We start from the raw sequence: 115,343 nt of genomic DNA on the forward strand, positions 1-115,343 counted from the left end.
GTAACTTCAATGATTCAGTTACGTCAGATCTTTCAAAAACCGTTTAAAACTTATTTTGGATTTCTTCTCATCTTGTTTGCTACCTAAGTAGCAAATCTTTTATACTATATTAAAATGTTAAAGAGCCTCTTGAAATAAATGGTGGACATGACAGGAGTCGAACCTGCGACCCCCTGCGTGCAAAGCAGGTGCTCTCCCAACTGAGCTACACGCCCACAAAGATAACTCTCACTGTTTTAAGCAGTGATTTGTTTCGTTCATCTCTCAAGGTGAAACGTAATTTATGTGACCTCGTTTCATATGTCAACACACTTTTTTCTTTTTTTTTACTTTTTTTGCATTTTTTTTAATTTCCTATCATAATTTCACTAGAAAAGGAGATTTTAAATAATGACTATTGTAAAGCTTGTAAGAATATCCATGTTTCTCTTCATCTTTATTGGATGTACTAAGAACACTGATATAAAAACACAGGAAGAGGTATCGGACAAAAAGGTCGATGTCTTTAAAATAAATGTAGATCGTACTGGATTATCTGAATCAGAAGGTATTATTAAGACTTCTCATGGGAATATTACGTTTAAGTTTTACCCAAAAAAGGCACCTAATACTGTTGCACGTATTATCCAGCTAATCCAAAGTGGATTCTATGACGGTTTATCATTCCATCGTGTAATACCTAACTTTGTTATTCAAACCGGTGATCCTACAGCTACTGGTAGCGGTGGTTCTGGTAAAAAGATCCAAGCAGAATTTAATAATATAAGTCATGTTACCGGAACTATGGCCATGGCCCGTACTTTAACAGATGAAAATAGTGCTGATTCTCAGTTCTATATAGCTCTAACAGCACTTCCGCATCTTGATAATAAGTATACTGTATTTGGTCAGGTTGTTGATGGTTTAGACATCTTAAAAAAAGTTAAGAAGGGTGATAAAATCATTAGCATTGAATACATAGAATAATTTATATCTTTATATGAATTACATAAGCCTGCAATTTGCAGGCTTTTTTATTATAAATGAATAAAAAAATTAAAATAATATTTAATAATTTAAACTGTCCTTATCGCCTTTCATATCGAACTAATAAATGTTTTAAGTTACTTGCTAACAACGTTAATACTAAGTTTAAAAGTGATAACTTTCCTATCTATAGTTTAACGAAAACGATTACTGCGCACTAATACGCAATTCAGTTTGAAATAAAAAAACGAGAAAATAAGTTATCTACTTTTATTCGTTGTATGAAATTTGAATGTAAAAAAAGCAACGATTGATGAATTGTTTTTACATCGTTTAGGTGTAGGTAATTATGGTTATAAAAAGAATATAAGAATGTTGAAAAGACTTTCCTATTACACAATGAGGTGAGAATAAACTAATTTGTACTGTGATAAACCAAGCTCAACAAACGTTAAAAGAAAGTAATTTTTTATATTCGATTATTAGTTTTCTTTTTTTTAATAATAAAAAACATATTTAAAAGATCATGAAGAATTGATTAATTTTTTTACAAAACATAGACCTGTAATATTAGGTGATCAAAAATAAAAACTTGAAAACTATTTTGGTCATAATGGAATTGGAATAGAAAGAATAAGCATTAGAGATTTGATTGTAGAAATAGCGACTAGTTAAAAAAAAGCCTGCAAATTATTGCAGGCTTTTTTTATTTTCCGTGTCTTTTTTTATCTTTTGTATAAATGAATGTTTTTAAAATCAGGAGCCCAACAATTAAGAATCCAATGATCCAACTTGTTTTTGCAGTAAATTGTCCGTCTTTTACAGGTAATGGTTCTTTACTTGGTACTTCTTGTTGCGTAGTCGTATTTGTGTTTTCAGACATACAAACTCCTTTTTGTCTTATTATCTAAACATTGATTCTAAAATAAGCACAGTAGCGTAAACTCCAGCTGAAATAGGAATTGCAGCAATAAAACGAGTCCACTTTGTTTCTTCATTTAAGTGCATGAAATAGTAAGCAACTAGGAAAGCTTTTCCTAAAGCTAAAAGAACGAGTGCACTATCTCGGTAAAACTTTGCAATATTTGTCATCCCAGGGATGATAAGTTCCACAACTGTTAGAAATGTTAGAACGAAGAAAATAAAAATATATAATTTCTTGTGTGAATGATGTGCGCCTTCAGCCATTTTATTCTCCATTTATAATAAATTAATTTTTTAAGTATTGTTCTTTATTCACTAATAAACCAAGATCAATCATTAGCTTATTAATATCTTTACTAGTTGAATCGTAATAACCTCTAATTTTACCATGTCCATCAACAAGAACAAGTTTTTCAGAGTGTGCAATATCAAACATTGTTACCGTTTCACCATTAACATTAGCTTCGACTTCTTGCATTTTTCCCATCTCTGTTCCAAAGCCGTCTATGATTGTAGCTTGCATATCTTCAGTCTTTCCAGTTAAGAAAGTCCAAATATAAGGGTTCGCTTGATGTTTCCTAGCGTACTTGAATAGCGTTTTAGGATTATCTGTTTCAGGATCCACAGTAAATGAAACGAGAGCAACTTTTTGTCCTAAACCTCTTACTCTCTTTTGAATTTTTTGCATCTCGGCCGTAAGTCTAAGACAGCTTGACGGACAATTTGTAAAAATGAAGTTCGCAATATAAACACGTCCTTCTAATTCTTTAGATCCAAATGTTTTTCCAAAACTATTTGTAAGTGAAAAGGCCGGCAGTTCTTTTACGACTGGTAGCTCAGGAGGAAGTTCTCTGAAAACCGATTTGAAAAAAGGTACAGAAAAGAAATAAAGAACAAAAACTAACCAAAACGCCTTCTTTGAGACAAGCGTTTCGATTAGAGAATTTGATCTTTTTATACCTAAACTAGTCATAATATAACTCTTATTGATTTTTTATACGATCCATTAACTCTTTACGAGCTTCTGTATCTTTTAAACTCTTTAGGTAGTCTACGTAGTGTGCAACTGCCCAGATTTGGTCATCAGTAAGAGTACCTTTCCAAGCGGCCATAGCCGTACCACCAACACCAGCAGCTAAACGAAGAGCAATCTCTTCAACTGTATCTGCTGAACGAATTGTGTTCCAAGTAAAATCTGGTGGAAGAGATTTGAATCCCCACTCTGTTTCTTGAAGTTTTGACTGATAATCAGCATCAGAGAAGTCACCTTCACTCATACCTGTTAACTGTGCTAACTCCATTTTTGGAACGTAAGCTCTGTGACATGACCAGCACATTGCATCTGAGTGGTAAACTTTTTTACCTTCCTCAATTGCTGATTGAACGTGAGCAACACCATATGGGTTTTTACCAAGAGTTACTTGTTTACCAAGTTCTTTATCTTTGCCTTCCCAAACAGATGGAGCAAAAGTCTTGATGTATTGAACAACTTCAAACATTTGATCTTCAGTTAAGTCCCAAGGAAGCATTGCTGTTCCATGCAGACCTTTCTCAAGAATCTTGTATAAGTGCTTATCGTGTGGAAGAGTTCCCGCTTCAACTTCTCCAAATTTGAAGACACCTTTAGTAAAGTCACGTGGTGGAACTTTCATTGCCTTAGCTGCAACACCTTTTCCGTCACCGTTAACACCGTGACAAGGCATACAGTATTCAGTGTAAATTTGTTTCCCTCTATTAAGAACATCTTTCTCAACATAGAGGCCACCTGCGAATACTTTATCTTCTTTGAAGTGGTTTTCCTGGCAAGAAACCAAAGATAAAATTGTAAACATTGCTGTTAAAGTTAATGCCATTTTCTTCATAGCTATCCTCTTAAAATACAAACATAACGATAAACATTACTAACCAAACGACACCTAAAAAGTGCCAAAACTTAGATACATTCTGTACCCAAGTTACCTTCTCCATACTGTAGCCTTTGATTGATACAGGAAGAAGAAAAACAAGTGCAATTAAACCAAGAACAATATGCGCAGCATGTGTCCAAGTTAGTGCATAAAATAGTGATGGAAAAACTCCGCCAGAAGCTTGAAGTCCCATCGCGGCCATTGAGTTCCAAAGTTCCCATTGAACAAACATGAAACCCAGACCTAATAAGTATGTTAGAGCGTAGTAAAGTCTCATGGCCTTAGTGTTTTGTTTATTGAATGCTGATTCAAACAACACTAGAGTCACAGAGCTTAACGCAATAACTATTGTACTAACCACTGGGATTGTTAGAGGTATTCTCGGCATTCCCATAGGTGGCCATACATCGACAGTTAGACGATAAACAGAATAACCAAGTAACATTGAAGCAAAGAGCATTGTAAAAGAAACAAGTAAGACGATCATCGCAATTGATGATGTAATCTTTCTCGCTTCTAGTTCTTTATTCGACATTACCTGGTTCATTCTAATTACGCCTCAACTAATTCTTCAGTTTGATATTGGAAGTCCTTACCTTCTGGAAGATTTGGATTTCCTAATTCGTGTGGTCCACACTTAACAACAGGAACTTCTTTGAAGTTATAAACTGGTGAAGGTGATGGAATTGTCCACTCTAGAGTACCTACATTCCAAGGGTTATTAGGTACTGGCTCTTTTTCTTTCTTAAAGAAAATTGTGTAAACAAAGTTGATTACGAAAGGAATCTGTCCTAGACCCATAAGTAATGCAGAGTAAGTAACAAATGCATTAATTGGGATCAGTCTTTCCATGAATTCGTAAACAAATGGGTTGTAAAGACGTCTGTGCATACCAGCGTATCCAACAATCATCATTCCCATGAATACACCATTTAGACCAATCATTGTGATCCAAAAGTGTACCTTACCCCAGAATTCATTTAGGAATTTACCAAACATTTTCGGCATCCAGAAATAAATTGCTGCATATCCACCAAGAAGAACAGAAGCCGCCATTGTATAGTGGAAGTGACCAACTACAAAGTATGTATCGTGTAGGTAAAGGTCAGTTGTAACTGTTGCTAGATATAGACCAGTTAGACCACCAAGACCAAATACGAATACAACACCAAGAGAGAAGATCATTGGAGTATCAAATTTGATCGACCCTTTCCAGATAGTCCCTAACCAGTTTGCAAAGAAAATTGCAGATGGAATCGAAATCGTCATAGTAAGAGTCATGAATGTTTGAGTTAAAAGTGGACTCATTTGAGTCGTATACATGTGGTGACCATATACAATTGTTGAAAGAATTGTAATCGAAGTCATTGAAAGCGCAGTTGCCTTCGCACCAAATGCTGGTTTTCTTGCAAAGAAAGAAAGTAAGTCAGATACAATCCCCCATGCTGGAAGAATTAGAATATATACTTCAGGGTGACCGAAAATCCAGAATACGTGTTGGTAAAGGATTGGATCACCTGTCCCAGTCGTTGCAGCAGCACCAGCTAGGAAGAAAGTTGTTCCAAAAACACGGTCAAATAATAGAAGTAAAAGACCTGCACCAAGAACTGGAAGGAAAATCGCGTTTAGAATAGCTGTTAGCCATAGACCCCAAACAGATAGTGGCATATCAAAGTATCCCATCCCCGGAGCTCTAAGAACGATAACCGTAGTAATATAGTTAACTGCACCCATTGTAGAAGAAACACCAAGAAGGAAAAGAGCAAGCGTCCAAAGAGTTTGCCCGGCCCCTGGTGAACCAATTAGCGTCGATAAAGTTGGGTATGAAGTCCAACCACCTGCTGCAGCACCTAATGGTAAACATAGAGATGCAACAAGGATTAACGCTGAAGCAGCTGCAATCCAAAAAGAAAGCATATTAAGTAAAGGAAAGACCATATCTCTTGCCCCAATTTGCAGTGGGATAAGATAGTTTCCAAACGCCCCAATTAGAATTGGTGTAATAGCGTAGAAGATCATGATCGTACCGTGCATAGTGAAAAGCATCGCGTACGTATCTGGTGGAACGACTCCTCCTGTTGAAGGGAAAAGTAAGTTACCTAAAATTGGGAATGCCTCTCCAGGAAACGCTAGTGTCCAGCGAATCATAAGGGCCATCATCCCACCTAAACCAAGGCCGATGATTCCGTACCAAAGAAATTGTTTTCCGATCACTTTGTGATCATAAGAAAAAATATACTTTGAGATGAAAGTCTTTGGCTCTGAGTGAATATGTTGCTCGAAAAATGCCATTTTATATTCTCCTAAAAGTTATCTTGTAATTAGTACTGCCACTTCCAACCCCAGAATAATTCAGGGTTTTCAGGGTCATTCTCATGAATAGCTTTCTCTTGAGCCTCTGCAATCCAAGCAGCATAGTCTTCTTGAGAGTAAGTAGTAAGAGAAGCTTTCATTCTATAGTGATATGTTCCACACATCTCTGCACAAGCAATATCCCAAGTACCAGCTTTAGTTGGTTCAAACCATAGACGAGTTAAACGACCAGGAATTGCATCAACCTTACGACGAGCATTTGGAAAATATAGTGAGTGAATTACATCTTTTGAAAGTACTTGAATAACAACTTTACGACCAATTGGCAGTCTTAAGTCATTTAACTGAACAACATCATCTTCAGTATTGAAAACATTGTCTGCACCAGCATATCTAAAGTGCCATGCCCATTGCTGACCAAGTGCTTGAATACGAAGTGGATTCTCGTCCTCTTTTGGCCACTTAGCAAAAACATTTACATAGTCTTCATTCGACATTCTTGTAATGTTCATATCGATTCCAAGGAATACCGATAGACCGATTACAGTCGCGATGATGATATGAATCTTCTTATTCCCGTAAGTATAGTAAGGCTTCGGGTGTCTCTTTGCTGAATAAAAGTAAGAGAAACCAAATAATCCTGCACATACTAATGCGAAGAAAAAGAGGTTCATGTAAGTAGTGTAGCCAAATAACCAATCGATTAAGTGACCGTGCACAGAGATATCTTCAGGTGGCTTCATTCTTTCCCAAAGACTCATCTGCTTAGAAGTTGTACTAACAACTGTAGCTAAAACAGGTGTCAAAAATCCCATAGACCTTCCTTCTATTGAAATACTTTATTAATTTGAATTGATAAATTTTAACCCTTTTTTATAACATTTTCCACGATTTAGCTAAGGAAAATCATCAATGATAGCAAGAGTGGTAAATAGATTATAGAACCCCAAAAATATTGTCGGGCCCAAGCTACATAACTCGGCTCATCATGAATAAAAAAACTTTGCAAACTCTGCGCGAAAAATACGCCATTCACCACCAAAGAGGCGATAAAAAAGTTCTTAGAATTAAGACCAAAGAAGTATCCACTAATAGCAACTAGCGCTAGTAAAAATGTCCAAAGCGCAATACAGATCTTCATCTTGGCCACTGAATAGGTATGGGGGTATACTTTAATATCACCCTCTTTATAGTCATCTTTATGGTAAATTGAGATCGCCATGAAGTGCGGGATCTGCCAAATAAAAAGTATTGCAAACAATAAAATCGCTAGACCATCAATTTCACCTGTCACAATTGTGCGCCCCATTACTGGAGGAATTGCACCAGGTAGTGCTCCTACAAATAACGCAGCAGGACTCTTTCTCTTCATTGGCGTATACACATAAAGGTAAGAAAAAAATGCCAACGCACCGAGCAATGCAGTGACTTTATTTACATATAAGTATGTTAGGCTAAATCCAAGGATGAAAAGAATCCACCCCTGAATAACGGCGTAAATCGGTTTAATTCTCCCAGCAGGAAGAGCGCGATCTTTTGTACGGACCATATTTGAATCAACTTCAATTTCCATGTAGCAATTAATTGTCGTTGCTGACATCACGATCAAAATTGAAAAAATTAATGCATTAATCAAATAGAAGAAATCGATATATTGTCCTGTTAGAAGAATTCCCGAAACAATAGTCGAAACAACAAGTAGGCCAAGACGCGGTTTTGTTAAACTTAATAAGTCACTTGCAACTGTGTGCTTATACCCACCAAAATATATTTCTTCAAAGCGTTTAAACCACTGGAATAAGAATAGAAGATTAAGAGTAATGATAACTGCTAAAAGCAGGTGGAGTACTTGAAAGTAAGTTGTATCAGTAAGTAAGAACAATCTCTTTGCATTAAATAAGTGAATAAGAAATAAAGCAACTAAACTTCCAGTTAGTAATGAAAATTGCTTTAAGGCCTTTCCGTGTAAGAGTGAAATTGTTTTTCTGATATTAAAAAGAAAAGCTAGTAAGAAGCCTAGAAAAAGAACTCCTAAGTATTTATGAAGAGAATGAATTTGCGCAGCTACAGTTGAAGGCCAAAAACTTAGACCCTCTGCCGTCTGACATAAAATGTTTATATTATCCCCTAGCCCACACACATCTTTTGTTGCCGTTTGATGAACAATTCCTCCAAAGAAAAACTGTATAAAAGCAATGAGTAACATAATAAAAACAAGGTCTTTTGCCGAAGGTGAATAGCCTTTTAAATTTAGATCTTGTTTTTCTACAGTAGGATAAAAAAGCTGAGAAAAAATAGCAATATAGGCAAAGCTTAAAATTAGGTGAAAAACACTAACTAAAGTAGGTAATTTATAAATAAAGTTTATCCCACCTAGAAGTGACTGGAGAACGAGAAGAAATAAGCCTAAACGAACAGACTTCTCTTTTGGATGCTTTATAAAGAGAAACGTATTTAAAACAATAATAATTCCAGCAAATATTCTGTGAAGAATTGGATATATTGATGACTTATCAACAGTCGCTGCATAACAAATTGGCCAAGAAGTACATTCTAGGCCAGTGAAGTCCGCACTCACTAACCCACCAATGACAATTAAACCTAATGTTAATAAGATATTGATGAAGGCAAGTGTACGATACATTACAGCTCCGCTTCTTGAGATTTTTTAAGGATGATTAATAATTCATAAATAAAATATGATAGTAAAATTGCAAATAATAAGTGAACAGGCTGAGCAAATGCTGGAAATGCCAGATAAGCTAGGACTACACCTGCAGTGATGACACCAATTAGAACCAACATAATAGAAATACACTTCTTTTGGACAAAAGAGTTATCTTTGAATTCTTCCATGATTTTTCTAAGCGTATAAGAAAAGCCTAAAAGAATTAGAATTGAAAATGAGCGGTGGATATAAAAGATCATATCAAGGCGATCAACCCAATTAGAGCGTGCTAAATTGGGCTCTGTGTTGGTAATTAAATCAATTTGCTCTCTAACTTGTGTTCCAAGAACAATTTGTATCACAACAAGGCCAACTAGAACCCATAAGAAATCTTTGTAGCGGTCAACATTATGCTTACGAAGAAACTTAATCTCCGTCACTTCATATCTTAAATGAGCAAGTGCGAACGCAAGAAATATCGCTAAAAGCATATGAATTGTAATCACTCCAGGATGTAAGTGCGACTTTACAACCATTGCTCCAACACCACCATTTAAAACAACTAAGAATAGAGCAAGGCCTGTTAGCCAAACAACTTTCTTATTTTCTTTTTTATAAGCAAATGAAAGGACAAATAAGATAATTGAAGCAATACCTGTCCACACACCGGCAATCCTATTGAAGTACTCAGTCCACGTATGAATAGGATTAAAAACTGCTACAATTCGGCCAGGTTTTGCAAATCGAGTCTGATAATCAGCTGGAAGCTGATCAACGCTAGTAGGTGGAACAACTTGACCAAAGCAAGTTGGCCAATCTGGACAGCCCATTCCGGCTCCAGTACTTCTGACCATCCCTCCAATTAAAATAAGTGCAAAAACAGTGATTATGACTACAGGCAAAAACTTTTTGAATCGTAACTTTTTAGAACTTTCCATTTCAACTTCAACTTGATTTCAACTTTCTTAACCCAACTAGAAATATGAATAATTTTCAATTTCAAAGTGATGGGATAGTATTTCTATATTAGGAGTCAATATGCACAAAAATCACGGACCTGTCTATTATGGTGACTATTTAGAACTGAATAAATTACTCGATACGCAAAATCCTCTCTCTAAAAAATATGGAGACGAGGCGCATGATGAAACACTCTTTATTGTTGTGCATCAAGTATATGAATTATGGTTTAAACAAATACTTCACGAGCTAAACTCGATAAAAAAAATTTTCTCGGTAGATAAAGTTGAAGAATCATTTCTTTCAACTGTTTGCTCAAGGCTTGAGAGAATAAAAAAAGTTCAAACCCTTCTCTTGGGACAATTGGAAGTAATGGAAACAATGACTCCAATGGACTTTCTTGAGTTTAGGGATTTATTAGTTCCTGCCTCAGGTTTCCAAAGCGTTCAATTTAGAGAAATTGAGATCCTATTGGGACTGTCGACAAATCAAAGAAAAGAAGTAGATCGTGAATATTTCCTTGGAAGGCTGAACGAGCAAGATAAGCAAAGACTTCTAAAAATTGAAAAAGAGCCTACTTTATTCTCGGCCCTTGAAAAGTGGCTAGAAAGAATGCCATTCACTTTTAATGCAGAATTTGATTTTTGGAGTGAGTACCAGTCATGTGTTGAAGATATGCTATGTGGAGATGAGCTTACAGTCTTAGATAATATGGCAACTCTTCCACCAAAGGCATTAGAGATTCAAAAGGCAAATCTTCAAAGTACACGAGATACATTTGAAACTCTGTTTAATTCGGATGAATATAATAAATTAGTAAAAGAGGGAAAGAGAAGACTTTCTCAAAAAGCTACCCTTAATGCACTATTTGTTCTTCTTTATCGAGATGAGCCAATACTAACTCTTCCATACACAGTGCTAGCTCACCTTATGGATATTGATGAAAACTTTACTACTTGGCGCTATAAGCATGCTCTGATGGCACATCGTATGCTTGGAACAAAAATTGGAACTGGTGGATCTTCGGGGCATCAGTACTTAAAAGATGCAGCCGATAATAATAGATCGTTTATCGATCTTTTTAACCTTTCAACTTTTATTATACCAAGATCCCAAAGACCGGTTCTTCCAGAAAAATTAAAAACAGCGATGAACTTTAATTACAGAGATTAGTATGTATAAAAAATATTTTCAAAGATTTCTAAATGCAAATGAAGGAAAGCTTCACTTTGCCGCTCACTCTCATCACTACTGGCCAGATGTCACAAGAGAAGCGCAAATTAAATACTGGGATGATAGTGCTAAGTTTGTTGATGAGAAATGGAGTAAGTTTTTTTCAAATGAATTTGCTCAACTACAAAGTAATATTGCAAACGTTTTAAATATTTCAAAACCAGAACAGATTACATTTGCACCAAATACACATGAGCTTGCATACCGTATTCTTTCGGCCCTGCCTCATGGTGCAAAGATCTTAACAACTGATAGTGAATTCTACTCATTTGATCGCCAAATTAATCGTCTTTTAGAAGAAGGTATTTTTGACGTTACTAAAATTGAAAATACTAATGATGAGAGCTTTATTGAAAAATTTATTCAAAAAGCAAATACTGATAAATATGATTTAATCTTTATTAGCCAAGTATTTTTTAATTCTGGATTTGCAATTAAAGATCTCGTCTCATTTGTAAAAGCAATAAATACAAAAGCCGAAATTGTTATTGATGCCTATCATGCATTCATGGCACTTCCTACTGATCTCAGAGAAATTGAAGATCGTATTTTTTATATGGCCGGCGGTTATAAATACTGTGGTTCCGGTGAAGGGTCATGTTTTCTCATATCTCCTAAAAATACAATGCTTACACCAAAGAATACTGGTTGGTTCGCGCAAATGGGAGATCTAACAAATTTTAGTGAAGATAAAGTACCTTTTAGTAATGATGGATTTAGATTTGCTGGATCGACGATGGATTTCACCGCAATTTATCGCATGAATGCAGTATTGAACCTTTGGAAGAAAGAAAGCATTTCTGTACGTGACATTCATGCTCACGTTGAAAAAAATCAAATAGATTTCTTAACTGGTATCTTAGGAACAAAATTAGAAAGTAAAATCGTGACGACAACAAGTAGAGGTCATTTTATAGCTTTCAAATTTTCAACATCACAAGAATGTGAAGAGTACGCAGCAAACCTTAAGGTGAATCATGTAAATGTTGATTATCGCCGAAATATTTTACGTTTTGGATTTAGTATTTATCAAGATAGTGATGATATAATTAAACTTATTAAAATAATTAAAAATATTGGTTAGGAAAAAATGGAAGAAAAGAAAAAGCAATCACAAGAAGAGCTTCAATCAGGGGCCTCTAACAAAAAAGGTCTTGCTAAAGTATTAGAGAATATTTTTAGAAAGAACCAAGCAATTGGTTACATGGCAGCAATGCTACCTCCAATTGTTGTTTACATTATTTGTATTACTCTTGGGTTAACTCCCGGCTATATTTTTTTAACGACTGCATATGAAAGCGTTGCAGGCCAGCACTTCCTTATTCAAGCTCTTGCGATGTCATTTGCATTTGTAATGTCCTACGCAGCCTATGCATTAACACTTATCTTTATCGTTCCATTCTTTAACTGGATCTATCCGCTTAAAATGAAACCATTTAAAGGAAGTTGGATTTCATTAGAAACTCTTCCTTGGTATTACCATAATGCTTTAACACAATTAGTTCGCTACACAGTTTTAGATTTCTTTCAAGCAACACCAATTATCACTCTATTCTATCGAATGATGGGGATGAAGATTGGAAAAAATTGTGTCATCAATACAACAAATATCTCCGACCCATGCCTCATTACACTTGAGGACTATGTGACAATTGGTGGCTCTGCAACAATCTTTGCTCACTATGCTCAAGCAGGTTTTCTAGTTATTGCACCAACTGTAATTAAAAGAGGTGCAACAGTTGGGTTAAAAGCTTCAATTATGGGTGACGTCATTATCGGTGAAAAAGTTGTTGTTTCTCCGCACGAAGCAGTACTACCAAAATCAAGACTTGATGCTGAAGAGAGAAAGAAAGCAAAGAAAGAATCTAATAATTAAGATATTTCAAAAAGAAAAAGATTAAAACACCTGTTACTGAAACATAAAGCCAAATGGGTAAAGTCCACTTTGCCCATTTTTTATGACTCTTGAAACTTCCAGTCAGTGCATTCCATAGAGTAATTAAAATCATTGGTAACATCACGATACTTAAAAGAACGTGAGAAATAAGAATCGCAAAGTATACAGGTCTCACAAAACCCTGTGCGATAAATTTAGTATCACCATGAAAGTGATGATAAAGAAGATAAGAAATAAGAAATAGTGCAGAAGTTGCTGTGGCCCCAGACATACATTTAATATGTGCCGAGACATTCTTATTCTTAATAAATCTCCAACCTACAAATAGCAAACTCGCAGAAATTGAATTTAATAAAGCATTTACCATTGGTAGATAATCAACCCACCAAAGCTTAACGGCCGCTTCAGGTTTAAAGTAGATAAACCAAACCAAGAAGAGCGCAATTAATCCACTTAGTATAAAAAGTAAAGTATAGATAAAATTACTGTTGTTCTTCTTCATGAATCCTTGAAGCTACTGAGTTTTTTCTATATTTATGAATTGTTTTATAAAGAATAAAAAACGGAATATAGATTAGGCCAATGAAAGTTACAAGAATCCAAACAAGCCTTGCATCCTTTGGATTATTCATAGATCCAGCACAACCAGGACACGCAAAAACGTAGTCTGAAAATAGTACTAGAATTAATATGCCAATTGGTAATAAGAAACTTTTCATATAATTGCCTTATATACCTTTCGGAAGGCTTAGTCCATTTTTTTAGCCCAAAACAAAAAAGGCCCTACATAAGTAGGGCCTTTCTTACAACATATGTTCACTCATTAAATTAAGTAAATAAATGTAAATACCAGAATCCAAACAAGGTCAACGAAGTGCCAGAAGAGACCACAAACTTCAAGAAGTCCATAGTCACCTTTGTCAAAACGTCCTTTAAGGGCAAGTACATACATGTAAATAAGAAATATTACACCCGATAGTACGTGTAGTCCGTGGAAACCAGTAATTGCAAAGAATGTCGACGAGAATAAGTTATTTCCATGCTCATAAGTTGAGAATGTCATCCCCATATCTGACATTAGGTGTACGTACTCATACGCTTGGATACCAAGGAAGATTACACCACCAATAATTGTAGCTAAAAGCCATCCTCTAATTGCTTTTGGTTGTCTCATTTTTACAGCATCAATTGCCATAACCATTGAAACAGAAGAACAAATTAGAATGAAAGTCATAATCCCTGAAAGGTGTACTCCACCAAGAGCTTCTACAGGGTTTGGCCAATGCTTAGTTGCACGAAGTACAGCATAAGCAATCAGTAAGCCTGAAAATGACATGGCATCAGTTCCAAGAAATAACCACATCCCAATTTTATTTGGACTTGCGTGCCCAAATTGAGGGTCATTTGGATAACTAATTACACCGTCATGAACTAAATCTTTTGTATTAGCATGTCCTGCCATTTATAAACTCCCGTTATCTCTTTCCAGCTTTCTTAGCTTTTGGTGAGTAAAAATCACTTCCTAACTCAAGTACGTACTTAGTAACTGCTTCGATTTGTCTCTTAGCATCACCGTCAAGAAGTTCTGGATCCGCAGCCTCTCCTTCTGGCCAGAAAGATGGCATTGTTGTACCAGGCATAATTTTATCTGGACCTTCAAGCCACTTCTTAATCCAGCTCTTTCTTAGTCTTCTCTTAGCAAAGTGAAGATCTGGAGCAAGTGCTTGATCGTTATTGAATCCAGTAGTATGACATGAAGCACATGCTAGGTCGTTAAATAACTGAACAGCTGCACGTCTTTCTTCCTTACTTTCCCAAACAACTTTTTCATTTTCATCAAAGATTGGTTGGTCAGCTTTTACACGGAACATATCAACTAGTTTTTCTTTTTCTTCTTTACTCATATTGAAAGAAGGCATTCTTAACTTAAGCCATGGACGGATTTCATATACATCACCAAGGAAGTAATGGAACCAATCAGCTTGTACTCTGTGCCCTTGTTCAACTAAACGTGGTGGCGCTTCGTTTACATCATCGTAAATTTTCAGCATATCACCGAACTCACCATCAATTTGGTGACATCCAATACAGTTGTACTTAACAGCAACTTTCATACCTTCATTTGCAACAGTTTCAGCAGCGTCGTATCTCTTAACACCTTTAAGAGGGATTTTCTGATCAACTTGACCGATAAGAGCTGTTGTAATTAGCGCAGCATCTTTTTCGCTCATGTGGAACTGAGGCATTCTTAGTAGATCTTTAAATGGCTTATCTACACCATTATCCCATCTTCTTGGATTTAATAAGTGCGCTTTAATCCAAGCTTCTCTTGAGTGCTCAACTTTCTCATGAGAGAAACCAAATTGAGTTAGAGGCTTAGAACCAATTTTTGAAAGCTCTGGACCAATTGGTGCACGATCTTCAAAACCTTTAATATTGTGACATGAGTAACAACCATACTTACCGATTGAACGACGACCTAATTCCATTGTTCTTTCGTGGTCACTCATTGTTGCAAGCTTAGCTTTTGCAACTTCAACAGTATCAAACGCTGAGAAGTAAGTTACAAGGATCTCGTCTCTTGCACCTTTATCCATATCTGCAAACTTAAGCTTTTCGAATTGATCATTCTTTAGGCTCATTAGGTATGCAGTAATATCATTAACTTCTCTATCAGATAGTCTGAAAGAAGGCATGATTGTATCTTCTTGGAAGTGACTTGGGTTTTTAAGCCATGAAGCCATCCAGTTAGCATCTTTTACTTTAGAACCAATTCCATCTAGGTAGGGACCTTTGTGAGCATCAACTTTTTGAGACTCAAGAGCAAAATCTTTAACACCGTGACAAGCAAGACATCCGATTTCACCAACAAGTTGCTTACCTTTTTCTTTATTACCACCAGTATATTTCATGAAAGGCTTATAGCTTTCAGACTGTGCGTAAATTACTTCAGCGATCGCATTTACTTCAGCAATATTCTTCTTAACGAACTCTGGAGAGCTGTTGTTATCATTCATGAAGAACTGAGGCATTTTTGCATGTTTATTAAATGCTTTTGGTTCCCAAACCCAGTTCTTAAAGAATTCTTTATCAAGCTTTGCTGCGATCTTTTCTAAACTTGGACCAGGCTTTCTCTTATGCTCCCAACCTTCAATTTTGTGACAAGCATAACAACCAAATTTTTCTAGTGAACGACGACCTTCATTTAGAGTTGTCGCTTGTGGAATATATTGAACACCACTGTGACACTTAACACATCCAGCTTCATAGTCACCACGTCTTAATTGTACGATAGGTACCTTGTGTGGCTCATGCCAGTTGTACTTAGCAATCCAATCTTGTTTTTGTTCTTCAGTTGCTGGCATGTGAGCAGCTGCATTAAAGTCATTAACTCTATGCCCTTCACCACCGTGACAAGAAGTACAACCAAAATTTTTCATTGGGTGCTTACCGTTAGCTCCAACCATTAGGTCTAAGTTAGGGTGAGTCTTATGTGGGTTTGGTTGATTTTCGTAACCTGGCTTGTCAATGAAAGTGTGACAAGTCATACAACGATCAACTTTAGGTACGTGTTGGAAGAATCTGTCATCAGTAATATTTTCTAATACAACTTGTTGAACCTTAACAGTTGGGTCCATAAAGTCGATAAAAGGTAGGTTTCTAAGTGCGAAGACAGGAGTTACTTCCTTTCTTTTTTCAGCACCTTTAAGAAGCTCAAGTCGACCAACAATACCGTTGATTTTCTTATTAACTGAGTCAATATCAGCATTAAAAGCCGCTAGTTGTCTCTTTAAGTTCTTTTCTTTAGTTTGAAGTGCTTTTTTCTTATCAGTAGATAAAGCAAACTTCTTCTTATTTTCTTGAAGTTTCTCAAATAAAGAGTGAGCATTTGGCGCGTGTTCAGCGTGAGCAACACCATAATTAAATGCAAGGGCAGCAACGTCTGAATTCAGACGACCGTTAACGATCTGCTCTTTCTTAATATCTTTAATTACCTGATCAAGCTCAGCTTCAATTTTTGAAATTTCTTTGCCCTTAGCTTCAACTGATTTTTTAGCTGCTGCTAATTCATCATTAAGAACCTTTACTTTTTCAGCACTGATCTTTGCTTCTTCTTCAGCAATATCTTTGGCAATTTTTTCTTTTTCAATCTTCATTGCCTCGATTTGAATTGCTTTCCATGGTCTCATGTAATCATCTAGAAATACCCATATTACCGTAACCAAAAGAACCAGTGAAAAGATCGCGAAGATCTTATTCAGTTTTTTCATATCATAGGCCATGCCTGGCTCATGTTTCTTTGACATTTTTATATACCCTTTATTACTTCTTCTTTAAGTATCTTTATATATCTATATCCAGATTCGCTTATAGGTTAAGTTCCCACTCTGGTAGAGCGATAATATACTTTAAGCTAAATAGCCATCTAAGAACCATCTTGATTGGTAGTGATGTCATACCAAGTACAAGGATGATGAAAATATAGTATCTAATCTGACCAGTGTTCTCGATAATCTTCTTTCCATATTTCGATTTTGCAATCGCAACTGGAAGTACACAACAGTAACCAAGAGTTAGGATTATACCTACAATCTCTCTAACAACGATATTTGAAGGCATTGGAGTGTTAAGCCACTTAAGCCATACAAATTCAGAAAGGTTTACGTTGTATTCAGAAACAACCTTGTGGAAGTCCCAGAACTCAAATGGACCATAGAATGTCCAGTTTGGTCCACGTAAGAAAGTACCAACGATAATTAGGTACATCCAAAGAACAATCCAACCATATAAGAATCCCCACATAGCGATTGGTCTTTCTTTAATTGTGAAGTAACCATTCCCCTTCGGGTTTGTATCAATATATGGAATTGCAATAAGACCTACAAGGATAAGACCTGGAAGAACAACCCCTGCCATCCAAGGATCGAAATAAACAAGCATTTCTTGAAGACCAAGGAAGTACCATGGAGCTTTTGCAGGGTTAGGTGCCCATGTCGTGTTTGCTGGCTCTTCTAGTGGAGCTTTAAAAATAATTGCCCAAACAACTAAGAAGATTGTTGTACCGATCATACACATTAACTCAGTGAAAACTAAGTTAGGCCATACCCATACTTTCTCTCTATTTTCAGGAAGTGCCTCAATCGGACACTCACCATTTTCAATTCTCTTGTCATTCTCAGCAGCTCTATAAAGTGCATACCAAGTAAGCCAAGCAATAAGAACGATAATAATGTTAATTGGAATATTATCTGGCCATAGGATAATTGCTCTAAAGTTTGCATCCATACAAAACCAAACAACAACCGGTGCAGCAATAACAAGTGCCCATTTAGCAAACTTCTTACTACCTACAACACGATAGTACTTCATCATGAAGAAGAATAGGACCGTCGTAATCGGGAATGATCTAATCGGATCGGCCAGCCAGTTTATAAGTTCTTTCATTTATATATCCCTTTCTCTCAAAATATATTTTCTAAAGTGGTGCTGAAATCCCACCGTCTTTTCTTACACGCCAGAAGTGAACTGCAATTAGAACACCAACAACTAGTGGAATGAATACACAGTGAAGAATATAAAATCTTAGTAGTGCTGGTTCCCCAACGAAACGCCCTGCTAGAAGCTGGAAACGAACGTCGTTTTTATCAGAAACCATAACGAAGTCACCAATTTGTGCTAAAGCTGCACCTGGACCACCGTGACCTAAGAAAGGTGTTGCCTTTGCCATGTTTGAACCAACGGCAATCGCCCAAATCGCTAGCTGATCCCATGGTAGTAGGTAACCAGTAAATGATAGTAGAAGAGTTAATACTAGAAGAATAACACCAACACCCCAGTTAAATTCTCTAGGTGGTTTATATGAACCAGTCATAAATACTCGGAACATGTGAAGCCACACAGTAATAACCATGGCGTGCGCACCCCAACGGTGAATTTCACGCATAATCCCTAAAGGCACGTGCTCTTTAAGTGCAATAATATCGTTATATGCGTACTCTGCAGTTGGTCTATAATAGAACATTAAAAGTACACCAGTAACAGTTAGTGCTAAGAAAATGAAAAATGTAAGTCCACCCATACACCAAGTGTAACCAAGTTGAACCCCTGATTTCTTAAGTTTGATTGGGTGTAAGTGTAAAAACACGTTACCAGCTACGACAGCAGCTCTGTTTCTTGCGTTCGTTGGAGGCCCGTGTCTGAAGATCGATTTCCAGACCTGAGTTTCTCTAATGTAATCAACAACACCTCTTTTAGCCATTGTTATTCCTTCCTATTTATTAATCTAAATTAAACTTTTAAGTAACTTTGTGGATTATCCCACTGACCTTTCTCATAACGATAAATCTTAGTTTTATCGACAATGATTTTTCCTTCAGCATTTAGTGAGATTTTATATCTTTCAAGTGGTCTCGGAGCAGGCCCTTCGAAGTTAATACCATTTTGGTAATAACCAGAACCGTGACATGGACACTTAAATTTTAACTCGGCAGGAAGCCAGTTAGGAACACATCCAAGGTGAGTACAAATGTTAGAAAGAGCGAAAAGACGTCCTTCCATTTTTACAATCCAAACACCGTAACCATTCTTCCAACGCTCGTCTACACCTTCCTCGTAATCGTTAGGACGACCAGCAACGAAATCCATCTCTGGCTCGAAGTTTACGTTTGGATAAGTGTAACGGAAAATTAATGTTAAGAACCCTGCTACTGCAGAAGTGAAGGCTACCCAACCAACAGTTACGAAACTAAAGAACTCTCTTCGGTTTAACTGTTTTTTTACATCATCAGACATTTTAAAAAACCTCTATTTCTAATCATAAATACACAAATTTAAGTCACGATGACCCAATTTATGATTCATAAGTTATTGCAAATTCATTTTATACTTTGAAGGATGTTATCACTATTTCAACGAATTTAAAACTTCCTTTGCAAGACTAACTACTTTTATATCTTTCTCAATATTAATCATTTTCTCAACGCTTGGCGCCATCTTTTTCCACTCAGCTCGTCTTAATGCAGTGAGTACATTAAACTTAAGGCCACTGATCTCTTGAACAGTTAACTTCTTACCTAAAGACTCATCATTTAGATTTAAAATTTCAATGACTGTCGCAACGGCCTGATCGTTCTTATATGCGATTAATGCTGTCGCTGCAGCATATCTCACAGAAAAACCGAGGTCACTATTGAGCCTCTTGATAAATAAATCTTCTGTACCATCAACTTCATGTGTAGCAAGAGTCAAGATTGTTACTTGCACCATGGCCGCGTCATCTTTATCGATGAAACTTTTTACAAGGTCCCAGTTAAACGAAATACCTTTAGGCATTTTTGACAGTGCTACCATCGCGTGAAAATTAATTTCTGGATTATTTGTTTGTAGAGCATGCTCAAGAACTGGAAGCCCGCCTTCATTCCCAAGTGCCCCAATGGCCACAACAATGAAGTCACGTGTTCTTGGGTCTACAGTTGTCTTATAGATATCTCTTAAATTTGTAACTAACCAAGGAATATCTTCTTCCTTAACTGCACCAGCTGAAATTACTTTAGAAAGCTCAAGTGCTGCAATCCACTTGTTACCAAAGGTTTTCGACTTCATCTCATGAACGAGGTCTTTATAAGAGTGGTCGTTAGAAAGCATTTTCGTCACACCAAAAATGATCAGTGCTCCTACCAGTACGATTGCAATAGGAACCATTAAAGAGCCCATTACCGGATTACTTTCGAGTAGTTTTTTATCTAACTTAGTATTTTGATTTTTCTCGCTCACGAAGAAATTGCCTTATAGTAAATGTTTTATTAAATATGGGATAAGAATTAGCAAATTAGAGTATAGTTGACAATTATAAAAGGTGAAATTATGGCCTATCTACTTAGAGGACTGATCGTTATCATGGTTGCTGCAATTGGACTAACAACTTGCGTAGCACTAGGATTTGTTGATGTGGGCATTAGCCACATTAAATTGGCCATTCCAGCCTATCTTTATACAATCTTCGCGCAAGCGTTCGTAATGTTTTATTTCATTGGTGTTGCCCGTCTTGTGAACAATATCAATTTAATCCTTACGAGTGAGCAAAATTTAAATGAATTATTTGATGAAAATCCAGGTGACTTAACTCCTTATAGAGAAAAAGTGAAAAGGTATGTTCACAAAGCAGATCTTGCAAAGAGACAGACAATTCCTTGGACAATGCTGATGATCATTCTTGGAATGATTGCATTCTTCCTTGGTGGTGCACACGATACTAACATGGTCGAGAAAACAACTCACTCAGGTGTTGCTTATGGTTTTATTGCTTCGATGTTAATTGGGTTTGTTAGACAATGGTGGTTCCTTGGTCAGACTCATCAATTACTTAGAGAAGTAAAGACATTGTTTAGTATCCCTGATGGACAAATGTAGTATCCAATTCAAAGTCCTGTAATTTAACTAAGGAATCCTCGAATCAACTTCGCATTAAAACTTGCCTTAGGGCAACTTTTAAACGCGAGTTGTAAAATGGTGGTTCGTCTCAAGGCCCGATGATTGGGAAAACAGTCGTGAACGGCTAAATCGCCTTAAGCCAAATAAAAACTTTGTTTTTTCCAGGTGGGTTTCGACGAGTTCGAGTTCTAGACTCATAAATAATAACGGAGTCATCCCCTTTTACTTGGGCCATAAATTCTTTTAAATAAGATCTTGGAACATAAAGATTATAATAGAATCCACCAGGAACTGCGAGTCCAGGTTTTACATTATCAACCTGTGTAACTTGATACAGATCCAATAGTTTACTCAGACGCTTTCTTGTATCGTCAGTATCAGCTGAGTTCATCATAACTCGATAAACTTTTGTATTACCGTAACGGCTATCACGATAACCACCACCTTTAATATCTTCCTCAAAAGACGACTGCTCTCTGTCGGCCGAAGAAATATCACGAGGTAGAGTATCGATTGAAGTCAGGACAACTTCCGATTCTACTTCATCACGCTCTTCATCTTCTAAAGTTTCACCAAGAAAGTTTTCAGTGTCATCGACATTTTCAATATCTTTAATATCCAATTCAAATTGTGCAATTTGCTCTTGATCAGCAATCGTTTCATCTGTGAATTTCAAACCTTCATTTTCCCAACGAAACTGCGGCTCATATACACTGATTTTATCTGATAAATATTTCTCATAAGTTCTATTGGCAAACTCAATGGCCCAGACAAGAAAAATTGCGACACCAATAAAGGCAAAGACTTGAGCAAGGCTTTGCATCTTCGAACTTAGATTATCTCTGAATTTTAGCCTCGAGATATTAAAGTTTGTTCCACGAAAGTCTTTTTCCATTTTTTTAACAAAATAGATCCACTCTTGATAAAGAGTTACTTCCATAGAGGTTAAAATCTCGTGATTGTGGCTACCTGAAAATGATAGATCGACACCAAGGTCAGATACTAACTGATTTGCACTAACATTGCGATTACCTGAAAGAATATCATTTAAAGTAAAATTTTCATTGATATAGGCTTCATGCTGAGGAAAAACCTCAACGAAGAAACTACGAAGTAAAATTGAAGTATCGCGCTCACTTTGATGCAAATTACTTGCAAGCTCTTCAATAGAAATATCGCGTGAAATAAAAACAAAACAAATGAATTTATCTCTAAGCCAAGTAAACCATGACTCAAGTGGGCCGACATGAATATTATCGATGATATAGTAGAATCTTTTTGAGATCTCAAAAAGAGTTAAGTCTTCATCAAAGAACACATCCCAAAAGCGTTCAAAATCTTCACGATACTTTCCCTGCCAAGTTACATTTTGAATATCAAGGCAAAGCCAGTCGCGAAAAGATGCATAATCATGATGAAAGAACTTTAATTCATCGTTAACTTTTTTCATTTAAACTCTTTTAATTAAGATACCAATTCCCTGGCCACCACCTATACAAGCACTGGCAATTCCATACTCTTTGCCTTCACTTATAAGTTGGTTTGCTAAAGTCGTTGTAATACGAGTTCCAGATGCAGCAAGGGGATGTCCTAGAGCAATTGCTCCACCCCAGATATTAACCTTATTTACATCAAGAGCAAGCTCTTTCATGCAAGCAAGTGCTTGAGCCGCAAAAGCTTCATTTATTTCCACAAGATCAATTTGATCAAGTTCCATCTTATTATCTGCTAGAAGTTTACGAATCGCCGGTACGGGACCAATCCCCATAATAGTCGGGTCGACACCAACAACGGTACCATCAATAATTTCAGCAATTGGTTTTAAACCATGTTCATTTACAAAGTCTTCACTTGCCACAAGTGCGACGGCCGCTCCATCAACAATACCAGATGCAGATCCAGCAGTAACAAGCCCATCTTTTACAAAAGATGAACGTAGTTTATTCATATCTTCAAGAGAAGCGCCTTCTCTTAAGTGCTCATCTCTTGAAACTGAACCCTTTCTGATTTCTACTTCACAAATCTCTTTTTGAAGCTTTCCATCTCCATAAGCAGCTGTTGCTCGTTGGTGAGACAAGAGAGCAAACTCATCACAATCAGAGCGAGAAACCTCATACTTGGCCCCAAGGTTTTCTGCAGTAATCCCCATTGGGCAACCCGCATGTTGATCAGTTAGAGCATCAAGAAGCATATCCACATTCTTCAATGATCCGTATTTCGTACCAAAGCGTGCACCATATGTTAAATGCGGAACCATTGACATATTTTCAGTCCCACCAGCAAGTACACAATTGGCCTCTTCTAATTTAATTAAACGAACGGCATCTAAGATGGCCTGTATACCTGAGCCGCAAAGTCTATTAATTGTGACTCCAGGTGTTTCTTGCGTACATCCGGCCTTAAGAGCAAGGTGTCTCCCACCGTACATAGTATCTGTTGAAGAAGGGACAACATTTCCCAGGATTACCTGATCAATATGATCGGCTTTTACTCCTATTTCACTAAGTAGTGAATTTGTGGCAGCAACAGCTAAGTCAACTGGCTTAATATCCGTTAAAGAACCACCAAATTTACCAAATGGCGTTCGTTTTCCACCTACTAAAAATACGCGACGGCCTTTATTTAAGGACATATTTGCCTCCATTCACTTACTGTTAAATACTTACTAAAATATATTAGGACGCTTTTATGTCCTAGTCAAAGAAGAGTAATTTATGTCAACAGAAATCAATCGCCAACAGCTAGAGAGATTCAAACAGCAAGAGTATAAGCGCCATGCCTATCAACTAAAGAAGGCAAAGCTTGAGAACTCTCAGGAATATCAGAAGACTGAGAAGAAGCATCTTGCCGACTTAAAAAGACTCAATAAACACTACGAAACAGAAATTAAAAGTGTTGAAAACAGTACAGAACTTAAATTAAAGCAAATTAGAGACAAGCAAACTGAACTCGTTAAAGATGAACGTGGCCGCATGGAGCTTGAGCTTGAAAATATGAAGAAGACTCATGAGGCGAGAGTTGCAGAACTTAAGGAAACTCATGATAATCAGATCGCGCAAATGAATGAGTCACATCGAGATACACTTGATCAAGCGCGCGAAAAATACATGAAAGAAAAAATGAAGTGGGAAGAGGCATAATCTCTCCCAAAGGAAAGTAAATGGAAGCGAATAAGCAAAATGGTGGTGTATTTATAAATGGAAAGGCACAAATTATTGAGATGCTAAAATTTATGAATTCTGAAGAAAGGGCCACTCTCTTGAAGAATATTCAAATGAGAAATCCTACTCTTGCCAAAGAACTCTACGCTGAAAGTATTACTTTCGATACAATCTACGCACTAGATGAGATTGATCTAAACCAAGTTATTAAGTTTATTAAAGCACCTGTTATTGGTGTTGCTCTTAAAGAGTGTGAGAAATCTTTCCAAAAGAAAGTTCTTACTATTCTCCCAAGAGAAGCGGCAGAAGAAGCTTACTCTTATCTTGTAAAAAATCTTGGAGCAAATGAAGCACGCGATATTCAAAGAGCAAGAAAGCGTGTAACTGACACTATTGTCGCCCTCAATAACAGAGGACGACTTAGTCTATAAATCACATTTATAATTAATTTTTCGATCATCAATTTGGGGGCAGTTTTTAATATTGCCCTCAAATTCTGCCCTCAACTCTTTCGTATTAAGCTGCAAATCTAATAACTCTATCTGAAGAAGAATTCCGTCATCACTTAACTGATCCAAACACTTCGCTTTAATCGAATATTCACAATTGGCAGGATTAATCTTAGCAAGATTAACAAGGGCCCTGTGTAACCTCGCATCACCTTTGGTTTTCTTTTCAATCCAAGAGTCAATATCATCACGTACACCGTTATTATTAGAATCAGGTCCACCATGCCAATCACTACTCTTATCACTACAAGCAACTAAGAAAAAAATACTAAATAGTATCAATAACTTATTCATTAATTAACTTCCTAAACTTGGCCTCAACTTCATCAGTAAAAATAAAATCGCTACTTTTCGTTGTATCAAATATTTTATGCTCAGCTAAAATATTAATGGCACTATCGAGACGATCAATTGTTGTATTAACAATTTTCTTAAGCCATAGCTCATTTGAGTCAATAATCTTTGAGACTTCACTTATTGGAATTGGCACAACTTCAACATCTTCAATAGTAAAGCATGATTCATCATAGACCTTACGATTAATCCCACCAGAAACGCCAAGAAAGTCACCTTTCTTATGAGTACCAGTTGGAACTAATCTTCCATTTTGTTCTTTAACTGTTAAAAGAGTTCCAGACTTTATAAGAAAAATAAATTCAGCACTTGAACTCTCTTTAAATAGTAAGTTTTCAACTTCAACCTTACTACTTTCATACGCGGTAAACGTCATCAATCTCTCCTCTCAGTGCCGTACCATAGCGAAGTCCATATGTAGAAAAATGAATAACCTTCGCTTCAATCTTATTCAGAATTGTCTGTGCGCAAATCGCTCCAGACTGTATTGTTTTAGACCTCTTTCCTAAGAAAGAAAATTGTTTACCAAGTGCCTTTGCTTCAACAAGTTGAATACGATCCGTACTCTCATTGAAATCAGCGAGTCCAATACTATAGTTATTAATTGAGTCAGCATCATATGCAGAGGCACCTGAGAACATCAGCGCAAGGCTTGTTAATGTACCGGCCACTCCAATAACATCCTGTCCTACATATGAATCAAGGCTAAACTTTTCAAAAATTTCATCAACTTTAGTTCTTAGTTGACCATCTTTAATCCAATCATCAACTCTCACTGAGCCAATTGGCAGTGAAACAGTTTCAATAATTTCGAAAGGTTTTGTTTTAATAAGAATAAGTTCACTAGAAGCACCACCAACATCTAAGATCAGCTGTTTTTTTGACTTCTTCTTCATCATTTCATTAATTCCAAGGGCCGTATAAAACGCTTCGCCCTCACCAGAAATAATTTCAATATCCAAACCAAGCTCAGACTTAATTCTAGCGAAAAACTCAGGAGCATTTTTAGCAACACGAGAAGCTTCAGTTGCCGTAATAATTATCTTATCACAACCTAACCTCTGACACTCTTCTTGATATTCTTTTAAGGCCCTAAAAGTATCTTCCATTGATTTTTCTTGAAAAACACCTTCTTTATCAAGTCCTCTGCCGAGCCCTGTAATTGTTGAAATTTCTTGTACAATTTCTTTAGAATCACGATCAATAACAAGTAGTAGTGTAGAATTAGAACCAATATCTACAGAACCAATTAAATTCTTAGTCATTTTTGAAAATACCTTTAAATAATTTTTTTATTTTGCCTTTATTCTTTTGAAGGACTTTATCTGTTTCTTTCTTTAGTAAATTCTTAGCAGCACTCTTGGCCAATTTTTCAACAGTATATTCGTAGTCACTACTTAAAGCATAGCCTATCCCTGCTAGGCGATATGGAATTTTGGCTGTTCCATAATCTCTTTCGAGGTCATGCTTTAGCTCTTCTTCATTTACAACAATCGCACCAAGAAGTTCACCAGGAGCCTTGAAGTCAATTTTCCCATTTCCTTCTAAGTTATACTTCCCTTCATCTAATACGACTTTATAACTTTTAAATTGATGATAGCGGTCATCTAAGCGCCCACTAAATGAAATTTCACTGATATCTCCATTAACGGAAATATCTTTTTTCGCTAACTTCTCAAGTTTTTTAAATATACTTCCAACAATATTTGCCAAATTTATCTTATGAAGTTTTGCTTCTTTTACATTTAGTGCAACATTGAAGTCATAACTTTTACCAATTAACTTTCCATCTACCTTACCTGATGCCTTCCCCTCAATAGACCTCACAATACCATGTGGGACAAAAAGGGCAGCACTTGATATATCGACTTCACTAAATGAAGCATTTACTTCTGTCGTTTTCCCTTTCTTATGGATTTCTGAATTAACTTTTAGATTTAGAGGTGCTGTACCAAGTTTTAATCTATTCGATAGAATACTTAGTTTTTTACGGTTTACACTCAGTCCAATCTGACCATTAATTGGTGATTCTCCTAGCATAACATTGGAAAACTTAACTTTAGATTTAACTGGATAATTTGAGAAGACTTCACCATTTGTACTCGAAATATCGACATCAGTATTTTCTTCTTTTACTTCTTCCTTAACAACTTTCTGCTTAGGCATGTGTTCTTTCATTTCTGTCGGAATTTGTATGTCTTGTAGATGCATATTTATGACAGAGGTCTTTAAGTAATCAAAACGATCAACACCAAGAACAAAAGGAGTCGACTGACCAATTTTCACAATCCCCTCAAGAAGTTTTAACTCAATTGCTGATCTTATCTGCTTACTATTTAAGTTGTTTTTAACATTAACAACCACAGGAATGCCGAGTGCAACTATATTACTATCCACACTAGTTGTAATATTGGGAAATAATTTATCATTTCTTGATGTTAGACTGCCCTCGACCTTAAGTTGGCCGTCTTTAATTTTCACTCCGAAGTCACTTACATTAACAAAGTAAGAAGTAATATTATTTAAATCACTTACAAGGTTTATATTATGTAGTTTTAAAACTTCTTTACTTAAATCGTAATCAAAATTTGATTTCATAAACTGGTGTTCTTCAAGTGCAACAACAACTTTTGAAGACATCATCTTCTTCTCAACACCACCATCCATTTTTATAGAAAACTTTTTTAGAGGTTTTATAAGAACACTTGATTTAACATTGTTAATATCGACTTCAGCATTGAAATTTAGTTTTTTTTCTTCAAGCCATTTATCAAGTACAGTTTCACCAATCATTAACACATCAAAAGATGTTTCATTTGGCTTACCTCTTGAAAGAATAAAATGAGACTTCAATTCGAAAACTGATGTTGTATTGAAGCCGATATCTCTTAGTGCAAGCTTTTCAATATTGACTTCACCAAAGCTTCCGCTTCTTAAAGCATAATTTGCATCAATATTGGTTACATTGAAATTTAAAGCTGCATCGGAGAAAAAACTTAGAACGGCCAATCCAGAGTCAGATTCTTCTATTCCCTTCTCTTTAATAGTTACTTTCTTTTCCTCTTTAAAACTAACAGTTTCCTTTGAAGTAAAAGAGTTTTCCCAATTAGAACCTTTCTTGAATTCAATATAACTTACTTTTGGATTATCTATGTTAACAGAGATAGTTCCGTATCCCATAAGCATTGTCCAAAATGGGATTTCTATTTGTAGATTTTCAAATGAGCAAAGAGGAAGTTTTCGACCACCATGAGGGTAAAGGATATCTACCCCCCTAATATTAACTTTAGAATTAAGGCCAAGGGAGTAATCAAGAGACTGAGTCAAAACTTCAGCATTTGGTAAAGTCTTTTGAAGTTGAGTAGTAAAAGCCTGCCTAATGGCATCTGGTTTTAAATTCTTTTTAGCAACAATTAAAATGATTGCAGAGAAGACAATTAAAAACCCTAAAAATAAAAAAATTATTTTTAATGGTGACTTAGTTTTCACATACCCTCCAATGGTATTCTAGATTAAAGTCAGTGGTGCAAATTTTGCCATAAATTTCTTCTGTGCACCGTCATTAAATTTAATCGTTACCTTTTCATCTCCTGTCGGGCCAATACACTCTAAAACAGTTCCTTCACCATAGAGTGAGTGAACAATTTTTGACCCCTTAGGATAAGTTACTTTCTTTGCACTTATACTTGGCGATTTTTCAACTCGATAAACTGGCTCATCATCATAAACGGGATCACATAGGTCGTCCCAATCATTGTCCATTGATTGCTGGCGACCACCGCCTAGTTTTTTCCAAATATAAAATTTATTCGGTATTTCTTGAATAAAACGACTAAAGCCATTGAAGCGTAATTGTCCAAATAACATACGTCCTTGAGCAAAGGTAATATAAAGTCTTTTCATTGCTCTAGTCATTGCTACATAGAAAAGACGACGCTCTTCTTCAATTGCAACCTCACCATTTTCGATTGACTGATAACTTGGAAAAACTGTCTCCTCAACACCTGTAACGAAGACATATTCAAACTCAAGACCTTTGGCCCCATGTATTGTCATTAGGGATACTTCACCCTGATTCTCTTCCTCTTGTCCAATCACTGAATTATCAAGGGTGATTGTTTCTAAGAAGGCTCCAAAACGGCCATTAGGGTTTTGATCCTCAAATTGAGTAAAGGCACTACCAAGCTCTTCTAAGTTTTCCATACGAGCTTGCGACTCATAGTCTTTAGCAGCTCGAAGCATTTCCCAGTAACCTGATTCGTAGAGAAGTTTTTCATAAACAGTCTCTAAACCTTCACCTTCATCATGAGCAACTTTTGCCTCAGTGATTAGGTGAACAAATTGTGAAAGAGAAGACTTAACACGAGACGAAAGTCTAATGTGTTTAAAATCTTCAGGGTTATCCACAATTCTATTAACAACTTCCCAAAGAGAACTATCAGACTTGATTGCCTCTTCTTCGATTTTTCTTAGTGTTGTTGCTCCAATCCCACGCGTTGGTACATTTATGATACGACTTAAGGCCAATGAGTCTTTGTCATTAACAAGAAGTCTAATATAAGCAATTAAATCCTTAACTTCTTTTCTCTCATAGAATTTAATCCCACCCACAACTCGATATGGGATATTAGACTTTCTTAGAGCATCTTCAATTTGTCTTGATTGAGAATTTGTTCGGTAGAAAACGGCCATTTCATCGTAATTAATTTTATCTTCATTATGATGATGGATTAATTGTTCTGCAACAAAGTCTGCTTCTTCACGATCACTAGAGCATTCGACTATTTCAATTGACTCACCTTCTGGATTATCAGTCCACATACTCTTTCCCTTACGTTGAGTATTGCGACAGATAACCGCACCAGCGGCTTCAATGATATTTTTAGAAGATCGATAGTTCTGCTCTAATTTTAAAATTTGAGCATCGCTATAAACTTCTTCGAAGTCTAGAATATTTCTAATATCCGCACCACGCCAAGAGTAGATCGACTGATCCTCATCCCCAACAACACAGATATTTCTTCTTTTCATGGCAAGCTTTGTGACTAGATCAAATTGAGCACGGTTCGTATCCTGATACTCATCCACAAGAATATAGCGGAAACGATCTTGGTACCTTTCAAGCACTTCAGAAAATTTTTCGAAGAGCTGAATAACACCACAGATAAGTCCACCAAAGTCTGTGGCGTTAGCCTTGTGAAGTTCTTTTTCATACTCAAGATACATATCGTAGAAAATATCATCACTTTCTACTTCATAATCTTTATCTGAAATATCACGATCCGGATAATGACCGTGATTCTTAAGGTCTTCAATAAAGTATAGTACTTCAGACGGTGACGTTTCTTTTTGCGAAATTCCACGGCGGTTTAAGATCGCTTTTACAACACTCTTTTGTTCAGACGTATCATAAATCGTAAAATTTCGACTAAGGCCTAAGTAGTTTGCCTCAGACCTTAGCATTTTTGCGCAAAAAGAGTGAAATGTTGTCACTTGAAGTGCACCCACATCACAACTAACATCACGTCCGACACGATCACGCATTTCTTTTGCGGCCTTATTCGAGAACGTCAAGGCCAATAATTGAAAAGGAGAAATATTCTTTTCTTCTAAAAGATAAGCAATCTTTGTAACAAGCGTTCTTGTCTTTCCTGATCCTGCACCAGCAAGGATCATCATTGGTCCATCAATCTCTTTAACGGCTTGACGTTGTTGAATGTTGAGATGATCTAACTTCATTTAAATTCCTAATTTACTCTTTTTATTCTACAGTTACTGACTTTGCCAGGTTTCTTGGCTTATCAATATCTGTTCCTAAATTCTTAGCAATATAATATGCAAGCAGTTGGTTAACTACGTTTACATATAAAGGTGCTAAATCTCCAAGACCTTCAAAATTAAGTTCGATATAGTGATCAGAGATTTCTCTTAAATCTTCCTTACCCTTTGGACCGATCGAAACAATTAATCCCTTACGAGCTTTAATTTCTTGAATGTTTGAAACTGTCTTCTCATATAGTTCTTCACCAACTAAGGCGATATTTACTTTCTCTTCATCAATAAGAGCGATTGGACCGTGTTTTAGTTCACCTGAAGCATAACCTTCAGCGTGTACGTAAGCGATTTCCTTAAGCTTTAATGCACCCTCAAGAGCGATTGGGAAGTAAGAACCACGTCCAGTATAAAAGAAGCCTTTGAACTTATAGATTGCATCGGCAACATCTTTAATAGATTTCGTATTATCAAGTAACTGCTCTACTCTTTGAGCAAGTAAGCTATAACGTGCTGATAATGAATTTCTTAGTTCATCATTCATGCTTCCATTTGCAATTACTTCAGAAAGAGTTTTACCTGTTAGAACTTGCTGAGTGAAAGCCTTTGTTGAAGCAACACCAATTTCAATACCTGCACGAATCATAAGGTTGACATCACAATCACGATACAGCGTAGAGCCTTCAGTATTTACAATCGAAAGGGATTTCATTCCCCTTTCTTTACACATTGTTTGGGCCGCAAGAGTATCTGCTGTTTCACCAGACTGAGAAATAAACATAGCTAATTCATTCTGATTTAGAATTGGATTTCTATAACGGAACTCACTCGCAACTTCTGCAAAGCATCTAATACGGTTATTTAATTCAAAATAATCCTTAATCACAAGTCCTGCGTAATAAGCAGTTCCACATGCAGTAATACTAACTGCATCCATTGGTAGTTTTGTTGCCGCTTCTAAGCTCTCTTTCCCTTCTCCTTGAAAGTAATATTGAGTGAGAGAACGAATTAACTCTGGCTGCTCGTGAATCTCTTTAAGCATATAGTGTTCGAACTCACCTTTAGAAGCAGGGTCGTGATCAATCGTCTGCTCTTTTGACATATATCTGTGAGTCTTTGTTCCATCTAATTCATAGAAGTTCAGTAGTTGATTATTTTTCACACTTAAATGGCAAAGAACATTATCTTCAGGGAAGTAAATACGATTTGCCATACCTGCAAGAGCATATGGATCACTTGAAACAAATACTTCAGAGTTTACTTCATTACTTCCACATACTAGTGGAGCACCTTTTTTAACTGCAAAGATTTCATCTGTTTCACGATTTAGAACAACAAATGCAGAAAAGCCTTCAATTCTTTCAAAAGACTTGATGACCGCTTCTTTAATTGGAGTTCCTTGACGCTTGTGAAAAATAAGAAGACCAAGAAAAGTCTCAGAATCTGTTTCAGATTCAAAGTAAATTCCATGCTCTTTTAGTTCATTTCTAATTTCAGTAGCATTTTCAATGATTCCATTGTGAACCATTGCAATCCCATCTTTTGTCGATACGTGTGGGTGAGCATTATAATCTGTTACACCACCGTGAGTGGCCCAACGAGTGTGCCCAATGCAAGATCTTGCATGAATATCTTTACCTTCAAGCTCGGCTTCAAGGTTAGCGATTTTACCTTCTTTTTTATAAACGAGAAGTTCATCATTTTTACTGATGAAGCTAACTCCAGCTGAATCGTAGCCACGATACTCTAATCTTCTAAGTCCTTCTAGAACAACGTCAACTGAATTTGATGGCCCTAAATGCCCAACAATTCCGCACATAGTCACTTCCTTATATGTTTAAAAAATACTAATTTAAGAAAGATACCATTTTGCGGGCGAAAATAAAATTTTTGCGGGCCTATTTGTCGTTTTTTTTCCTAATGAAACGCTTTGCCATGCCTTCTTTCGTCTCTTGACGCCCTCTAGCAATTGCAAATGAACCATCTGGCATACTTTTGCTAATAGTTGAACCTGATGCAACATAGCATTCTTTACCAATCTCAATAGGAGCAATCATTTGTGAATCTGATCCGATAAATGACCCATCACCAATAATTGTTTTATGCTTATTGGCCCCATCATAATTACAAGTAATGAATCCACAACCGATATTTACGTTGTCACCAATTTCAGCATCCCCTGCATAACTTAAATGTGAGACAGCAGATTTCTTACCGATCTTAGACTTTTTAATCTCAACGAAGTTTCCAATCTTTGCACCTTCACCAATATCACTTCCTGGTCGAAGCTGCGCCATTGGCCCAATTGAGGCACCTTTCGATACTTTTGAGTCTGTTATATAAGAATTTGCCTTAATGATCGCACCATCTTCAATGATTGAATTCTTAATGGTTACGCCTTGCTCGATGACTACATTCTTTCCAATTACAGTTTTGTCATCGATAAAAGCATTTTGGAAAAGGTGTGTTCCTTGACCAATATTTTTAGAATAACAGTAAGTGTGAGACGGATCAGTAAAACGTACTCCTGCTTCAAGCATTAGGAAACGAGCAATAGAGCGTCTTAAATAGATATCTGCCTGTGAAAGCTGAATAAGGTTATTTACACCGAGAAACTCACGCGCATCTTCAAAAAGTAGAGGGGCCACATTTGCTTCAGGGCTAAAAGTATCTGTTAAGTAGAATTCTCCAGATTTATTATTATCTGAAAGATTAAAAACATGATCCATTAAATAAAGAGTTTTAAAAATATAAAGGCCAGAGTTTACTTCCGTTACAAGCCTTTGTTCTTCTGTTGCATCCTTTTCTTCAACAATTTGAAAGCCTGTTCCCTTGCGAATAATACGGCCATAGCCAGTAGGGCTATCAGCAGTGAAAGTTGCACACACGGCATTTGGACCTTTTTCAATCTCTTCAATAAGAGCACTGATAGTTTCTTTTGTAATCAAAGGCGTGTCCGCACAAGTAACGATTGTGTAGTCATAGCCACGAGAGTGCTCAAAATCTTTTAAATATGTTTGTACAGCATGTCCTGTACCTAACTGCTCTTTTTGATAAACATAGTTGATCTTCTCATGTCTTTCATTAACGTGTTCTTCAACAAGTTCACGTTGATGACCAGTTACTAGAGTGATGTCTCCAAAATCTTTAAATGTTTCGATGACATAATCGACTAAAGTATTTTGGTGTAATGGTGCTAGTGGTTTTGGGATATCCATTTTTAACCTTGTTCCCTTACCAGCAGCAAGTACAACTACCGCAACTTTCTTTGTCGTATGTTCTGACATATTAAAAACTCCTAATAACCGACTATATCGGTCTCCTTTCACTTTATGAAATTACAACACATTAACTAAATCATAGCAAAAAAATCAGTTAAAAAACTCAAAAAAATCACGCATTTTCGCTCTTTTTATTAAAGAGTTTTTTTTATTGCCCGATGTTAATTAAGAACAAATTGCCTATATTGCGCCGACCTGTTGGAGGAAAGATTTATGGTTACAAATTACGAGGGTGAGAACATTGAGTTTAAGGAAGAATTGGCCCTCTTACCAATCCGAGACTTAGTTATTTATCCATTTATGATTTTACCTCTATTTGTTGGTAGAGAAGCATCAATTAAAGCTATTGACCACGCTATTAATCATTCAGATCGTCTGATTCTACTTTCGAGTCAGAAAGATATTGTTGCAGAACATCCTGCACCAGAAGAGATTTATGAACTTGGTACTGTTGCCATGATCATGAGAATGAGAAAGCTTCCAGATGGAAGAATTAAAATTCTAGTACAAGGTTTATCAAAAGCTAGAATTACTTCATTTGAACAACAATCACCTTTCTATATTACAAAAGTAGAAAAGGTTGAAGATACAACGACTGATAGTTCAAATATTGCAACAACAGCTCTTATGAGAACGATCAAGGAACAACTTGAAAAAGTTATTCAACTTGGAAAAGTTCTTTCTCCAGATATTCTAATGGTTCTTGAAGATATTACGGATGCCTCAAGACTTGCAGATTTAATTGCATCAAATTTAAATCTACATGTTTCAGAAGCACAAACAATTCTTGAAACACTAGATCCAGTAGATCGTCTACATGCAATCAATGATATTCTAAATCGCGAATTAGAAATCCTAATGATGCAACAAAAGATGAAAACAAATGCTTCATCTGAAAATGCTAATCAAAGAGATGTTTTCCTAAAAGAACAAATCAAAGCGATTAAATCAGAACTTGGTGACGGAAACTCAGAACAAGATGAATTCGCAGAATTCAGAAAAAGAGTTGAAGAAGCAGGAATGCCAGAAGAAGTTCTTAAAGAAACAACAAAGCAACTTGCACGTCTCGAAAAGATGCACCCAGATTCATCTGAAGCAAGCATCATGAGAAATTATATTGAGTGGATGTGTGACCTTCCATGGAGTAAAAAGTCTGAAGAGCATATTGATCTAGATTCCGCTCTTGAGATCCTTGATGAAGATCACTTTGAACTTACTCAAATCAAAGAAAGAATTCTTGAGCACCTAGCAGTTAGACAACTTAAGGGTGATGATATGAAAGGGCCAATCCTATGTTTCCAAGGTCCTCCTGGTGTAGGTAAAACTTCAATCGGGAAGTCAATTGCTCGTGCTACGGGAAGAGAGTTTGTAAGAATTTCTCTTGGTGGTGTAAAAGATGAAGCAGAGATTAGAGGTCATAGAAGAACATATGTTGGAGCAATGCCAGGTCGTTTTATTCAGGCGATGAAGCAAGCAAAAACAAATAACCCAGTTGTTCTACTTGACGAAATTGACAAGCTATCTGGTGACTACAAAGGTGATCCGTCAGCAGCTCTACTAGAGGTTTTAGATCCAGAGCAAAACGTAGAATTTAGAGATCACTACCTAAACGTACCTTTTGATCTTTCAAACTGTATGTTTATTGCAACTTCAAATATGCTTGAAAATATTCCAGGTCCACTAAGAGATCGTATGGAAGTAATCAACCTATCTGGTTACACAAGAGAAGAAAAAGTTGAAATCTCAAAAAGATATATCATCCCTAAACAAATGGATGAAAATGGTATCAATAACGAGCACGTAGTATTTACTGATGAAGGTGTTGAGAGTGTTATTGAGCACTACACTTCAGAAGCAGGTCTTCGTAATCTAGAGAGAAGAATCGGTACTCTATGTCGTAAAGTAGCAATGAAAATCGCTAAGGGTGATATGGGGAAAACACATATCGTAAAAGATACTGTTGTTAAATACTTAGGTCCACCAATCTTCGTAAAAGAAGATCACAAAGATGAAGATGAAGTTGGAGTATCAACTGGTCTAGCTTGGACATCTCACGGTGGTGAAGTTCTTTACATCGAAACAACAAAGATGAAAGGACAAGGGCTAACTCTTACAGGTCAACTTGGTGACGTAATGAAGGAGTCTGCAAAAACGGCAATTAACTACATCAGATCTCGTGCACTTTACATGGGAATCGATGAAGATATTTTTGAAAATCATGAGTTCCACGTACACTTACCAGCTGGTGCCACTCCAAAAGATGGACCTTCTGCAGGTATCACATTAGCAACGGCCCTAGTATCAAATTGTACAGGTGTTCCAGTTAGCCGTGATGTTGCAATGACTGGTGAGATCACTTTAACAGGTAAAGTTCTTCCAATTGGAGGACTTAAAGAAAAAGCTCTAGCAGCTCTTAGAATGGGTATCTCTACAGTTGTTATTCCTTGGGGCAATAAGAAAGATCTTGTTGATATTCCTGAGAACCTAAGAGAGAAAATCAATTTTGTTCCTGTTAAAACAATTGATGAAGTTCTTGATATCGCACTAGTAGACTGGGTCGCTTACAAGAAAGAAGTTCAAATGAAAAAAGTGGACGAAAAGCATCAAGAAAAAGTTAAAGCTGGCGTTGCCGCTTAAATAGAGAGGGCCAACAAGGCCCTCTTTTTTTTTATCCAACATTAAATTAAAATGGAATGTATATGGGAAAAGAAGAAATGAAAGTAATGATTGTTGACGACTCTGAAATCTCTAGAACTTCTGTTAAGGATATTTTAGAGCAGGAAGACTATGTGGTTGTCGGTTGTGTCGGTAGTGCACAGGATGCTCTAAAGCTTGCTTTTGATAATCCTCCAACACTATTTATCATAGACGTTATTATGCCAGGAATCAGTGGACTAGAACTTGCTGAATCTGTTGCCACTAACTTCCCAAACGCAAAAATTCTAATGATGTCTTCACTTGATATTGAATCTGTATGCATTGAAGCAATTTCTTCAGGTGCACAAGACTTTTTAGTAAAACCATTTAAAAGAGAAGATCTGCTTAGATCTGTAGATAAGCTGACTCATGATATTGCGTCAGAAAAAGCGAGTTAATTGAATGTTTAGGTTTTTAATTTATTTTACAGTTAGTTTTTTAATCTTGGCTTTTCCCGTAGCTAAGAATTCAACAGTATTTGATAGTATTAATAAACCACTAAAACCATATACACAAAAAGTATATTCAACAATCGCCTTTTATTTGAATACAAGCCTTAGTGAAGGCAAAGAAATGACAGTAAAACTTTTCAATAATACTGCTAAGAAAGTGGATTACGTTAAAAGAGAATCGTCAGGTATTACGAAGCCAATTGGTAAGAAAGTTCAAGGCCTCGACGCTCTGGATGATTATCAACATGGTGAGTATACAGTTGAAGAACGTGAGGCCCTTTTAAAAGTATTACGAGAAAGTGAATAAATTATTGATTAATAGACTTTGACTCTGTCTCTTTTTCAATAGTCCCACCAGAACTCGCAATTAAATTATCAATTTCTTGCATTTTTTGTTTTAGGTTTAATCCCCTAGTTTCACAAATAGAATCATCAGACGTATTTGTTGTCGCTTCTTTTACTCCGGCAAATACCTGAGATGATAGTAGTGCTAGTACAGATAATAAAAATAACTTTTTCATAATACTTCTCCTTTTGTAGTCACTATATTCAATGCATGAAGTATGCCAACAAAGCAGATAGTACTTTCGATAACTTACCATATCCCCATTGTTTAAGAAGTATACACTTTAACAACGCTGTCTAGACTTTTAACACCTATCTTTCAACCTTAAGTATTTTTCCCGAATCTGTTGTTAAATAGAGCTCTCCGGCCGGTGAAACCACAATCTGGCGCATTCTCTCTTCAAGCTCTACTAAATAGCTCTCTTGAGAAATAACCTTATTTCCGTCCATTTTAAGCCTTCTGAGATGCTCGCTTCCAAGTGCAGCTAAGAATATATCCCCTTGCCAATCTTTATACTTACTTCCTTCATAAACAACCATACCAGAAGGAGAGATACTTGGTGTCCAATGAACAAGAGGCTGCTCCATTCCTTTCTTTTTCTCTTCCCCAATACTTGGGCCCCAATATTCCTTACCATAAGTGATAATAGGCCAACCGTAATTTAAACCTGGCTTTATTAAATTAAGTTCATCTCCGCCGCGAGGACCAAATTCACAACTAAAAACTTCCCCGTTCTTATTCAACGCAATTCCTTGTGGATTACGATGTCCATAGCTCCAAATTTCTTTGAGAGCACCCTTTCTATTTTCAAAAGGGTTTCCTTTGGCCGGCGTACCATCAAGATTTAATCGTAGGATTTTACCATTATGATATGAAAGATCCTGAGCATACTTTCTTTCTCCGCGGTCACCAATAGTCATAAAGAGATAATTATCTTTAAACAACAAGCGTGAACCAAAGTGGCGACTGGTATCACTTACAACTTTTGTTTCTAAAAGTATTTCGGCCTTATTCAACTTCATCTTAGTATATTCTGCTCTTGCCAATGTCGTTACGACAACACCCTTTACTTCTGAAGAATAAGTGAAGTAAGCATAGTCTTTGCCTCCAATCTTCTTGAAAACAATATCGAGCATACCACCTTGGCCACGAGCTTTTACTTTTGGGGCCGCAAGCTCTTTTGTCTGTTTAGTAGAGAAATTATGATATTTAATTTTTCCACTTCTTTCGGTAAAAAGGATTTCATTTTCATTGATAAAACTAATTCCCCAAATAATTTCATTAGTTTTAAAAACTTCTTTTGCACTAACTTTCGCAAACGAAGAAATAGAAATAAGAGAACTGATAATTAGAATTACTGATTTGAGACTTTTCATAAAGAAAGTCTAGCATGATAAGAGTATTACGGAAGTAAAAACATATAAAAGTCAAAACCATTACTTGGCGAATCAACTTCTACAACATCTCCTCCACCAATTGATTGCTCATGACGACTTATGCGAGATGAAAACTTTAATCTCTTAACTTTTTCACTGGCGATTCTATAATCTGTTGAAGCATTGATTTCATCATAATCAACAACATCACCAGACTTAAGATTTAACATTAAGTTAAGCGATTCATTACGTTCATTTCTTACAATAACCTCTGGATATAATTTGAAATTTACAAGTTCAGAAACAATACGATCTTCCAAACGATATGGTGGTTGACCTCCATATAAACGAACTGAAGTGATATTTCCTAAATCTTTAATAAAGTTAGAAATTGCTTGCTCAACCTTTGTAGCACTATCTAAATGGGCCAAAATCGAATGACCTTCCGAATTTCGCATAATTAATGCAACACAGGTTGCAACACCATAGGTTTGGACAAATGCGTGTTTGGCCGCAGATGTATAGATATATTCTCTTTGGAAAACCTCTGGGATATCAGTACGGTCTAATACAGTATTTGCTAAACTTGAGTTAGCGGCTAGGAAAGTGCTACTAAAAAGAATATAAAAAAGGGCCATTTTCATGGCCCTATTATACTAATTATAAATATTTGAAATTAATTTTTGAAAAGCTTTCAGTGGCCGTAAAGAATTATGACAGTAAATTCATAATTTTTCGTACTAATGATACCTTTTTCTCATAAGGTGGATAGCGTAAATCATTTTCCAAACAAAAGCTTCGCTTCATAACTGCCTTCTCATGAGAGAATAGCTTAAACGAAAACTCACCGTGATAGGCACCCATCCCTGATTCTCCGACACCACCAAATGGTAATTTTTCATTCGACAAGTGCACGATCGTATCATTAATAACCATTCCACCACTGCTAATTGATTCGATGACCTTTTTCTTATCTCCATTAGAGTCAACGAAAGCATAACATGCAAGTGGTTTATCATAGCTTTTAATAAATGCAATCGACTCATCTAAACTTTCAGAGTAAACGATAGGTAGTATTGGCCCAAAGATCTCGTCTTTCATAATAGCGCTATCTTTATCTGCTCTCACATATGTAGGAGAAATATATAATTGCTCCTTATCCACATCTCCCCCAATGAGAACAGAGTCTTTATCGATTAGGGCCGTAAGCCTATCAAAATGTCGCTCATTAATGATGCGTCCATAGTCGTTGCTTTTTTTAATTTCGTCGCTGTAAAATTGTGTGAGGTACTTTTTTGAAGCAGCTATAAATCGATCTTCATCAGACTTTTTAATTAGAATATAATCAGGTGCAACACATGTTTGGCCTGCGTTGAAAAACTTTCCCCAAACAATTCTTTTGGCCGCTAAGTCAAGGTTCTTAGTTGTTACAATGGCCGGAGACTTTCCACCTAACTCAAGAGTGAGAGGAGTTAAGTTTTTAGCAGCCGCTGCCATTATGATTCGACCGACATGGCCATTTCCAGTATAGAAAATATAATCAAATTTTAAATTTAAAAGCTCAGTAGTCTCCTCCACACCACCTTCAATAACAGCTGCAATTTCACTATCAAGTGCACTAGTAATGATTTCATCAATAATCTTAGAAGTTGCAGGGGCCATCTCTGAAGGCTTCACGATAACCTTATTTCCGGCTGCGATTGCACCGATAAGAGGAACTATCGCCAACTGAAAAGGATAATTCCAAGGAGCAATGACTAAAACTTGTCCATATGGTTCGTAGTGAATTTCACTTCGTGCTGGCATAAATGGGAGCGGTGAAAAAACTCTCTTTGGCTTCATCCACTTCTTCAACTTCTTTTTCATGAGTTTAATTTCATGCAAACAGAAATCTATTTCAGAAAGATAAGACTCAAAAGCACTCTTATTTAAGTCTGCCTTTAAGGCAGCAAGAATTTCGCTCTCACGGCCCTTTATTTCGTCCTCTAAGGCCTCAAGAGCACTTATACGATCATTATACTTTAAATTCTCACGCCCTTTTTGAGCGCAATAGGCGGTCGTTATATTATTATCCATAGAGGTATTATAGCTGTTTTTAAGTTTATCAGGCAAAAAAAAGCCTGACTCATGGCCAGGCTTTTTAAAAGGAATAATAGTTAAGTTTGAGTTAAATTTTATTGTCCAATTGATTGAGTTGATGAGCTTGAACTAGTTGAAGTAGCGGCAGGAGCTTCTGCTTCAACGCTTGCTACATTATCAGAGCTTGCATACATATCATCACAATTCGTTCCAGACTCATTTAATGCAAATACATTTGATACACTTACTAGAAATAAAAATACTAATGCTAACTTTTTCATAATTTCCCCCATTATGGTTTTGTTTCTTTGCTATTTATAAAGCAAGAGCAATGCCAGTTTCTAGAATGTATTTTCAAATACTTAGAAAGATAAAAAGTGAAATAATTTGAACAGTGATTAGAAATTAGACAAAAAAAGGCCCGTTCTAAAACGGGCCCATAATAAAAGTTTTAATTTATAAACATTTTATTGTTGATCAGATGTTGTCCCACCAGGATTTGTCTGTGGCTCAGTAGAAGTTGGTACTGGCGTAGCTGGTGTCGTGTTTCTATTGTCTAAGTTAACCTTAGGACAATCACCATCTTTTTCACCTGTTACTGCACCATCTGCAAAAATACTAAATGATCCAAGAACTAATAATAGTGTTAGTAGTTTCTTCATATATCCCTCCAATTACATATTTAGGTTTACACCAGCAGGCTTAACAATTGCTAAGAGTGATTGGAAGGCCTGAGTAACTTGTAAGGCCATCTTATGTCCTGCTTTTGATTCTACTTTAAGAATCTCACCGTAGTTATCATATTTAACGTTGATCTTACCTACTTTATTCATAGTAATCTCAACTGGCTTACCTTGAGCATTGTATTGAAACTCAAGAGCTCTTTTTTGTTTTGTCTTCTTGTTGTAATCCATCATTTTTGAAATACGACCTTTCGAATCGTACAGTAGAACTACAGACATACCTTTAGAGTTATTTGCTTTCTTCAGGTTACCTTTTTTATCGTAGTCAAATTCTGTCCATCCACGTGGGTTTACAACTTTTGTAATCTTCTTATACTGCTTGTGGTACTCAAGCTCTACAAAGTCACCTCTTGAAGAAGCTTTCTTAACAAGAAGTCCATCTTTATTATATTCAAAATTAGTTACGTGGTTTCCTCTTTTAATTTGTTTTGGAAGAGAACAACACTCAGTATAAATCGTTTCAGTTTTAAGCCCATTGATTACAGTAAGGATTCTATAAGTATAGTGAGATCCGTCTGGTTTCTTCTTGATCTCATACTCGTAACGATTTACAACTTCTTTTTTAGTAGGAGATTTCTTTGCAACAAGTGTCCAGTAGTGGAAGTCAGGGTTCTTAGGGTTACTCTCATAAGAGTACTTAATCACCTCTCCACTTCTTTTCGTAAGCTCTTTTACAAATTGAGTTTTCTTCTCATAAGAAATCTTTTGAGATGATCCATCTTTATAAGTAATAAGAGTCATATTGTGATTTGCATCGTAATCGTACTTAAAGTTATTTCCTGAAATATCCTTAGCATCTACTAAGTTATAATTTGTGTCATAAGTATAAGTTGTCTTCTTACCTGCTCCGGATTCAACAGATTTCACAAGACCATTTGGATACCATTTGAAGAAGATTTGCTTTGCCATTGAATCTTTGATCGACTTAAGAGAACCCTCTTTCGTATAATCAAGATTAACAACATATCCGTTCTTATCTTTTACTTGAACAAGCTTACCATCTTTATTGAAATGGTTTTCCTTTCCGTCGTTATACTTTCTAATATAACCTTTTGCAGTTTTGATAACCTTTTGAAGCCCACGAACATTTGAATAAAGTTCAGTTCCAACTGCTAGGTTTGAAGATACATTGAACTTCTTAGCATACGCTTGTCTAAGTTCAGCATCATTAGTTAGCTTTGTAACTAAAGTTTTAGCAACCGTCGTTGAAAGAGATGTTTTCTTTCTCATTACATCCACGATTTTCTCAGCAGCGGCTTTAGCATCAACGGCCTGTCTTGGTGTAAAACGAGTTTTAGCACCTGAACCATTCTCGTGAACTGTTACTGAACCATCTGCAGAAACAACTAAGAAAGTTTCATAATCAGAACCCCAACCATAACCAAACCATCCTTTCCCAGGTGATTTCGAGTTGTACGTTCTTTCAACAACTAGGTCATTTCCACCACCAGGTACGATAATATCCGTGTACGTAATGTAGAAATTTCCATTTTTCAGATTTACACCAGCGATCGATGCCAGTGAAAACAAACATAGTACTAATAGCTTTAAACTGATCCTCATGACTTGTATCCTTATTTAGTTAAAGAATCTTCATTCTCTCCATAGTCATATCGGAGGCCTTTAACCAAAACTTAAACATATATTAACTTTATTCCTTAATTTTCACTATTTTAAGAATGAAGAAGGTACCGATACCGTCTAAAACACAGGCGACTACAAATAAGACAATCCCAATGGCCGAAGAAAACATCTTTGGTAGAAGGGTTGGATCATTTGCAGAGAAAATAGCTAGAATTACAAAAGGCATGGCCGCAATAGTAAAGCCTTGAAACTTTCCTTGTGCCGTTGCGGTATCAATTTTTTGTTTCAATCTAATCCGTTCACGAATAACAGAAACGATAGTGTCAAAAACTTCGGCAAGATTACCACCGGTTTCGCGTAAAATATTAACACTTGAAACGAACATATCATTATCTTGAGTGGGAATTCTTTCTGCCAAGTTTTCGAAGCACTCTTCCAATGTCACCCCAACTCTATTCTGCTGGAGGATAATATTAAACTCTTCAGAGATAGGAGGTGGCATTTCATCAACAACCATTCCTAGAGCCTGAGGGACTGATAGACCCGCTCTAAGACCATTAGAAAGAAGTGTAAGGCCATCTACCATTTGATTTTGATAAGCTAGAATACGGCGATTGACGAGATAGTCAACAACAGGTTTAGGGGCCTTAAATCCCACAAAGCCTACGACTAGTCCTAAAAAGGCTCCTCCTCCCCAGCTTCCGAGAAGTCCAAAGATAATGAGAGTAAGAGTTCCTAAACCAAATGACAGCGCCAAAAGTGCATAGGTAACATGATCAGGCTTAACGTCAATAAAGAGTAGTTCAAACTTTTCTAAAATATATGTTCTCGTCCCAAAAGTTTGTTTTTCAATAAGATCAAAAATACCAACAGAGTATCGATAACAAAAAAGAAAGAAGATTAAACCTACAAGTCCAATCAATCCACTTCGTCCAATTTGTTCAATAAAAAAGCTCATTTAAACCTCTCCCCTCTAAGCCTTCTTCTTTACAGGAGCTGTGCCATTAGTTGGTCTAGGTCTTCCTTGAGGCTGACCAGGTCGCGGTCTTTGCTGACCCTGTTGCGGCGGCCTTTTATTTTGAGGTGGAGGTGCTGGTTTCTTTGCAGGAGCTCCGCCACTTGCACCAGGAGCATTTGAAAATAAACCACGAGGGATATTATATCCTTGTCTCTCGAGCGTTTCGATAAACTTAGGTATAAAACCTGTCGCTTGGTGTGCTCCAATAATCTTTCCACTTTTATCAATATCTTTTTGTTGAAAGAGGAAAATATCCTGAAGAGTTACAACCTCTCCTTGAATCCCTCCAATCTCAGTAATATGGGTAATTTTACGAGAACCATCATCTAGACGAGATGCTTGAATGATCAAGTGAACGGCATTTGCAATCATTTCTCGAATTGCTTTAGGAGTAAGACCTGCTCCCGCATATTGCACAAGTGTTTCAATACGGCCAATACACTCTCTTGGATTATTCGAGTGAACCGTTGTAAGTGAACCATCGTGACCAGTTCCCATTGCCTGTAACATATCCAGTGTTTCACCACCACGACACTCACCAACAACAATACGTTCAGGACGCATCCTTAGACACTGCTTAACGAGACAACGAATATCAATTTCTCCATCACCTTCAAGTGATGGTGGACGTGTTTCAAGACGAACCACGTGTTCCTGAGGAAAGCTAAGTTCGGCCGAGTCTTCACAAGTAATGATACGCTCATTGGCCTGAATAAAACTTCCAAGAATATTAACGAGAGTTGTTTTCCCGGAACCGGTACCACCTGAGACGATTATATTTTTATGTCCTTCAACTGCGATACGAAGAAAATCGGCCATATTTTGTGTGAATGAACCAAATTGAACAAGGTGCTTATAAGTTAATCGCTCTTCAGGGAATTTACGAATAGTGATACAGCATCCATCAATAGCAGATGGAGGGATAATAGCATGAACCCTTGATCCATCGTGAAGACGAGCATCTACATATGGAGTTTTTTCATCAATACGTCGGCCAATTGGTGCAACGATTCTTTCAATAACATTTAAAACTTGTCTATCGTTTGAAAAAGTTACTTTAGAAAGTTTAACCTTTCCATCTTCTTCATAATAAATCTTATTAGGTCCTACGACCATGATTTCAGAAATGGCCGAATCAGCTAGAAGATCCTCCAAAGGTCCTAAACCTAGTGCCTCATCAAGAATTTCCTTAACGATACTATTCATATCGTCACGGTTATTTAAAATACCTTTTGTATCTTCTTTACCAAGAAGATCAATAACTACTTTCTTAGTTTTCTCTTTAAGAATAATCTTTGCTTTTGGATCATTATCATCATCCTTTGAAAGATCCATCTCTTCAACCAGACCTTTGTGTATCCTAAGCTTAAGATCACGCCAACCATTTGCAGCTGCACCAGTAGGACGGTCTTGTTTCGTTCCAACCTCAGTTGGCTTATTTAGTTTAGCCAACTGACTTAAGATACCTTTTCCATTGATCGTTCGAACTAGCTCTGTAACACCTTTTGCAAAGGCACTATTTTTTGCGGCCAACATAACAGGTTTTTTCTGATTAATGGCCATTGCACATGTTTGCTCATCTTTTAAGATTTGCGCTAGCACTGGACGTCCAACAGACTTACCCGCAACATCAGCAGTAACAGGATGTCCCTTTTGTGCTTGATTAAAGACAAAGTGAATCATTTCCTTAGGAAACATCATTGTAATAAGTTCTGAAACAAGTCGCTTTGTTTGATTTAACGCCAGTAAGTCTGGCGTGATGACAACTAAGATCATTGTTGAATGTTCGAGGGCCTTTGCTGTAAGATCGGTAATTTCTGTTCCCACATCAATAACTGTAAGTGGATACATACTCTTTACGGCCTTTAAAACTTTACCTGCACCGTCAACACTCATCCCTTCAGTTGCAACAGGATCATTTGGTAATCCTATATAGTGAACACCGCTTGGATGCATATTCACAAAAGGTTGAAATGTTCGAGGATCAATATTTCCATTAAAGTTGAATAGATCCTTTAAGTTCTTATTTGTTTTGATACCAGTTAGTAAGTTTAAGTCACCACTTGCTCTTTGATCAAAATCAAGAAGCAGTGTCTTAGAGCGCTTTTCACCACTAAAGGCGAAAGCTAGGTTTGTGGCAACTTGGGACTTCCCAACACCGCCTTTACCACCAATAACTGTAATAATATGACCTTCGGCCACTATGGCCCCCTCTTTCTAAATTTTCTTTTAATATCTTCAGTCCCTGTCGAGGCACTCTCGATAATTTCAGGAGTGATAAAAACAACAAATTGCTCTTTCGACTTAGAGACATCTTTGGAACGAACAAATGAGAAGAGTGAAAAGACCTGTCCTTCCTCACTTCCATCACTACCTGTCGTTGAAACACCATCAGGTGGATCTTTATCATATTCAGTTGCTGTTTTATTTATCGAAATACCACCAACAACTGCTGATTCACGAGATTTAACAATGATTTTTGTATCGAGATTATTAGTCTGCTTATCTGTTCCTTGCGAAGAGGAAACCCCAAGAATAATATCTAGGTTAATTTTTTCTTCTTGAAGAATCTTTGGCGTTACATCCAAATTAAATCCTGCTTCAATAACTTTTGCTTGTTGAAATTCCCCTGTCCCAACAGCAACGTTTCTTTCCGAACCTTTTGAAAGCTTCGCTTTCTCACCGTCTTTAGTAATAACCATCCCCGACTGAACAATACGTGCATAGCCAGCGGCCTTTGCAGAACTTAGTTTAGGAAATAATTGAGAAATCGTTCCACCAAAGTTACCGGCCGATGATGTCGTTACCGTTCCACCATTTTCAGTTCTTCCAAAAACGATTTGTCCACCAGTTGTACCAACACTTGGGTTCCACTTAAAACCAAAAACACGGTTATAGTCTTTAGATAGCTCAACAAATTGAGCAGTAATTTTAATTAGCTTTGCTGCCTGTGGTGGCTGAGGTTTTCTATTAATTGCAAGAAAGTTTCTAATGATCTCACCTTTATCAAGTTGTTGAACAGAATCAGTTCTTCTGGCCAAACTTTGAATTCTATCAGGTAAGTAAGTTGCAGCAATCTTAACAGCTAGGTTACTCTCTTCTTCTGAATTAACAATTCCTTCTAGTAGGTAAGAGTTATTAAAGAATCTAACTGTTACATCTTTCAAGTTATTTCTTCTAAGTCCCTCTTGCATTTCGCGAGAGATAATTAAATAAGTTTGAGGAGATACTTCAACAAGATTTTTCACATCAGGGTAATCTTCTAATACTTTTACAATACGTCCAATATCCCCCGGGACAATAATCTTTCCTTCAACAAAAACTTTTCCACCTTTAAGATTGATCTCTAATCCTTCAATAGGTCCTAGCTGCTCTTTAATTTCTGCAATAAGCTTTGATTTCTCTGTTGCAGTAACTGTAACAAGGTAGCGCTTTTTTATGGCTCCCAGTCGATCACGAACTGTAACAGATGTAATCCCAGGTGCCTCACCTTTTAGAACAAGCTCACTCGTTCCCGCTGCAGTATTTACAGGTTGTACTTTTAGAATTCTCTGATTAGCGATTTGTACACTGCGAGAAGTGATTGTGAAATCGATTGGTAGAACCTTATCAATTCCAAGAACTACTTCAACTTTCTCTTCAGATACTCCAATACCAGAAGAAGCCTGCTGAGCGCTGGCCGTGAATGCAAATATAAATAGAGTTAAGTACGTTAAAATTCTCATTAATTCTTTTTCTTATATTTTTCGTTAAAGAAGGCCCTTGCTTCATTCTTATCTGAGTCTGAAAGAATATCGTAAAGTCTAGTTCCTTCAATCATTGCCTTTTCACCATCATTAATATTTCTTAATGTTAAGATTGGTTTATTTGGTTGAAAGACATAAAGGTGTGCAATTTTTTGTGCCTGAAACGGACTAAGCTCTAGTGTTACTGTCGTATAATTCGAGTAAGTATTAAGCTTCATCTTTCTAACAACTTCTTCAGTCTTAACACCTATAAGTGGAATATTATTTGAAACGCTCATCCCCGTTGAAAGAACACGAACATCTTGAAGAATCGTAACAATCTTTTCTTGATCCTTTCTCGCTCCACCTGTGTAATCGATAGGTGCAAGAACATCAACACGATCTCCAGGACGAATGAGTTTCCCAACAGAACTTCTTTCATCAACTTGGAAAGCAATCGCTCGCATTCCAACTGTTACCTCTCTTGAAAGACCTGTACTCTCTCCAGGATAAGTTACACGGGGTTTTGTAATTTGCTCACCTTTTAGAATTGGAACTGTTGCAATTGTATTTTCAATTTCTTTAACTGTTTTAAAACTTCCAGGAGCTAGAAATTTTTGCGGAACTGTAATGATTGAAACCTTCGTTTCATCTAATAGATCGAACTCTCGAATATCTTCTTTAGCAACAAGGACAGAACTCATTGTTCCATACTTTTTGATCAAAGCAGATTGTTGATCTTCGATATAAGTGTGGACCATAAACATGGCAACACCTGCAATAATAAGGGCCAGCGTAAAAGCTCTAGTATTCATAAAACATCCTGTTTTACTTTGTTAAGTAATCAATTAATATTTTAACAAAAAACAAGCATTTAGTTGTAATGAGGCATTTTTGGCTACTTATAGCTACAAGAAGTTACCGGCGAGAGAATCGTGGCGTCATTGGCCCTAAATAAAACATCACCTGGTTTAGTAAAGGTTTCGCCGCAAACACCAAAAAGAGTGAACACCTTAATACAACTTGTATCTTCAGGATCTCCTGCCTCTTCACAATTTTCTTCTTCAGCAGGAGCCCAAGGTAAACTAGGAATCTTAAAAGTTGATGAGATTGGTGTACTATTAGACTGTAGTGTCTTATTCCATCCAATCATAAAGCCGCCGATTTCACTAAAGGTTCCACCTAAGCTTTTGATATCGTTTGCACCGATACCATCAGAGTTCCCTTTTAAGATAAAGAATGTATAAGTTCGAGTAGCTTTGTTTTGATTAATTGAAGCATTGATTGAGTTACCAACAGTAATGAGCATCACAACCATGTAAAGAAGTATTGGGATAAAGATCATTGCCTCAAATAAGGCCTGACCTTCTTCATTTTTTAAAATAGTTTTTTTCTGATTAGGATTCAAACTAACATCCATTATCATAAATTGTTGAGTTCGTACTTGAACAATTCCCATTTCCTAGATCTGTCGAAACTTCAGAAAAGGCACGACAAACCTGAGCAAGGCACTCTCTTATTGTAGGCTCCTTTCCAAGAAAGGACTCTATTCTAAAATCTAAATCAATATCTCCTGTTAATACCTTCATAACTGAAAACTTAGTTTTATAGTCTAAGTAAGTACCACTTAGAAACCATTGATTCGTTGATTTTGAATTAAACTTAATTTGGCAATCAGTACCGCAATTAACCATATTGTAAGAATTGAAGACTGCTGTTGCATTTTGACGAGCAAGAGAATCATTTTGAATCTTATTGTCAGCAACGAGATAAGCTCTCGAGGCCATAAAATTCGCATATTGTAGTAAGTAAGTATTTGTGTAGTTAATTGCAATCTTTGCAAAGACAAAGAAGAAGGCAATAACAAAGGTAAAAGTCGATAAGAATTCAATTGTCGACTGTCCTTTCTGATTTTTAATTTTTTTATGGAGATTCATCATAAACCCCTACAGGAGAGAAGAAGTGAGATCTTCCTTCATCATTATTATAATAAAGTGGATGAACCGGATTACCGTAAGTTTTTCCATATGTATCAACACTCCCCTTGTCACCATAACGAGCTGAGTATTCCATCGAACGGGCCAATGTTCCAAACATCCCTTCACCAACCATATTTTGAAAGCCTTCACTTTTAAAAACAAGCATCGCAAAAGATGTAACGACAACAAAGAGTAAAATGTACTCAACAGTTGACTGTCCTTTTTGGCCTAAAAGAATATATACTTTTTTATTTTCCATCCTAGAAATATCCATGAAATAAGTATAACAGGGGCAAATGAAAATTTCTTCCCAAAAATCTTTTTAATCTGAACAACATTACCTTCCTTGAAAGCCTGAATAATAAACTCAAGATTCTTAAGTATATTTGTAATGAATACAGAAAGCCCCACAATGACTGTAACAACAGAAAGTGATATTAGGGCCTGATCCTGATGTGCAACAGGAATTAAAAGAAACAAACTTGCTAAATACTTGGAGTCCCCGCCTCCCATTATCTTCAAAATGAATAGAAGAAAGCCTGCGAGAAATATCCCCAACGGATAAAGAAGTGTCTCAATTCCAATTATGTAGTTATTTGGGAAAAAGAATACGAGAACAAGAAATAAAAAAATATTTCCGATGGACCACGCATTTGCAATCTTACGTGATTGGATATCGATATACGATACATACAACAATTGAATAAAGATAAAAATATAGACACTAACTGGCACTCAAACCTACCTATCTTGGTTTACATAAGGTGAATGCCAACATCCTCTCGGACATGAGCCAGTTGCAAGTTCTTGCGACAAATGGAATGCAAAGCTTTTAAAAAAGCCTGTTGTATAGACTCCTATTCCCCTTGCCATAGCAATGGAAATACCGGCGAAGAACGCTAGGATAAATATATACTCTATTAAAGCCTGACCGCTTTGAGACTGACGTGACATACCTAATATTCTACATTAAGTATGCAAAAGGTTTTGGTGAGAAAGTTTTTCCTCCGCTCTCTAGAGTAGAGTGCTGAATAGTCGCATCAGACTAAAGAGCGGAAGAATTAGTTCCCTTGTAGTTCACGAAGTAGGTTGTCTGTGTTTCCGAAAACACCATCTGTCAGAGTTGTAATACCTTCAGACGCCTTTTCCTTAAACTTCATAACAAGCATCGCTGCAACAGCAACAAGTAGAATATACTCTGTTGATGTTTGACCTTCTTCGTCTTTTAGAAACGCTAGTAAGGTTTTCATTTCATACTCCTTTCAATCACCCCAATTAGTGGGGTTGAAACTTAAATAACTACTTGAAAGTTTCGGCAATATCTGAGTAAAGCTTTAACTTTTCTTAATAATATTTTAACACTTAGCGGCGTGGACACAAAAAAAACTGATTTTTGTTCATAAAACCCTGTAATTACTACCGTCAAGTGCTTTTAATTCTGCCTATTATTGTTGCCGTTTGCGGTTTTCGGGTATAATTTATGAGTGAGCTAGATGGGTACTAAATAAAGTTGTTTCGCCCTACAAAGCTTAGAAAGGAAGTGGTCACTGGTCACGGTGAGCAGGCCCATGAATAAGTGGGAAGCCTAAAGTGATTATCACTACATCCACCTGTCGTACGACGGGCGGAAACTTTCATCGCTCATCTAGCTCATTCACACTACCCTTTCGATTGTGCAATCCAAAAAAATCTTTTCAAATCATCAATATCTAGTAGAATTTAAGTTATGGATATTACAAAATTTGAAAGAAACACGGAAGTATCAACAAAATGGATCGAAAACCTTGCTCTCGAAGAGATCAATATGGACGAAAGTGGTGTTGTTAGTTTTAACGACCATTTAAATCCGGCATTCCAACTTGAAGAATCTTCAATTAACTTCATGAATAAGCTCAGAGATCTTTTTGAGATTTATGTCCATAAATTTAATGAATACCGCGGTGATAATAATACGATCAAGATTTTCAAAATCGCTAATACGATCAATGACTTTATGATCTATCGCAACTCACTTCGTCTTATTTTTGCAAGAAAGTCTGATGATCTTATTTCAATTGGCTTTTTGGCCAATGGAAAAGACGTCTTTAGTGCAAGAACAAATGAATCACAAGTTCATGGTGGCGGTCACCTACATGAAATTCGCGCACATATTGGGCCATTTAACCAAATTACTTGGCGCTTTGAAAATGAAGTTGTTGATTGTGATGCACTTGTAAGACACTACTTAAGCGAATTCATCAAGCTTTCGGCCCGTTAATAAGTTTAGATATAGTTGATTGTATCTTTAGACTCATGTGTTTCTTTAGAATCAAGACCTACTCGTAACTTTTGAACAGAGTATTCTAAAGACTCTTCTACTGATGGAAGGCGTAAGTGAAGATAGCCTTCAGCATTCGTTATATTCATATTGAAATTAAGTACACCTGAGCTATTATCACCTACTTTAGCAGAGCTCATAATTGGATATGGCCATTTACCTGAAGAAATTAATTTTCCTGGTTCTTGAAACTTTTGACAGTAAAGTTTCCCAAAGGCATATGTCGACATAAAGTCATTGGAGCTAATTTGTAACAGGCGATTTTTAAGACCTCTCTCAACACAGATCTTAATTACCATTCCAAGATAATCAATATCGAGAAAGCCAGTCTTAATATAATCATCTAACTCTATTTCTTCTCTTGCATGTAGCTTTGCTTGAATTTTCTCAAAGAGGTTTCTTCTGACATGAACACCTCCTCTTCCATAAAGTCTACAGACTCTAAACACTAGATAATTGAGTGAAGACTTTTGAATATAAAACTCTGCAGCGGCCTGAGTCTTTCCATAAGTTGTTGTTGGATCCGGAATATCTAATTCAAAATTTTCCGATGATTCTCCAGAAAAAACAAAATTAGAAGAGAGGTAGATAATTTGTGATTTATAGCGCTGACAAATATCTGCAACGGTGAAGAGACCACTTGTATTAAGTGCGTCAGCTCTTCTCTCACTTAGGGCACAATCAACAATTGATGAAAGTCCTATTGCATAAATAGTAATGTCCGGCTTAAAGGTATACATGATTAACTGAACTTCTTGTTTACTATGAACATCACAGGGAACAGTTGTAACACCATCAATAGAGACAGGGTTCTTATGGTAAGTTCCAACGATTTTGTAGTCTTTCTTTAAGAAGCTTGCAAGCGATGAACCCACAAAAGAAGAAATACCAAAGATTAAAATTGTCTTGGTTCTTTGTTCAGTCATGTTTCTATTATATAGGTAAGATTTGATTTTTGAGAAAAAAAAGAGGAGGCAACTATGTCCTATTCAGGACCATAGTCGCCTATATGATTAGTTTATCCTATTAGTTTTAATGCCACATTTGGCACTTGGTTTGCCTGTCCAAGAACAGAGGCTCCCGCCTGAATTAAGATATTGTTCTTAGTCATGTCGGCAGTTTCTTTTGCCACATCAACATCTCTAATTCGCGATTTAGCTGCACTTAAGTTCTCGTCGCTAACTCCCAAGTTGTTGACAGTTGATGTAAGTCTATTCTGTAACGCACCCATATTAGCGCGATAACCGTTGACTGCGACCAACGCATCGTCAAGTTTCTTAAGAACTGCTTGCGAACCTTCTTTAGTAGCAACACTTTCTGAGGAAAGTCCCAGCGCTGTAATAGTTGCGTCAGACCCTGCTGCATCGTACGTGAGTCGATCAAGCATTGGATCATTATTGACACCAACTTGAAATTCCAGTCTGCCCCCTGTCCCATCGAGCAGTTGTGTTCCGTTAAAGTTTGAAGACTTTGCGATCCTATCGATCTCGTCTTTAAGTTGTTGGAACTCGATGTCTGAAAATGCCCTTTCAGTATCCCCAATCGTGTCAGAGGCAGTCTGTACTGCAAGCTCTCTAAGACGAATGATGATATTTGAAACTTCATTTAATCCACCTTCTGCTACTTGGACAAGAGAGATTGCATCGTTTGCGTTTCTCTTTGCTTGCCTCATACCTCTGATCTGAGCTTTTAAGTTTTCACTAATTGCCAGTCCAGCGGCGTCATCTCCAGCTCTTGTAATACGTTCACCTGAAGATAATTTTCTTAAGTTGTCCCCAACTCTTTTATTTGTAAGTGACATTGCTCTTTGTGCTGCGATAGATGCCACGTTTGTATTAATTCTGATACCCATGATTAGTCTCCTTCAATCATCATATAAACCTCCTGTTTGATAATTGAGCTTCCAGCTCAATAAATTCGTTAATAATTAAATAATGCTTCTACGGATAAACCAATCATTCCTCTTTATATATTTTGCTAAGCAATCAAAGGTTGCAGTCTCCAATTGCCGTACATAACCTATCCAGTAGTATGCATATTATTGACTCCGTGTTCTTTACTCTAAAATTTTCTAAACAATGCTAGTGCCATCCGGCGCTGTCAGGGGTTATTACCCTTGAGCAGCTGCCTGGATTAAACTTAGTGCACTGTTTGTACTAGTGTTCGCTTGAGCAAGAACCGAAGTACCGGCAGTCATTAGAATGTTTTGTTTTGTTAAGTTTGCAGTTTCTGCTGCTACGTCAGTGTCTCTTACACGAGAGTTTGCTGCACTTAAGTTTTCAATCGACGTTGCAATATTATTTACCGTAGATTGAAGTCTGTTTTGAAGGGCACCAAAGTCCGCTCTAATACCAGATACTGAGATAATTGCCTGATCAATTGACGATAGAGAGTTCTGTGCAGAAATCTTATCAGCAACTGATGCTAAGTTTAGTCCAAGAGCTGCTACGTTTACGTCAGCTGATGATGCATCAAACGTTAATCGATCTGATATAGGGTCATTACGCGTACCGATTTGAATATCAAATACTGCACCGGTACCATTTAGTAGTGGTACTCTGTTGAATTCAGTTGAGTTAGCGATACGATCAACTTCAGAAGTTAATTGTTCGAATTCTACGTTTAGAAATTTTCTTTCAGTTGCTCCAATAGTATCCGAAGCTGCTTGTACTGATAGTTCTCTAAGTCTAATTAAGATATTTGAAACTTCGCCTAAAGCACCTTCAGCAATCTGAACTAGTGAAATACCGTCTTCTGCGTTTCTTTCAGCTTGTCCAAGACCTCTAATCTGAGCCTTTAGGTTTTCAGAGATTGCTAGACCTGCGGCATCGTCACCCGCTCTGTTGATTCTCTGACCTGATGATAATTTTTCTAGAGATTGTTGCATACCAAGACGTGTTCCACGTAGGTTTCTCTGTGCGTTTAGAGATGCAACGTTCGTGTTAATTCGTAGTCCCATTCTATCCTCCTTGACTGGGTACCGACAAGATTCCTTCCTGTCAGTCAGCTGAAATCCATGCAGCTGTACAATTGTTACACCACCTTATCGCTCCAAATTCTTAACTCTTTAGAAAAAAATTGTATATTTCTTATACGAAACTTTTTGCCTAGTTAAGAAGATAGTCCAGTGTTTATGGGCATTTTGAATTCTGGATAATTTTGTTCAAGATTTTAATTAGAAAAAAATGTAAAATATATGGACATGATACTTACAACTCTAGATCGATATTCTCACTTAAAAGATGCACTCAATAAAGAAATTGAAAAAGCATTTCATTATAAAGATGGCAATAGCTTTAATACTGATTTCTTCCAGCTAATGAAGGAGAGCAATCATAAGAACTGTCACCTTCTTCTTGATGAGAACGAGAATTTAATCGCCCACATAGGAGTAAGGCCAGTTACACTACATTATAAAGGCCATGAATTAAAAACATTACTTCTTGGAGGTATTATTACTAAAGAAGAGTTTCAAGGAAAAGGGCACTTTAAAAAACTTTATAATCATATCAAGAGCATTTATAAAGATAATTACTCTCTCGCCATTCTTTGGAGTGATAATATGAGTGTCTACAAAAAACTTGGCTATTCTCAATTCGGTTTAACGGCCGTTATTGGAGACACTCCTACAACTGAAGAAGAAATTAGACGTAGAGGCTATCAACATATTGCTATCCAAGAAATTCAGAAAGACAAATTAGAAAAGAAATACAACGAGTCTTATAAAGAGACTATTTCAATTAAAAGATCCTTAACAGAATGGAATGATATTCAAAAAATCACTTCGATGAAAATATATATGAATGACAATGATGATTATCTCTTCTTTGAGAAGGGGCAAGATTTAAAAGGAATTATTCATGAATGTTCATTCGCCAATAATAAAAAAGAACTTTCAAAATTTAAAGGTCTACAATTACTTAACCCAACCCCTTTAGACGAAGATTCATTCTACATCCATCTAGCTTGGGGAAAAATTATAAACACTACAGGATTTTCAAACTTTTTAAGGGCCATAACTAATAGCAAGGTGTCTATTTCAGAATTTCTAGCAGATACAAATAAGGTAACACTTACAATAAACAACGACTCATATTTATTTAAGAGAGAAGAACTACTCCCACTTCTTTTTGGCCCAGAACAAGCAGATGAGCTACAAGGCCTAATACCTCAAATCTATATTACTGGCGCAGATAGTATTTAATTAATTTCGATGCTTAAGTGTTCCATAACCTATCGCTCCCATAGATAATAACCAAAGGATTAAAGTGATGGTAGGATAATCGAGAAGTGCACCTCGGTAGAGATCCTGTTCAGATACAAATGACTTTCCAGCAAAAAACAACACTCCACCAAGAATATAAAAAGATAATAATCTTACGCTACTTGCAAGTGAGGCAATGGGCTTCCAAATTCCTTTATGTCTAATTTTCACTGCATAATTATTTTTTGCAAACTCTTTTAAAAACCACTTGAGATGTCTTGGTACAATTCGAGACGCGCTTAAGACATCTTTTGCAATCCACATCCCATCCTCAATAAAGCTATCTGTTGAGAAGCTATCCTTGATAATGTCATTGATATCTCCTTCTAGAAGACTAAAGATGTCAAAGTCAAGATCAAGAGACTGTCCTACTCCATCAAGAGTTATCAATGCTCTAAAAACAACAAACCATTCACTCGGTAAAAAGATATGATGTTCTCTTAGAGTTGTAATAATTGAACTTATAATTAGAGAGAAATTCGTTTGTTGAACAGTTAATCCAATCTGCGGACCGATTGCATTCTTTATATCAACAATTAGTTTGTCTACATCTGGCACGGTTTCGTAGACGGCTACATCTAAGAACTCATAGACTAAGTTTTCAAAATTTTGAGTTAAGATGGCATATATAATCGCTATAAAGTTTTGTCGAGCATTCTTGGAAAGGTTTCCAACAAGACCAAAATCAATCAGAGCAATCTTTCCATTTGGAAGATAAAAGAAGTTTCCACCGTGAAGGTCTGCGTGAAAGAATCCTTCATTCAGAAAACATCTCATAAAGATTTTTACACATTCATCGAGCTTAGAATCTAAATCAGCTATATGTTCACTAATTCTAGCACTATCACTAAAAGGAATTCCCTCAATCAATTCCATTACTAAGAGGTCATGACAAGTAAAGTCTTTATATATTTTAGGTAAATGAAAAATTTCAGATGAATCGTACTTGGCGATTATTTTCTTTAGTTTTTCACAATTAAGTGCTTCAACATTGAAATTCAATTCACTTTGAAGTGAAAAAGAAAAGTCTTCTAGAACTTTCGAGAAGCCTAAGAACTTAAAGTCATCTGTAGCCTTTTCAGTTTGAGTTGCCAAAAAGATAAGAATTGAAAGATCTGTTTGAATGATTCGATCAATACCAGGTCTTTTAACTTTTAAGACAACTTTTTCACCAGTAAGTAATTCAGCTCGATAGACTAATCCAATTGAGGCAGTTCCAATCGGCTGCTCTTCAACACTTTTAAAGACTTCTTCAATCTTTTTTCCTAACGATGCTTCGACATTCTTTTTAATGCCAGAGAAATGAATCGGCTTCACTTCATCTCTAAGTTTTTTCATATGCTTGATGAAGTCTTCATCAAAAATATCTTCTCTTGTACTAAGTAGCTGTCCAAATTTAACAAAAGCAGGGCCAAGCTCTTCAAAACAAAGTCTTAAGCGATACCCCATCACATCTCCCCATGAATTGTCATGAACAGAAACCTTTTGTGACTCTTCACTTTTTCTTGGGAAAACAAAGTTTGGGATTATATTAATAACATTTTGAGAAACAAACTCATCAAGGCCATTTTTAGCAAAAACAGTAGCAATCTCTCTTAAACGAGAAATATTTCTAATTGTTTTCGTTATTTTAAAACTCGTCGTTATTAGGCCCACATAATATCCTTTAAAAAATATCTATTATTTTATCACGATAGATTCAAAAGGTGCATAGCCCTATTGCCAGAAAAATGGTAAAAATAAGGAGTGAAAGAATTTTTTATTATTACATCGCTTTTATTTTCTCTAGTGACTCATGCAAATGATGAGACTTGCTCGCGCGTTGCAGTAATTAACCAACAAGAAATTCTTATTGATCCAAGCTCTTCTTTAAAGGGAGAAGGCCTTCGCTATCATCTTGAAAAAGATAAAGTGGCCCTAAGTTATTTAAATGATTATCAATCGCTACAGGAAGATATTTGGCGTCCTGCAATAATGGGAACTGTTGGTTCGGGCCTTATTTTATCGGCCTTTCTAACAAACCCTAGCTCAAATACCAGAAGAAGCCTTATTGCATCAGGAACGGTTGTTCTTATTCTCAACTACTTATTAACGAAGACAATTCAAACAAGTAATGAAGAATTACTTTATAAGAGTATTGATGAGTACAATAAGAGACAGGAACCTAAGATTTTTCTAAAGTCAGATGACCAAATTAATACACCTGAAGTTTATATTGAAAAAAGCTGGAGCTTCTAATGATGGACAATAAAGAAATTACTTGCCACGCGTGTCATAAAGCACTAGATCTTCAACCGGGACAGAAAATCTCATTAAAAGAAGAGTGTCCGTATTGCTACGCTAGTGTTCATTGTTGTAAAATGTGTAAGTTCTACGACATTACCGCATATAACGAGTGTCGCGAATCAAGTGCTGATCGCATTGTTGAGAAAGAAAAAGCTAATTTTTGTGACTACTTCGTCCTTAAGGGCGGTAGTGATGGCGGAGATAGTCAGGGTGACCTACTTGCCGCTGCAAATGCATTATTTAAATAAAGGAATTATTAATGGCAAATCCAATAACAAAACAAGGTTACGATACAATTCAAACTGAGCTTGACCACTTAATTAAAGTAGAAAGAGAAGAGCTTAAGGTTACAATTGCGGAAGCAAGAGAGCTTGGTGATTTAAAAGAAAATGCTGAGTATCACGCGGCCAAAGAAAAACAAGGAGTTGTTGAAGGACGTATTTCACAACTTCAAGGGATTCTTGCAAGTTGCGAAGTTATCGACCCTAGTACAATTAAATCAGATAAGATTGTTTTTGGAGCAACTGTATCAATTTTAAATATGGAAACTGATGAATCACAGACTGTTAAGATTGTTGGTGAGTCGGAATCAGATATGAAGAAAGGACTTATTTCATATAATAGTCCTCTAGGTAAAGCACTTATTGGCAAGGAAGAAGGCGACGAAGTTCTAGTGCGTGCACCAAAAGGTGATATTGAATATGAGGTGGAGAGCATTGAGTTTAAATAAGGATCTCCTATCCACTCAAATTTCTGATCTCTACGCAAAGCCTACCAAAACACTCGAAGCGCTTAATAAAAAAAATATACATACAATTAATGATTTGCTTTGGCTTATGCCAAGGCGAATCGTTAAATTACCAGAGATAGCAAAGTTTCAATATGCAAATATTGGTGATTTCTTTAGAGGTCGTGGCACTATCATTTCAATGCAGGCCAAACCCAATTTTAAATCAAGAGGCAAAGGACGAGCAGTCCTCTTAAATATAGCTGTTACCGTTAAGGATGATCTCAGTGAGCATTATATTACTCTTAAATGGTTTAACGCATATCAATCAATTCAAAAAAAATTAGAACAACTTAAACATCTTGAATTTTTAGGTGTCGTATCAATATTTAACGACTCACTACAAATTGTTAATCCTGAACTATTTGAAGTAGGAAAGTCAGATTCAGAAAGTGGTCTACGTATTACCTACCCTACAATTGAAAGTGTTAAATCACATCATATTCAAAAGGTATTTGATAAATTACCAAGCGGATTCTGGGACAAAATTCCAGAAATTATTCCAAGTAATATACTTGAAGACAAAGGTCTTCTGTCTCGCAGTATGGCCTTTAAATATCTCCACGGCAGAGTTCCTTCTGACAAATGGAGCCAAGAGAAATTTGATCAAGCAAAACGTCGAATTATTTATGAAGAATTCATCTATGATCAACTAAAGATCAAATTACGAAAAAACAAGAGAAGTGAATTATCCAGAAGAAGCCTTAAAATAAGCTCCGATCAGATTCATAAAGCTAAATCATTATATCCTTATGAATTAACCATAGACCAAGACAAGGCCCTAAACGACATTGTAAATGACTTTGAAGGAACGACACCTGCAATGCGATTAATCCAGGGAGACGTAGGTTGTGGAAAAACGACTGTTGCCGTAGCCTCTGCTTACTTAATCTTAAAGACAGGTGGGCAAGTCGCTCTTATGTGTCCGACAGAAACCCTAGCTCTTCAACACTACCGAGAAATAGAAGAAATTCTTGGCAACGATTTTAATGTTGAACTACTTGTTGGAAGCACTAAGACCAGAGAAAAGAAAAAAATAAATGAATCTTTAGAAAATGGTAGTTGCAATATCGTAATTGGAACCCACTCTCTCTTTCAAGACAGTGTAAAATTCAAGAATCTTGAACTCGCTATTATCGATGAGCAACACAAGTTTGGTGTCGAGCAAAGAATTAAACTAATGAAGAAAGGTGAAAACCCTCATTGCTTAATTATGTCAGCAACACCCATCCCACGATCTCTTAGCTTAACCAAATATGGTGACCTTGATATATCCATCATTAAAACAATGCCTGGAGGAAGAAAAGGTCAGAAAACTCGTATCGTTACAAATTCAAATTTGAATAACTACTTAAGTTTTGTGAAAACTAGGCTCGAAATGAAAGAGCAGGCCTATATTGTTGTTCCGGCAATTGAAGAATCTGAAAATGAAGATATCAGAAATCTTGAACACACATACGAACTTTACAAAAAATACTTTCCCGAGTTTAGAGTTGCCTACCTACATGGAAGAATGTCTCCAGATGAAAAACAAGCCGCGATTACAGAGTTTAAGGAACATAAGACAGATATTCTAATTGCGACTTCAGTTATTGAAGTTGGTATCAATATTATTAACTCAACTATTATGGCCATTCTAAGCCCTGAAAGATTTGGTCTCAGCAGCCTCCATCAGATGAGAGGACGCGTAGGACGAGGAAACAAGCAGGGCTTCTGCTTTCTTGTCACAGACAGAGAAATCACACCTGATAGTATGCAGAGACTACAAGTAATCGAAAAGTACACCGATGGCTTTAAAATTGCCGAAGAAGACTTAAAGATTCGTGGAGAGGGAGATCTCTTTGGGCAAGAGCAGTCAGGAGTCGTCACTCAGAAAAGATTGGCCAATATCGTCCTTAATCAAGACATCTTGTATGAAGCGATTGAGGATATAAAGAAGTACCCTAATGACTTTGATTCCATCATTAATTTTATGAACCATGATGAAAAAGTTTTCACTACGATTTAACTTAGCAAAAAACTCAGATCGAGTATAAAATAGAGCTATGATTCACTTAAAAGTATTAAAAACAAATGACCTTTTATCTCTAGGAGAATATCGTTTTGATCTTCCTAGAGTTTATATTGGGAGATCTATTCACAATAACTTGATCATTGAAGATAATAGCATTGAAAAAGAAATTGGAGTACTGAAGTCAATTAGTCATTACCTAGTCTTTGAAACAAATAGCTCTTATAAAGTGAATTCTAAAGCCGTTGAAGGTATCGTAAGGTTAGAAAATGGTGATATCCTTGAGTGCCAAGGGCTACAGATACAAATACTTGAGTTTCTTAAAAGTGAAGAAAATGACTTTCAAGACTATTACAAATACCTTGAGAAATTAAAAGTAGAAGATCCTGCAAAGTACGAATTTATTCAATCTCTCGAAGAACATTATATTACTCTAACTGGAAAATACGACGATGACTTCTTGGAGAGATAAAGCAAAGTACCATAGAGTGGATGAAACAACTAAGATTCAATATTGGACTAATATTGATAACTTAGAAGAAGAACATAATCGTGTCATTATTTTTAATTACGGCCTAGTTTGTAATATAAGGCACTTTGTCTATCAGATTGATCACTATGAAAAGCTTGGATATAAAATACTACTACATGATTACCGAGGACACTATCAATCAGAAACAACTCAAGGTGTTGAGTCTATTACATTTAAGAATATTGTTAGTGATCTCAATTCATTAATCAGAGCTCTTAATATTAAAACATCAATACATATCGGACACTCGATGGGAGTTAATGTCACTCTTGACTATGTTCATAAGTTTCCAGAAGAGGTACAAAAAATTGTTTTGATTTCTGGAACAATCTTTCCTCCACAAGATGTCATGTTTGATTCGAATATTATTGATATGACTGAACCTTATATCAAAGAATTAAAAAGAAAGTGGAAATCCCAATTTCAATTCATTTGGAAAAATGTTTACCGTAACCCTCTTGCTAGCGCACTGGTATGGAATGGCGGTTTCAATATTAAGAAAACGAATATTGAATTTGTTGAATATTACATGAAGAAGCTCGGAGAGCTTTCACCTGATATTTTCTTTCAACTACTTGATCAAATGAGAGATCAAAGAATTATTAAAGAGCTTGAAGAAATTAAAACTCCAACACTAATCATTGGTGGCGACAAGGATAAAGTTATTCCAAATTATTTGCAACAAATCCTTCACGACAGTTTGAAGAATTCAGAGCTCTATATCATTAAAAACGGAAGTCATGTTCCGCAAGTTGATTTCCCAGAGTTTATCAATGAAAGAATTGATTTATTCTTGAACTAAACCTTTATGAATCAAAAGCTTTTTGAAAACACGATTCATAGCATAGATACGTTGTGCTTTCTTATATTCACTATGTGATGCTTCACCTTCAGAATTAATGCGATAAGAAGTTTCGTCAACAACCTGAACTTCAAAAGGGTAAAAGAATCTGATATCTCTAGCCAGTGAAGAAAAGTCTAAACCAAGTAATTCCTTAGCAACTGCTGAATCCTCTTCTTTAGCAAGCTTTCTTAATTTGAAAAACTCTGCCAAGAAAGGGTTCTTATACTTAATTAGCTGACGACACGTAAATTGAACTGAACGGTATTTTGTAGAAGAGTGAAGATTATTTTCATTCTTTAAATTATCAAAGCTACATTCATCAATTTCTCGATTAACTGCTGAAACAAATCTCTCTTCTGAAAGATTATTTCTTAACGCCATTTTAACTAAACTTGAATACTTTGTTCTAAAATGATTGATATCAAAAATAGTATTTAGTGATCTTGAAGGCTTAATATTATGCGGAGTCACTACATAATTACGAATTAAGAATTGTAGAACTTTCAAAATATCTAATTTGTTTTTAGTAACTAAACGAACACCTACTCTATCAAAAAGTTCTTCCGCAACGTTTTCTGCCTTATGAAGTAACTTGATAATAACACTATCACGTGACTTCTTTGACTTAGTTTCAAAATCAACGAGAGGAATTGAGATATCCCCAGACTTTAAGTAAAGGTTATTATCTTGATCACGATGAAGATAGCGATAGAACTTATCAAAAATTTGCGTTTGAATTTGATTGAAGTAATTTGAACGAAGGTCTTTATCCGCGTGCAAAATAGTATGCATAACCTTTAAAACGATTTCCGCCCATAATTGCTCCTCAACTGTATGATCTGAATTTCCAGTGGCCATAAGAAATAAACCACTAATATCCGTGACAGTATAAAGAGAATTAGGAATCTCTAGGTCAAGCCCATCAGGAGTCCCATCCTTTAAAAAGTAGCGTTTAATGAATTGGACCGCTTCTTGAAAATTACCAAATAACTCAGCTCTTGAAACGGGATCATCAGTATCTAATCCATAACCTTTTAAGAATTTATTTACTTCTGTGATGTCATCCAGCTTGGCAACAAAGAAGTTTGAGTCGAGTGCAGATTTTCCACCTACTACAACATCAAATACATCCCAGTCGAAAATATAATTTTTTAAATAATCAGGTCGATTCATAAAGTTACTTTGTTCTATCGTTGAGTAATGCTACCATAAGCCCATGAAGACAGAAAATCAGCTAAAAAATACAAAAAAACTGACATTAAAGTCACTAACTGACTTAAGAATTCTTTTTCTTACTTTTTTTGGTGCAGGACTTGCGCCAAAAGCACCAGGAACAGTTGGAAGTTTAGTGACAATTATTCCTCTCTATTTCGTTGGTAAGCTGAATGCACCTTTCTTCTTCTTTATTCCCTTTCTTCTAATATTAACAATTGGGGCAGTATTTATAACTGGTGTAATTGAAAAAGAATATGAGTGTGCTGACCCATCATGGATTGTTATTGATGAGGTCATTGGAATTTGGATTGCGTCATTTTTTATACTCGATCATAGTTACGTAAGTTACGTAGCTATTTTTGCCCTATTTCGCCTCTTCGATATCTGGAAGATAGGACCGGTAAAATACTTCGACAACCGCAAAGACGCTATAGGAACGGTTTTCGACGATGTCGCAGCAGGTCTTATGGCAGGTATCTGCTATATCCTTACTTTTAAATTGTTAGAATTTATCTCTTGACTTACGCAAAACTTACGCTAAAAATATTTATAAGCAAAAAGTAAAAAATTAGAAAGTGATCTAATTGGATCTTTTAATTAACTGTACTTACAGAGAAGTTAAAAATCCTCCTTTTTGCATTAGCTGATGACAGATAAATTTGGTAGAACAAAGTAAATAGAAAAATGGAGAGCTTATGGCCACAACATCAACTGAAAAGAACAACAAGCAAAAAGCATTAGATCTAGCACTTTCAACAATTGAAAAACAATTTGGAAAAGGTGCAATCATGAAGCTGGACAATGAAAATGGTCCAGAAAAAATTCCAGCGATTCCAACAAGCTGTTTAGGTCTTGATTTAGCGCTTGGTGTAGGTGGTGTTCCAAAAGGTCGTATTATCGAAATTTATGGTCCAGAATCATCTGGTAAGACAACACTAACTCTTCACATTGCTGCAGAAGCTCAAAAGCAAGGTGGAACTGTTGCATTTATTGATGCTGAGCACGCTCTTGATACAGTATATGCACAAAAGCTTGGTGTTGATATTCCAAATACACTTATCTCACAACCAGATAGTGGTGAGCAAGCTCTAGAAATTACAGATATGCTTGTACGATCTGGTGCCGTTGATCTTCTAATTGTTGACTCTGTTGCAGCACTTACACCAAGAGCTGAACTTGAAGGTGACATGGGTGATTCACACATGGGACTTCAAGCAAGACTTATGTCTCAAGCACTTAGAAAGCTAACTGGTTCTATTAATCGTTCAAATACGACTGTAATTTTCATTAACCAACTTCGTATGAAGATTGGTGTTATGTTCGGTAACCCAGAAACAACAACTGGTGGTAACGCTCTAAAGTTCTATTCTTCAGTAAGACTTGATATCAGAAGAACTGGTGCTATTAAGAACGGTGATGAAGTAATTGGTAACAGAACGAAAGTAAAAGTTGTTAAAAACAAAGTAGCTCCTCCATTCAAAGTTGTTGAGTTCGATATTATGTACGGACAAGGTATTTCACAAACTGGTGATTTATTAGATCTTGCAGTAGCAAATAATATCGTTGGAAAGGCTGGTGCATGGTTCTCATATAATGAAGCTAAAATTGGTCAAGGACGTGAGAACTCAAAACAATACCTAGCAGATAACCCAGAAGTAGCTCTAGAAATTAAAAATAAAATTCTAGCACTACACGGACTAATTGAAGATAACACAGTCGTAGATCAAGCAACTGGTGAAATTATTGAAGACGAGCCAGTAGTTGAAGAAAAGAAGACTAAGAGTAAGTCTAAGTCTAAAAAAGTAGTACAATAATCAAATATAGCCCCTTAGGTTTCTATCCTATCGAATGATAGATATTAATATTAAGGGGCACCCTTTTAAATGACTCTCAAAGAAACTATCGATAAACTTCCGCTTGGAGAATCTGAAACCAAATCAGAGGATATTCGTTCATTCAAACGAGCTTATCAATACTGCATCTGGCTTCTTTCAAAGAGAGATTACTCAAGATATAAACTATCCCAAAAACTATACGAAAAAAAATACACTCCATTTATTGATCAACTACTCGACTTCTTAGAAGAGGCAAAATACCTACAAGAAGAGCAATATATCCGTACGCGAATCAAAACCTTCATGTACAAAGGTTTAAGTAAGAGAAATATTCTGAATAAGTTACGTGCAGAAAGAGTTGAACCAAGCACTGAACTTATCGATGAGTTGTTTGATGAGTATAGATATACTGAAAATGGGCAATTACGCGAGTTAATTAACAAGAAATTGCGCTCTAAAGGTGTTTCGGCCCTCGAAGATTTTAATTTTAAGCAAAAGTTGATACGCTTTCTTTTGTCAAAAGGACATTCATACGACAAAATTAATACTGAACTAAAAAATGTCCAAAATGATGAGGAAAGTAATGCACAAAACTACCCTTTTTAATTTCATTCTATTTATCTTATTACTACCTCTATTATCATGTAGAGTAGATAGAGATGATAAGAATACACTTCGATTTCCTTTAACAGAATCGATTTCTACAATTGACCCTGTAAATGCATATGATTCGGTTTCAATGTCTGTAATTTATCAAGGGTATGAACAATTATTTGAATATCACTATCTAAGAAAACCACTAAAGCTTGTTCCTCTTTTAGCAGAAGAAATGCCACAAGTTTCAGATGACGGGCTTACATATACAATTAAAGTTAAAGAGGGAGTTCAATACCACGACCACCCTGCCTTTAATGGACAGCCTCGTTATGTAGAGGCGCAGGATTTTATTAACCAAATCAAACGTCTAGCTTTTACACCTTATCGTAGTAATGGTTGGTGGCTATTTGACGGAAGAGTTGTTGGTTTAAACAAGTTTAGAAAAGAAGTTGGGAGTGATTTTGAAAAACTTTTATCAACAAATGTTGATGGACTAAAAGCACTTGATAAGAGAACGCTACAGATTAAACTTATCGCTCCCTACCCTCAAATGCTAAATGCACTTGCAATGAGCTTTACTTCACCAATGCCAGCTGAAGTAATGAAGAAAGATACTTTTCTTGATGAGTTGATAGGAACAGGGCCATATAAATTAGATAAGTGGTTTCGTGGCTCAAAGCTTTTTATGAGCCGATTTAATAATTATCACAAGTCTTTCTATCCTGGTAAAGGTGATCGTTTTGCTCACAGTAAGAACCTTTTATCGGATGCTGGTAAACGCGTTCCTTTTATCGATAAGATTGAATTTCATATTATTAAAGAAGCTCAAACAAGATGGTTGCAATTTATGTCTGGAAAACTCGACTTCCTAAGAGTTCCAAAAGATAACTATCATTCACTTGTTTCACCAAGTGGAGAGCTTACAGAGGAATTTCGCGACAAGAAGATCACTCTTGATATTTTTTCAAGTTTCACTTATTGGTGGTTCTCATTCAATATGAAAGATCCAATTGTAGGAACAAATAAGAATTTAAGATTAGCAATTGCACATGCTGTAAATGTTGAAAAGTATATTAAGACTTTTACAAATAATATTGGTCTTAAGGCAAACTCAATCTATCCTCCAGGGATCCCAGGGTATGACCCATCAAGGAAGCTGCCTTATTCATATAATATTGAAATGGCCAAAGAGTATCTAAGAAAAGCAGGATACCCAGACGGAAAAGGGCTTCCTACTCTTGTCTACGATACGAGAGCATCATCAACGACACAAAGACAACGGGCAGAACTTCTTAAACAAGATCTTGAAGCAATTGGTATTAAAATGAAAATACAACTTAATACATTCCCTGCTTTCTTAAAGAAATCAAAAGAAGGAAAACTTCAAATTTGGTTAGATGGTTGGACTCTTGATTATCCAGATAGTGAAAATGTACTTCAATTATTAACAACTAAGAACCAAGCTCCAGGACCTAATGTTTCAAATTACTCAAACGCTGACTTTGATAAGAAATTTGAAAGTATTAAAGTTATGAATGATAGTGATGAGAAATATCTTCTGATGTCACAAGTTGAAGATATTGTTTTAGAAGACCTTCCATGGGTTCTTCTTTACTATTCACGTGACTATATCGTTTATCATAACCGACTAAAAAACTTTAGATATAACGATCTTGTTGTTAATAAAGTTAAATACTTAAGATTAAAATAATAAATAAGCACCATATTTCGGGGGAATAAATTTCCCCCGAATTCCGACACTACTGCCCCTATCATTTTTTTCCCTATATTTCCGAATAGTAGATCAGTACGCTTGTAAAGCCTACTACTGCAACAAAGGAAGTAATGAATGAAGACTCTTGCACATTTCATACTCGTCATCATAGGCATACTATTTCAAGCTCAAGTCATGGCAAAAGACTATATGATCTATTCTGTAGAACATGAACTACCAATGACAAATGACGTACAAGAAATTCAAAAGAACTACTACGTAAACTTAGGAGAAAAGCAAGGTATTAAGAATGGTACCTTACTTGATGTGTATCGTGTTGTGATTCTAAACGATCCATATGATCGTGAGAAACGCTACCGTCACAAGATGAAAGTTGGACAACTTGAAGTTATTCATCATGACTCAGATACCTCAATTGCAGTAACAAAGAATTTTAATGATAAAGAAAGGCATCCTATTTTAGAGATACCTGCATTTATGGTTGGAGACCAAGTTAACGTAAGTCTTAATTAGAGCGTTCATGGAGCAGAAATCTTCTTTGCTTAAGAAGTTCTATCTGCTCCTTAATGGCCTTCGTGGCCTTCTTCTGTCGTCTTATCAGCTCTTCATCTCCACCTTGTTCTTCTAAGAGCTTTAAAACCTTTGCGGCCATTCCATCTGCAATCGCTAGCTTATTAGACATTTCGTGAAGAAACTTTCTTTCTTCTAGGGCAAGTTCAACAATTGTAGAGTTATCCATTAGTCACCAAAATATTTATAACTTAACACTTCACCATAAAGTGTTTGTGATTCTATTCTTAATATATCAATCTTAAAAATATAGTAACCAATTGCCAAATCACATGGACCATTTTTAAAAATTAAGTCAATTTTACTTAAAATTCTTCCAGCGCAAATACCGTGGAATTTTTGTTGATAATGCTTAACTGATTCTAATACAGCTTGATGTTCAATAAATATAAATAATTGTTGCTTCATAGAATATTATTATGCAAGTAAAGTACTCAACAAATACATCTAAGTGTCTTAAATCACATAGATAAAGTATAAGTACTTCTAAATATTTTAAATATTTAGGCCCTATCTCTAGACAAAAACAGCGCTTTGTCCTATAAAAATAACTTAAGTCACATTTAATTTTTCGGAGTGCACAAAATGGCAAGAATTACGATTGAAGACTGTCTAGAAAAAGTTGAAAACCGCTATGAGTTAGTACACCTAGCTGCTAAACGCGTAAAGCAATTAAGAGATGGTGCAGACCAACTTGTTAAGAGTAAAAATAAAGATGTAGTTACAGCACTTAGAGAGATCGCAGCTGGTAAAGTTAAGCATGCTCCAGTAAGTGAGTACGATTCAGACGAATTCTAAGTCGAATTTAATTTTTAAAAAATTATTTTGAATATAAGAAAGGCCCTAATTAGGGCCTTTTTTATTACTTAAATTTTGGTTTGAACTTTGGTAGCGCGATTTTTAAAACTTCATCAAAATGCGCAACAGGATAGAACTTCATTCCCTTTCTATGTCTTTCAGGAACTTCTTTTAAATCCTTTTCGTTATCAATTGGTAACATAATATTCGTAATACCTGCTCTCTTTGCAGCTAGTACTTTTTCTTTAATACCACCAACAGGTAGAACCTTACCAGTTAAAGATAGTTCACCAGTCATGGCCAGATTACTCTTAATTGTAACATTGTGAGCAAGTGAGTAAAGAGCAAGTGCCATCGTAATACCTGCAGATGGGCCATCTTTTGGTGTTGCACCAGCAGGAAGGTGAAGGTGAACTTCTCTTTCAGAAAGGAAGTCTTCCATTTCATCTTCGTTTTCATCAGAAGCTTTTCTCTTAGGCTTCATCTTGAAGTATTCTTCCATTTCATTTTGAAGAAGTTGCTTAACATAACTATATGCTAGGTTAGCTGACTCATTCATTACATCACCTAACTGACCAGTTAGTTTGAAGCCTTTTCCGTTAAGAGAAAGAGTTTCGATATATAGAATATCACCACCATAACCAGTCCAAGCAAGACCTGTTGTCATACCAGGACATAGCTTTTTAAGAGCCTTCTCACTTTGGTAACGAGCAGTTCCTAAGATATCTTCAAGGTCCGTAGGCTTTGGATTGAATACCTTATGTCTCTTGGCCTTAACTTTTTCAAGAGCAGCACGACGACACATTTTAGCAATCATCTGCTCCATTACACGAACACCTGGCTCACGAGCATAATCTTCGATAAGCTTTTTAAGGGTTGCTTTTGTCAGGCTAATATCTTTCTTTTCTAAACCGTGTTTTTTAATTTGTTTAGGAATTACCCACTTAGTCGCGATTGAAAGTTTCTCTTCCATCGTATAACCACTTAGCTCAATAATTTCCATACGATCTAAAAGAGGCTCAGGAATGTCGCCAATATAATTCGCTGTTGAGATGAAAAGAACTTTTGAAAGATCAAAAGGAACATCTAGGTAGTGATCGATGAAATTATGGTTTTGCTCAGGATCTAAAACTTCTAGTAGCGCTGATGCCGGATCACCTTGAAATGATTGTCCAAGCTTATCGATTTCATCAAGCATGATTACAGGGTTATTCACCTCAACACGCTTCATTGCTTGGATTAAACGTCCAGGCATTGCTCCAACATATGTTCTTCTATGCCCTTTAATCTCTGCCTCATCTCTCATACCTCCAAGAGAGAAACGATAGAATTTACGACCTAGAGATTCTGCAATTGATTTCCCCATTGATGTTTTACCAACACCAGGAGGACCTGCTAAACAAAGAATTGTTCCATCAAATTGTGGCTTTAATTTACGAACGGCCAAGAACTCCATAATTCTTTCTTTTGCTTTTTCAAGGCCATAGTGCTCTTTCTCAAGAATCTTCTGCGCCTTATCCATATCAACATGATCTTCAGTAGATTTTGACCATGGTAGATCCACAATCCAATTTAGATATGTACGAGTTACATTGTATTCTGGTGACGAATCTGGAATTACCTCAAGTCTTTCAATCTCTTCATTTACAGACTTAAGTACATCTTCTGGAAGTTTTGCTTCAAGAATTCTTTCTTTAAGCTTACTGATATCACGGGCCTTATCATCTTCTTCCAATCCAAGCTCAGATTTAATTACCTTGAGCTGCTCACGTAAGAAGTATTCTCTTTGATACTTATTAACCTTATCATTAACTTCATCAGAGATTTTCTTTTGAATGTCTGCAACATCCTTTTCTCTTTTAAGATATACTAGTAGTTTCCCAAAACGTTTTTTAACAACAAGAGTTTCTAGGAAGTCTTGTGCTTCTGGAATATCTAGAGATAGTGCAAATGCAACTAAGTCAGCAAGTGCTCCAGGTGAAGATGAGTTAATCATGGCAAGCTTCATTTCTTCGTTAAAGTATGCATTTACTTCACTAAGCTTTTTAACCTGATTGATGATTGAACGAGTGTATGCATCTAGTTCCTCATCTTCTTCTAAGATATCGTCAAATACTTCGTACTTAGCTCTTAGTAGAGGGGATTGTTCATAAATATTTGAAGCACGGTATCTCTTAATACCGTGTACGAGAACGTTTACAGAACCATCTGGTAACTTAAGTCTTTTAACAACCTTACAAAGAACACCTACTTTATAAATATCCTTTGAAGTGATTTCCCTAGAATCTAGGTCTTCTTGAATTGAAGGATCAATCTCACCTTCTTCATTTTTTAGATCATTCTTAACTAGGTTAAGAGCAAGATAACCACTCTTAATTAGATACTCATCTAATTCAGCAGTGAACTTATCTTCAGTTAAAATAATTGGCGCAATCATTCCCGGAAAAATCGGGCTATTCATAATAGGTATGATTACAACATCTTCAGGAAATTTTTCATCTCCTTGTGAGTCTTTAATTTGCACGTTGTACTCTTCGTATTCATTCATAATAAATCACACCTACTTTTTAATATCGATTACTAATCGACCTGGATTTTTTAAAGTGAAAACATCAATTGAATGTTTTCCATCAATGACAAGTTCTGCAGAAAGTGTATCGTCTCCAACTGGATAAAAATCTACTTTCTTCACAAGTTTAGAAGTTCCAAAAGAACCTACTTTTTTATTAAGCTTTGTTTTAAAAAAATCTACATAAATCTTATTCTCTTTTTCAGACTTATAACCGTAGACTCTAGGGGCCTCATTAGTTTCAAAGTCAAAGACAAGTCTTTCAAAACCTCTTGAGCTACCATTTCCGTGACGAATTGATTTCAATACAGAATTAGTATTACTATTTGTCGAATGAAAGATTCCTTTGTTGAAAAAGATAGATCTTTTTTTATCCGGAATTTTACGAATTCTTTCGTTTAATAAATCTTGTGAATAGGCCTTGTGACCCAAAGAGAAAACTGTGATTAACAAAAGTACTTTTAATAGATTCATATTTACCTTCCATGGGATAATTAGTTAAATTTTACTAAATTGCGCGTTAAAAATGAATAGTAAATTTGGATAATTAGACTTTTGATTTTCTTAACTGTGCTGCACCAAGCAAACCAAACAAAAGAGCTAACCAATAGATGTGAATCTTATATTCACTAGATTCTCGAGAATTATCAACTGAAGCAATTTTCCTGCCTGCAGTCTTCTTATGAAAAATATCTTTATCAGTTCCAATTCCTTTCAGTCCCTCACCATAGATACTACTTATCCAAAGATTAAATGTGCTAAATGAGTTGGCACCAAACTTAGGATTATCTGGGAAGGCTTGAGAAATGACAGCATCTTCGCCATTGCGACCGATAACATTATAAACGCCAAGACGCTCATTCAATGGGTAGAAATCATACTCACCTTTTCTTAAAAGAACGATATAACGGCGTCCGACAACGAATCTTGGCTTAAGCTTATTAGGATAATCGATCCCTTGCCAAGTCCCACCATCATAGACAAAGCTAAATGAATTCTTATTCAAGAGTTGACGAGAGCCAAGACCTACAGACTTCTCCAATTTAAATGAGACATTAGTAACAACTGATCCATCGCTTAATTTCTTGGGAAAGCTTCCTTGATAGGTTCCCATAATAATAGCATTGGACTCCGAAAGTTGTTTGCTCAATGGGATTTGAAATAACTCTTGTGCCGAACTAGTTATAGAAATAAATACAAAAATAGAGCACAATAAGAACCTTAACATACGATTCTTATCGGATATTCTACTTAATACTTTAGTTCTTTAATCAAGCTCTATCGTATTGAAATTACTAAATATCTCATGGTTATCGAGAAGAACTAGCGTATTCCCCTGGCCAGTTAACCCCTCAAGTAATTCACATATTGAAGAAAGTTCATTAATTGATAGACCGTAAGAAATATTTGTTAGCACAATAACCGAATTTTTAACCTTCTTATCAATGGCCTTAAGGAGTTTAACGCGAAGGCGCTCCCCACCAGAAAGTGAAGGAATTGTTCGATCGAGAGTTAAGTAATCGAGATTAAGAAGTTTTAAATATTCAATTGTTCTTTTAATCTTAGGTGTTGTAGGAAGTGTTTCAAATAAAGTTGATATCGGTGTTTTACATGCATCAATTATCGTATACTTTCCATCTGTGATAGTGGCATAAAATTTCTTCAGGCCTGTTCCACCGCACTCATCACAATCAAAAGTAACATCTTCTAAAAACTGCATATCAATTTCTTGAATCCCTTTACCTTCACAAACTGCACATTGACCTAGTTTACTATTTTTAGAAAAGTGTCCTTTCTCTAAACCAAGAGACTTAGAAACAGGAAGCCTTGAAAAATAATTTCTCACATGGCCACTTAAGTCTAGGGCCGTCCCGATAGTAGAACGACTAGTTGACTTCTCAATCCTTGTTTCATAAATAAAGATATTCTCAATTCCATCAGGATAGCTTAAATCATCTATTTCATAAGAAGTTTCAAAATCGTATTTTTCATTAAAAATATCTTCATTTAACTCATTAAAAAGTGCATTGATCACAAGTCTCTTATCAAATGAATCCATTTGAGTCTTTACTTGATTGATTGTTCCAACTTGAAACTTAATTTCATTATATCTAAAGCCCTCAAACTCAATATTTTTAAAAGTAATTTCTTCATCAACACGTTTCTTTTTTGATGATTGTTTTTGAATTTTTTCTATTTTAGGTAACTTATGTGCGATAACTTCACCACCAAGATGACCTGCCCCTGGACCAATGACAATATTGTGATCACTTCCCTGCTGTAGAACTCTACTATGTTCAACCATCACAACTGTATTATTTATCGAAAGCTTTTTGAGAAATTTTAATAAAACTTTTTGTTCATCTGAGTTCATTCCAAGACTAGGCTCATCAAGAACAAATAAAGATCCACTTCCTTGAAAGCTTAAATAGCGTACTAAGAGGGACTTTTGGTATTCACTCGTTTCTAATGACTTAAGCTTTGTCATCAATGGAAATTGCCCTAAACCTAATTCAATCGCAATTTCTAACTTGCTTAATATTTTTTTTACGATCGTATCACTTTTGTCTACAAATAAGTTTTCGTATAACTCTTCTAGAGTAAGAGATAAACAATCTCCATATGAAATTATATTCTGAAGTTTTCCACGATGAAGTAAAGCACTTGGAGAAACTCTTCTTCCCTCACAAACATGACAACACTTTTCACTTTGAAGAGACCTTAGAAAAATTCTTGCTGAGCGCTTGTAGCGTTTTTCTTCAAGCCCATAGAGAAAGTTTAATACACCATAAAAGCGTCCACTTCCCTTCATAAGAATTTCTTCAACTTCATCTTTTACATCACAAAAGCGACTATCTGGAGACACCCCTATTTTTTTAATTTCTGCTACAAAGTATTTATAATGCTCGCTATACTTGGCATACTCTAAAAAAGTAATGGCACCGTCAGAAATTTTTTTCTTAGGGAATTTTACAATTTTATTAATATCATAACTAAGTGTTGATCCATATCCCTTACATTCGGAACATGCCCCTACTCCATTATAAGGAAGCAAGTCACTAATTTGCCTCGCACTACGCACATTCTCTTCAGAACATTTAGGACAAAAGGCCGTTGTATTTAAATTGAAGTGCTTTAACTTATCTTGTCCTGCAAGATAAACACTTAACTGAGCAACTGCACTATTTTTAATTAGTTCCATCCATTTTTTTCTAAATTGGCCAATACTCTTAGGCTTCATTCGAAAGATCTCCCACTGGGAATCTTCTTTATCAAAATCACGAATAGTCTCAGTTTTTGAATCAAAACTTCTCGCAGGCATTCCATTTATGTATTCGAGATAATGATCTTTACCAATAAGCACATGGATAACTTTACAATCATCGCTAAGAGAATCCGTTATGTCAGTTTCAACTTGTGAAAGTCCATCAACAAACTCATTTCCATGTATCAAGCACTTTGTAGAAAATGGTTCAAAATATAGCTGTGCTAATTCATAACTAATCTCTAATTGGTCGGCCATATTTAAGCGCGATCCAACAATTGGATTGTTTTGCGCTAGACTCCAAACTGGTAAAACAGGTGAAATACTATCTACTTCAGCACTTGTAGGAACTCTTTCAAAAAAATTCATTGAAGATGGTAGTGAATTTAAGAATCTTCTTTTGGACTCATTTGCCAGTGTATTAAAAACAAGTGAGGATTTTCCTGATCCAGACACACCTGAAACACAAGTTATCTTATTAATCGGAAACTCGACATTGATATTTTTTAAATTATTAGTTCTTACGCCTTTAAGCTGAATGGATTTTGCCATAAGGATTTATAGCATAGAAGAAAAGTTTTTGGTAAGCCCTTGAATAGACAAGGCCCACAAAAGTGGGCCCTGCATATATTCGAAAATATTGTAAGATAAATCTTAACGCTTCGAGAATTGGTACTTTGCTCTTGCACCTTTCTGACCAGCTTTTTGTCTTTCAACTTTTCTTGGATCTCTTGTAAGGAACCCAGCTGATTTAAGCTCGCCTCTAAGAGCTGCATCGATCTTAAGAATTGCTCTTGCAATACCAAGACGAGTAGCACCCGCTTGACCAGTAGTTCCACCACCAGTAACGTTGATCTTTAGATCATATTTATCTGCAAGTTTAAGTAGGTTTAGAGGTTGGTTAACAACGTATCTATCTGTACCTTTTGTGAAGTACTCTTTGATATCTCTATTATTAACAACAACTTTACCAGTTCCTGCAGCCATGTAAACTCTAGCAACTGAAGATTTTCTTCTACCAACTGCCTGTGAATCCCAAGTTTTTCCTTTAGCCATAATAATAACCTCTTACTAGAATTTGTATTCTACTGGGTTTTGAGCGCTATGAGCATGCTCAGATCCAGCAAAAACCTTAAGTTTTGTTAGTTGTTTTCTACCTAGAGAATTCTTAGGAAGCATACCTTTAACAGCGTTCATAAGAATCGCTTCTGGCTTTCTTTCTAATTGTTCTTTAGCAGTTCTTTCTTTAAGTCCACCAGCATACCCTGTGTGTCTGTAGTAAACTTTATCGTTCCACTTATTCCCAGTAAATCTAACTTTTTCTGCGTTAATAACAACAACAAAATCACCAGAATCTGTATGAGGAGTGTACTTTGGTGAGTTCTTCCCTCTTAATACATTAGCGATTTCAGTTGCTAAACGTCCAACTACCATATCAGTAGCATCAATTAAGTGCCATTTTTTGTCAGCGTCTGCTGGCTTCAACACAAATGATTTCTCAGTGTACATAGTAACCTTCCACTTTAATAATGTTAAAAATCAATAAAACGTAAACGCATCATCAGAATAAAATGATTTGTTTACAACACTTAAGGACCTAAAGGCCCATAATTCCGTTGTTTGTGGGGTAACGGGTTTCGGCAGATATTAAACAATTTATGCCAATAAAACAATGGGAAATTGTTATTTTTTTGGCCATGCGTAATATTTTCTTCGATCTTAAGTCTTTGAAATTACGAAAATTCCTAAAATTGGCCAATCGTGATGTGGAAACGGCCAAATGAGTCACCACCAACGCGGTCTAATTTTATACCATAGTCAAAATCCAAGGACCCAATTGGTGTAAAAAACTTAAAGCTCATCCCTACTGATTTTAATAAGTCGAAGTTATCAATTTTATCAACAAATACGCGTCCCGCATCAAAGAAGACAGCAATGGCAGAATAGTCGCCAATATAATATCTTGGTTCAAGTCTGAAGTTTACAAAGAAAGCCTCACCTCTAACTGTTGTATCATTAATATATGTACCGTCTGTTAGTCTTCCACTTTCCAGATCACTATAACCACGAAGATAATCACGTCCAATTAAACGAAAAACTTTTAAAGGTGGAATATAGCCTGTTGTCATTGGCTTACCATCTGTATCGATAATAATATTTCCACTACTATCTTTAACAATATCACTTGAGAAGTTATGCTCGTACCCTAGGGCAATCGAAGTTGCTAAAGTAATATCTCCCATAGGGATATAGTTAAAATTTCGAACGACGGCCTTGTGATAGTCAATTGTTAGGTCTTCACTTTCTTGTGAACCAAGGTAAGGGTTTGCAAATTCCCAAGAGAAATTAAACCAAGAGCCTTTCTTAGGTAAGGTTTTATTATCTCTAAAGTCTAAAGATAGCTCTGGTCTGATTGCACCAATAATATACTTGTCTTCATCAATTGCATCTGTTGCATCAAACTGTCTGATATTATCAAATTCATAAGTCAGGCTCATTGATAAGACATCAGAGAAGGTCTTAATTAGCTGCGGAGAGAAACTAATGATATCAGCATCAAAATCAGAGTATCTTTTTCTTTCGTAACGAGCAGTGGCCTTAAAAGTTACTTTCGATTTGAATAAATCGTAGAATAAATACGGCTCAACATATTGGAACTGTACTAATCCTTCTAATAACTTTCTTGAATCCTCTCTTCTTCGATCATCAAGATACGAGAAATCAGTTCTCCAGTTTGTCTGTGCCTTGAAGATGAAAGAGCGGTTCATTCCATTGAAGTTATTATAAGAAATAGTCGTAGAGAATTTTAAACCGAGATCGGTTCTAAACCCTGGGGCTATTTCGGCAAGGCCAAAATCTTTCTCAGTAACTTTAATAACAAAGTTTAGATATTTCTCTGTTTGTGAAACTTCTTCTCCAACAAACGAAGAAATATTTACGTTTGAAAATAAGCCAAGTTCTCTTAAGCGTGCAATAAAGTCGTTCATGGCCTTAGGGGTAACAAGATCCCCACGCTCTAACGGAAGCTCTCTTCTAATAACAACATCTTTAGTCGTTGAGTTACCAGTTACAATGACATTTCCAAGATAGGTCTTTACACCAACACCAAATTTTAGGTTTAATTCAATTTCATTAGTTGCGGAGTTTACATTGACAATCTTTTTTGGACGTTTTTCAGTATATGTACTGAAGTAATAACCACGTGTCTTTAGAGAGATCAGGGCATTCTTTAAATCCTCATCAATGTGAACAACATTGAAAGGTTTCCCTATTTTATTTTTAAGAACATCTTTAATAAAGTATTTGGCCTCTTCATCTTCAACACCCTCAATATTGATCTTACTCAACATATATTGAGAACCTTCTGAAATTGAAAAGGATACAATTGCAGCATCACCACCATCGATAAAGTCGACTTTAGGCTTTTCAATATTAACGAAAATATAACCATCTTTAACATAAATCTCTTTGATCTTCTCAGAGGCATTCTCAAGTCCTCTTTCATGTAGATAGTCTGCCTTTAACAAATCTGAATCAGTCTTATAGTAAACTTCTTTAAGCTTTTTACTGTTTTTGAAGTGATTTCCATTAAAGTTAATTTGAGCGACCTTGACCTTACGTCCCTCATCGATAGTAAAATAGAAGTTTAAAATTTTATTTCCATTAATATCAAGGCCACGAGCTTCCGTTAGCTTAGATTTTGCATAATAGTAACCATTTTCACGATAGAAGTTAACAATATGACGATTAAGTGAAATATCATCAAATCGTCCCTTATTATTTTGAATATACTTTTTAACATGAGAGAGAAGGTCGTTATGATTTAAACGATAGTTATTATAAAAATTAACACCGAATCGAGATCCTAATTCAACATTAAAAACCAGTTCATAATTACCGTTATCAAGAACGTTCAATTCTTCTTTTACTCGTGATAGCCAAAAACCATTTCTTATTAATAAGGAACGGTACTCTTGAAGCATTTTTTTATAATTCGTAAAATCAAGAGAGCTTCCCTTAATACGATGCCAGAACTTCTCTGCTTCGATTAAATTTACTCCAGATAAACCATTTAATTTTATTTCTTCAAGTCTCCTGATCTCATTCTTTAATAGATTTAGAGTAATCTTTATTCCTTCTTGATTTAGTTCTTTAGAGATTGAACCTACTTTAGAACCCTTTTTAAAATACTCTTTACCTATGGCCTTAAGTCCCTCTTGTGCTGACATATCGTCAAAGTAGTCACCTTCCTTCAATTTAAAATCGTTTTTTATACGACGATTAAGAACAGAGTCTGTCCCCTTTACATTAATTGATAGGATTCTAGGCTTTGTTTCTACAACAATATTTAGACGGCTCTTTTTAACTTCATAATAAAAAGTTTTATAATATGGTTTTGTTAATTCAAATTGAATAATTCGGCTTAACTCTTCACGAGTTAATTCCTTTCCTTCATACTTTTTAAAACTTTCGATGATAAAAAGACATTCTTCGCGGCCGGTACAGTCAATATCAACATTTTTGATATGAATATTTTCAGCACCATGAACAGAACTAAATAGTAAGATGAATGTGGCAATTAATCTTAAAATGACCATTTATATTTTATGTCGGCCCCTACTGAACCGTCTGTTCCTTCTTTATTATTTGTATCATCTTCACTTTCAAAGATCCCTTCAATAGAGAGCTTATCACTTATACTGTAATCAACGTTAATCGATTGTTTATTACTTTCACTATCAAAAGTATTGGAAAACTTTAAATTGATATTGTCATTCACTTTTTTCGTAATCTGTAGCTTAGTGGCCGTCTTTACTGACTGCTCAGATTTCGTGGCCTCTTCAATAGGACTATCAGAGCTTTCAGTAAACTCTGGCAAAACGCTTAGCTTTAACCCAAGTGCAGCATCTAGGCCTTCATTAATATTTAACTGATCAACTAAAAATGTACCAATTCCGATTGTCGTTAAGTTAGTTCTTTGACTGTCTTCCAAGTTTTGAGAAAAGTCAGATGTTACTCCAAGTGTGAGTAGTGAAAATATATTATCACGAGAAAGTGATGGATTTGATTCTAAGTTGATTGAAATGTCGTCAACCGAGCCAGCAATTCCCATTTCAATATCATATTGTCCAATAGTAGAGTTTGCTAAAAGATTTAGAGTAATAGGTTCAATATTCTCTTCTTTCGTAAAGTAAACAACACCTTCTGATAAGATAAAATCATTGCCTCTAAATTTAAACTTACTTAATCCTGGAACAATAATAAGTTGTCCCTGCATTGCTGGGTTTGTAAACTGTCCATCAATATGTAAATCACCTGCTATTAAAAGATCTGCTAAGCGATTTCTGAGCCTAACTGTCTCCTTAATACTTAAGTCGATATCAAGATTGATTAAATCAGGGATACCTCTTTGATTCTGGGTAATGTACTTGCTCAAACTTTTATTGAATTCTGAAGAAGACTTGAAGTCATTAAATTCATTTTCAATAAGTCCACCATTAACAAAAACACTTCCTTTAATTAAATATGGAAAACCACGGCCACTTAAAGTTAATTTTCCATCTGTATTGATAATTGATCGCGACTCTACTTGATAGCCTACATTTGTATAATTAGAAGTTATATAAACTTCAGGCAGTGGAAAACTTGCTTTTATATATCCAGACAAGTCAAAGTCACCAGAGCCAATCTCACCACTAAGGTTATTGATTAGTATTTTTTGGTCACGATAAGCACCGACACCACTAGCATTAGAAATTTCTAAAGGAACGCTTTTAAGCTTTAGCCCAAAGTTTGAAGTACTAAGGGAATGGGACAAGTCATATTTTTTACGATTTCCAACAATAATCCCCTTGCCCTTGATCGTTCCTAGAATCCTTTCGATCTCACTTGTTAAAAGGGTTAGATAACTAAGATTAATATCTAAGTCTTGAACTAGTTGGAAATTAGTATCAAAATTTCCACTCCCTACTAAATGATAAGAACCACCGGAACCGCTTAATGATAAGTTAAGCTGCTTAATTTCCGATTGATCAACTTCAATCGAGGTCGGCCTTTTCAATGTTAGAGAGCGTCCATAATTACTAATATGAAATTGAGTCAAATTCATAATAGAACTTACAGGTCGATTAGGATTGAAGTCGTAAGTTAGTTGCCCACTCAGCTGAACAAATCCATTCAATTCATTATTAAAAGAGTTGTGCTCAGAAATAAAAGATAGAGATGGTTTGATATCAGGCATATCGACATTGTAGTTAAGAACAACTCGCGGGTGACTTTTACTAAAGTCTAACTCACCATCCATATGGATATTTTGATTTAGAATATTTGTATTAAAGTTAATTACCTTATCTTTAAAACTGAACTCTAATTCCGAAGCACCAATCTCTTCATTTCCTACTTTTGTTTCAGTCAAGTATGCATTCCCTTTTCCTCTCAGAACACCATTTCTCTTTGCTTCAATACTAGCAGAGAAGTGGCCATTATAGCCTAAACCGAGATCACGATATCGATAAAAATCACCAAGCTTTATTGGAGTAGTAATAAAAGAGATTTCTTCAAATCCATTTTTAAAATTATAAATAAAGTCCGCTGAAGCACTAGATCGATTCTTTTTAACGAAAGCATCTTTGATCGATACATCATCATTTGTAACGATAAGCTTCAAAGCGATATTATCAATAGGCTCTTTGTAAACGCTCACCTTATCTGAATTAATATTCACAGAAGTGATAAAGTTTGAAAATTTACCATTCAAATAAACATCAGCATTAAAGACACCTTCAAAAGGTGTCGTATACATTTTAATATCTTCCCAGATTGGCTTAACATTTCGTTCGAGTAGACTTAGGTCAACATTCTTTAGTCCAATATTTAATTCAACCTCTTCTTTATCTAGGTTCACATTTCCTGAAATCGTGGTTTGACCATTAGTCTTATTTATAAGTTCGTTTACATAAATGATATTCTTATCAATTGAATACTTTAAATTTGCGCTAGATTCTTTTTCTAAGAGAAAGCCAAATACTTCAATATATTTTGCGTTTGAAGTATTTACATCGATTATAACTTCTTCTGATCCTTTAATTGTAATATCAAAGTCACCTCGACCTTTTGCAACTTGAGAAATCTGTCCACCAAGATCAGAGATACTAAAATCTCTTGCTTTAACAGTGAAGTCTACTTCACTTCCAACAACAGATCCCCAACCAACGAGCGATGAGGAATTACTTTTTGCATTAATTCCAATTCTAAAGTCATCTCCCGCAAAAATATTTAGACTTGATATGTCTACCTTCTCAAAGTTTAAAATATTATCACGTGTAGGTTTTAGAGCTAAGTTTTTGATATAAACGGGACTTCCTTCAATACTATCAACAAGGACAGCACCATTTTCATCCATGCTTAGTAGTACTTTTCCATTTGTACGTCCTTTTAAAAGAACGAAGTCATCACCCAAGAAGTATAAAATGTCATTCAAATGAAGATTATTCGTTTCAACGACAACTTTATTTTCAACTACTTTACTCTCACTAAAGTTCAATATTAGTTCATCAGAGACTTTGGCTTGGCCATTATTTATCTCACCAACAAAGTCTTTTATAGTTAATTTATTATTATGGAATGAGTATTTTGTTTTAAACTTATCAAGATTTACATAATCAGAATGAATATTACTTCCATTCGAAAGCCCACTTACAAAAATATCTTTCTTACTGATAGCTCCTGTTATCGTGGCCTTTCCTTCTAGGATACCATCCATTTTTACACTATACTTCTTCTTTAAATCCTCAAAGCTATCAAAGTTTATTTTATACTCAATATCTGAATGAATCTTTTTATTTTTAAACTCATATTTTCCAGAACCACTTATCTTAGAGTCTTTAATGAATACATAACCATTTCTGACACGAATGTTGTTTTCAACGATCTCTGAATCTAAAAATAAATTATCAACAATGGCACCCTGCCAACTAACATTTTCAATATCTAGGATAATATCGTAACTATATTCGAATGGACTTAGGGCCAAATGCTTAATTGGAATATTGAGGTTACTTTCAGCAATATAAAAATCAGAATTTCTAATTTCAATTTTATTAATCTTAAATGGTAATTGATTAGTTACGTTATTAAGCGTGTTAAATACACTCACTTGTGAAGTGTCATCTTCACTCTTTTCTAATTTTTCAAGAACAATGTAACCATCGCTGAAGTTTACTGAGTTAAATCTAACATTTGATGAGAATAAACTAAGTAGTGAGAATGCTGCTGAAACATCCTTTACATGTACTTCTAACTCATCTTTGACCTTAAAGTTTACATCCTCTAGGATTGTACGAGGAGGAAAGAATCCACCAGAAACTCTCGAGAACGAGAGAGTCATATTAGAATCAAGAATAATATTCTTATTTATATATTCTGTTAGAATTGTTGATACATATCGTGACTGAATGAAACGCCAGGCCCCAACAGCAAGAAGTCCGAATACAAGAGTGAATATGATTAGAAATTTATTAACAAATCTCATCTTTTTAACATAACCTCTACATTTCTATAACCAGGATATATACGGTTAACAATTATTGCTAAAAAGTATGCTCTCTCCTCATTACCGAGTTTTCGATAAGCAACGGCCATTTCAAATAAAGTATTGATATATTCATCTTTCGACTTACAACCATCTACCAATCTTTCTCTTAATTCAACTAATGATAGAAGCTCATCCTTTTTATTAATAGAAGTCTTATAAGCTTCAATATAGTCTCTATCTAATGTACGCTTTGATGTAGTTTTAACAAACTCTGAAATATCGCTATAATCTTTTAGGTAGTAGTTAATAGCTCTTATCAGATCGTTATCACCACTATTTTTTCCATACTTATAGATAATAGACTTATACTCACTTGTTTCAAAAAACAAAGGAATGACTTTAAAAATTGATTCGATGAACATTAGAGGATCGATTAACTCTAAGTCTCTTTCAAGTTTTTTTCTTAATGTTTTATATTGGAAATATTTTTCCGAGTTTTTAACAGTAGCAATCGTTGAAATAGAATCCGCAAAAGTCTCGTCTACTTTTTCAGTACTTAATATATTTATATATGAATCAAAATTTTCTGAGTATGAAACACTGAAATGATCTAAAATATTTTTTAATTCATTAAGGCGATTGGATTTTTTTCGTTTTAATAAATAACTTGTTAGATTTTTAATCTCGACTGATAGCTTTTGTACTTTTCCTGTTGAATGAAATAATAGAATTTTTAAAATTGAATCAATATATAAATTATGACTTAGTGATGACTCTTCATTTTCAACACGATGACTTTCTAAAAACGCAATGAGTTCCTGCGTACTACCAAGTAACGTTTTGATATCAAAATTTGTATTTGTCATTGTGTTTTCTGACACATTGCCTCTGGTATAAAAATACAACTAACTATCTAATATTATTATATCAAATAATTAATTTAATTAATGTTAAGCGTACTTTTTACCACAGAAATAATTGAAATAGAGACAAGAAAAAGGCCCTAGAAAAAGGCCCTTACTATTGGAAAATTTATTTATTTACACGCTCTACGTAGTCACCAGTTCTTGTATCAATTTTCAGGATTTCACCTTCTTTGATAAATAGTGGAACGTTAACTTGAAGACCTGTTTCCATAATGGCCTTTTTTAGTCCACCTTGAGCAGTGTCACCCTTTAGTCCTGGATCAGTTTCAGTAACTGCAAGTTCAACAAAGTTTGGAAGTTCAATCGAGATTGGCTTTCCTTTATAATATAATAGTTCTACTTTAATACCTTCTTGAAGGTAATTAGCAGCATCTTCGATATACTCTGTTGCTACGTGAATTGTTTCAAAAGTTGATTGGTCCATGAAGTTAAATCCTTCAGGATCATTGTATAAGTACTCTACTTCTTTTTCGTCTAGATCTGGTTGCATTGCACCCGTTGCTACACCAGACTTGAAAGTTCTTTCGATAACTGCACCTGTTTCAAGGTTCTTAATTCTTAACTTGTAAAAAGCTGAACCTTTACCTGGGTTAGTGAAGTCACATTTAATACAAACATATGGTTTGCCATCGATTTCTAGTTTTAAACCTTTCCTAAAGTCATTTGTCGATATTTCCATAAAAACCCTTTAAATTAATTGCGATAATATTGCTAGGAAGTAACCTTTTTCTTTTAAACCTTCTATCACAGCTGATGAAGATTTTGCAGTAATTTTATTCTTTCTAAACTCCTCTCGAAGATTTGTGTTCGACAGGTGTACTTCAATTACTGGACATTTCATAACACGCAAAGCGTCTAATATAGCAATACTAGTATGAGAAAAGGCCGCTGGATTTATAATAAGTGCTTTATAACCACCCTCTGACGCAGCATGTATTTTCTCAATAATTTCTTGCTCACCATTAGATTGAAACCATTCGACATCAACATTATAACCGAGGTTTCCAAGTTTTTTGTTTGTATACGACTCGATACCGGCAAGATCTAAAGTGCCATAGATTTCGGGTTCACGCTTACCTAATAAATTTAAATTAGGTCCATTAATGACTAAGAATTTATCCATTTAAAACTTCGCTGCTTCTTTTCTTTAGATATGATTCAAATAGCTCAAAGGCCATTGATAATTTTTCTAATTCAACCTTCGGCTTTTCTTCTAATTTCTTGGCCGTAGACTCGAATGCGGCCATAAGATCTTCACGGCCTTTACTCTCACTTATCTCATCAAGTCCTTCAAGCTCCCTTAGCCTATCTTGAATTCTCTTATCATCTGGATTTTCAACTAATGCACTATTTAATACCTCAATAGCTTTTTGCTTGGCACCCTGTTTTAGGTAAAGATCAACTAAGGTATGACTAAAGATTTGTCCTGGTTCATCATTGCTCTTCTCTTCAACAACAGGCTCTTCTTTAATTTGCGGAACTAAACTCAATGTGCTCCAGCTTTCAATCTCGTCATCAAGATTTGAAATATCAAAAGTTTTTTGCGTTAAGTCCTCATCTTCAACACTATCAAAATTATCATATTTAACAATAAACTCAGTCGCTTCCATATCCTTAGGAGAAATAAATAGAACCCTCTTATATGTATTTAGGGCTTCAAGAATGAGATTTTGCTTAAAGCAAGATTGTGCAAATAATTTTAAGAACTTTATATTATCGCCATTTATAGAAAGCTGAGGCTTTAATATTGTATATGCCTCTTCAACCTCATCCTTTTCTAGTAGAAGTTGTCCATAAATAATAATTGCAGCTGAAAAATTCGGATGATGAATTAAACCTCTTTTCAATAAGGCAAGAGCGTCATCATTCATACCAACTTTACGATATATTTCGGCAAGAGGAGCAAAGACCTTCGAACGAGGGTCTTTCTCCAATTGACTCTTATATTTTGAGATTAAATTATTATAATTTTTCATCTACAAGCTACTTGTTAAACCTGCACGTTCTTGGTTAATAACCCTTGGAGTGATGAAAATGACAAGTTCAGTCTTACTCACTTGTGGGTTATATGGAGTTCTAAATAGCCAACCAACAATCGGTACATCTTTTAAGTAAGGCACACCAGAGTGTGATTCAAGTTTCGAATAACTATAGAGTCCACCTAAAACGATAGTTGATCCATTTTCAACCAACACATTTGTCTTTACCTGTCTCTTTGTTTTATCAGGTGGTGCTCCAGCTGCTGGAGAAGTACCAAATTGCTCTTTTGAAAGTTCGACAATTAGATCAATCGCACCATCATTAGCAACCTGAGGAGTAACAGCGAGACTTAACTCTGCAGTCGTTTCTTTAAATGTAATTGTTAGATCCTCACCTGTTCCTTCTCTTTCTTCAAATGAAGTTGTATCTGTTGAAACGATCTCAGCTTTTACATTATGCTTCGTTACGACACGTGGAGATGCAATAATCTTTCCTTTCGACTCACTTTCTAGAAGTTGTAATTGAAAGTTAAGGTCAAATAAGCGACCAAAACGAGAAATTGTTACACCAAGAAGATTTCTTGTCGCTTCACCAGTTGTCGGAGCACTTGAAAAGCTTAAACCAGGTCCTGAAATACTCGTCGTACTTGCCGAGCCTGTTAACTCAGTCGACGTAGGAATTTGTCCAACAGGATCATAGCCAAAGTTTAACCCATTTTGTAGGCCAATTTGCTTTTGATATCCTTCGTTTACTTCAACAATCTTTGATTCAATTAAAACCTGTGGAGTCTGACGATCAAGGATATCAACAATTTTTGCAATCTTCTCTGTCGTCTCTAAGGTATCATTAATAATTAAGTTGTTTGTTCTCTCATCGGCAATAATTGAACCTCTTGCAGGAGTTACATAGTCCTTTAGAAGTGTTGTTAAGTCTTTTGCTTTTGAATATGAAATTGGAAGAATTTTAGTCACTAGAGGTTCCGCAACTTCTTTAATTTGTGTCGCTTCTCTCTCTTTTCTCTTCTCTTCAGTTGCTTGAGCAAGTGTTTTAATTGTTAGGATCGCCCCATTCTTTTCAGCAACAAGTTTATTGATTGATAAAACAGTATCAAGTGCTTGGTCCCATGGAACATTCACAAGATTTAGTGATAAAGGTTTAAGCTCCGCTACATCATTTGTCATGATAACGTTAAATCCAGAAGCATCCGCAATTAAATCAAGAATATCGTTAATCTTCATGTCTTTAACATTTAAAGAAATCTTATTACCAACGTATTTTTTTTGTCCAGAAAGAGTAAGGTTTTCGAGAATATCTTCCATACTCTTAGATTTTGGCTTTAAAAGTCTTTCAGCTTTCTTTTCTTCAACTGCAGACACAACGCTATCTTGCTCTTTTGAACTAGCAAAGGCACCGTAACGATTTTCAAAAATAATGCTCGCTAAATTTCCAGAGGTTTGAATTTTGGAACGTACGTTATCACGTAGTTGTACAACAACTCTAATATCTTGAGAACTTCCAGGTGCTTTGAATGCCGAAACAAATACAACACTTCCAGAAAACTCAGATGTATCAAAGGCCCTTAGAACTCTTTGAGTTGAAACGGTGTTTTCAATATCGATGATGACTTGCTTATCTTTTACAACTTGAAACTTCTTGATCTTGAAGTCATTCTTATCAAAATTAAAATTCAAGTAACTTAAGTCATCTTTTTGTTGAAAATCAATTTTCGTTAAATTTGCAGATAGTGCAAAAAATGAGTATAGAATCGATACTGCTATGACTATTTTTTTCATTTTTACTCTTCCTAAGTAAAATTATTATATTTTTATGATATCACAATTTGAATTTTATAAAAGTATTATGCATTACTCAGATAAAGGAAGTATTGTTTCGAGATACTCTTCTTCATCATATACATTAATAATTTTCTCAACTAATACTACCCCACCAGGTAGAATTGCTTTAACTTCAACTTGATCTGGGCCAATTTTCATCCCTTCTTTAATTATGACAGCTTCTGATAATCCTTCATCATCAATTTGTTTAATTATAGCTCTTGCATCTTTACCTAAGAATATTCCAGTCACTCTTAAGCGATCAATTCTCAAGTGGTCGGTTGTAAGCTTATTTGAAAATCCAGTAAACTTCTCTCTTCTGGCTTTTTTATTACCCATTTTCTTTTTATATTTTACCTTAAATGGGTCACGGATATTACGGCCAGAGCTTAAATCAGACGAAACTTCTCCAAATGAGAGATATGAAAATAAACAGATGAGCATTATTTTGCTAAATTTTATCATTTTCTCTTCCTAGTTCTTTTCTTTGGCGCTGGCTTCTTTTGTTTTTCGCTTAACTGCTGCTCAATTTCTTTAATACCACGTTTTTCTCTATGATTCTGATTATAAATATAACTCTCAATTGTTGCATAGAGATTGATAATCTCGTATCTAGACTTATTCGTTTTTGTAATTTTACTCAGATTAATATCTCTAACATTAAGAATTCGCTCTTGTTTAGAAATATTTTCTAATAATAGTAAAAATTGTAAGTAGGTTCCTTTTCCAGAGAATGTATAAAACTTCGTTATGTAAAACCCATTCTCTTCTTGACCACTTGGATTAATCTGTACATCTTTAATTTTCAGACTCTCACCTAGTTTTTTGATGAGATTAATACTTTCGTTATCACTTATATCTTTAGGTAAGCGTCTTTGTGTTTCTTCCAATTTTTGAGCAACGATTTCAATTTCTTCTTTCTTTTGCTCAACATCTCTCTCATAGTCTTTAAGTATTTTTAGCTCTTTTTTCTTCTTAGCTATTCGACCATTAATCGCATTAAGATCAGACTGTAGAACTTCTCTTTCTGAATCAACTAGATTATAAGCCTCGTATGCCTGAAAGGCTCCCCAAAGAATAAGTAGTAAATATAGCTTATTAATTAATGATAACATTACTAAAGGTCTCCATATGATTGAACTTTCCCTTCAATCGAAAAACTTTGTAACGTTACATTTTCACCATATAATTGGTCCTGTATCTCTTTCAATTCTTTCATTCCAAAGGTCTCTGAACTAAAGCCATTTCTTGGGATGAAATATTCTAGCTCCTTCACATTATTGATGAAGTCCCCAACTGAAGAGAAAGAAATGGACTCCCCTTCAATTTTGATAACTTTCTTATCATCGATAGTCAGCGTATTGAACCAAATATCATCATTTAAAGAACTAGACAGACCTCTAAGAACTTTATAGGGATTTGATTTCTTTGACATTACTTGTGCAACAAGTGCTTCACGACTTTTAAGCTCTTCAATTCGCTTAGTAAATGCATCCATAACTTCTGTTAAAGAGCCATAAGAGTCTACATTTTTTTTAATCTTGTTATAAGTTGTTCTTTGCTGAACAATCTGATCTTGAATATCTTTATTTTGATTTTTAAAAGTTGGAACCAAATAAGATGTCATCGCATAGTACATAGCATAAGCAATCACGAGTGATTTCTTATTCACCTTATTAAGATCAACACCAAGAATAACTGGAAGCTCTATTGGCTTCTTTTTTTCTAATAGGTTAATTTCTATCATTTTGGAAACTCCCTAAGGGCCAATCCAAATGAGACAACACCTTCGTGGGCCATATCATTTAACTCTTCATCATCAAAATCATTTTCATTAAATTCAATTTCATTAAATGGATTTAGTACGTTTACATCAACACCAAATGAAGATCGAATCTCTTCTAATAAATTTGGTAATCGAACAGAGCCGCCTGTAACAGTAATATTTTTTAATGAATCATCTGATGTAGCATTTATATAAAAGTCGTGTGCCTTCTTTAGCTCATTTACTAGGGTTCCATTGATTTCGTTAATAATCATTAAAACATCATCTGGAACACCTCCGCCAGCGGACATCTTTTTCAAGTCCTCTGCCTCTTTGAATGTAACTCCTAACTGCCTTTGAATTTCTTCAGTAATACTGGCACCACCAATAATAATTTCCTTAACAAAAACGGGAATACCTTTCTTAAGAACAATAAATACAGTCGCCTGAGAACCTATATCAATTAACAAAGTAGAAGGAATTAGTACCTTATTAACATCTGTACTTGTTGTAGACTCGAAAACGTCCTCATCGAAATCTTTAGTGATGCTACTTTCGATATCATCATCTTCAGAAGCAAGTTCATAAATATTTGTGATAGCAATTGAACATAAGTCCACGACTTTAACTATTTTGCCCAAGGATTCAATTATTGATTTGAATGACTCGAGAACATCTTTCTTAACTGCACAAACAATAACATCGAGACCTCCCCCCATGTTTTCGCCTATAACATACCAATCAATATTACAGTCCTCTACAGGAAATGGAAGATACTGCTCGGCTTCCCAAATAACTTGATCTTCAAGTTCTTCGTCATCACCACCAGCTAATTGTAACTTTTTAATGACTGTATTTGGGCCAGATAAACCAAGACAAATATATGGTTCAGTCACCTTAGCATATTTGAAGGCTTCCTCTAAAGCTTCTTTGAGAGCGTCTTCATCTTGAATTTCGTCTTCGATAATTGCAGCTTCCGGAAGTGGAACAGATGCATACTTAACTAATTTATAAGTATCATTTTTAGTAATTATTTTAGAGACTTTTACTGAGCTTTGACCGATGTCAACACCAATAAGTTCTTTAGGTACTAAACCTAAACCTTCCCTAATTTTAAATATAACATCCTGTATATCAATATTCTTCTTCATCCGTGACCTATCAAAGTATTATTTTATTATACTCTGCACAGTCCAGTCATTTCAAGAAGTTATTTAAAACAGTAATGCGCCCAGCATCATTCTAAAGACACTTGGAAAGTAGATTTGTATCACTGCAACGATGATTATGAATGGCCCAAAGGCAATTGCCTGATCTCTTTTGATAACCTTAAACATCAATAGCGGTAGCATAAGTAAACTTCCAAAGATGCACGAAAAGAGCATATTGTGAATAATTCCAAGTGGCCCTAGATATATACCTAAGACGCCAAAGAGCTTGATATCTCCACCGCCAAGACCGACGACCCCCTTAATTCTGTAAAATAGGTAAGTAATTAAGTAAGGTACTAAGAATCCTATCAAGCCACCAAGCACCCAGTGTTTCCAATGAAAGAAAAAAACAACATGAATAAAGAAGATCACACCAAGGTATACATTGATAACATCAGGTAAGATTTGGTGTCGAATATCAATAACAAAGTGGACAAGTAAACAACAGGCAACAGTGAAGAAGAATAGATATGATGTTAGGCCATGAAGACTAATATCGTCGCCAAATAACAAGAGAGAAATAGACGCTGTTAAAAACTCTATTACAGGATACTGAAAGCTTATATTTGTTTTACAATTGGCACACTTCCCCCTTAAACCTATGAAGCTGAGAATTGGAATATTGTGAAACCATTTAAGTTGAAACCCACATTTAGGACAGCGAGATCGATCAATAAAGAATTTTTCATTAGTCGGAAGTCTAAGTATTAGAACATTTAAAAAACTTCCAATAAGAGCGCCAAAAATAAATGCATAGATTTTAAATAGAATTATCATTAGCTCAACTCTTTATTTTTGAAAACAAAAGCATTAATGAATGAAAGTACCAAAATATAAGTTACACCATAAAAATAGCTATTCATGATATTTTGACTTGAGACAAGATCAGTATTGAAAACAAAAGGTTTGTAATTAAGTAAGTTTAAGTCCGGCAAAACTGCTTTATAAAGTCTAAGAACAAGTTCTAATCCTTCACGATTTTTTACAAAAGATAAACTAGAGATATGTGTTATGGCATGACCAACAAAGTATATAACGACAGTATTAATAACACTAAGAGCACGTGAAGTTATTAAACTAAAAAAGAGGACTACTAAAAACAAAAGAATTGACTCTAAGATCCCTAAAAACAACGAATTAATAATTACGTTATCTAAAACTCCACCACGAAATAAATAAACAACTAGAGAAGTTCCAAAAATAATAAAGGAGCTTAGAATTAGAATCGAAGAAACTCCCAAAATTTTCCCTAATAAGAATTTAACCCTTGAGATAGGACGAGACAGGGTTATGTAAATAGTTCTTGACTCTATTTCATCTGACAATACATTTACACCTACAAATATTGCCAATATATTTGCGGCCAGAGATGCCCCCCCTAGCCCAAAATCAATTGATATCCTCAAAACATTTCCATAAGAAAATTCTGAGGTGATATAACTTAAGATTAAAATAAAGAGAGCAATCCATAGGGTAAGATAAAGAACTCTACTCTTAACGATATCCTTAAACGTAAATTTTGCAATTGTTAATATATTCTTCATTTATTTAACCGATATACTATTTCTTCTAAAGACGAGCTTTCTCTAATTAATTTCGATATTTTTGCTCCCGACTCAATTAGTTCTAAAACTTTCTTATCTTTAAGTTCTTCTTCCACTAATAATTCGCAATCCCTGATTCCATCATTATACTTTATAACAAACTTACTACTTGTATTCTGAGAAACTAATTCCTTGATTGGACCATTGTAAATAATCTTTCCGCCCTCTAGAACCACAACATCATGACAAACTTCTTCTACATCATTTACAATATGTGAAGAGAAGAAAACGCCAACACCTTCTTCATTCACTTCTTTAATGACGTCTTTAAACTCTTTTCGCCCAATTGGATCTAGTCCTGAAAGAGGCTCATCCAAAATGATAAGACGAGGGTTATGTAGAAGAACAGAAACAAATCCAAGACGTTGCAGCATTCCTTTCGAGTAACCTTTAATTTTTCGATCTAAAGCAAATTTTATTTCTAGCTTCGTCGCCCATTTCTCAATATTCTTTTCAATTGTTTTATTTTCAATCTCTTGTAATTCACCACAGTAAGTTAAGAATTCATAACCTGTTAAATTCTGATAATAGTATGGACGCTCAGGCATATAACCAATAAGCTTCCTTACTTCATCCTCAGTCCAATCAATATCTAATATCTTAATTGAACCTGTATTTGGTTTAATAAACCCAAGTATAATTTTAATTAATGTTGTTTTCCCAGCTCCATTTGCGCCTAAAAAACCAACAATCTTTCCATTACTAAGTTCAAAACTGACATCTTGTAATGCCACGAAATCTTTATTCCAAAAATCTTTCTTAAACGATTTCGATATATTTTCACAAATTAACATAGAAGCCTTTTTATTTTTTTTAATACTAGTATAATCAGATATGCTCATGAAGAAAACACAACTTGCAAATAAATTAATTCCAATGATCCTATTCACATTTCTAGTAGGTGTTAACCACATTCTTTCATTTAAAAAGCCTATTAATCCTGAGTTATTTACTACTTTAAATAGCGACTTCATTAAAATTGTATCATTTGGTAATTATAGATTTATTTCGAGTTACTATTGGACAAAAACACTTCTGGATGCCGACACTGATCATGTAAAAAACAAAGAAAAATCTTGGCTCTACTATAGGTTTAAACTGATAGCTGATCTGGACACAAGGTTTTACGAAAACTATCTCCACGGAGGCATTTATTTATCAATCATTAAAGACGATATCATAGGAGCCGAGATTATTTTTAAAAGAGGTCTAGAAGTTTTTCCTGATGACTACAGACTAATGTACAATGCAGCCTTTAACTACCACTTTCAACTAAAAGACTATAATAACTCTTTAATAATGTATCAAAAGATTAGAAAATCACCATACGCTACAAACTTTGTAATTCTTCCAAGACTTATTGAAGAGGCAAGGAACAAACGAAAAACTAAACAGTCCCATCTTCAACTACTTCAATTACAATTGAATAGAACTAAAGATGAAAAAGAAAGAGAAGTTTTAATTAAGAAAATAGAAGAAATAAAAAAGGCCTCAAATTAATGAGGCCTTCTATCTTTAGAATAAAAATTTAAAGATTAGTAACCTTTATTAATCTCTCTAAGTACCTTGTCTTGATCAATCGCCCACTTACTTGCAGTAGCAGTAGTGATACTATCTGAATCAATATAACCGATTGCACCGGCTACAAAGTAACCACCCTGAGCATCAACACCAGGTGCTGTTTGTGAACCGTCACCCATGTTTGAAACAGCAATAGTAGCAATGTTAGCAACAGTTGTTCTCTGTCCCCCCACTTTCTTAAAGGCGGGTGCACCAAATTCAATATTTTGACAAGTTCCACCGTTATCTCTAACAATCTGGTTTGGTGTAGAGTTAGCTGCACTAAATCCAATTGAATAGTAATTACTTCCACTAGATGGTGTAGCAGTATCCCATGCACCATTTGGAGATACGTAACCAGCATCACCTAAACATGTACCAAATGAATCATAATCAGTTTGGATAGCAGTCATTGCTGAGTAAATTGAAGCTAGTTGAAGCTTCGCTTCAGAAGTTTTCGTTTTCGCTTGGTACTTTTTAAAGTTTGGAATTGCTACAGCAGATAGAATCCCGATGATGGCAACAACAACCATCAGCTCGACCAGGGTAAACCCCTTTGAGTTTCTCAACTCGTTTGTAAATTTCATGTCTTTTCTCCTCGTTAACCTAATTTAGATAGATTAATTAAATAAGCTTAAGAACTTAGCTAAAATTAAGATTTAGCTAGCCTTATAAATACTTTACGGCATATTTAACTTAAATATTAGCCCTTAATAAAATCAACCACTTACCTTAAAACAATAACTAAATTTAACTACAGTTTTGCCACTAAAGTTTGTCAATCAAGGTATTTAGGCACCTGCTGACATAAACATTGGCAAGTAAATTGCAATCATTACAGCACCAATAATTCCACCAAGTACAACAAGAACTAAAGGTTCTAGCATTTTTGTAGCAGCTGTAATTGCATCATTAACTTCATCTTCAAAAACAACAGAAATCTTTGCAAGCATTTGATCAATTGAACCTGTCGACTCACCAACCTTAATCATTTGTGCAACCATCTCAGGAAAATAGTCAATCTTCGTAAGTGGCTCTGTTAAAGTTTTTCCCTCAATAACTTTCTTTCTTACTTCTTTGATATCCCCAGAGATAACACTATTATCAATGGTTTCAACGCAAATTTCTAAAGCATCAATTAAGGCAACACCGGAACCAAGAAGAGTTGCTAATGTTCTTGAAAACTGGGCCAAGCTTCCTTTGATGATAACGGCTCCAAAAGCAGGAATATTCATAGAAAACTTATCAAAAGCAACCTTTCCCTGTGGTGTTTTAACAAAGTAAGTAAGGAAGATCATGGTAGCGATTCCACCTATAATCATTTTCCCAGAATACTCACCAAAGAACTCTGATGTATCAATTACAAACTGAGTGATCCAAGGAAGCTCTTGTCCAGTGTCTGCAAGCATTCCAGTAAACTGAGGAACAACGTATGTAATAAGGCCCCAAACAACAAGTGCACCAATACCAGAAACAATTAGTGGATAACTCATAGCCGATTTAATTTGTTTTTTTATCTTCTCCTGCTTCTCTAAATGTTCTGTTAGTTTCGATAAAATTTCATCGAGAATCCCACCGATCTCTCCGGCCTTAACAAGGTTACAATAGAGATTATCGAAACCTTGCTGTTTACGCATACTTTCAGCAAGAGTATTCCCTTCTGCTACATCAGTTGCGATATTCTTAACAGCATTCTTTAGTGCAGGATTCTTTTCTGACTTATAAATAATTTCAAGTGCCAAAATAATTGGTACACCAGCATTGATCATAATTGATAATTGCTTGGTAAAATTCATCAATTCAGGAGCACCAAAAGCCGAACCAATTCCTTTCTCAATTAACCATGCATTAATATCAAATTCTAAAATTGAAGGTGGAATAATCTTACGTACACGATTACCTTGGGCGCGTAGTCTTTTCTTCGCATCCTTTTCATCGTTGGCCTGGATTTGTCCACTGGCCTTTTTACCGTTTTTATCAAGTCCTTCCCATTTATATAGTGGCATATCTTACTCTATCGCTCCTTAATACCTAATTGTGGGCCCAACTCTTCTGGGTTTGTTGAATATGACATTGCTGTCTCAACATCAATTGCACCAGAATCAACATGTTTTTTAATTGACTGATTCATTGTCGTCATCCCAGTCTGATCCTGCCCAATTTGCATCTGTGAATAAATTTGGTGCATTTTATCTTCACGTATTAAGTTTCTAATGGCCGGTGTTGGTCTTAGAATTTCAAGACAAGCAACTCGTCCTGGTTCATATGTTTTTGGTAATAGCTGTTGTGAAACGACACCTTGTAGAACGAATGATAGCAGTGTACGTACCTGGTCTTGTTGATCTGAAGGGAAAACGTTTACAAGACGGTTGATAGTTTGCACACATGAGTTAGTGTGAAGCGTTCCAAAAACTAAGTGTCCTGTCTCTGCAACAGTTAAAGCAGCTTCAATTGTTTCCACATCCCTCATCTCACCAACGAGAACAATATCAGGGTCCTGTCTTAAAAGCCCTTTTAGAGCATTTTCAAATGAGTGAGTATCTCGGCCAATCTCGCGTTGATTCACAATACTTGTCTTATGTGGATGGACAAATTCGACCGGATCTTCAAGTGTAACAATATGCGCAGGCTCCATTTCATTAAGACGATTTATAAGAGCTGCAAGAGTTGTCGATTTCCCTGAACCTGTTGGCCCCGTTACAAGGAAGAGACCATTTGAAACATCAGTCATTTCCATCAATACATTTGGTAAATTCAGAGCTTTAAAATCAGGAACAGCACTAGGAATTAAACGAAATACCGCTGCAACTCCACCTTTTGAATAGAATATATTGGCCCTAAAACGAGCAAGTCCCTTAATCCCAAAGGCAAGATCGAGCTCTAGATTTTTTTCAAATTCATTCCTTTGTTCTTCAGAAAGTATTTGATAAATAAGCGACTTACTTGAAGAAGCATCAAGTGCTGGAAGTTTTACCCTAACAATATCACCATTAACTCTCATCGCAGGAGCTGTTCCTGGTGTTAAGTGCAAGTCTGAACCACCATTATCAACCATCAACTTAAAAAGCTGTTGGATCTTTAGAGATTCGGCACTTGTGATAGCACCTGTTTTAGTTTCGGTTTTTGTTTTTGTTTGCGTACTATCGCTACTCATCTATTTCACCTATAGAAAATATTATTATAATTTATCAACACTCGAGTTTTTAATTGCTTCAGCTAAAGTTGTGACTCCTTCAGCAACTTTAGTCAGGGCCGACATTCTTAATGTCTTCATCCCATCGGCAATTGCCTGCTTTTTCAAATCATCAGAAGAACAATGTTTTAAAACAAGATCTCTTGCTGCAGGAGTCATTTCTAGAACTTCATAAATTGCAACACGTCCTTTATAACCAGAACCATCACAGAACTCACATCCAGTACCGTGATAAACTTTAAGGTTCTTTGCAGAATTTGGAGTTACACCACATGCAACGATTTGATCTACCGTTACGCTCTCATCAACAGTCTTGCAGTTTTCACAAATCTTTCGACATAGTCTTTGTGCAACAACGACATTTAGGGCCCCTGTTACTAGAAACGGCTCAATTCCCATATTTAACAAACGCGTAACTGTTGAAGGTGCGTCATTCGTGTGAAGAGTTGATAAAACCATGTGACCAGTTAAGGCCGCTTCAATGGCAATCTCACCTACTTCCTGGTCTCGAATCTCCCCAACCATGATAATGTCTGGATCCTGTCTAAGAAACGCCTTAAGAGCTCTAGCAAAGTCCAGCCCAATATCTTTTCTAACGTTTACCTGGTTAATCCCCTCTAAGTTAAATTCACAAGGGTCTTCGGCTGTTGAAATATTTTTTTCAATATTATTAAGTTCTGATAATGCAGAATATAGAGTTGTTGTTTTCCCTGAACCAGTTGGTCCAGTAACAAGACACATCCCATATGGTTGTCTAATACCTTCTAAGAAAACATCAAGTTGTTTCTTTTCAAAGCCTAACTTAGTCATATCTAACTGAAGATTTGATTGGTCTAAAAGTCGCATTACAACTTTTTCACCAAATAAAGTCGGTAATGTAGAAACACGGTAATCAATAGGGTTACCATCAATCTCTAATTTAATACGTCCATCTTGTGGAATTCTTCTTTCAGAGATATCAAGTTGAGAAAGAATTTTCATTCTTGAAACTAACGGTAACAGCATCGATCTTGGAGGTGCAGCATATTCATGGAGAGAACCATCTAATCGAAATCTAATTCTAAAATTATTTTCATAAGGCTCTACGTGAATATCGGACACCTTTTTAATATATGCTTCTGCTAATACTTTATTAACGTACGAGATGATATCTTCACCAATATCCTCTTCTTTAACGTTCTCTTCACCTTGTTCCTGATCACCTCTAACCTCTCTTACTGTTTCAAGGATTTCATCAATTGAGGCTTGAATATTTTGATATAATTTTTTCCAAGCAGACAATGAAGTTAAAACAAATTCTACGTTAGACTGAATTTCTTTTTGTATTTCTGCTCTGATTTCAACAAGTGATGGATCGAATATTGCTAATGATATAGTCCCTGATTGTCTCTTTAGAGGAACAATTCGAAATTTTGTTGCAACACCTTTTTTAACTAATTGTAGTGTTGAGCCCGGTACACGTGTCTCTGATAAATCAACATAGGCGAGGCTACTTTGTTCTGCAACGGCCTTTGCAAATTTAATATCATCAAAGAAATTAAATTTTAAAAGATCTAATTCTGATACAACACCAGGGTTCTTATTTGCAGCTAATGGCACTAAATCTTTTCGTGGTACCATACCGGTTTTTGAAATGACTTCTAAAAATTCTTTTCTTATCACCTTACGTTATCCTAATATTAGTTTCTTTAAATATTGAATACTTAGATACTCTAACTATTTACTATTTATTTACTATTATAACGTAAAGTTCCAAAATTTTTTTGCTTCTACTGCTTGTAGGTAAAGAAGTTCACTTCCGTCTACATAAGTGAGTTTATTACTCAGAAAAGACTGATGATATTCATGAGAATAGTTCATATCCCAAAAAATTGAATTATTTGAAAACACAGAATTGAATTGAAATTGACGTGCACAACAATTGATAATCAATGCTTTATTGAGATTAACAAAGGAATCGTATTTAACAGAGTTCAGATCGCCGTTTTTTCTTCTAGAGAATTGGTGATAATTAATATTTAGCTCTTTAAATAAAACTTTGAACATATTTGTCATTGCGCCATCACCCAGCATAATGATTTCTTTTTGTTCATATGAGTTGTTAAGAATGATTTCTTTAGCGGCCAAATAGTCAGTATTTGTGCCAAAAAATTGTGTCCCATCATATTTAATGCAATTAATTGCACCTATTTCTTTTACACTTTCTTCCAACGAGACATCATTTAGAAAGTGTTTTTTATACGGTGCTGTTATTGAAAGACCTTGAAGATTTGAAAATATCTCTTCCAATTGTGGAATATTTTTTTCATCGTTAATATCCAAAAGACTGTATTCAACTTGGCCATCGAAGAGTTCATTATAGATTTCTGGTGATTTCGAATGTTGAATATTCTTCCCTAGAAGACCCAATTTAAGCATTAAAATATTCTCGCGTCTTTTTTACATCTAACTTAATTTGTTCAATAAGTTCATTTACTGATGAAAATTTCTTTTCATCTCTTAACCTTTTAATAAATGATACCTCTAGTTCATTTCCATAAATATCATTATCAAAGTCTAGGATATGTGTTTCAACGAAAACACTATTTCCATCTGTAAAAGTAGGATTATGACCAATATTTGTTACTGAGTACCAAGTTGATTCACCAAACTTAGTTTTCGTAATATAGACACCATTTTTAGGGTAACGACGATAGCGATCAAGGGCCAAATTAGCTGTAGGAATTCCAATTTGACGGCCACGGCCAGCACCCTTTATAACACGTCCCCTTATAAAATAGTTTCGTCCTAAAAACTTTCCAACACTTTCAACATCACCATTTGCTAGAGACTCACGTACAACTGTACTAGAAACCTTATCACCTTCAACGTCATAAGAGCAAAGTACATTTACTTCTGTTGATTTTGATGAACAAAAGCTTTTAACAAATTCATGATTTCCTTTCTTTTGCGCACCAAAGGCAAAATCATGACCAAGATAAATTCTTTTCGGTTCAATATGATTGAAAATATATTCATTTAAGAATACTTCAGGTTCTTTCATCGAAAGATCACGATTAAATTCGATCTCTAATAGGTAATCAATATTTTGATGAGAAAGAAGCTCTCTTCTTTCTTCATAACTATTAATTAAGTAGTGCTCTTTTGGATTTAGAATCTCTATAGGATGTGGAGTAAATGTTATAACAACGAGCTTTAATCCATCATCATGGCATTCATTATATATTTGATTAATAATTTTCTGATGGCCACGATGAACACCATCAAAGTTACCAATAGTAACTGCAAAATTATCACATTCTATTTCGTTTAAGCTTTTAATTATTTTCATAGTCTGCTCTAGCTAGTTCTTGCCAGTATTCTTTCTTATACTTAAGAGGTAACTTAGCGCCTTTATACTCATTTTTTCCAGCGTTATCGACAAGGTCGAAAAAGTATTTTCTAGCTTCATCTGAAACCTTCATCCCCTTAATACGATCATTTAAGCTATCACCGTGTACACTTGGTGTAAATATTGTGATGTGATGAAAAATATTTGAATAATTAAATTCGTTTTTAAGGTTTTTAAAAGGGTCTCTATCAAAGAGTCGGATATAAGGAACCCCCGTAATTATTAGAATTAAAACAATGATTCCCACTAGCGTATAATTAATAATATCCCACAGGTTTCTTTTGCTAGAGGCAACAAATACTGGCGCCATAATATTCTCTGCAAGAATCGTTTTCTGTACAGTAGGTGCAACAACCTGATTATTTTTAACAACTTCTTTTGTCTCACTAGATGCGATATTTGATGCCGCACTACCAGAACCAATAATCACAAGTGGATCAACAACTAGCTCCGTCGTTTCAAACTGTCCTGTAACTGGATTGAATGTCGATAATTCAATCTTTCTTTGAGAAACAAACTCTGCTCTTTTTGCCAAGAATGTATAATCAAATACTTTATTTTTAATTAGTGGAGTTTGTTCAACCATTTCCGCTCTTGTTTCAAAAACTTCGAACGCGTCAGAATTAATTAAAGCAGGTGCATCAAATTTCTCAAGTGCTCCATCACCACGAACTTCTAAACGGGCCTCTAACACATCGTTGACAACAATTTTACTTTTATTAAGACTTAAATTGAAAGTGTGTTTACCAACAAGTCCAGTAAAAGACTTAGGCATATTCTCCATAGGAATCTGAAGGGACTTTATTTTAACACGATCACTTCTAATCGTTTTCGACTTATAAGTTGCAGAACTAAATGAAAATGACATCCCAAAGGCATTTCCCTGTCTGTTTTTATAATCAGGGTGTTGAAAACGAACTTCGATAGGATCGATCGAAAGGTTCCCAGGTTTTTCAGGGTAAAGAACACTTTTATAAACAGGTATACGTTTATAAACGTCTCCTTGAACACTTACTCTCTCAACATTGGTACGAGGTAACTCAAAACGTTTTAAAAAATTCTTTTGTACCGGAAATTTTACAAATTCAGGGTTAGTTATTTCACCCTTAAAGTATACATAGTAGACAAGATCAATCTTCTCTCCAACATATGCCTGTGTTTTATCTACTTCAGCACGTATAAAATAATCTTGAAGCCTTGCCCTTTGACTTAGAATACGAATAGATAAAGAACGGTGTTTGACAACTTCATTTCCAAAATCAACTTTAATATCTCGAACTACAGCACTTCCCTTTTTTAATGCTCTAAGTTCATAGACATAATTATAGACTTTTTTCTGAATCATTTTCCCGCCAGCAAAATATCCTTTTACCATCAGTCGACTAGCATCATTTGTATTGTCAGAGACTATTTCAGCATTGTTAAGTTTGAAGCTTACATAAGGTTCTGTTTCTCCCTGATATTCAAAATTGATTATTAATTTGAACGAATCCTCTAACGCGACTTCAGATGAGCTTACTTTTGCAGTTATCGTTTGTGCGAAAGAAGAAAATGTTAATAGAATTAAAATTATATACTTAAACATTACCAATCCTTACGATTATTATTTCCATCTGAAGTTGTATCGATAAATTTCTTCTGCAGTTGCGAATCATCATTCATAATCTGCTTAAAGACGCCATTCGCTTTCCTCATGCGCTTTTTCTTTTTGGCCTGATCTTCAAGATCTTTCCATTGTTGTTGCTGAGTTTTTTGCTTTTTCTTATTCTTATCATCTTTATCATTTTCGTTTTCAGACTGACTTTGGTCTTTCTTTTCATTACCTTTATCAGATTTTTTTTGATCTTTTTTATTATCTTCTTGGCCCTTCTGCCCTTGATCTTGTTTACCATCTTTCTTTTGCTGTTGTTGGTCCTGTTTCTTATTGTCTTTGTTATCCTTATTTTCTTTATTTTCTTTATTGTCTTTATTTTCTTCTTGTTTCTTCTTATCTTGTTCTTGCTTTTTCTTATCCTGCTTTTGCTTTTGAAGAGCAAATTTAATTTGCTTTTTGATTGCATTTGAAAGATCTTCATTGTCTGCATTTTGTTCCAAGATATATTTATAAAGATTAACAGAATCGACAAATTGATTATTTTTTAATAGAGCTGTTGCATAATTAAAAAGGTCTGTTGGTTCCTCATCTTCATAATTATTCAGTGTTTCATTATAGATATCTGCAGCTTGCTTTTGTCCATCTTTCTGTTTTAAGAAAAGTTCTGCCAATTTTAACTTCTCAGCTTTTGAAATATTTCCTGCTCTCATTTTATCAACTAGCATTTCTTGCATTGGATCGACCTCTACTTCTTCTTGAGCATAATTATTGCCAGATGGAACAATAAACAAAGAAATTAGAATTAGCATGGTAATCGGCTTAAATGTTTTAAAACGACCAAAGAACACAGATAGAATATAGAAGATAATGCTTGTAACAATTAACCAATATCCTAAAACAGGCCTAGATCTCAATGTCCCCTTAGTGAAAGAATTTAAATGAATATCTTTAAAGAACCCTAGAATCTCTTGTGTTGGTAAGCTATAGGACTCCACAAACCATACTTTGGCGTACTTAGATTTCTTAACTAGATTCTCAAAAAAATGTTTATTCAATTTAGAAATAATCTCAACGCCATTAAACTTTTTATAACCAAAGAAGTTACCACGCTTTCCACGCATAGGTATTTTTCCTCCTTCCTCAGTTCCGACTCCAACAATTGCCAAGCTAATTTCATTAGGAATATCAACTTCAACATTAGAGTGTTCTTCTCCATCTGTGATTAAAAGAATATTTCCCTTTGTAAAACCATCACTTGTCTTAAAGAATTGGAATGCTTCCTTTAATGCGAGACTCACATTTGATCCACCTTCAGGAGCAGCACTTAACATTGTCCCTAAGCGAGACTCTAGAATATCGACATCATCTGTAAATGGTACGATTTTACGTTGTATATCTGAGAAAATACTTAAGGCAACTTGATGGCCATAAGCATTTTTAACAAAGTGCTTTGCAATAATAGCAGCTTTTGAAATGCGATTAGGTCTAATGTCTTCAACCAGCATACTTAATGAATTATCAATTAAAATTAAAGTTCGCTGGTTAGGAATATTTGATTCAACAAGCTCTTCGGGACCACGAAGGTCACCAAGAGAAAGCGCAAAACCAAAGAAGGCCAAGGTATAGCACAACATCGACATTTTACTGACTGGTCTAGAATTAAAATTCCAAACCTGTTTAACTATTTTAAAAAAACGCTTTCTTAGCAAGTACAAAAGAGAGATAAATATAGCAACCGCTACAATAGAAATGATCAATAGCTTTGTATTAACAAAATCCATTATGCAACTTCCCTTAAGTATAGACGACGTGTTCCTTCAACCAACATCAAAAGTAAAACACCTGCGAGTAAAAACTTATAATAATCTTCTTGATAAATAATACGCCCTTTGATCTCAAGTCCCTTTCTTTCAAGTTTATTAATTTCTGAAAGAACTTCATTCAAAGAGTCATTATCTGAGGCAACAAAATCCTTACCTCCTGATAGTTCTGCAATCTTTTGAAGAGTTTCAAAGTCCATACTTGCACCAGGCATATTTTGATATCTTTTTCTTCCAAAAGCATCTCGTCCAATCGGCAACTTTGCATCTGGGTCACCACCTATACCAATCGTATAGATCTTTATCCCTAATTCTTTAGCTTTCTCAGCGGCTTGCATAGGTGACATTAGACCAGCATTTGCGCTACCATCAGTTAGTAAAATTATTGATTTATTCTCAGCAACACTAGTTTCTGATCTAGCAAGGGCAAGCCCAAGAGCATCACCAATATTTGTTCCCGATCCTAAAAATCCAATATTAATTTGTTCAACTGATTGTTCTACTAGTTTCAAGTCTGTTGTTACTGGAATTAGCGTGAATACCTTATCTCCAAACATGATGATACCTATTCGATCGACAGGAGATAGCTCTACAAATTTTCTTATTTGGCTTTTCGCAGCTTCTAATCGATTGGGAGGAAAATCCTCTGCTAGCATCGATCTAGAAACATCAACAACAAAATAAATGTCATTAATCTCTTTTTTTACATTACTTTTACCCATCGGAGTCTTTGGGCCCATTAAAGCGAAGCTGATAAGCGCCCATGATACAAGAGAGGCAAGAAATAAAATTCCTCTTAAAAATGATGGCCTAGATTTTAGGCTATAGCGTGGAGGAAGGATTAATTCCCCTTTTTTAAAGATTGCAAAAAAATCGATGCACCAAAATAGAAAGCCTATAATACCTACGATAAATAAATATTTATTGTGAAATATATAATTACTTAACAATGATATTCTCCTTTGCACGATTATGGAGATCAGAAATTGTTAAATCATCTTCATGAGTCCAATTCTTCTTATATTGAAGCTCATTTATCTTATTTAAGTAATCTTTTAAAATTTTCCTATCTTCAAATAACTCTTCAAAACTTAGTTTTTCAGAATATATATTCTCGTGTTTTTCACGAGTATCAGCATCCCTAAATAAATCAATCTTATCGGCCCAAGCCTTTTTTATTCTTTGCTTTTTATTGTATACTTGAAACCCATAAAACGAAATTAGTACAAGGGCCAGTAGAACTAATACATATAAGACATAATCGACAATCGACTTATCTTTTTCTAATTTCTTATCAAATACGATAAAGTCTTGTTGTTCAACTGCAGTATCTTGAAAGTTAATACCAGAAAATGAAACGCCAAGGGCCATACCGCGATAATCCCATATTTTTGGAAAGGAACTCTTTGGTGTTGCAACTAAAACACCACTAGCTTCTACGATATAGTATTGCGGATTTGTTTTTAAAAAATATTGTTTATTAATTTTTGATATCTTAACAATGTCGGCAAAGTCACGTGACATTAAATTATTCTTAATATCTTCATCAATCACATCTGTAATAGGATAAATTGTAAGTTTAAAATCGTGAATTTCACCAACACTCCAAACTTTCTCATCACCTTCAAGACTCAGCTCTATTTTTGTATCAAGAGCACTAGTGTTTACAGTGATAGACATTAGAATGATTACAAGAAATGAATAAAAGAAATGTAACCTCATTATAACATCTCCTTAACAAAATCTTCCAAGTAGCGATCTCCGACATTAATGTCTTTTAATCTAAATCCATAATTTAGTGGTTCGACTTTTCCTTTAAGTTTGGCATCAACTTTTCCGCTTCCTTTCCCTGCAATACGTCCAATCACAGAGAAACGAAACTCATTTGAAGTATCGAGAGGGCAAAGTAATCTAAAAGCATGTACATGTTTTCGTGCTGTAAGTCTTTTTAAAGTTTCTGGTGATAAGAATTCATAGAAATCACTAAGGATAACAACTTCTCTTTTCTTATAAAACTCTCTTACTAACTCAGCATCAAACTTTTCAAAATTACGCTCTTTTTGAGATACAAGATATTCCGTGTCAATTTCTCCGGCCTTATTTATAACGCTAGACTTTCTTAGTGCATCAACAAATGCGACAAGACCTGCTTCACCTCTCTTCTTTTGAACTCTTACAACTCGATCATTCAAACAGATAATTGTTTCTATATAGTCGTGAGTTTTCTCAGATAGTAAATAAAGCAACGAGATAATCTCAAAGGCAGCTGCTAGTTTTGACTTACCATTGTGCCCAATAACCATGCCAGGGCTACAATCAAGCAAGATAGTAATCTCAACATTCCTTTCTTCTTCGAATGTTTTGATATATGGAGTATTCGTTTTAGCAACCATTTTCCAGTCAATAAAACGAACGTCATCACCATGAACATACACCTGATGTTCCTTAAACTTTAACCCCGTACCTCTAAAGTGAGATTTAAGCATGCCAATAGAAAATGAGTTCGCTCTTTTGAACAAACTATTTTTCATATTTTGAACAATTTGATGTACTTCAAGTGTTTTCATATTAAATCATTTTCTGAGCAATCTTAACTGCTAAGTCCCTTGGGTTTAATCCATCAATAGATGCCTCATAAGTTAAAATAATTCTGTGCCCTAAAACAGAAGCAACAACTTTCATTACATCATCTGGTGTGACATAATCACGTTGCGCCATAAATGCGTTAAAACGTCCTAACTTCTGTAACCAAATAGCAGCACGAGGTGAAGCCCCCGCTTGCACAAGTCCTTTAAAATCTGGAGAAAAGTGTTTATCACCAGGTCTTGTTGCTCTTACTATCTTAATAATTAAATCCTTCATCTTATCATCGACATAAACCTTATCAATCTCTTGGCGAATTGAAAGAATATCATCTGTTGAAAGAATAGAGCTTAAGTCTTGTTTAATACTTTCTAAATCAAGAATTGACTTCTCTGCTTCAAAATCGGGATAATTAACACTTACTTTCATCATAAATCGATCTAGCTGAGCTTCTGGAAGCGGGTAAGTTCCTTCCTGCTCAATAGGGTTTTGTGTTGCAAGTACAACAAATGGACTCGATAACTTATGCGTAGAATCACCAATCGTTACTTGCTTTTCGGCCATGGCCTCTAATAGTGCAGATTGTACCTTAGCTGGTGATCTGTTTATTTCATCGGCAAGTAAAAGTTGTGTAAAGATTGGTCCAAACTTCGTAGAAAATTCTTCTTTTTGTTGTGAATATACCATTGTACCGACTAGGTCAGAAGGAAGTAGGTCAGGCGTAAACTGAACCCTTTTGAATGTTAAATCACAAAGCTTACTCATTGTTGATACAGATAATGTTTTACCTAAACCAGGCATACCTTCAATAAGAAGATGTCCTTCACAGACTAATGCCGCAATAATACTATCAAGCATTTCATCTTGACCGTATACTATTCTCTTTGCCCTATCTAAAACACTATTAACCTTCTGTCTTGAATTATCAGTCATTTCTTTCCACCTTATAAGCTAAATATTTTATATAATTTGATTTTGAGTCAAGTCGACTAATAGGATGATCTAGTCCCTGGATACCTGTATCAATTAACCTAATTGAAAGATTATTCTTTTGAGCACTTCTAGCAACACATTGATCTAACTCATTCATTGAGATATTTTGTGTGCATGATGCTGCCGCTAGAATTCCACCCTTATTAATCATTTTAAAAATACGAGTATATAATTTTTCATATCCACTAATAGCGGCTTTCTTATCTTTATAACTTTTACTAAATGCAGGAGGATCGCATACGATCACATCATAACTAAGTCCTTCACTTACTTTTTCATCTAAAAACTTAAAGACATCCTGACGTGTGAAACTACCGCGGTTGCTAAAGTTATTGAGTTCAACGTGATTACTAACCACATCTGCCATATTTGCTTGGTCAACAAACTCAACCTGCTCTACACCTGCACGTAAAAGGTGAAGTCCCCACGACCCCACATACGTAAAAAGATCAAGCCCTGTTTTATAGCTTTGCCCTGTTCTCTTGATTAGCTCTTCAAATTTTCTTCTGTTTTCGCGGTGATCGTAATAATATCCCACCTTTTGCATCATCTCTCTTTTGATCTGATACTTAAAACCGGTTTCTTCAATTTCTATTAGTTCAGGTAATTCATCACTTTCAAAAACAGGAAGTTCTTCAATGTCGCGATACTTCTTATTATCCAGAAGTATTACTTCCTTATCGAGAAGCTTTTGCAAATGTGCTTTTATTTCATTTCGATAAGTGTCCATTCCTGCTGTGTTAATTTGTAGAATGACACAGTTTCTGTAACCATCCACAATTAGCCCAGGAAGTCCGTCTTCATCACCATAAACTAAACGAGCATCTTGCCCATAACCTATTTCAGACCGATAGCTTATTGCATCTTCAATAGATTTTGCTACATACTCCCAAGGCTCTAGCGATGATTTAAATATTGCGATATTCTTTTTTCGTGTTGAATTTGGATTAACAAATCCAATATACTTATTCTTCAAGTGACTAAAGCGACACCATTCACCAGGACGATGTGAACGGAGAGAGTCTTCAATGTCATTTTCAGATAAATGAATAACTTTACTTTCAAAGTGAAGTCTAACTTTTTTATTAATTTCTATTTGTCTCATTTATAGGCCTATAATCTTTTTAGCTTGCCCAGTATTGATTTGATAATTTTGAATTTTCAAATCTAGTTTACCTAGCTCAACCTTCTTATCCCCTGTCACAACATATGACACTGCTTTGATATTACTTGGTAATCCGAAAGTTCCAAATTTATCATACTCGATCTCAATCTCTTTAATTACTGAAGAAGCTCCTCTTCCCTCTGAGATAGAGATCTGAGAGATCACACTCTTTCCTTTTGCCCATGATTTCTTAGAGTAAGAAAATGATGTTTTTGTATGCAATTGTGGACTACTCGATTTGATCTCTTTAATTTGTCCACTCGAATATAGCTCAATACTTAAATCAAGTAACTCCGCTTTATCTTTAACTCTAATAAAGCGACTATTATTTTTTGGATCTTTCTTAAATGCACTCTGTTCAAGAGGTGTTGTTAAATTTTTCGCTAACACTAATTCGACATAAGGCTTAACTTTTGCAATTAACGTTTGCTTAAGTAAATCAAAACCTTTCTCGGGTAGCCCCTCTACTCTGATTCTAATATTATTCGGATACACCCAGTAGACTCGATAATAAATATCATCGGGTTCTAAGGCCGTATTTGACCTTACGTATTTTTCTAAGTTTGGCTCTCGAATATCAAAGAATAAGTCCTGTATCTGTCCCTCTAATGGAGTATACGTTCTTAACTTGTGATCGTTAAAGATACTACTATTGTTAGAAAAAACTGATGAAACAGAAAGTAATAAAACAACAATTAGAGATAAGTTAAATTTCAGCATAATATGTCCTTTTAACTTATTTTAAAAGGGACATAGACCATTACCAACTAGTTGAAATTATTTCCTTCCAATTGACTTTAGGGAGAATCAAATGCTTCTCTTTCTTATAAATAACTTTACCTGCAGCTCCCTTTACTCCTTTAAGATTTTCTACTTGAGTAAAAATAACAGGTATTTGATCTGCACTAAATTCACTATAATCGGCCAATATTGATGCTACGACACTGTATTTATCGAAATCGAAGCCTTCTAAGTTTTTGGCAATAACATGAGCACTTTTATCTCCATCAAGATGAAACCAAATATCGCCTTTAGTTGACCATTTACTACGGATATAATCGTTTCCTTTTGTATTTAGGCCAACTGCAATAGAAATATTATTCCATCTAAAAACTGAGTGATCATCTGACTTATTAACTTCAGTACTCTTTTGAGCTACCTTTTTCCAAACAGGCACATTTATTTTTTCTTTAACAAATACGACTTTCTTAGACTCGATTTCTTTAATGACATCCGCAAGACGCTTCTCTAGAAACTCTTCACCCTTTCTAAGCTTCTTTATCTTTGAAAAAAGTACATTTTTCTTTTGATAATAATTAAGGCCGTAATCAAATTTTGCTTTAAGACTCTTGTATTTAAAGACGTGCTCACTTAAATCCAATTCGTCATTGATTAGTTTTTTTTCTAATTCATGTCTGACCTGGCAATTTTCTAAATCTTTTTCAATAAACTTCTTCTTTCGCATTAACTTCTTATTATAAGTCGTCTCAGCTTTTTTATTAAATACTTCAGCTTCATCTAACATGAGTTTGTTCTCATTGATGTCTTTCTTATCTAATTGTTTACGTCCAAGTTCGTTGAAAATATCAAAGTAGTCTTCAAATTCAAATAATTGCTTCTTATTCGATTGCCATGGAGAGAAATGCAATCTTTTCCCTTCATTGAGATATACATAAGAGAAAAATAGCTGACGTCCTTTCCAAAATAGCAAGAGGTTACTCTTGTCATAAAACTTAAAGTTTAAACATTTATCTTTCGTATCGACTTCAATTTCACTCAAACGTGCGTTTCTAATATTTGATCTTAAAAACTCTAAGAATTGATCCCTCGTTATTCTATATTCAGAAGGTATACTTGCAATTGAATCCCAAATTCCACAGTGCTCTCCACCTCTTCCCAGTGTGATACAAAGATTCTTACCTCTGAGTCTCAACTGTAATAGAACAAGCTTTCCAGAAGAAAAGATTTTTTGAATTTTTGGGTTTGTCGACACCCCATTTTCAAATAATTGCGCATTAATTTTATCGACATTTCGCCCTAGCTCTGAGAAATTTAAATTCATGAATAATCCAACAATTTTGTCACAAACACTGAGTAATATTGACTGGAGCAAGATTGCTTCTGAAATTATCACCCATGCAAGGTTTCAAGTTAATAAGAATATTATAGAACATAAACCAAAGATATTCGAATCTGAACAACTAGATGAACATTTTTATGACTTAAATGAGATTATTAAGAAAATTGATGAAACAGGTAATCTTGGTGATTTCTTCTTTAGCAATTTGAGAGATAGTGACGAGAACCACAATGCCTTAAATTATATTGCAAAAGGTGGCGTTGCAACATTAGATCAGCTAAATTTCTTAGCTAATACAATCGAGAACCTTTTTTCAACTAAACGTGTATTAAACTTTGGTAATTACCGAGTTTTTTTAGATGAATTAGTTAATAAAACACAGAGACTTAAGCAAAAATTCATTAATCCATTTCGTAAGTTTGTGGATGCTGATGGAAGTGTTCACTTAGAAAAACACCCTATTATTGCGCCATTGATACAAGAGCAAATAAGCTTAGAGAGAAGAATCCGTGAGACGATTAACTTTATTTTAAAAGATGAGGATATATCAAAGCGCTTGCAAATGGACACCTTTGACATTATCAATGAAAGATTTGTTATTCCTATCAGAAGTGATTCTTACCGAAGTGACTTAGGAAGTATTGTAGCAAGATCCTCAACAGGAAATACCCTCTTTGTTGAGCCGGTTGCAACAAGAAAAATGTCTAATGAATTAATTGAGATCAATTCAAAAATTGATTACGCAATTTCTCAAATTTGCAAAGGTTATTGTGATCTGATCAATAACGATCTCACGACAATGCGAGATGTTTATTCGTTCTTTATCGATCTAGACTATACATATACATTAGCTAGTTATTCACATACTAAGGATTTCTGTTACCCAGAAGTTAGCCAAGATGGTGCAACTAACCTAGTAGACTTCTATCATCCCCTTATTGAAAACTGTGTTCGAAATACGATCGAAGTCGAAAATAAGATGAGAGGAATTATCATCTCTGGGCCAAATACGGGAGGGAAGACAGTTTCCATTAAAAGTATTGTTATTGCGCACTTATTTTTAAAGCTTGGATTATTTATTCCTGCACAAAAAGCTAAATTACAATACAAAAGCGATGTTTTCTACTTCGATAGTGACTATCAAGACTTAGAGATGGGACTCAGTTCATTTGCCGGAGAAGTTCAAGTTATTTTATCAATGCTTGAGAATATTCAAAATGATTCACTAATTGCAGCGGATGAAATTTTTAATTCGACATCATCTGATGAAGCATCCTCTCTTGCCTACTCAATCATTAACTATGTCACTAAAGAGCTAGGATGTGATGTTTTAATTTCAACCCACCACCAGCTGTTAAAGACGAAAATACAAGAAAGTAAGGAGTTTATCTCGGCCCATGTGGGTTATGACTTTGATAACAATACACCTACTTACAAGCTAATTATTGGAACTCCTGGTTCATCGATGGCGCTAGAAATTTTTAATCGTCTAAGCAAGAAGCATAATATACCTGAGTTTATATTAGATGATGCAAAAAAGATGCTTGATACAAAATATGTAACCTATGAAAGACTTTTACAAGACCTGTCAAAGAAACAAGAAAGAATCGATAAGACACTTAAAGAAAATATACAACTTAACCACGAACTCAAGAATCAAAAGAAATCTCAAGAAGGTATTCTCTTTTTAGAGAAACAAAGGGCCTTTGATCAATATGAGAAAGAGATTAAAAAGATTATCAAAGGGCTTAATGATGTCAAATCCAAAAGTCTAAGTAATGAAATCTCTTCACTAAATAAACAATATGAAAGGCTCAAGCCAAGTAAAATTGAAAAGCCAAAAGAAGAAAGACAAGTTGCCACAGAGATAAAAGTTGGATCACGTTATTTTTGTGATCGCCTAAACTCGACTTGTGTAGTCTTTGAGATCAAGGGGAAGAATTGTGTTGTCGAAGTAAATGGTAAAAAGATTTCTGTACCAAAGGCATCACTCTTTGATCAACAAGGTATTAATAATAAGAAGCCTCAAAAGACCAAAAATGTTGAAATTAATGTATTTAAAACGATCAACTACACTACCGAAGTTAATTGTCGTGGAATGCGCTTAAGTGAATTTCAGCAAAAGGTTTTCTCTTGTATAGACGATCTTAGAATGGGTCATATTCCATATTTAATTATTGTCCACGGACATGGAGATGGAACCTTAAAGAAATGGCTTAGAAATGAACTTAGAAGGCAGCGCGATTTAAGTTGGTCACCGGATGAAGGAAATGACGGGGCAACACGTATTGATCTTACTCAATCGTCTTAAAAATACGTTCCGACTTAATATTCATCTGACCGGTATAACTATCTTGCATCATTGAAAACCAGACGAAAAATGCACGGCCTCTGATATTTTCGAATGGGACAAAGCCCCACGCTCTCGAATCCGAAGAGTTATCACGATTATCACCCATAACAAAGTAGTGTCCTTCTGGAATTTTTGTCAGTGGATAATTAAGTTTATAGATATTATCCATATCTTTTTTTACAACAAACTTTTTGTCCTGCATTGTAGTTTCAAGATAATCGTAATTATCATTATATTTAGTTGCTATGAGCTTTTCCGCTATTTCCTTACCGTTAATGTAGATCTTCTTATTCTTAATCTCTATACTTTCACCAGGTAAGCCAATAACTCGCTTGATATAATTAATTTTTGGATCATTCGGATATTTAAAAACAATTATATCACCACGTTTCACATCATTTGTTCTAAATATGTATAAAGGGTTTGAGTTAATACCACCTAAAGCAATATCAGAGAAAGGAAGTTTGAAACCATAACTAAATTTTTCGACAAGTATAAAATCACCTATCTCCAATGTTGGAATCATTGATCCAGAAGGAATTCTATAAGGCTCATAGAAAGAAGATCTGAAAGTGAGAAGAAATAGAATAATTAAAAATGAATCACGGCACATCCTAAGAAAGCTTTTCTTACGACTTGCTATTTTCTCTTCTAATATATCACTCACTTAATTCCTCGGTAGTATTTTGAAATAATCTCTTGTGCTAACTTTGTTGATTTAACATACCATTTTTCGTAGTTGATAATCATAATACACA

Annotated in this window: 112 protein-coding genes, 1 tRNA gene and 1 other RNA gene (1 of these 114 running past the window's edge); 27 read left to right on the forward strand and 87 right to left on the reverse strand. The window is 35.3% G+C overall.

The window, feature by feature from the left end; genetic code table 11:
• Positions 1 to 139: 139 nt before the first annotated feature.
• Positions 140 to 215 (reverse strand) — tRNA-Ala (locus ABMA76_RS10820).
• Between the two features lie 175 nt (positions 216 to 390).
• Between ABMA76_RS10820 and ABMA76_RS10825 the strand changes: the two genes are divergently transcribed.
• Positions 391 to 966: a peptidylprolyl isomerase gene (locus ABMA76_RS10825; protein WP_392911196.1), complete on the forward strand. Its 576-nt coding sequence runs from the start codon at positions 391 to 393 to the stop codon at positions 964 to 966.
• Between the two features lie 706 nt (positions 967 to 1,672).
• Here the strand turns inward: ABMA76_RS10825 and ABMA76_RS10830 are convergent.
• The 9 genes from ABMA76_RS10830 to ABMA76_RS10870 form a co-directional block, all read right to left on the reverse strand.
• Entirely contained in the window at positions 1,673 to 1,849 is a 177-nt protein-coding gene (locus ABMA76_RS10830; RefSeq protein ID WP_392911194.1) for a hypothetical protein, read from the reverse strand.
• 20 nt (positions 1,850 to 1,869) lie between these two features.
• Positions 1,870 to 2,154, reverse strand: a complete 285-nt coding sequence (locus tag ABMA76_RS10835) for a cytochrome C oxidase subunit IV family protein (RefSeq protein ID WP_392911192.1) — start codon at positions 2,152 to 2,154, stop codon at positions 1,870 to 1,872.
• A gap of 22 nt (positions 2,155 to 2,176) precedes the next feature.
• A complete protein-coding gene (locus ABMA76_RS10840) occupies positions 2,177 to 2,863 on the reverse strand; it encodes an SCO family protein (RefSeq protein ID WP_392911190.1) in 687 nt (228 codons plus the stop codon).
• 10 nt (positions 2,864 to 2,873) lie between these two features.
• Positions 2,874 to 3,752, reverse strand: coding sequence for a c-type cytochrome (locus tag ABMA76_RS10845; RefSeq protein WP_392911188.1), 879 nt, complete (start codon positions 3,750 to 3,752; stop codon positions 2,874 to 2,876).
• A gap of 10 nt (positions 3,753 to 3,762) precedes the next feature.
• Complete coding sequence (locus tag ABMA76_RS10850; RefSeq protein ID WP_392911185.1) at positions 3,763 to 4,344, reverse strand: heme-copper oxidase subunit III; 582 nt, start codon at positions 4,342 to 4,344, stop codon at positions 3,763 to 3,765.
• A gap of 5 nt (positions 4,345 to 4,349) precedes the next feature.
• The gene (locus tag ABMA76_RS10855) at positions 4,350 to 6,089 is read right to left on the reverse strand and encodes a cbb3-type cytochrome c oxidase subunit I (protein WP_021267663.1); all 1,740 of its coding nucleotides are present in this window, start codon (positions 6,087 to 6,089) and stop codon (positions 4,350 to 4,352) included.
• A gap of 29 nt (positions 6,090 to 6,118) precedes the next feature.
• Entirely contained in the window at positions 6,119 to 6,925 is an 807-nt protein-coding gene (locus tag ABMA76_RS10860; RefSeq protein ID WP_392911183.1) for a cytochrome c oxidase subunit II, read from the reverse strand.
• A gap of 77 nt (positions 6,926 to 7,002) precedes the next feature.
• Positions 7,003 to 8,754 (reverse strand): heme o synthase, encoded by a 1,752-nt coding sequence (gene cyoE / locus ABMA76_RS10865; protein WP_392911181.1) that lies wholly within the window; start codon positions 8,752 to 8,754, stop codon positions 7,003 to 7,005.
• Positions 8,754 to 9,716 (reverse strand): heme A synthase, encoded by a 963-nt coding sequence (locus ABMA76_RS10870; protein WP_392911179.1) that lies wholly within the window; start codon positions 9,714 to 9,716, stop codon positions 8,754 to 8,756. Before ABMA76_RS10870 ends, cyoE begins: the two co-directional genes overlap by 1 nt.
• Before the next feature lie 100 nt (positions 9,717 to 9,816).
• On the opposite strand from ABMA76_RS10870, the gene ABMA76_RS10875 reads away from it, so the two are divergent.
• The 3 genes from ABMA76_RS10875 to ABMA76_RS10885 are packed head-to-tail and all read left to right on the forward strand — an operon-like array spanning position 9,817 to position 12,847.
• The gene (locus ABMA76_RS10875) at positions 9,817 to 10,911 is read left to right on the forward strand and encodes a tryptophan 2,3-dioxygenase family protein (RefSeq protein ID WP_392911177.1); all 1,095 of its coding nucleotides are present in this window, start codon (positions 9,817 to 9,819) and stop codon (positions 10,909 to 10,911) included.
• 1 nt (position 10,912) lies between these two features.
• Positions 10,913 to 12,055 (forward strand): aminotransferase class V-fold PLP-dependent enzyme, encoded by a 1,143-nt coding sequence (locus tag ABMA76_RS10880; protein WP_392911175.1) that lies wholly within the window; start codon positions 10,913 to 10,915, stop codon positions 12,053 to 12,055.
• A 6-nt stretch (positions 12,056 to 12,061) separates the two neighbouring features.
• The gene (locus tag ABMA76_RS10885) at positions 12,062 to 12,847 is read left to right on the forward strand and encodes an acyltransferase (protein WP_392911173.1); all 786 of its coding nucleotides are present in this window, start codon (positions 12,062 to 12,064) and stop codon (positions 12,845 to 12,847) included.
• Here ABMA76_RS10885 and ABMA76_RS10890 read toward each other — a convergent pair.
• The 8 genes from ABMA76_RS10890 to ABMA76_RS10925 form a co-directional block, all read right to left on the reverse strand.
• Positions 12,837 to 13,370 (reverse strand): DUF420 domain-containing protein, encoded by a 534-nt coding sequence (locus ABMA76_RS10890; RefSeq protein WP_392911171.1) that lies wholly within the window; start codon positions 13,368 to 13,370, stop codon positions 12,837 to 12,839. The genes ABMA76_RS10885 and ABMA76_RS10890 overlap by 11 nt on opposite strands.
• On the reverse strand, positions 13,351 to 13,587 hold the full coding sequence (locus ABMA76_RS10895) for a hypothetical protein (RefSeq protein ID WP_040314543.1): 237 nt from the start codon (positions 13,585 to 13,587) through the stop codon (positions 13,351 to 13,353). Before ABMA76_RS10895 ends, ABMA76_RS10890 begins: the two co-directional genes overlap by 20 nt.
• Before the next feature lie 104 nt (positions 13,588 to 13,691).
• Complete coding sequence (locus tag ABMA76_RS10900) at positions 13,692 to 14,330, reverse strand: cytochrome c oxidase subunit 3 (RefSeq protein ID WP_021267400.1); 639 nt, start codon at positions 14,328 to 14,330, stop codon at positions 13,692 to 13,694.
• Between the two features lie 13 nt (positions 14,331 to 14,343).
• The gene (locus ABMA76_RS10905; RefSeq protein WP_392911169.1) at positions 14,344 to 17,175 is read right to left on the reverse strand and encodes a c-type cytochrome; all 2,832 of its coding nucleotides are present in this window, start codon (positions 17,173 to 17,175) and stop codon (positions 14,344 to 14,346) included.
• 61 nt (positions 17,176 to 17,236) lie between these two features.
• A complete protein-coding gene (locus ABMA76_RS10910; RefSeq protein ID WP_392911167.1) occupies positions 17,237 to 18,313 on the reverse strand; it encodes a cytochrome C in 1,077 nt (358 codons plus the stop codon).
• A gap of 31 nt (positions 18,314 to 18,344) precedes the next feature.
• On the reverse strand, positions 18,345 to 19,127 hold the full coding sequence (locus ABMA76_RS10915; protein ID WP_103218399.1) for a cytochrome b N-terminal domain-containing protein: 783 nt from the start codon (positions 19,125 to 19,127) through the stop codon (positions 18,345 to 18,347).
• A 29-nt stretch (positions 19,128 to 19,156) separates the two neighbouring features.
• Complete coding sequence (locus ABMA76_RS10920) at positions 19,157 to 19,660, reverse strand: ubiquinol-cytochrome c reductase iron-sulfur subunit (RefSeq protein WP_021267552.1); 504 nt, start codon at positions 19,658 to 19,660, stop codon at positions 19,157 to 19,159.
• 111 nt (positions 19,661 to 19,771) lie between these two features.
• Positions 19,772 to 20,641: a HEAT repeat domain-containing protein gene (locus tag ABMA76_RS10925; RefSeq protein ID WP_392911165.1), complete on the reverse strand. Its 870-nt coding sequence runs from the start codon at positions 20,639 to 20,641 to the stop codon at positions 19,772 to 19,774.
• 90 nt (positions 20,642 to 20,731) lie between these two features.
• Here ABMA76_RS10925 and ABMA76_RS10930 point away from each other — a divergent pair, with 90 nt between their 5' ends.
• Positions 20,732 to 21,277 (forward strand): hypothetical protein, encoded by a 546-nt coding sequence (locus ABMA76_RS10930; RefSeq protein WP_392911163.1) that lies wholly within the window; start codon positions 20,732 to 20,734, stop codon positions 21,275 to 21,277.
• Between the two features lie 145 nt (positions 21,278 to 21,422).
• On the opposite strand, the gene ABMA76_RS10935 is transcribed toward ABMA76_RS10930, so the two are convergent.
• Positions 21,423 to 22,748 carry a hypothetical protein gene (locus ABMA76_RS10935; protein ID WP_392911160.1) on the reverse strand — a complete coding sequence of 442 codons (1,326 nt, stop codon included), beginning with the start codon at positions 22,746 to 22,748 and terminating at the stop codon, positions 21,423 to 21,425.
• Positions 22,749 to 23,930 (reverse strand): thiolase family protein, encoded by a 1,182-nt coding sequence (locus ABMA76_RS10940; protein ID WP_393061592.1) that lies wholly within the window; start codon positions 23,928 to 23,930, stop codon positions 22,749 to 22,751. It lies immediately after the preceding gene.
• 82 nt (positions 23,931 to 24,012) lie between these two features.
• On the opposite strand from ABMA76_RS10940, the gene ABMA76_RS10945 reads away from it, so the two are divergent.
• Positions 24,013 to 24,438, forward strand: coding sequence for a hypothetical protein (locus tag ABMA76_RS10945; RefSeq protein WP_392911156.1), 426 nt, complete (start codon positions 24,013 to 24,015; stop codon positions 24,436 to 24,438).
• A gap of 20 nt (positions 24,439 to 24,458) precedes the next feature.
• Positions 24,459 to 24,890, forward strand: coding sequence for a FliG C-terminal domain-containing protein (locus tag ABMA76_RS10950; RefSeq protein WP_392911154.1), 432 nt, complete (start codon positions 24,459 to 24,461; stop codon positions 24,888 to 24,890).
• On the opposite strand, the gene ABMA76_RS10955 is transcribed toward ABMA76_RS10950, so the two are convergent.
• The 7 genes from ABMA76_RS10955 to glmU all read right to left on the reverse strand — a co-directional run bounded on the left by ABMA76_RS10955 (position 24,885) and on the right by glmU (position 34,381).
• The gene (locus ABMA76_RS10955) at positions 24,885 to 25,262 is read right to left on the reverse strand and encodes a hypothetical protein (RefSeq protein ID WP_392911152.1); all 378 of its coding nucleotides are present in this window, start codon (positions 25,260 to 25,262) and stop codon (positions 24,885 to 24,887) included. The two genes, ABMA76_RS10950 and ABMA76_RS10955, sit on opposite strands and share 6 nt — an antisense overlap.
• Positions 25,255 to 25,698: a cyclic nucleotide-binding domain-containing protein gene (locus ABMA76_RS10960; protein WP_392911150.1), complete on the reverse strand. Its 444-nt coding sequence runs from the start codon at positions 25,696 to 25,698 to the stop codon at positions 25,255 to 25,257. The genes ABMA76_RS10955 and ABMA76_RS10960 overlap by 8 nt, the downstream gene beginning before the upstream one ends.
• Positions 25,679 to 26,587: a hypothetical protein gene (locus tag ABMA76_RS10965; protein WP_392911148.1), complete on the reverse strand. Its 909-nt coding sequence runs from the start codon at positions 26,585 to 26,587 to the stop codon at positions 25,679 to 25,681. The genes ABMA76_RS10960 and ABMA76_RS10965 overlap by 20 nt, the downstream gene beginning before the upstream one ends.
• Entirely contained in the window at positions 26,580 to 28,811 is a 2,232-nt protein-coding gene (locus tag ABMA76_RS10970) for a hypothetical protein (protein ID WP_393061594.1), read from the reverse strand. The genes ABMA76_RS10965 and ABMA76_RS10970 overlap by 8 nt, the downstream gene beginning before the upstream one ends.
• A gap of 18 nt (positions 28,812 to 28,829) precedes the next feature.
• Complete coding sequence (locus ABMA76_RS10975; RefSeq protein ID WP_393061596.1) at positions 28,830 to 31,061, reverse strand: ATP-dependent helicase; 2,232 nt, start codon at positions 31,059 to 31,061, stop codon at positions 28,830 to 28,832.
• 22 nt (positions 31,062 to 31,083) lie between these two features.
• Positions 31,084 to 32,913 (reverse strand): glutamine--fructose-6-phosphate transaminase (isomerizing), encoded by a 1,830-nt coding sequence (gene glmS / locus ABMA76_RS10980; protein WP_392911142.1) that lies wholly within the window; start codon positions 32,911 to 32,913, stop codon positions 31,084 to 31,086.
• A gap of 79 nt (positions 32,914 to 32,992) precedes the next feature.
• Complete coding sequence (glmU, locus tag ABMA76_RS10985; RefSeq protein WP_392911140.1) at positions 32,993 to 34,381, reverse strand: bifunctional UDP-N-acetylglucosamine diphosphorylase/glucosamine-1-phosphate N-acetyltransferase GlmU; 1,389 nt, start codon at positions 34,379 to 34,381, stop codon at positions 32,993 to 32,995.
• 207 nt (positions 34,382 to 34,588) lie between these two features.
• Between glmU and lon (ABMA76_RS10990) the strand changes: the two genes are divergently transcribed.
• From lon (ABMA76_RS10990) to ABMA76_RS11000, 3 genes are all read left to right on the forward strand, one after another.
• Positions 34,589 to 37,012: an endopeptidase La gene (gene lon, locus ABMA76_RS10990; RefSeq protein WP_393061598.1), complete on the forward strand. Its 2,424-nt coding sequence runs from the start codon at positions 34,589 to 34,591 to the stop codon at positions 37,010 to 37,012.
• Between the two features lie 62 nt (positions 37,013 to 37,074).
• Positions 37,075 to 37,470 carry a response regulator gene (locus ABMA76_RS10995; RefSeq protein ID WP_392911136.1) on the forward strand — a complete coding sequence of 132 codons (396 nt, stop codon included), beginning with the start codon at positions 37,075 to 37,077 and terminating at the stop codon, positions 37,468 to 37,470.
• Positions 37,471 to 37,645: 175 nt separating this feature from the next.
• On the forward strand, positions 37,646 to 37,831 hold the full coding sequence (locus ABMA76_RS11000; RefSeq protein ID WP_393061600.1) for a hypothetical protein: 186 nt from the start codon (positions 37,646 to 37,648) through the stop codon (positions 37,829 to 37,831).
• A 1-nt stretch (position 37,832) separates the two neighbouring features.
• Here ABMA76_RS11000 and ABMA76_RS11005 read toward each other — a convergent pair whose 3' ends face one another.
• From ABMA76_RS11005 to ABMA76_RS11080, 16 genes are all read right to left on the reverse strand, one after another.
• Complete coding sequence (locus ABMA76_RS11005; protein WP_021267597.1) at positions 37,833 to 38,045, reverse strand: hypothetical protein; 213 nt, start codon at positions 38,043 to 38,045, stop codon at positions 37,833 to 37,835.
• 136 nt (positions 38,046 to 38,181) lie between these two features.
• Complete coding sequence (locus ABMA76_RS11010; RefSeq protein ID WP_392911134.1) at positions 38,182 to 39,246, reverse strand: PQQ-dependent sugar dehydrogenase; 1,065 nt, start codon at positions 39,244 to 39,246, stop codon at positions 38,182 to 38,184.
• A gap of 26 nt (positions 39,247 to 39,272) precedes the next feature.
• Entirely contained in the window at positions 39,273 to 39,890 is a 618-nt protein-coding gene (locus tag ABMA76_RS11015) for a hypothetical protein (RefSeq protein ID WP_392911132.1), read from the reverse strand.
• Positions 39,891 to 39,957: 67 nt separating this feature from the next.
• On the reverse strand, positions 39,958 to 41,322 hold the full coding sequence (locus tag ABMA76_RS11020) for an aldehyde dehydrogenase family protein (protein WP_392911129.1): 1,365 nt from the start codon (positions 41,320 to 41,322) through the stop codon (positions 39,958 to 39,960).
• Positions 41,323 to 41,420: 98 nt separating this feature from the next.
• Entirely contained in the window at positions 41,421 to 41,606 is a 186-nt protein-coding gene (locus ABMA76_RS11025; protein WP_392911126.1) for a hypothetical protein, read from the reverse strand.
• A 186-nt stretch (positions 41,607 to 41,792) separates the two neighbouring features.
• Positions 41,793 to 41,987: a hypothetical protein gene (locus ABMA76_RS11030; RefSeq protein WP_392911124.1), complete on the reverse strand. Its 195-nt coding sequence runs from the start codon at positions 41,985 to 41,987 to the stop codon at positions 41,793 to 41,795.
• 12 nt (positions 41,988 to 41,999) lie between these two features.
• Complete coding sequence (locus ABMA76_RS11035; RefSeq protein WP_392911123.1) at positions 42,000 to 43,631, reverse strand: DUF6531 domain-containing protein; 1,632 nt, start codon at positions 43,629 to 43,631, stop codon at positions 42,000 to 42,002.
• Between the two features lie 88 nt (positions 43,632 to 43,719).
• Positions 43,720 to 44,610, reverse strand: a complete 891-nt coding sequence (locus tag ABMA76_RS11040) for a type II secretion system F family protein (RefSeq protein WP_392911120.1) — start codon at positions 44,608 to 44,610, stop codon at positions 43,720 to 43,722.
• Between the two features lie 15 nt (positions 44,611 to 44,625).
• A complete protein-coding gene (locus tag ABMA76_RS11045) occupies positions 44,626 to 46,872 on the reverse strand; it encodes an ATPase, T2SS/T4P/T4SS family (RefSeq protein ID WP_392911119.1) in 2,247 nt (748 codons plus the stop codon).
• Positions 46,872 to 48,395: a hypothetical protein gene (locus ABMA76_RS11050; RefSeq protein WP_392911117.1), complete on the reverse strand. Its 1,524-nt coding sequence runs from the start codon at positions 48,393 to 48,395 to the stop codon at positions 46,872 to 46,874. The genes ABMA76_RS11045 and ABMA76_RS11050 overlap by 1 nt, the downstream gene beginning before the upstream one ends.
• Entirely contained in the window at positions 48,395 to 49,210 is an 816-nt protein-coding gene (cpaB, locus tag ABMA76_RS11055) for a Flp pilus assembly protein CpaB (protein WP_392861100.1), read from the reverse strand. Before cpaB ends, ABMA76_RS11050 begins: the two co-directional genes overlap by 1 nt.
• Before the next feature lie 83 nt (positions 49,211 to 49,293).
• The gene (locus tag ABMA76_RS11060; RefSeq protein ID WP_392989038.1) at positions 49,294 to 49,803 is read right to left on the reverse strand and encodes a hypothetical protein; all 510 of its coding nucleotides are present in this window, start codon (positions 49,801 to 49,803) and stop codon (positions 49,294 to 49,296) included.
• Position 49,804: 1 nt separating this feature from the next.
• A complete protein-coding gene (locus ABMA76_RS11065; protein ID WP_392911113.1) occupies positions 49,805 to 50,332 on the reverse strand; it encodes a hypothetical protein in 528 nt (175 codons plus the stop codon).
• Positions 50,319 to 50,633: a hypothetical protein gene (locus tag ABMA76_RS11070; protein WP_392911111.1), complete on the reverse strand. Its 315-nt coding sequence runs from the start codon at positions 50,631 to 50,633 to the stop codon at positions 50,319 to 50,321. Before ABMA76_RS11070 ends, ABMA76_RS11065 begins: the two co-directional genes overlap by 14 nt.
• A complete protein-coding gene (locus ABMA76_RS11075) occupies positions 50,603 to 51,109 on the reverse strand; it encodes a prepilin peptidase (protein WP_393061602.1) in 507 nt (168 codons plus the stop codon). Before ABMA76_RS11075 ends, ABMA76_RS11070 begins: the two co-directional genes overlap by 31 nt.
• 326 nt (positions 51,110 to 51,435) lie before the next feature.
• On the reverse strand, positions 51,436 to 51,624 hold the full coding sequence (locus ABMA76_RS11080) for a Flp family type IVb pilin (protein WP_021267549.1): 189 nt from the start codon (positions 51,622 to 51,624) through the stop codon (positions 51,436 to 51,438).
• Positions 51,625 to 51,857: 233 nt separating this feature from the next.
• Between ABMA76_RS11080 and ssrS the strand changes: the two genes are divergently transcribed.
• Positions 51,858 to 52,030: non-coding RNA, 6S RNA (ssrS, locus tag ABMA76_RS11085), on the forward strand.
• A 70-nt stretch (positions 52,031 to 52,100) separates the two neighbouring features.
• Positions 52,101 to 52,631: a hypothetical protein gene (locus tag ABMA76_RS11090; protein WP_021267415.1), complete on the forward strand. Its 531-nt coding sequence runs from the start codon at positions 52,101 to 52,103 to the stop codon at positions 52,629 to 52,631.
• A gap of 5 nt (positions 52,632 to 52,636) precedes the next feature.
• Here the strand turns inward: ABMA76_RS11090 and ABMA76_RS11095 are convergent, their stop codons facing one another.
• From ABMA76_RS11095 to ABMA76_RS11105, 3 genes are all read right to left on the reverse strand, one after another.
• A complete protein-coding gene (locus ABMA76_RS11095; RefSeq protein ID WP_392911106.1) occupies positions 52,637 to 53,617 on the reverse strand; it encodes an SDR family oxidoreductase in 981 nt (326 codons plus the stop codon).
• Between the two features lie 92 nt (positions 53,618 to 53,709).
• The gene (locus ABMA76_RS11100) at positions 53,710 to 54,543 is read right to left on the reverse strand and encodes a flagellin (protein ID WP_021267659.1); all 834 of its coding nucleotides are present in this window, start codon (positions 54,541 to 54,543) and stop codon (positions 53,710 to 53,712) included.
• A gap of 258 nt (positions 54,544 to 54,801) precedes the next feature.
• Positions 54,802 to 55,650 carry a flagellin gene (locus ABMA76_RS11105; protein ID WP_021267425.1) on the reverse strand — a complete coding sequence of 283 codons (849 nt, stop codon included), beginning with the start codon at positions 55,648 to 55,650 and terminating at the stop codon, positions 54,802 to 54,804.
• Between the two features lie 243 nt (positions 55,651 to 55,893).
• Between ABMA76_RS11105 and ABMA76_RS11110 the strand changes: the two genes are divergently transcribed.
• Positions 55,894 to 56,895, forward strand: a complete 1,002-nt coding sequence (locus tag ABMA76_RS11110; protein ID WP_393061604.1) for a GNAT family N-acetyltransferase — start codon at positions 55,894 to 55,896, stop codon at positions 56,893 to 56,895.
• Here the strand turns inward: ABMA76_RS11110 and ABMA76_RS11115 are convergent, their stop codons facing one another.
• The gene (locus ABMA76_RS11115; protein WP_393061606.1) at positions 56,896 to 58,611 is read right to left on the reverse strand and encodes an ABC1 kinase family protein; all 1,716 of its coding nucleotides are present in this window, start codon (positions 58,609 to 58,611) and stop codon (positions 56,896 to 56,898) included. It lies immediately after the preceding gene.
• A gap of 90 nt (positions 58,612 to 58,701) precedes the next feature.
• On the opposite strand from ABMA76_RS11115, the gene ABMA76_RS11120 reads away from it, so the two are divergent.
• The 6 genes from ABMA76_RS11120 to ABMA76_RS11145 are packed head-to-tail and all read left to right on the forward strand — an operon-like array spanning position 58,702 to position 63,373.
• Positions 58,702 to 59,193: a hypothetical protein gene (locus ABMA76_RS11120; protein WP_392861114.1), complete on the forward strand. Its 492-nt coding sequence runs from the start codon at positions 58,702 to 58,704 to the stop codon at positions 59,191 to 59,193.
• On the forward strand, positions 59,193 to 59,489 hold the full coding sequence (locus tag ABMA76_RS11125; RefSeq protein ID WP_392911098.1) for a hypothetical protein: 297 nt from the start codon (positions 59,193 to 59,195) through the stop codon (positions 59,487 to 59,489). Before ABMA76_RS11120 ends, ABMA76_RS11125 begins: the two co-directional genes overlap by 1 nt.
• Before the next feature lie 11 nt (positions 59,490 to 59,500).
• Positions 59,501 to 59,971, forward strand: a complete 471-nt coding sequence (gene greA / locus ABMA76_RS11130; RefSeq protein ID WP_392861117.1) for a transcription elongation factor GreA — start codon at positions 59,501 to 59,503, stop codon at positions 59,969 to 59,971.
• Positions 59,958 to 62,036, forward strand: coding sequence for an ATP-dependent DNA helicase RecG (locus ABMA76_RS11135; RefSeq protein WP_393061608.1), 2,079 nt, complete (start codon positions 59,958 to 59,960; stop codon positions 62,034 to 62,036). The genes greA and ABMA76_RS11135 overlap by 14 nt, the downstream gene beginning before the upstream one ends.
• A 37-nt stretch (positions 62,037 to 62,073) precedes the next feature.
• Positions 62,074 to 62,511 (forward strand): hypothetical protein, encoded by a 438-nt coding sequence (locus ABMA76_RS11140; protein ID WP_392911094.1) that lies wholly within the window; start codon positions 62,074 to 62,076, stop codon positions 62,509 to 62,511.
• Complete coding sequence (locus ABMA76_RS11145; RefSeq protein ID WP_392911092.1) at positions 62,492 to 63,373, forward strand: alpha/beta fold hydrolase; 882 nt, start codon at positions 62,492 to 62,494, stop codon at positions 63,371 to 63,373. Before ABMA76_RS11140 ends, ABMA76_RS11145 begins: the two co-directional genes overlap by 20 nt.
• Here the strand turns inward: ABMA76_RS11145 and ABMA76_RS11150 are convergent.
• Positions 63,359 to 64,588 carry a TIGR04552 family protein gene (locus ABMA76_RS11150; RefSeq protein ID WP_392911090.1) on the reverse strand — a complete coding sequence of 410 codons (1,230 nt, stop codon included), beginning with the start codon at positions 64,586 to 64,588 and terminating at the stop codon, positions 63,359 to 63,361. The two genes, ABMA76_RS11145 and ABMA76_RS11150, sit on opposite strands and share 15 nt — an antisense overlap.
• A gap of 43 nt (positions 64,589 to 64,631) precedes the next feature.
• Here ABMA76_RS11150 and ABMA76_RS11155 point away from each other — a divergent pair, with 43 nt between their 5' ends.
• From ABMA76_RS11155 to ABMA76_RS11175, 5 genes are all read left to right on the forward strand, one after another.
• Positions 64,632 to 65,150: a phosphatidylglycerophosphatase A gene (locus ABMA76_RS11155; protein WP_392911088.1), complete on the forward strand. Its 519-nt coding sequence runs from the start codon at positions 64,632 to 64,634 to the stop codon at positions 65,148 to 65,150.
• Between the two features lie 175 nt (positions 65,151 to 65,325).
• Positions 65,326 to 66,444, forward strand: a complete 1,119-nt coding sequence (gene recA / locus ABMA76_RS11160; protein ID WP_392911085.1) for a recombinase RecA — start codon at positions 65,326 to 65,328, stop codon at positions 66,442 to 66,444.
• Between the two features lie 69 nt (positions 66,445 to 66,513).
• On the forward strand, positions 66,514 to 67,071 hold the full coding sequence (locus ABMA76_RS11165) for a regulatory protein RecX (RefSeq protein WP_392861126.1): 558 nt from the start codon (positions 66,514 to 66,516) through the stop codon (positions 67,069 to 67,071).
• The gene (locus ABMA76_RS11170; RefSeq protein WP_392911083.1) at positions 67,049 to 68,773 is read left to right on the forward strand and encodes an ABC transporter substrate-binding protein; all 1,725 of its coding nucleotides are present in this window, start codon (positions 67,049 to 67,051) and stop codon (positions 68,771 to 68,773) included. Before ABMA76_RS11165 ends, ABMA76_RS11170 begins: the two co-directional genes overlap by 23 nt.
• A gap of 138 nt (positions 68,774 to 68,911) precedes the next feature.
• Positions 68,912 to 69,310: a hypothetical protein gene (locus ABMA76_RS11175; RefSeq protein WP_392911081.1), complete on the forward strand. Its 399-nt coding sequence runs from the start codon at positions 68,912 to 68,914 to the stop codon at positions 69,308 to 69,310.
• Here the strand turns inward: ABMA76_RS11175 and ABMA76_RS11180 are convergent.
• Positions 69,303 to 69,536: a hypothetical protein gene (locus ABMA76_RS11180; RefSeq protein ID WP_392911079.1), complete on the reverse strand. Its 234-nt coding sequence runs from the start codon at positions 69,534 to 69,536 to the stop codon at positions 69,303 to 69,305. The genes ABMA76_RS11175 and ABMA76_RS11180 overlap by 8 nt on opposite strands.
• On the reverse strand, positions 69,536 to 69,775 hold the full coding sequence (locus tag ABMA76_RS11185) for a hypothetical protein (protein ID WP_392911077.1): 240 nt from the start codon (positions 69,773 to 69,775) through the stop codon (positions 69,536 to 69,538). The genes ABMA76_RS11180 and ABMA76_RS11185 overlap by 1 nt, the downstream gene beginning before the upstream one ends.
• Before the next feature lie 177 nt (positions 69,776 to 69,952).
• On the opposite strand from ABMA76_RS11185, the gene rpoZ reads away from it, so the two are divergent.
• Positions 69,953 to 70,165, forward strand: a complete 213-nt coding sequence (gene rpoZ, locus ABMA76_RS11190) for a DNA-directed RNA polymerase subunit omega (protein ID WP_021267614.1) — start codon at positions 69,953 to 69,955, stop codon at positions 70,163 to 70,165.
• Positions 70,166 to 70,229: 64 nt separating this feature from the next.
• Here the strand turns inward: rpoZ and lon (ABMA76_RS11195) are convergent, their stop codons facing one another.
• From lon (ABMA76_RS11195) to ABMA76_RS11290, 20 genes are all read right to left on the reverse strand, one after another.
• Positions 70,230 to 72,713, reverse strand: coding sequence for an endopeptidase La (lon, locus tag ABMA76_RS11195; RefSeq protein ID WP_392911076.1), 2,484 nt, complete (start codon positions 72,711 to 72,713; stop codon positions 70,230 to 70,232).
• A 12-nt stretch (positions 72,714 to 72,725) separates the two neighbouring features.
• Positions 72,726 to 73,208, reverse strand: coding sequence for a hypothetical protein (locus tag ABMA76_RS11200; protein WP_103218451.1), 483 nt, complete (start codon positions 73,206 to 73,208; stop codon positions 72,726 to 72,728).
• Positions 73,209 to 73,281: 73 nt separating this feature from the next.
• Positions 73,282 to 73,848: a hypothetical protein gene (locus tag ABMA76_RS11205; protein ID WP_392911075.1), complete on the reverse strand. Its 567-nt coding sequence runs from the start codon at positions 73,846 to 73,848 to the stop codon at positions 73,282 to 73,284.
• A 153-nt stretch (positions 73,849 to 74,001) separates the two neighbouring features.
• Entirely contained in the window at positions 74,002 to 76,551 is a 2,550-nt protein-coding gene (locus ABMA76_RS11210) for a hypothetical protein (protein ID WP_393061610.1), read from the reverse strand.
• Positions 76,552 to 76,653: 102 nt separating this feature from the next.
• Complete coding sequence (gene rpsI, locus ABMA76_RS11215) at positions 76,654 to 77,055, reverse strand: 30S ribosomal protein S9 (protein ID WP_021267519.1); 402 nt, start codon at positions 77,053 to 77,055, stop codon at positions 76,654 to 76,656.
• 15 nt (positions 77,056 to 77,070) lie between these two features.
• A complete protein-coding gene (rplM, locus tag ABMA76_RS11220; RefSeq protein WP_021267593.1) occupies positions 77,071 to 77,508 on the reverse strand; it encodes a 50S ribosomal protein L13 in 438 nt (145 codons plus the stop codon).
• A gap of 236 nt (positions 77,509 to 77,744) precedes the next feature.
• On the reverse strand, positions 77,745 to 80,597 hold the full coding sequence (locus ABMA76_RS11225) for an outer membrane protein assembly factor (protein ID WP_393061612.1): 2,853 nt from the start codon (positions 80,595 to 80,597) through the stop codon (positions 77,745 to 77,747).
• Positions 80,585 to 84,529, reverse strand: a complete 3,945-nt coding sequence (locus ABMA76_RS11230; RefSeq protein ID WP_393061614.1) for a translocation/assembly module TamB domain-containing protein — start codon at positions 84,527 to 84,529, stop codon at positions 80,585 to 80,587. Before ABMA76_RS11230 ends, ABMA76_RS11225 begins: the two co-directional genes overlap by 13 nt.
• A complete protein-coding gene (locus tag ABMA76_RS11235) occupies positions 84,526 to 85,413 on the reverse strand; it encodes a hypothetical protein (protein ID WP_393061616.1) in 888 nt (295 codons plus the stop codon). Before ABMA76_RS11235 ends, ABMA76_RS11230 begins: the two co-directional genes overlap by 4 nt.
• A 151-nt stretch (positions 85,414 to 85,564) precedes the next feature.
• Positions 85,565 to 86,137: an elongation factor P gene (gene efp, locus ABMA76_RS11240; RefSeq protein ID WP_392861143.1), complete on the reverse strand. Its 573-nt coding sequence runs from the start codon at positions 86,135 to 86,137 to the stop codon at positions 85,565 to 85,567.
• A 9-nt stretch (positions 86,138 to 86,146) separates the two neighbouring features.
• Entirely contained in the window at positions 86,147 to 86,581 is a 435-nt protein-coding gene (locus ABMA76_RS11245) for a type II 3-dehydroquinate dehydratase (RefSeq protein WP_393061618.1), read from the reverse strand.
• Positions 86,574 to 87,392 carry a tetratricopeptide repeat protein gene (locus ABMA76_RS11250; protein WP_393061620.1) on the reverse strand — a complete coding sequence of 273 codons (819 nt, stop codon included), beginning with the start codon at positions 87,390 to 87,392 and terminating at the stop codon, positions 86,574 to 86,576. Before ABMA76_RS11250 ends, ABMA76_RS11245 begins: the two co-directional genes overlap by 8 nt.
• 42 nt (positions 87,393 to 87,434) lie before the next feature.
• Positions 87,435 to 89,231 (reverse strand): type IV pilus secretin PilQ, encoded by a 1,797-nt coding sequence (gene pilQ / locus ABMA76_RS11255; protein WP_392911059.1) that lies wholly within the window; start codon positions 89,229 to 89,231, stop codon positions 87,435 to 87,437.
• Positions 89,232 to 89,303: 72 nt separating this feature from the next.
• Positions 89,304 to 89,738 carry a hypothetical protein gene (locus ABMA76_RS11260; RefSeq protein WP_392911057.1) on the reverse strand — a complete coding sequence of 145 codons (435 nt, stop codon included), beginning with the start codon at positions 89,736 to 89,738 and terminating at the stop codon, positions 89,304 to 89,306.
• Complete coding sequence (gene pilO, locus ABMA76_RS11265; RefSeq protein WP_392911055.1) at positions 89,735 to 90,388, reverse strand: type 4a pilus biogenesis protein PilO; 654 nt, start codon at positions 90,386 to 90,388, stop codon at positions 89,735 to 89,737. Before pilO ends, ABMA76_RS11260 begins: the two co-directional genes overlap by 4 nt.
• Positions 90,389 to 90,390: 2 nt before the next feature.
• Positions 90,391 to 91,020, reverse strand: a complete 630-nt coding sequence (locus ABMA76_RS11270; RefSeq protein ID WP_392911053.1) for a PilN domain-containing protein — start codon at positions 91,018 to 91,020, stop codon at positions 90,391 to 90,393.
• Positions 91,017 to 92,189 carry a type IV pilus assembly protein PilM gene (gene pilM, locus ABMA76_RS11275; RefSeq protein WP_392911051.1) on the reverse strand — a complete coding sequence of 391 codons (1,173 nt, stop codon included), beginning with the start codon at positions 92,187 to 92,189 and terminating at the stop codon, positions 91,017 to 91,019. Before pilM ends, ABMA76_RS11270 begins: the two co-directional genes overlap by 4 nt.
• A 63-nt stretch (positions 92,190 to 92,252) precedes the next feature.
• Positions 92,253 to 93,026, reverse strand: coding sequence for a prepilin peptidase (locus tag ABMA76_RS11280; RefSeq protein WP_393061622.1), 774 nt, complete (start codon positions 93,024 to 93,026; stop codon positions 92,253 to 92,255).
• Positions 93,026 to 93,793 carry an ABC transporter permease gene (locus tag ABMA76_RS11285; RefSeq protein ID WP_393061624.1) on the reverse strand — a complete coding sequence of 256 codons (768 nt, stop codon included), beginning with the start codon at positions 93,791 to 93,793 and terminating at the stop codon, positions 93,026 to 93,028. The genes ABMA76_RS11280 and ABMA76_RS11285 overlap by 1 nt, the downstream gene beginning before the upstream one ends.
• Positions 93,790 to 94,647 carry an ABC transporter ATP-binding protein gene (locus tag ABMA76_RS11290; RefSeq protein ID WP_392911045.1) on the reverse strand — a complete coding sequence of 286 codons (858 nt, stop codon included), beginning with the start codon at positions 94,645 to 94,647 and terminating at the stop codon, positions 93,790 to 93,792. The genes ABMA76_RS11285 and ABMA76_RS11290 overlap by 4 nt, the downstream gene beginning before the upstream one ends.
• Before the next feature lie 46 nt (positions 94,648 to 94,693).
• Between ABMA76_RS11290 and ABMA76_RS11295 the strand changes: the two genes are divergently transcribed.
• The gene (locus tag ABMA76_RS11295) at positions 94,694 to 95,353 is read left to right on the forward strand and encodes a hypothetical protein (RefSeq protein WP_392911043.1); all 660 of its coding nucleotides are present in this window, start codon (positions 94,694 to 94,696) and stop codon (positions 95,351 to 95,353) included.
• Between the two features lie 35 nt (positions 95,354 to 95,388).
• On the opposite strand, the gene ABMA76_RS11300 is transcribed toward ABMA76_RS11295, so the two are convergent.
• The 15 genes from ABMA76_RS11300 to ABMA76_RS11370 all read right to left on the reverse strand — a co-directional run bounded on the left by ABMA76_RS11300 (position 95,389) and on the right by ABMA76_RS11370 (position 112,214).
• Positions 95,389 to 96,000: a type IV pilin protein gene (locus ABMA76_RS11300; RefSeq protein ID WP_392911041.1), complete on the reverse strand. Its 612-nt coding sequence runs from the start codon at positions 95,998 to 96,000 to the stop codon at positions 95,389 to 95,391.
• 204 nt (positions 96,001 to 96,204) lie between these two features.
• The gene (locus tag ABMA76_RS11305) at positions 96,205 to 97,419 is read right to left on the reverse strand and encodes a type II secretion system F family protein (RefSeq protein WP_392911039.1); all 1,215 of its coding nucleotides are present in this window, start codon (positions 97,417 to 97,419) and stop codon (positions 96,205 to 96,207) included.
• Positions 97,420 to 97,427: 8 nt separating this feature from the next.
• Positions 97,428 to 98,567: a type IV pilus twitching motility protein PilT gene (locus ABMA76_RS11310; RefSeq protein WP_392911037.1), complete on the reverse strand. Its 1,140-nt coding sequence runs from the start codon at positions 98,565 to 98,567 to the stop codon at positions 97,428 to 97,430.
• A gap of 24 nt (positions 98,568 to 98,591) precedes the next feature.
• On the reverse strand, positions 98,592 to 100,268 hold the full coding sequence (locus tag ABMA76_RS11315) for a GspE/PulE family protein (RefSeq protein ID WP_392911035.1): 1,677 nt from the start codon (positions 100,266 to 100,268) through the stop codon (positions 98,592 to 98,594).
• 75 nt (positions 100,269 to 100,343) lie between these two features.
• Entirely contained in the window at positions 100,344 to 101,024 is a 681-nt protein-coding gene (locus ABMA76_RS11320) for a hypothetical protein (protein WP_392911033.1), read from the reverse strand.
• Complete coding sequence (locus ABMA76_RS11325) at positions 101,017 to 101,937, reverse strand: bifunctional riboflavin kinase/FAD synthetase (RefSeq protein WP_392911031.1); 921 nt, start codon at positions 101,935 to 101,937, stop codon at positions 101,017 to 101,019. Before ABMA76_RS11325 ends, ABMA76_RS11320 begins: the two co-directional genes overlap by 8 nt.
• Complete coding sequence (locus ABMA76_RS11330; protein ID WP_392911029.1) at positions 101,924 to 103,582, reverse strand: hypothetical protein; 1,659 nt, start codon at positions 103,580 to 103,582, stop codon at positions 101,924 to 101,926. The genes ABMA76_RS11325 and ABMA76_RS11330 overlap by 14 nt, the downstream gene beginning before the upstream one ends.
• Positions 103,582 to 105,372 (reverse strand): VWA domain-containing protein, encoded by a 1,791-nt coding sequence (locus ABMA76_RS11335; protein WP_393061626.1) that lies wholly within the window; start codon positions 105,370 to 105,372, stop codon positions 103,582 to 103,584. Before ABMA76_RS11335 ends, ABMA76_RS11330 begins: the two co-directional genes overlap by 1 nt.
• Complete coding sequence (locus ABMA76_RS11340) at positions 105,372 to 106,133, reverse strand: VWA domain-containing protein (protein WP_392911025.1); 762 nt, start codon at positions 106,131 to 106,133, stop codon at positions 105,372 to 105,374. Before ABMA76_RS11340 ends, ABMA76_RS11335 begins: the two co-directional genes overlap by 1 nt.
• A 217-nt stretch (positions 106,134 to 106,350) precedes the next feature.
• Entirely contained in the window at positions 106,351 to 107,133 is a 783-nt protein-coding gene (locus tag ABMA76_RS11345) for a hypothetical protein (RefSeq protein ID WP_393061628.1), read from the reverse strand.
• Positions 107,133 to 107,978, reverse strand: coding sequence for a DUF58 domain-containing protein (locus ABMA76_RS11350; RefSeq protein WP_392911021.1), 846 nt, complete (start codon positions 107,976 to 107,978; stop codon positions 107,133 to 107,135). The genes ABMA76_RS11345 and ABMA76_RS11350 overlap by 1 nt, the downstream gene beginning before the upstream one ends.
• 1 nt (position 107,979) lies before the next feature.
• Complete coding sequence (locus ABMA76_RS11355) at positions 107,980 to 108,927, reverse strand: AAA family ATPase (RefSeq protein WP_392911019.1); 948 nt, start codon at positions 108,925 to 108,927, stop codon at positions 107,980 to 107,982.
• Positions 108,920 to 110,092, reverse strand: coding sequence for a class I SAM-dependent rRNA methyltransferase (locus ABMA76_RS11360; RefSeq protein ID WP_392911017.1), 1,173 nt, complete (start codon positions 110,090 to 110,092; stop codon positions 108,920 to 108,922). The genes ABMA76_RS11355 and ABMA76_RS11360 overlap by 8 nt, the downstream gene beginning before the upstream one ends.
• A complete protein-coding gene (locus ABMA76_RS11365; RefSeq protein ID WP_392911015.1) occupies positions 110,093 to 110,872 on the reverse strand; it encodes a hypothetical protein in 780 nt (259 codons plus the stop codon).
• 40 nt (positions 110,873 to 110,912) lie between these two features.
• Positions 110,913 to 112,214, reverse strand: coding sequence for a hypothetical protein (locus ABMA76_RS11370; protein ID WP_392911013.1), 1,302 nt, complete (start codon positions 112,212 to 112,214; stop codon positions 110,913 to 110,915).
• Here ABMA76_RS11370 and ABMA76_RS11375 point away from each other — a divergent pair.
• A complete protein-coding gene (locus ABMA76_RS11375) occupies positions 112,213 to 114,543 on the forward strand; it encodes a Smr/MutS family protein (protein ID WP_392911011.1) in 2,331 nt (776 codons plus the stop codon). The two genes, ABMA76_RS11370 and ABMA76_RS11375, sit on opposite strands and share 2 nt — an antisense overlap.
• Here ABMA76_RS11375 and lepB read toward each other — a convergent pair.
• Together lepB and ABMA76_RS11385 are read right to left on the reverse strand one after the other, a co-directional pair.
• On the reverse strand, positions 114,527 to 115,252 hold the full coding sequence (gene lepB / locus ABMA76_RS11380; RefSeq protein WP_392911009.1) for a signal peptidase I: 726 nt from the start codon (positions 115,250 to 115,252) through the stop codon (positions 114,527 to 114,529). The two genes, ABMA76_RS11375 and lepB, sit on opposite strands and share 17 nt — an antisense overlap.
• Positions 115,249 to 115,343, reverse strand: partial view of a penicillin-binding transpeptidase domain-containing protein gene (locus ABMA76_RS11385; RefSeq protein WP_393061630.1) — the 3' end only. The gene runs 997 nt beyond the window's last position; 95 of the gene's 1,092 nt are visible here — the last part of the coding sequence; its start codon lies beyond the right edge, outside the window; it ends in the stop codon at positions 115,249 to 115,251. The genes lepB and ABMA76_RS11385 overlap by 4 nt, the downstream gene beginning before the upstream one ends.

Source organism: Halobacteriovorax sp. ZH5_bin.2 (assembly GCF_043196375.1).
Lineage (GTDB): Bacteria > Bdellovibrionota > Bacteriovoracia > Bacteriovoracales > Bacteriovoracaceae > Halobacteriovorax_A.

Bases quoted from the DNA above. Each gene is read 5' to 3' on its own strand.
- ABMA76_RS11345 (WP_393061628.1), bottom strand. From the start codon at position 107,133: ATGAGGTTACATTTCTTTTATTCATTTCTTGTAATCATTCTAATGTCT.
- ABMA76_RS11150 (WP_392911090.1), bottom strand. From the start codon at position 64,588: ATGAATCGACCTGATTATTTAAAAAATTATATTTTCGACTGGGATGTA.
- ABMA76_RS10890 (WP_392911171.1), bottom strand. From the start codon at position 13,370: ATGAAGAAGAACAACAGTAATTTTATCTATACTTTACTTTTTATACTA.
- ABMA76_RS10995 (WP_392911136.1), top strand. From the start codon at position 37,075: ATGGGAAAAGAAGAAATGAAAGTAATGATTGTTGACGACTCTGAAATC.
- ABMA76_RS11125 (WP_392911098.1), top strand. From the start codon at position 59,193: ATGATGGACAATAAAGAAATTACTTGCCACGCGTGTCATAAAGCACTA.
- cpaB (WP_392861100.1), bottom strand. From the start codon at position 49,210: ATGAATACTAGAGCTTTTACGCTGGCCCTTATTATTGCAGGTGTTGCC.
- ABMA76_RS10935 (WP_392911160.1), bottom strand. From the start codon at position 22,748: ATGAAAAAAGTTAACGATGAATTAAAGTTCTTTCATCATGATTATGCA.
- ABMA76_RS11350 (WP_392911021.1), bottom strand. From the start codon at position 107,978: ATGAAAACACTTGAAGTACATCAAATTGTTCAAAATATGAAAAATAGT.
- ABMA76_RS10870 (WP_392911179.1), bottom strand. From the start codon at position 9,716: ATGGAAAGTTCTAAAAAGTTACGATTCAAAAAGTTTTTGCCTGTAGTC.
- ABMA76_RS11320 (WP_392911033.1), bottom strand. From the start codon at position 101,024: ATGCTTAAATTGGGTCTTCTAGGGAAGAATATTCAACATTCGAAATCA.
- ABMA76_RS11110 (WP_393061604.1), top strand. From the start codon at position 55,894: ATGATACTTACAACTCTAGATCGATATTCTCACTTAAAAGATGCACTC.
- rpsI (WP_021267519.1), bottom strand. From the start codon at position 77,055: ATGGCTAAAGGAAAAACTTGGGATTCACAGGCAGTTGGTAGAAGAAAA.
- glmS (WP_392911142.1), bottom strand. From the start codon at position 32,913: ATGTGCGGAATTGTTGGGCATTTAGGGCCATCAAATTCAGTTGACGTT.
- ABMA76_RS11145 (WP_392911092.1), top strand. From the start codon at position 62,492: ATGACTTCTTGGAGAGATAAAGCAAAGTACCATAGAGTGGATGAAACA.
- ABMA76_RS11305 (WP_392911039.1), bottom strand. From the start codon at position 97,419: ATGCCACTATATAAATGGGAAGGACTTGATAAAAACGGTAAAAAGGCC.
- ABMA76_RS10880 (WP_392911175.1), top strand. From the start codon at position 10,913: ATGTATAAAAAATATTTTCAAAGATTTCTAAATGCAAATGAAGGAAAG.
- ABMA76_RS11245 (WP_393061618.1), bottom strand. From the start codon at position 86,581: ATGGATAAATTCTTAGTCATTAATGGACCTAATTTAAATTTATTAGGT.
- ABMA76_RS11165 (WP_392861126.1), top strand. From the start codon at position 66,514: ATGACTCTCAAAGAAACTATCGATAAACTTCCGCTTGGAGAATCTGAA.
- ABMA76_RS11090 (WP_021267415.1), top strand. From the start codon at position 52,101: ATGGATATTACAAAATTTGAAAGAAACACGGAAGTATCAACAAAATGG.
- ABMA76_RS11230 (WP_393061614.1), bottom strand. From the start codon at position 84,529: ATGAGATTTGTTAATAAATTTCTAATCATATTCACTCTTGTATTCGGA.
- ABMA76_RS11170 (WP_392911083.1), top strand. From the start codon at position 67,049: ATGCACAAAACTACCCTTTTTAATTTCATTCTATTTATCTTATTACTA.
- ABMA76_RS11285 (WP_393061624.1), bottom strand. From the start codon at position 93,793: ATGAAGAATATATTAACAATTGCAAAATTTACGTTTAAGGATATCGTT.
- ABMA76_RS11080 (WP_021267549.1), bottom strand. From the start codon at position 51,624: ATGAAAACCTTACTAGCGTTTCTAAAAGACGAAGAAGGTCAAACATCA.
- greA (WP_392861117.1), top strand. From the start codon at position 59,501: ATGGCAAATCCAATAACAAAACAAGGTTACGATACAATTCAAACTGAG.
- ABMA76_RS11355 (WP_392911019.1), bottom strand. From the start codon at position 108,927: ATGACTGATAATTCAAGACAGAAGGTTAATAGTGTTTTAGATAGGGCA.
- ABMA76_RS10975 (WP_393061596.1), bottom strand. From the start codon at position 31,061: ATGAAGTTAGATCATCTCAACATTCAACAACGTCAAGCCGTTAAAGAG.
- ABMA76_RS10840 (WP_392911190.1), bottom strand. From the start codon at position 2,863: ATGACTAGTTTAGGTATAAAAAGATCAAATTCTCTAATCGAAACGCTT.
- ABMA76_RS11360 (WP_392911017.1), bottom strand. From the start codon at position 110,092: ATGAGACAAATAGAAATTAATAAAAAAGTTAGACTTCACTTTGAAAGT.
- ABMA76_RS11035 (WP_392911123.1), bottom strand. From the start codon at position 43,631: ATGAGGATCAGTTTAAAGCTATTAGTACTATGTTTGTTTTCACTGGCA.
- ABMA76_RS10895 (WP_040314543.1), bottom strand. From the start codon at position 13,587: ATGAAAAGTTTCTTATTACCAATTGGCATATTAATTCTAGTACTATTT.
- ABMA76_RS11185 (WP_392911077.1), bottom strand. From the start codon at position 69,775: ATGAAGCAACAATTATTTATATTTATTGAACATCAAGCTGTATTAGAA.
- ABMA76_RS10965 (WP_392911148.1), bottom strand. From the start codon at position 26,587: ATGACTAAGAATTTAATTGGTTCTGTAGATATTGGTTCTAATTCTACA.
- ABMA76_RS11225 (WP_393061612.1), bottom strand. From the start codon at position 80,597: ATGGTCATTTTAAGATTAATTGCCACATTCATCTTACTATTTAGTTCT.
- ABMA76_RS11295 (WP_392911043.1), top strand. From the start codon at position 94,694: ATGAAGAAAACACAACTTGCAAATAAATTAATTCCAATGATCCTATTC.
- ABMA76_RS11000 (WP_393061600.1), top strand. From the start codon at position 37,646: ATGACAGTAAAACTTTTCAATAATACTGCTAAGAAAGTGGATTACGTT.
- ABMA76_RS11050 (WP_392911117.1), bottom strand. From the start codon at position 48,395: ATGAGAATTTTAACGTACTTAACTCTATTTATATTTGCATTCACGGCC.
- ABMA76_RS10845 (WP_392911188.1), bottom strand. From the start codon at position 3,752: ATGAAGAAAATGGCATTAACTTTAACAGCAATGTTTACAATTTTATCT.
- ABMA76_RS10825 (WP_392911196.1), top strand. From the start codon at position 391: ATGACTATTGTAAAGCTTGTAAGAATATCCATGTTTCTCTTCATCTTT.
- ABMA76_RS10830 (WP_392911194.1), bottom strand. From the start codon at position 1,849: ATGTCTGAAAACACAAATACGACTACGCAACAAGAAGTACCAAGTAAA.
- ABMA76_RS10945 (WP_392911156.1), top strand. From the start codon at position 24,013: ATGTCAACAGAAATCAATCGCCAACAGCTAGAGAGATTCAAACAGCAA.
- ABMA76_RS10855 (WP_021267663.1), bottom strand. From the start codon at position 6,089: ATGGCATTTTTCGAGCAACATATTCACTCAGAGCCAAAGACTTTCATC.
- pilQ (WP_392911059.1), bottom strand. From the start codon at position 89,231: ATGAAAAAAATAGTCATAGCAGTATCGATTCTATACTCATTTTTTGCA.
- ABMA76_RS11175 (WP_392911081.1), top strand. From the start codon at position 68,912: ATGAAGACTCTTGCACATTTCATACTCGTCATCATAGGCATACTATTT.
- ABMA76_RS10955 (WP_392911152.1), bottom strand. From the start codon at position 25,262: ATGAATAAGTTATTGATACTATTTAGTATTTTTTTCTTAGTTGCTTGT.
- ABMA76_RS10910 (WP_392911167.1), bottom strand. From the start codon at position 18,313: ATGAAAGAACTTATAAACTGGCTGGCCGATCCGATTAGATCATTCCCG.
- ABMA76_RS11015 (WP_392911132.1), bottom strand. From the start codon at position 39,890: ATGAAAATGGCCCTTTTTTATATTCTTTTTAGTAGCACTTTCCTAGCC.
- rplM (WP_021267593.1), bottom strand. From the start codon at position 77,508: ATGTACACTGAGAAATCATTTGTGTTGAAGCCAGCAGACGCTGACAAA.
- ABMA76_RS11260 (WP_392911057.1), bottom strand. From the start codon at position 89,738: ATGATAAAATTTAGCAAAATAATGCTCATCTGTTTATTTTCATATCTC.
- glmU (WP_392911140.1), bottom strand. From the start codon at position 34,381: ATGTCAGAACATACGACAAAGAAAGTTGCGGTAGTTGTACTTGCTGCT.
- ABMA76_RS11375 (WP_392911011.1), top strand. From the start codon at position 112,213: ATGAATAATCCAACAATTTTGTCACAAACACTGAGTAATATTGACTGG.
- rpoZ (WP_021267614.1), top strand. From the start codon at position 69,953: ATGGCAAGAATTACGATTGAAGACTGTCTAGAAAAAGTTGAAAACCGC.
- ABMA76_RS10905 (WP_392911169.1), bottom strand. From the start codon at position 17,175: ATGTCAAAGAAACATGAGCCAGGCATGGCCTATGATATGAAAAAACTG.
- ABMA76_RS11070 (WP_392911111.1), bottom strand. From the start codon at position 50,633: ATGGAAAATAAAAAAGTATATATTCTTTTAGGCCAAAAAGGACAGTCA.
- ABMA76_RS11370 (WP_392911013.1), bottom strand. From the start codon at position 112,214: ATGAATTTAAATTTCTCAGAGCTAGGGCGAAATGTCGATAAAATTAAT.
- ABMA76_RS11140 (WP_392911094.1), top strand. From the start codon at position 62,074: ATGATTCACTTAAAAGTATTAAAAACAAATGACCTTTTATCTCTAGGA.
- ABMA76_RS11365 (WP_392911015.1), bottom strand. From the start codon at position 110,872: ATGCTGAAATTTAACTTATCTCTAATTGTTGTTTTATTACTTTCTGTT.
- ABMA76_RS11005 (WP_021267597.1), bottom strand. From the start codon at position 38,045: ATGAAAAAGTTATTTTTATTATCTGTACTAGCACTACTATCATCTCAG.
- ABMA76_RS11340 (WP_392911025.1), bottom strand. From the start codon at position 106,133: ATGGGTAAAAGTAATGTAAAAAAAGAGATTAATGACATTTATTTTGTT.
- pilO (WP_392911055.1), bottom strand. From the start codon at position 90,388: ATGTTATCATTAATTAATAAGCTATATTTACTACTTATTCTTTGGGGA.
- ABMA76_RS10930 (WP_392911163.1), top strand. From the start codon at position 20,732: ATGGCCTATCTACTTAGAGGACTGATCGTTATCATGGTTGCTGCAATT.
- ABMA76_RS11030 (WP_392911124.1), bottom strand. From the start codon at position 41,987: ATGAAGAAACTACTAACACTATTATTAGTTCTTGGATCATTTAGTATT.
- ABMA76_RS11040 (WP_392911120.1), bottom strand. From the start codon at position 44,610: ATGAGCTTTTTTATTGAACAAATTGGACGAAGTGGATTGATTGGACTT.
- ABMA76_RS11020 (WP_392911129.1), bottom strand. From the start codon at position 41,322: ATGGATAATAATATAACGACCGCCTATTGCGCTCAAAAAGGGCGTGAG.
- ABMA76_RS10860 (WP_392911183.1), bottom strand. From the start codon at position 6,925: ATGGGATTTTTGACACCTGTTTTAGCTACAGTTGTTAGTACAACTTCT.
- ABMA76_RS11105 (WP_021267425.1), bottom strand. From the start codon at position 55,650: ATGGGACTACGAATTAACACGAACGTTGCATCTCTAAACGCACAGAGA.
- ABMA76_RS11100 (WP_021267659.1), bottom strand. From the start codon at position 54,543: ATGGGTATCAGAATTAATACAAACGTGGCATCTATCGCAGCACAAAGA.
- ABMA76_RS11325 (WP_392911031.1), bottom strand. From the start codon at position 101,937: ATGAAAATAATTAAAAGCTTAAACGAAATAGAATGTGATAATTTTGCA.
- ABMA76_RS11010 (WP_392911134.1), bottom strand. From the start codon at position 39,246: ATGAAAAGTCTCAAATCAGTAATTCTAATTATCAGTTCTCTTATTTCT.
- ABMA76_RS11335 (WP_393061626.1), bottom strand. From the start codon at position 105,372: ATGGATTTTGTTAATACAAAGCTATTGATCATTTCTATTGTAGCGGTT.
- ABMA76_RS11180 (WP_392911079.1), bottom strand. From the start codon at position 69,536: ATGGATAACTCTACAATTGTTGAACTTGCCCTAGAAGAAAGAAAGTTT.
- ABMA76_RS11065 (WP_392911113.1), bottom strand. From the start codon at position 50,332: ATGAATCTCCATAAAAAAATTAAAAATCAGAAAGGACAGTCGACAATT.
- ABMA76_RS10940 (WP_393061592.1), bottom strand. From the start codon at position 23,930: ATGTCCTTAAATAAAGGCCGTCGCGTATTTTTAGTAGGTGGAAAACGA.
- lon (WP_392911076.1), bottom strand. From the start codon at position 72,713: ATGAATGAATACGAAGAGTACAACGTGCAAATTAAAGACTCACAAGGA.
- ABMA76_RS11025 (WP_392911126.1), bottom strand. From the start codon at position 41,606: ATGAAAAAGTTAGCATTAGTATTTTTATTTCTAGTAAGTGTATCAAAT.
- ABMA76_RS11155 (WP_392911088.1), top strand. From the start codon at position 64,632: ATGAAGACAGAAAATCAGCTAAAAAATACAAAAAAACTGACATTAAAG.
- ABMA76_RS11095 (WP_392911106.1), bottom strand. From the start codon at position 53,617: ATGACTGAACAAAGAACCAAGACAATTTTAATCTTTGGTATTTCTTCT.
- ABMA76_RS10875 (WP_392911177.1), top strand. From the start codon at position 9,817: ATGCACAAAAATCACGGACCTGTCTATTATGGTGACTATTTAGAACTG.
- ABMA76_RS11280 (WP_393061622.1), bottom strand. From the start codon at position 93,026: ATGATAATTCTATTTAAAATCTATGCATTTATTTTTGGCGCTCTTATT.
- recA (WP_392911085.1), top strand. From the start codon at position 65,326: ATGGCCACAACATCAACTGAAAAGAACAACAAGCAAAAAGCATTAGAT.
- ABMA76_RS10850 (WP_392911185.1), bottom strand. From the start codon at position 4,344: ATGAACCAGGTAATGTCGAATAAAGAACTAGAAGCGAGAAAGATTACA.
- lon (WP_393061598.1), top strand. From the start codon at position 34,589: ATGGTTACAAATTACGAGGGTGAGAACATTGAGTTTAAGGAAGAATTG.
- ABMA76_RS10960 (WP_392911150.1), bottom strand. From the start codon at position 25,698: ATGACGTTTACCGCGTATGAAAGTAGTAAGGTTGAAGTTGAAAACTTA.
- ABMA76_RS10920 (WP_021267552.1), bottom strand. From the start codon at position 19,660: ATGTCTGATGATGTAAAAAAACAGTTAAACCGAAGAGAGTTCTTTAGT.
- ABMA76_RS11210 (WP_393061610.1), bottom strand. From the start codon at position 76,551: ATGGCAAAATCCATTCAGCTTAAAGGCGTAAGAACTAATAATTTAAAA.
- ABMA76_RS11300 (WP_392911041.1), bottom strand. From the start codon at position 96,000: ATGAAATTTACAAACGAGTTGAGAAACTCAAAGGGGTTTACCCTGGTC.
- ABMA76_RS11205 (WP_392911075.1), bottom strand. From the start codon at position 73,848: ATGGGAACCTATCAAGGAAGCTTTCCCAAGAAATTAAGCGATGGATCA.
- ABMA76_RS11270 (WP_392911053.1), bottom strand. From the start codon at position 91,020: ATGATAGAAATTAACCTATTAGAAAAAAAGAAGCCAATAGAGCTTCCA.
- pilM (WP_392911051.1), bottom strand. From the start codon at position 92,189: ATGAAGAAGAATATTGATATACAGGATGTTATATTTAAAATTAGGGAA.
- ABMA76_RS11200 (WP_103218451.1), bottom strand. From the start codon at position 73,208: ATGAATCTATTAAAAGTACTTTTGTTAATCACAGTTTTCTCTTTGGGT.
- efp (WP_392861143.1), bottom strand. From the start codon at position 86,137: ATGGAAATATCGACAAATGACTTTAGGAAAGGTTTAAAACTAGAAATC.
- ABMA76_RS10835 (WP_392911192.1), bottom strand. From the start codon at position 2,154: ATGGCTGAAGGCGCACATCATTCACACAAGAAATTATATATTTTTATT.
- ABMA76_RS11310 (WP_392911037.1), bottom strand. From the start codon at position 98,567: ATGAGTAGCGATAGTACGCAAACAAAAACAAAAACCGAAACTAAAACA.
- ABMA76_RS11330 (WP_392911029.1), bottom strand. From the start codon at position 103,582: ATGTTTAAGTATATAATTTTAATTCTATTAACATTTTCTTCTTTCGCA.
- ABMA76_RS10950 (WP_392911154.1), top strand. From the start codon at position 24,459: ATGGAAGCGAATAAGCAAAATGGTGGTGTATTTATAAATGGAAAGGCA.
- ABMA76_RS10900 (WP_021267400.1), bottom strand. From the start codon at position 14,330: ATGGCAGGACATGCTAATACAAAAGATTTAGTTCATGACGGTGTAATT.
- cyoE (WP_392911181.1), bottom strand. From the start codon at position 8,754: ATGTATCGTACACTTGCCTTCATCAATATCTTATTAACATTAGGTTTA.
- ABMA76_RS10915 (WP_103218399.1), bottom strand. From the start codon at position 19,127: ATGGCTAAAAGAGGTGTTGTTGATTACATTAGAGAAACTCAGGTCTGG.
- ABMA76_RS11290 (WP_392911045.1), bottom strand. From the start codon at position 94,647: ATGTTAATTTGTGAAAATATATCGAAATCGTTTAAGAAAGATTTTTGG.
- ABMA76_RS10885 (WP_392911173.1), top strand. From the start codon at position 12,062: ATGGAAGAAAAGAAAAAGCAATCACAAGAAGAGCTTCAATCAGGGGCC.